Below are 113769 nucleotides of genomic sequence, written 5' to 3'. Positions count from 1 at the left end.
CGCGCGGAGAAGGCGCGGACGGCTTCGGCATCGGCCACGTCCAAGGGGTGGGCGATCATGCCGGGATGGTCCGCAGTGATCTGGTCCAGAAGCGCTGCGCGGCGGCCGGTGATGATGACGGTGTTGCCTGCGGCATGGAACCGCTGCGCCAAGGCAAGCCCGATCCCCGAAGTGCCGCCGGTCAGAAGGATGGTGTTTCCGCTGTTCTGCATCGCTTGTCCTTTCTGTTGGATGGGCTAGATATGGCCCCATCTGCTTTCTTTTCGGAAGAAGGCACCGCAAAGATTTATACTTACCTGATGGAGAGTGCCTTGCCGCCATCCCCGCCCCTGGCCGAAATCGATCCCCGCGTGACGCAACTGGTCAACGAACTGATCGGCCGGGTCGCCGACAAATGGACCATGCTGATCCTCGAGGAACTGACGGAAGGCGGCACGATGCGCTTTTCCGCCATCGGCCGCGCGGTGCCGGGCATCAGCCAGAAGATGCTGACCCAGACCCTGCGGCAGATGGAGCGCGACGGATTGCTGACGCGGACGGTCCATCCGGTGATCCCACCGCGCGTGGACTATCGCCTGACCGACCTGGGCCTGGGCCTGGCCGAGGCCTTTTGCGGCGTCTGGCAATGGGCCGAAACGCATCTTGACCGGATCGAGGCCTCGCGCCGCGATTTCGACCAGCGGGCTTAAAGAAAGCTTTGCGGGTCCACATCCACCGACAGGCGCAAGTTGGCCGGCACCTTGTGCGGGGCCAGCCAGTCGGCGATGGCAGACTGGATCGGCGCCTGGCGCGGCGCCTGGATCAGCATCCGCATCCGGTGCCGCCCCCTGATGCGGGCGATGGGCGCGGGGGCCGGTCCCCACAATTGCGCGCCCGCCTGTTCCAGCGGCCCGGCATGGGCTGCCAGATGGCGCGCGAAATCATTCACCACGCCCAGGTCGGGATGGGACAGGATGATCCCCGCCAGCCGGCCGAAGGGAGGCATCCCGGTGGCCTGGCGTCCCGCCGCCTCGGCGTTCCAGAAGGCCTCGTCCTCGCCCGACAGGATGGCGCGGATCACCGAATGGTCGGGTTGATGGGTTTGCAGCAGCGCCATGCCCGGCGCAGCGCCCGACATCCGGCCTGCCCGGCCCGCCACCTGCCGCATCAACTGGAAGGACCGTTCGGCCGCGCGCAGATCCGCGCCCTGCAGGCCCAGGTCGGCGTCGATCACGCCCACCAGCGACAGGCGCGGGAAGTTGTGGCCCTTGGCGACGATCTGGGTGCCGATGATGATCTGGGTGTCGCCGTTGGCGATCTCGGCGATGGTTTCCTTCAGCGCGCGCGCGGAATGGAACAGGTCCGACGACAGGACCGTGGCCTTGGCATCGGGAAAGCGGGCGGCGACCTCTTCCGCGATGCGCTCCACTCCGGGGCCGATGGGGGCCAGCTTGCCTTCGACCTTGCAGGACGGGCAGGCAAGGGGAATGGGCCGTGTCTCGCCGCATTGGTGGCAGATCAGGCGGTTCTGGAAGCGGTGCTCCACCATCCGCGCGTCGCATTGGTGGCAGGCGATCTGTTCGCCGCAGGCCCGGCAGACGGTGACGGGCGCAAAGCCCCGCCGGTTCAGGAACAGAAGCGACTGTTCCCCCTTGGCGATCCGTGCTTCCACCGCCCCCGCCAGCGTGGGCGAGATCCAGCGGCCCGAGGGCATCTCCTCGGCCCGCAGGTCGATGGCGGCCATGTCGGGCAGTTCGGCGGCCCCGTACCGGCTGCGCAGATCCAGCCGCCGATACTTGCCCATGCCCGCGTTCACCCAGCTTTCCAGGGACGGCGTGGCGGATGCCAGAACCACCTGCGCCCTGTTGATGGATGCGCGCAGCACCGCCATGTCGCGGGCGCTGTAATAGACCACGTCCTCCTGCTTGTAGCTGCTGTCATGTTCCTCATCGACGACGATCAGGCCCAGGTCGCGGAAGGGCAGGAACAGCGCGGACCGGGCGCCCACGACCATCCCCACCTCCCCCCTGCCCGCCATGTGCCACAACCGGCGGCGTTCGGTGCGGGTGATGCCGCTGTGCCATTCGCCGGGGCGCGCGCCGAAGCGGGCCTCGACCCGGTCCAGGAACTCGGCCGAGAGCGCGATTTCCGGCAGCAGCACAAGCGCCTGGCGGCCCTGCGCCAGGCATTCGGCGACAGCTTCCAGATAGACTTCGGTCTTGCCGGATCCGGTGACGCCGCGCAGCAGGGTGGTGCCATAGCCGCCCGTCCTGATCGCCCCGCGCAGACTGTCGGCGGCTGCCTGCTGGTCGGGGTCAAGCGGCTTGCCGGGGCGCAGGGGATCCAGCCGGGGATAGGGCAGGTCACGCGGGGCCTCGATTTCGGCCAGGGTGCCCGCGGCGACCAGTCCCTTGACCACCGCCGTGCCCACTCCGGCCAACTGCGCCAGCTCGGACGGCGCAAAGCTGGCCCCGCCATGATCGGCCACGACCTGCATCACACGTTCCCGCGCCTCGGTCATGCGGGTGGGGGGCGAACCGCCCGGCACAATCACCCGGCGGGCGGCGGGGGGCTGGTCCAGGTCGGGCGCGCGGGTTGCCATGCGCAGCATCAGGGGCAGCGGCGTCAGGGTATAGTCGGCGGCGCGCGTCAGGAAATCGAGGAAACCTGCGTCGAAAGGCTCGGCATCCAGCACGCGGGCCACGGGGCGCAGCTTGGCCAGGTCGAAATCGCCCAGGCCCGGCCCCCAGACCAGCCCCACGACCCGGCGCGGCCCCAGCGGCACCAGCACAAGCTGGCCCTGCGCCACGCCGCCATCGGGCGCCAGGTAATCCAGCATGCCCACCGGCTCGACCGTCAGGACGCCGATCCGGGCGCGGGCTTCGAAAAAGGCGGGCTGGGTTTTCATCGCCCTTGATAAAGACCTCTGCCGCCCCCGTTGCAAGCCCGCCCTTTCGGCGGACGGGGTTTTGCGCTATCACCCCAGCGAACCGCCTTACCGGAGCAGGACCATGAAATTCTTCCTTGATACCGCCGATGTGGACGCCATCCGCGAATTGAACGAACTGGGCATGGTCGATGGCGTGACCACGAACCCGTCGCTGATCCTGAAGGCCGGCCGCAACATCGAGGAAGTCACCCGCGAGATCTGCGAGATGGTCAGCGGCCCGGTGTCCGCCGAGGTCGTGGCCGACAAGGCCGAGGACATGATCCGCGAAGGCCGCCACCTGGCGCAGATCGCGCCCAACATCGCCATCAAGGTGCCGCTGACCTGGGACGGGCTGAAGGCCTGCCGGACCTTTGCCGACGAAGGCCACATGGTCAACGTGACGCTGTGCTTCACCCCGGCGCAGGCGATTCTGGCCGCCAAGGCCGGCGCCACGTTCATCAGCCCCTTCGTGGGCCGGCTGGACGACATCGGCCTGGACGGCGTGGACCTGATCGCCGACATCCGCGAAATCTATGACAACTATGGCTACGAGACCCAGATCCTCGCGGCCTCGATCCGCTCGGTGAGCCATATCATCGAAGTGGGCAAGATCGGCGCCGACGTGATCACCGCGCCCCCCGCCGTCATCAAGTCGATGGCGAAACATGTCTTGACGGACAAGGGGCTCGAGCAGTTCACTGCCGACTGGGCAAAGACCGGTCAGAAGATCGGCGGGTAACGCAAAGGGGCAGGCATGGCGTCGGAACAGCAGGCGGTTCTGGATTCGGAAACGCGCGACAGGCTTCTGGCCGATCCCGGCGTCATCCTGGCAGACCGCGACCTGATGCGCGCCCTTGTCGCCGCGCGCGAGGCCGAGGCCGGCGACAACGTCATCGACATCCGGGGCCGCGCGATGGAGGCTCTGGAGACACGCCTGGACCGGCTGGAAACCCAGCATGAAAGCGTGATCGCCGCGGCCTTCGACAACCAGTCGGGCACGGCGGTCATCCACCGCGCCGTGATCGGGCTGCTGGAAACAGCGGACCTGGCCGAACTGGTGGACAGCCTGCAATCCGACATCGCGCCGCTTTTGCGGATCGAGACGCTGCGGCTGGTGGTCGAACCCGATCCCGCCATCCCCGGCCTGCCCGAGGACGCGGTGGTCGTGCCGGACGGTGCCATCGGCCGGATCATCGCGGCCGGGCGGCGCACGCCCAGGGGCGACGACATCGTCCTGCGTCCGTCGTCGCCCATCACCCAGCCCCTGCACGGCCGCGCCGTCGCATCCGAGGCGATGATCCCCATAGACCTCGGCGCGCGGCGTCCCCGCGCCATGCTGCTGATGGGCAGCGGCGACAAGACCCGCTTCATGCCGGCCCACGGCACCGACCTTTTGCGCTTCTTCGCGCAGGTCTTCCGCCTGGTGTTGCTGGCGCGGCTGCGCGGATGACCGCCCCCGCGGCGCCCGGCCCCCTGGCGCTTGCCCCGGCGATGGCCGATGCCCTGGCCCGCTGGCTGGAAGTCGAGGCCGCGACCCGCGACCGGTCGGATCATACCATTTCCGCCTATCGCAGCGATCTGCTGGCCTTTCTGGCCTTTCTGGGCGGCCATCATGGCCAGCCCGCCACGCCGAAGTCCCTGGCCGATCTTCTCCAGACCGACATGCGCGCTTTCGCAGCCGCCGAACGCGCGCGGGGACTGGGCGCGCGGTCGCTGGCCCGGCGGCAGTCGGCGGTGCGCAGCTTCCTGCGCTGGATCTCGGATCGCGAAGGGCACGACCTGTCCGCCGCCCTGTCCACGCGCAGCCCGAAATACACGCGCTCCCTGCCCCGCCCGCTGACCCCGCTGCAGGCGCAGGACACGCTGGACATGGTGGCCGTCCAGCACGACACCCCCTGGGTGGCGGCGCGGGACGGGGCGGTGCTGACGATGCTCTGGGGCTGCGGGCTGCGGATTTCCGAGGCGCTGTCGCTGAACGGCGCCGACTGGCCCTTCCGCGACAGCCTGACCATCACCGGCAAGGGCGGGCGGCAGCGCCGGGTGCCGGTCCTGCCGGTGGCGCGGGATGCGGTGGCCGAATACCTGCGCCTGTCCCCCTGGCCGCTGGCGGCGGACCAGGCGCTGTTCCGGGGCGTGCGCGGCGGGCGGCTGTCGATGTCGGTGATCGAGCAGGCGATGGCGGGTGCCCGTGCCGCGCTTGGCCTGCCGCCCACCGCCACACCCCATGCGCTGCGCCATTCCTTTGCCACGCATCTGCTGGCGGCCGGGGGCGACCTGCGCACCATCCAGGAACTGCTGGGGCATGCGAACCTGTCCACGACCCAGGTCTATACCGGGGTCGACGACGCGCATCTGATGGCCGTCTATCAGGCCGCACACCCTCGTGGCTGAGGGCGAACCCCGGCCCGCCCTGCCGCGTTCAGCGTCCAGCTTCAGAAGGATGACACCATGACCACACATGCGATCTTCAAACGGCCGATGGACGGCCCCGTGCCCCAGGGTCTTGACCAGGCGATCTTCGGCATGGGCTGCTATTGGGGCGTCGAACGGCTGTTCTGGCAGCAGAACGGCGTCTGGCTGACCCAGGTGGGCTTCGCGGGCGGCACGGTAGAGAACCCGACCTATGACCAGGTCAAGGCCGGGACCACCGGCCATGCCGAGGTCGTGCATGTCGTCTTCGACAGTTCCAAGATCAGCTACGACCACCTGCTGCAACTGTTCTGGGAAAACCACGACCCGACCCAGGGCGACCGGCAGGGGGGCGACGTGGGCCACCAGTATCGCAGCCTGATCATGACCTTCAACGACAGCCAGCGGGCAGCCGCCGAGGCGTCGAAGATCGACTATGACAACCGCCTGGCCGTGGCGGGCTTTGGCAAGATCACCACGCAGATCGTCGATGCCGGCCGCTTCTGGCCCGCGCACGAGGCGCACCAGCAGTATCTGGAAAAGAACCCCGACGGCTATTGTGGCCTCCAAGGCACGGGGGTAGAGGCAAGCCTGCCCAACCCGGATCCGATCTGATGACCACCTTTTCCGCGCTGACCCATGTCCAAGGCCGTCAGGCCGCCGAAGCCCTGGCCGAGGCTTGCGAGGATCTGGAGCCCGAGCCCGTCGGCACCGGCGTCTTCGAGATCGAGGACGGCTCGGACCGCTGGGAGGTGGGTGCCTATTTCACCGAGGCCCCCGACGACATCGCCCTTGCGCTTCTGGCGGCAGCCTTCGGCGCCAATCCCTTTGCGGTGTCCGAACTGCCCGACGTGGACTGGGTCGCCCATGTGAAGCGCGAACTGACCCCGGTCCGGGCAGGCCGCTTCTTCGTCCACGGCAGCCATGATGCCGACAACGTGCCCGAGGGGGTCGAGGCCCTGTGGATCGAGGCTGCGATGGCCTTTGGCACCGGGCACCACAACACAACCAAGGGCTGCCTCGAGGCGCTTGACCGGCTGGAAACGCAGGGCTTCCAGCCCCGCCGCATCGTGGACATAGGCTGCGGCACCGCCGTTCTGGCCATGGCGGCGGCACGGCTGTGGCCGGTCACGGTCCTGGCCAGCGACATCGACGCCGTGGCAGTGGACACCGCGGCGGCCAATGTTATCGCCAATGGGCTGGACGGCCGGGTGATCTGCATCGAGGCCGCAGGCTTCGGCCACCAGATGCTTGAAGACAACGCCCCCTATGACCTGGTGCTGGCCAATATCCTGAAACAGCCGCTGATCGACCTGGCCCCGCAGATGGCATCGGTGGTCGCCCCGAAGGGCAAGATCATCCTGTCCGGGATCCTTGTCACGCAGGCGGACGAGGTCGTGAAAACCTATGGAATGCACGGCTTTGCGCTGGACCAGAGGGACGATTTGGGCGACTGGTCGGCGCTGACCCTGACGCGCCAGGGCTGATTGCAAAGGGCAGGCTTGAAAAACCGCCCGGAATCGGCTATCTAGGGTTGGCTGATGTTCTTCCTTCGACCTTCTGTCTGCTTTACGGCTTCAGATGTTCTTGCGACGACTGGGCCACGCCATCGCAATCTCGCGGGTGGCATACATGACAGGAGATCTCACGATGGCCAATGGCACCGTGAAATGGTTCAACGCAACCAAAGGCTTCGGCTTCATCCAGCCGGAACATGGCACGAAGGACGTGTTTCTTCACATTTCGGCCGTGGAACGCGCCGGCCTCCGCGAAATCAAGGACGGCCAGGCCGTGACCTTTGACGTGGAACGCGGCCGCGACGGCCGTGAATCGGCGACCAACCTCGCCCTGGCCTAAGCGCCTTCCAAACGACTTGGGGTGGCGGCAATGGTCGCCTCCCCCTTTCCTGATTTCCAGACGCCCTTGGCGCGGGATCGGATGACTTCCCCGAAAGAGACAATTTGATCGAGATTAGCTGGGGCCAGCCCCTGTCCTTTGTCGTTTCGCCCGACGGCGAGACGAAGACCTTCACCACCCTTGAAACCGCGGCCTATTGGCTGGAGCGCAGATGGCCGGTCGACGATGTGCAGCGTCGCCAGGCAGCACAGATGCTGGATGCCGCCGCCCATTGCATGACCCCCGTTGGTTCCGCGCGCAAGGCCTTTTCGGCTGCCGCACGAAGCGCGGGTTTCAAGCCTCTCAACCAGCACTGACCGGACAAGAAAAAACCCCCTCTGCAACCGCATTGGGGGTTCGTTCGTCTTAAACCGGGATGGCTATGGCTTAGAAGCCGCGCGCAATCCGCTCGATGTCGCCGCGGCAAAGACCAATATCGTCCAGCTCGCGATCCGACAGGCGGTTCAGTTCACGACGGGTCACGCGGGTATCGTTCCACGCGCTCAGCATCGCGAAAAGGTTTGCAACGACATTGCCAACGCCCCCAACAGCATAGCCGCGGTTCATTTCAATCGTCGACATCTCATCACCTGTTTCAGAAGTGCCCGACCATCGGGCATTTGCTTCATGAACAGGGATATAGTTTGGGCAGTCAAAAAAGAGTAGCTGCGGGCAAGGCAATGCCGCCATGCAGAAATTGCAGATAAAGAATGCGTTAAGGCGGTTTTGGGGGTCGCTTTCCACCCCCGGAATGCCGCATTGCAGCATTCGGCCCTAGCGCCAGTCCCCCAAGGCCGCCTGCCACAGCGCAAGTGCCGCAACGGCAGCCGTATCGGCGCGCAAAATCCGCGGCCCCAGGCTGATCCGACTCACATAGGGCAGCGATGACAGCCGCCCTCGTTCCGCCTCCGAGAAACCGCCCTCGGGACCGATCAGGATTGCCCAGGGGCCGCGCGGCAGGCCCGCCAGCGTTTGGGACGGTCCGGCCATGGCCTCGTCCGCCCAAAGGATGCGGCGGGATGCGTCCCAGCCGTCCAGCAGCCGCGACATTGGCACAAGATCCGCGACCGGGGGCACGAAGGTGCCGCCGCATTGCTCGGCCGCCTCGACGGCATGGGCTTGCAGGCGGTCCCGGCGGATGCGGTCGGAATTGGTATGGTCGGTCTGCACCGGCTGGATCCGCGCCGCGCCCATCTCGGCCGCCTTTTCGACGATGAAGTCGGTGCGCGCCTTCTTGATGGGCGCGAACAGCAGCCACAGGTCGGGCGGATCGCGCTGCGGGGCCACCTGTTCCAGCACGTCCAGCAACCCGCCGCGCTTGCTGGCCGCAACAAGACACGCCGACCAGGCGCCGTCGCGGCCATTGAAAACCTCGATCAGATCACCAGGAGCCAGGCGCATGACCCCCGACAGGTAATGCGCCTGGTCGCCATCCAGCGGGACGGGTTGTCCCGCGCCCAGGGGGTGATCTATGAACAGCCTGATCCTTGCCATGGGGCCAGACGCTATGCAAAGCCGGACGGAAAGACCAGACGCCGTCGTCGACGCGCCGAAGGGCAACTGGGTGGACGGCACCGCCCCCGCGGCCTGGCGGCCCTGGCTGCGCCTGTCCCGCGCCGATCGCCCCATCGGCACCTGGCTTCTGCTGCTGCCCTGCTGGTGGGGGATCGGGCTGGCGATGATGGCCGACGCGCCCCGCTGGGTGGACCTGTGGATTGCCATCGCCTGCACGGTCGGCGCCCTTGTGATGCGTGGCGCAGGCTGCACCTGGAACGACATCACCGACCGCGACATCGACGACAAGGTGGCGCGGACCCGGTCCCGGCCCCTGCCCTCGGGTCAGGTGACGCTGCGGGGCGCCTATCTGTGGCTGATGGCGCAATGCCTGGTGGGACTCGTGATCCTGCTGACGTTGGATCCGGCTGCGATCTGGATGGGCGTGGCCTCGCTGGTGCTTGTGGCGATCTATCCCTTTGCCAAGCGCTTCACCTGGTGGCCGCAGGTCTTCCTGGGCCTGGCCTTCAACTGGGGCGTGATGCTGGCCTATGCAGCGCATATGGGGCGGCTGGACGCGGCGCCGGTGGTGGCCTGGGTTGCGGGCATCGCCTGGACGATCTTCTATGACACGATCTATGCCCATCAGGACGTGGAAGACGACGCCCTGATCGGCGTGAAATCCACCGCCCGCCTGTTCGGCCAAAACAGCCCCCGCATCCTGGCGGGCTTTGCTGTCCTGACGGTGGGGCTGCTGGCGGTGGCGATCTCATTGGTGGGTCGCGATCAGTTGATGGCCTGGCTGGGGCTGGCGGGTTTTGCGGGGCATCTGGCTTGGCAACTGAGGAATTTCCAGCCTGATCAGGGCGATGGCTGCCTTCGCCTGTTCCGGTCCAACCGCGACGCCGGGCTGATCCTTGCGCTGTTTCTTGCCTTGGCCGGGCTGGTCTGATTGCGCGACGCCCCCGGCATCGCTACACCGCGCCTTCAGGAAACAGCCCAAGGTCATGCCCGATGGCGTCATCCCGCAGGCGGCTTGCCTCGCCCTTCGCAACGATTCTGGCCCTGTCGCTGGCTGGCGGGGCCTGCTGGTTCGGCGCCGAATCCGCCGCCCGCTATCTCGAGGATCGGTCGCGCCAGGATGTCGAGCAGGCCTTGTCGGACCAGGATTGGGTCCGGGTCACGACCGACGGCCTGCAGGTCCGCCTGACCGGCACCGCGCCCTCGGAACTTGACCGCTTTCGCGCCATGACCCTGGCGGGCGGCGCGGTCGATCCGGCCCGCGTGGTGGACGGCATGACAGTCGCCTCGGCCGAGGAAATGGCCCCGCCCAACTTCAAGATCGAACTGCTGCGCAACGACCAGGGGATCTCGCTGATCGGCCTTGTTCCAGCCTCGACCGACCGGCGGGCAGTGCTGCGCGCGCTGCAGACCGAAACGGCCGCGCCCCAGATCACCGACCTTCTGGAAACGGCGGATTATTCCGTGCCGCAGAACTGGGACGCGGCGCTGCAATACGGGCTTCGCGCGGCGCAGTTGGCGGCGCGGGCAAAGATCTCGGTCCAGCCGGGCAGCGTCACGGTCGCCGCGATCACCGACAGCCCCGAGGAAAAGGGGCGGCTGGAAACCGACCTGCGCCGCGACCTGCCCACGGGCGTGACGCTGGTCACCGACATCTCCGCCCCCCGCCCGGTTATCGCCCCCTTCACGCTGCGCTTCGTCAAGACCGCCGAAGCCGCCCGGTTCGATGCCTGCGCCGCCGATACCGAGGAAGGCCGGGACCGGATCGTGGCGGCCGCGCAGGCGGCTGGCATGGCCCAGGTGCCTGCCTGCACGCTGGGCCTTGGCGCCCCCTCGCCCGACTGGTCGGTAGCGGCGGTCGCGGCGATCGAGGCCGTGGCGGAACTGGGCCAGGGCTCGGTCACGCTGTCGGATGCCGACGTGGCGCTGATCGCCCCGGCCGCAGTCGAAAGGCCCGTCTTCGATGCCGCCGTCGCGCGGCTGCAACAGGCGCTGCCGCCGGTCTTTTCGCTGCAATCGACGCTGGAACAGCCGGTCGACCAGGCGGCCCCCCAACCGGTTCAGTTCGTGGCGACCCTGTCGGAATCGCAGGTCATGACCATGCGCGGCGCCGTCAGCGACGACCGGATGGGCGAAACGGTGGACAGCCTGGCACGGGCACGCTTTCCGACGGTCCAGGCCGATCTGGCCGGCAATCCCGGCGCTCCGCAAGGCTGGACGGTGCGGGTGATCGGCGCGATCGAGGCGCTTGACCAACTGCAATCGGGCAGTGTCGAAGTCACGCCCGAACTGATCCGGCTGACCGGCACCTCGGGCGACCCAAGCGCACCCGAGGCCGTTGCGGCAAGCCTGACCGACCGGCTGGGACCGGGCGCCCGATACGAGCTGGCGATCCGCTATGACCGCAGGCTGGATCCGTCGCTGGACCTGCCCGACGGCGCGGAATGCGTGCGTCAGTTGAACATCGTGATGTCGGAATCCGAGATCGGGTTCGAGCCGTCGAAATCCGCCATCGCGGGCGATCCGGGGCCGACGCTGGAACGGCTGGCCTCGGTCATGGCCGAATGCTCGGATTTCCAGATCGAGGCGGGCGGGCATACCGATTCGCAAGGTTCGCAGGGCTTCAACGCCGATCTGTCGCGCGGCCGGGCGCAGGCCCTTGTGGCGGCCATGGCCGAGGCCGGCATCGACGTGACCAGCATGACCGCGCGCGGATATGGCGAAAGCCAGCCCATCGCCAGCAACGAGACCGAGGAAGGCCGCGAGGAGAACCGCCGGATCGAGTTCCGGCTGCTGTCGGACCACCCGGTCCGCACCGATCCCCTGCCTGCCCCCGTCACCCTGTCGGGCGTTACCGCCCAGCCCCAGCCCGTCGATGCGGCCCGGCCCGCTGCAGCGTCAGCGGGGGACGCCGCCCTGATCGGTCCGACCCTGCCCGAGGCCTTCGGCCCCCCTGCGCCCGCAGCGGCCGTCGCACGCCCGCAGATGTTCGGTCCCGACATGCCGCGCGCCAGCACCGGCCCCACGGCACCGGCAACCGTCGGCGCCAGCGAGGTGTTCCAGACGCTGGACGAACGCGAGGAAAACATTAGGCTGCCGGTCCAGACGCCCGGCCCGGACACGCCGCGCCCGTCACCCCGACCCGACGATGCCGCCAACCGCGCCGAATGACACCAGCATGAACCGGACCGCATGAACCGCACGGAATTCGTCACCATCACCACGATCATCCTGTTCGGAGTCTTCGTACTGGGCTGGTTCGCAAGCTGGCTGATCGGCCGCCTGACGCGGCCCAGCCAGGCGGACTTGGCGGACATTCAGGACAAGCTGCGGCAGGTGGAACGGGAACGCGACAAGGCCATTGCCTTGCTGACGGAACGGGAAACCCGTCTGTCCACGACCCAGGCGGAACTGGACAGCGCCATCGAAGGCTTGCGCGAAAGCCGGACCGAGATCGAGGAGCTGCGCGACTATATCGAACGCAGGCTGTCGCGCCGATAGGGTCCGCGCCTGCACCCACCATCAACGCAGGTGTGGTGGTGCAGGCGCGCGCCATCCGTCACGCCACCTCGGCAAAGACCTTCTGCAGCGCCTTTTCCAGCTTCTCGAAGATCTCGTCCATCTGATCCTCGGTCAGGATGAAGGGCGGGCACAGCACGATGGACTGGCCCAGCGGGCGGCAGATCAGGCCCAGGTCGGTGCAGGCATTGGCGATGCGTTCGCTGACCGACAGGCTGCCGTCGAAGGGGGTCTTGGTGGCCTTGTCCTTGACCGCTTCCAGCGCCCACATGAAGCCCACGCCGCGCAGTTCCCCGATATGGTCGCTGCGCTCCATGATCGCGCGCAGCCCGGATTCCAGCCGCGGGGCGAGGCGACGCACGTTTTCCGCCAGCCCTTCGTTCATCACCATGTCGATGGCCTTCAGCGCGATGGCGCAGCCGACCGGATGCCCGGATGCGGTGAAACCATGCGGAAACTCCTCGATCTTCTCGACGGCGGCCTGCACCCGGTCGGACAGTTCCGGCCCCAGGATCACCGCGCCCATCGGGAACAGCCCTGCGGTCAGGTTCTTTGACGAAATGATCGCGTCGGGCGTGAAGCCATAGGTCTGGCAGCCCCAGGTGTTGCCGGTGCGGCCAAAGCCCGTGATGACCTCGTCCGAAATCATCGGGATGTCGTATTTCCGCAAGATCGGCAGCACCGCCTGGAAATAGCCCTGCGACGGCGGGATCACGCCCCCCGCCCCCTGCACGGGTTCAGCAAAGAAACCCGCAATGGTGTCGGCGCCCTCGCGCTGGATCGTATCCTCAAGCTCCTGCGCCAGGCGCGCGGTGAACTGCTCTTCGGTCTCGCCCGCCTCGCCGTATCGCCAGAAATGCGGGCAGGTCAGGTGGATGAAGCCCGGCAGCGGCAGGCCGAAGACCTCGTTATAGGGCTTGCCGGTCATGGATGCCGAAACGGCCGTCACGCCGTGATAGGCGTTCCAGCGGGTCAGGATCTTGCGGCGCTGCGGGTTGCCCTCACTGGCGTGCAGGAACCACAGCATCTTGACCATGGTGTCGTTCGCTTCCGACCCCGAGTTGGTGTAGAACACCTTACCGCGTTCGAAGGGCGACACTTCGACCAGCTTTTCGGACAGCATCACCGTCTGGTCGGACAGCCGCCCGAAGAAGGCGTGATAGCCGGGAAAGCGGTCGTATTGCGCCTTCGCGGCCTCGGCCAGACCCTTGTGGTCGAAGCCAGCAACCATGTTCCACAGGCCCGAATTCGCATCCAGATAGCGGCGGCCGTTCACATCGACGACGTAAGGCCCCTCGCCATGGGTCAGCACGACCGCCCCGCGGCTGGCGACGCTGGGCAGGTCGGTGAAGCCGTAAAGCGAGTATTCGTCGGCGCGGGCTTCCCAGCTTTGCGGTTTGTTCATCATGGCCTCCATCGGTTTGCCCGCAGGCTAGCCGGGCCGATGCGGGCGTTCAATGGGGCCGTCAGGGACGGCGCAGGCCGATCAGGTCCAGTTCCGCCTCTATCCCCGACAAGGGCTGGCCGCGCACCTCGGCCACGAGCGAATCGAACCGCTCGCGCAGCGCAGCCTTTTCCGCGCCCCGGCAGTCGTTCCAGGGCCGCCCCTGCAAGGCCATCACCAGGACGTAATACCAGATGAAATGCGGCCTGCTGCCCGCGATCAGCATGGCGCGATAGGCATCATGCGCGCCCACCCGGCGCAGCGTCGCGGCATCGGGGATACCGGCGGCGATCAGCGCCTTGGCGGTCGCCGGGCCGATCGTGTTGATCGTCGTCAGATCGCTGTCCATCGCGCGCCTTTCCAAACCCCTGCGATTCCTGTATCAGCACGCTACCCCCCAAGGACAGCGGCAATGAACGACCAGGCCAATCCCCCGGCAGTGAAAAAGCTTTTCATCAAGACCTATGGCTGCCAGATGAACGTCTATGACAGCCAGCGCATGGCCGAGGCCATGGGCGCCGAAGGTTATGTCCTGACCGAGGATCAGGCAGACGCGGACATGGTCCTGTTGAACACCTGCCATATCCGCGAGAAGGCGGCCGAGAAGCTCTATTCCGACCTGGGCCGCCTCAAGCCGCTGAAGGCGGAAAAGCCCGACCTCAAGATCGGCGTGGCGGGCTGCGTGGCCCAGGCCGAGGGCGAGGAGATCGTGCGCCGGATGCCGCTGGTCGATCTGGTCGTGGGGCCGCAGACCTATCACCGCCTGCCCGCCATGGCGCGCGGCGAGGCGCCCGCGATCCTGACCGACTTCCCCCCCGAGGACAAGTTCGACCACCTGCCCGCCCGCCGCGCCACCCGCCGCGCGCCCGCGGCCTTTCTGACCGTGCAGGAAGGCTGCGACAAGTTCTGCGCCTTCTGCGTCGTCCCCTATACGCGCGGGGCCGAGGTCAGCCGCCCCGTGGACCGCATCCTGCGCGAGGCGCGCGATCTGGTGGACCGGGGCGTGCGGGAAATCACCCTTCTGGGCCAGAACGTGAACGGCTGGCATGGCGCGGGGTCGGATGGCGAATGGGGCTTTGGCCGGCTGATCCGGGCGCTTGCGGATATCGAGGGGCTGGACCGCATCCGCTATACGACCAGCCACCCCAACGACATGGGCGACGACCTGATCGCGGCGCATCGCGACATTCCGCAACTGATGCCCTATCTGCACCTGCCCGTGCAATCGGGCAGCGACCGCATCCTGAAGGCCATGAACCGCAAGCACACGGCGGCCCAGTATCTGCGCCTGATCGACCGCATCCGCGAGGCGCGGCCCGACATCATGCTGACCAGCGACTTCATCGTGGGCTTTCCCGGTGAAACGGACGGGGACCACCAGGACACCCTGCGCCTTGTGGCGGAAGTCAATTTCGGCACCGCCTTCAGCTTCAAGTATTCCCCCCGCCCCGGAACCCCCGCCTATGACCGCCCCGAGGTCGAGGGCGCGGTGGCCGACGAGCGGCTGCAGGAATTGCAGGCGCTGCTGACGAAACAGCAGAAGGCCGCGCAGGAAGGCATGGTCGGGCGCACCCTGGGCGTGCTGTTCGAGAAGCCGGGCCGCAAGGACGGCCAGATGATCGGCAAGTCTGATTACCTGCACTCGGTCTTCGTCGACGCGCCCCAGGCCCAGGTGGGCGACCTGGTGCGGGTGCGCATTGTCGGAAGCGCGGCGAACTCGCTGCATGGCGAACTGGCGGGCTGAGGTCGAAAAACGCCATCCAACCGGAACCGCCCGGCAGACCGGCGGTTGTCCCTGACCCAAGCGGCAGGAGATCAGGATGGACGACGACCGGGTCTGGAGCTTCGAGGAAAGCCTGTGGCGTGCCTCGGACGAACGCTATCACGAACGGGTCGATCCCGAATGCATCATGGCGCTGAGCCATTCCCCGCACCTGTGCCGGGGCGAGGATGCCGTCAACGCCGTAAGCGGCACCCCGGAATGGGATCAGGTCAGCTTCCACGACCAGAGCATCTCGCGCCCCGAGGAGGGGATGATCGTCATCGGCTACAAGGTCCGGGCGGAAAAGGGCGAAACCCAGTTCGCGGCCGCCTGCACCTCGGTCTATCGGCGCAGGGGGCATGATGACTGGACCGTGGTCCAGCACGCCCAGGTGGCGCTTGGCGGCAAGGATTGACCCTTTCGCCAAAGGACGGCCGACCCCCGGGAACGCGCGAACATGAAGGGGGCCGGCCTCTTTCGCATCGGTGGATGGATGCGAAAGCGCGTGGCGCCAAGGCATCACCCGTCGTGATGCTTGACGAAGATTGAAGGACCGGCCCCCAGGAACGCGCGAACAGGACAGGAGCCGGTCCCTTTCGCCTGCGGTGGTGCACACAGGCGAAAGCCGGGGATCCGGGCGGGGTTATTCCCCGCCGCCCAGACCGTGAACATAGGCGGCGACGGCGCGGATCTCGGCCTCGGACAGGCGCGTGTTCCAGGCGGGCATCACCCCGAAGGGGCCTTCGGCGACGATGCGGGTCAGCGTCGCCTGGTCGTTGCCATACAGCCAGACCGCGTCGGCCAGGTTGGGCGCACCCTGCATCCGGTCGCCGCTGCCGTCGTCCATGTGGCAGGCCGAGCAGTTGTCGGAATAGACCTGCTGGCCCTCGGCTGCCTTGGCGGCATTGTGGGGCAGGTCGGACAGGGACAGGACATAGTTCACGACCTGGTCGATCTGGCCCCGGTCCAGGATCCCGTCCGTGCCGAAGGCGGGCATCTGGGAATAGCGGGTGTCGCCGTCCTGCGGGTCACGGATGCCGTGCTGCAGGGTCAGGTGGATATCCTCAAGCGTGCCGCCCCATAGCCAATCATTGTCCAGAAGGTTCGGATAGCCCTTCGCCCCGCCCGCCCCCGATCCGTGGCACTGCGCGCACCAGGTGCGGAACACCGCGCCACCGGCATTGGTGGCATAGTTCACCAGTTCCGGATCATTGGGGATCTCGGCCAGGTCCACCTCGGCCAGACGGGACTGGATGGCGGCATTGGCCTGGTCGAAGCGTTCGATCTCGGCCGCGACCTCCTGCCGGTAATCTGTGCCCAACAGGCCCTGCGTGGCCTGGCTGACCAGCGGGATCGCGGGATAGGCGATCACATAGCCCAGGGCCCAGACGATCGTGGCATAGAAGGTCCAAAGCCACCAGCGGGGCATGGGATTGTCATACTCGGTGATCCCGTCCCATTCGTGGCCGGTGGAACCCACCTCTTGCACCAGTGCCTTGCGGGCGGGCTTGCGCATCTTCGGGGACACTGGCTTGTCCGCGCGGGGACGTTCGGGGATGTCGCCCGTGATCTTGGCGGCATGTTCGCTGTCTGCGGCCTGCCGCCGGACCGAGATCCGGTTGTCGGGATTGGCAGGATCCTGATGCGGGCCTACCGGCTTGTCCTTGTCGTCGGCCATCACCGGCCCTCCTTGTCGTCCGCGTCGGCGGGACGGTTCTCGTTCCTGAAGATGCTTTCGGCGGCGTCGCGATGGGCCTTGCGCGATCCCGGGCGGAAGACGAACAGGATCACGCCCAGGAAGAACAGCACCAGGACCAGCAGCGCCCAGCTATCCGCCAGGCCGCGCAGGAAGCTGTATGTCTCCATGACCGCCCCCTTACCGCGCCGGATCGGGCTGGAAGGTCGAGAAGTCGACCATCGTTCCCAGCACTTGCAGATAGGCGACCAGGGCATCCATTTCCGTCAGTTGCGGCTGGCGATCGAAGTTGCGTTGCTGCGCGCCCGGATAGCGTTCCTGAAGGCCTTCGGCATCGGCATTGGGATCCGCCTGCGCCCGGAAATCCTGGACCGAGGCCGCGATCATCTCCTCGGAATAGGGCACCCCCACCATGGCGTCGGTTTCAACGCGGTCCTGGACATGGTCCGGTTCGATGACCCGGTCCATCAGGAAGCCGTATTTGGGCATGATGGATTCCGGCACGACCGATTGCGGGTCGCGCAGGTGGTCCAGGTGCCATTCATCCGAATAGCGCCCGCCCACACGGGCCAGATCCGGCCCGGTGCGCTTTGACCCCCACTGGAAGGGGTGGTCGTACATCGATTCCGCGGCAAGGCTGTAATGGCCGTAACGCTCGACCTCGTCGCGCATCGGGCGGATCATCTGGCTGTGGCAGACATAGCAGCCCTCGCGGACATAGATGTCGCGGCCGGCCAGTTCCAGCGGGGTATAGGGGCGGACCCCTTCCACCTTCTCGATGGTGTTTTCCAGGTAAAACAACGGGGTGATCTGCACAAGGCCGCCGATGGTCACGACCAGGAAGGAAAAGATCAGCAGAAGCGTCGCGTTCTTTTCGAGGATCTTGTGTTTCTGAAGGATTTGCATGGCTCGCGTTCCCTTATTCGGCCGGCACGCCGATGGCGGTCGAATGCGCCTTGGGCTGGCGGGCCACGGTGGCCCAGAGGTTGTAGGCCATGATGATCCCGCCGGTCAGATACAGGACACCGCCCAGGGCACGGACCACGTTCATCGCGAACTTGGCCTGCACGGTGTCGGCGAAGGCGTTGACCAGGAAGCCCTGGCTGTCGACCTCGCGCCACATCAGGCCTTCCATGATGCCCGACACCCACATGGACGCGGCGTAGAGGACCAGGCCGATGGTGGCCAACCAGAAGTGCCAGGAGACCAGCGACAGCGAATACAGGCGTTCCCGGCCCCACAGGCGCGGCGTCAGGTAATACAGCGCGCCGAAGGTGATCATGCCGTTCCAGCCAAGCGCGCCGGAATGGACGTGGCCGATGGTCCAGTCGGTGTAATGCGACAGGCTGTTCACGGCCTTGATCGACATCATCGGGCCTTCGAAGGTCGCCATGCCGTAGAAGCCGACGGCCACCACCATCATGCGCAGGATCGGGTCAGTGCGCAGCTTGTCCCAGGCCCCCGACAGGGTCATCAGCCCGTTGATCATCCCGCCCCAGGACGGCATCCACAGCATGATGGAAAACACCATCCCCAGCGTCGAGGCCCAGTCGGGCAGTGCGGTATAGTGCAGGTGGTGCGGACCGGCCCAGATATAGAGGAAGATCAGCGCCCAGAAGTGGATGATCGAGAGCTTGTAGCTATAAACCGGACGCTCGGCCTGCTTCGGGATGAAATAGTACATCATCCCCAGGAAGCCCGCGGTCAGGAAGAAGCCCACGGCGTTGTGGCCGTACCACCACTGCACCATCGCATCCTGCACGCCCGAAAACACCTGGACCGACTTTGATCCGAAGATGCTGACCGGCACCGACAGGTTGTTGACGATGTGCAGCATCGCGATGGTCACGATGAAGGCCAGGTAGAACCAGTTGGCGACGTAGATATGGGGTTCCTTGCGCTTGATCACGGTGCCCAGGAACACGGCCAGATAGGCCACCCAGACCACCGTCAGCCACCAGTCCACATACCATTCCGGCTCGGCATATTCCTTGGACTGCGTGGCCCCGGCGATATAGCCGGTCGCGGCCAGCACGATGAACAGGTTGTATCCCCAGAACACGAACCAGGCCAGGTTCCCGCCCCACAGCCGCGCGGCCGAGGTGCGCTGCACCACATAAAAGGACGTGGCGATCAGCGCGTTGCCGCCAAAGGCGAAGATGACCGCGCTTGTATGCAGCGGGCGCAGCTTGCCGAAGTTGGTGTAGCCCTGGGTCAGATCCGACAGGTTCAGCGCCGGAAAGGCCAGTTGGAAGGCGATGACCACGCCCACCAGGAAGCCCACCACGCCCCAGAAGGTCGTGGCGATGACCCCCCAGCGGACGACATCGTCCATATACTGCCTTTTGTCGATGACCGGCGCGGGTTCGTCGATCTGGCGCAAGGCCCAGACGAACATCCCGCCCGCCACCAGCATGACGACGATCGCATTGACCATATAGGCCGGGTCGCGCGCCATGTTGGCGCCGATCGCGGCCAACAAGGCGACCGCTCCCAGCAAGATCAGCTTCACATAATTCCACATGGTTTTTACCCGCGCCCTTTGGTCGGACATGGCGGGCGGCACGATTCGCCGCCCGGATGTCCTGTCTTGGCTTGTGGAATTAGGCGGGCCGGCCCCCGCCAACCTTGATCTGCATCAAGTTCGGCAGTTTGATTCCGATCAAGGCCATCGGGCGGCAAAGCCGCCATCCTGTCACAACAATCAGAGGAGACCGCCATGGGTTACAAAAGCATCCTGACCGTCCTGTCGGACGCCCGCCAGCTGCCGCAGCTTGACGCCGCGGCGGCCCTGGCCGCGCGCGAGGACGGGCACCTGTCGGTTCTGAGCCTTGGGCTGGACCACACGCAGGTCGGCTATTATTTTCCGAACGGAATGCCCTATGCCTTCCAGGACGCCATCGACATGGCGGTGGACCAGGCAGGATCGCTGGACCAGCAGGTCCGGCAGCATCTGGCGCGCTACAGCGACCTGCGGTGGTCGTCCGAGGCGGCGGTGGCCCAGATCGGCGGCATCGCCAACCTGGTCGGGATGCGCGCGCGGTTTTCCGACCTGACGGTCCTGTCCCGCCCCTATGGCGAGGACGCCCCCGGCGAGGCAGAGGCCGTCGTCGAGGCCGCCCTGTTCGAGGGGTGCTGCCCGGTCCTTGTCCTGCCCGGCACCGAACTGCCCTCCGACCCGCCGAGCAAGGTCGTGATCGCCTGGAACCAGTCCATCGAAGCCCTGGCTGCGGTCCGCCGCGCGCTGCCGCTGCTGCAATCCGCCGGTTCAGTCGAAATCACCGTGATCGACCCGCGCGCCGGCGCGGACGGATCGGAACCCGGCGCGCCGCTCGCGCAGATGCTGAATCGCCACGGCGTCCATGCCGACATCGCCGTCCTGGCCCGCACCGCCGGCACCGTCAGCGAAGAGATCAACCGCCGCGCGACCGAGATCGGCGCGGATCTTGTGGTGATGGGCGCCTACGGCCATTCCCGCTTCCGCCAGGCGATCCTGGGCGGGGCCACGCGCAACATGCTGGAAAAGGCGAAGGTGCCCGTGCTGATGGCGCGCTGATGGCGCGCTGAACGCCCGCGCGGCTGGTTCAGGCTGTCAGCCGCGTTCCGTCATGGCCAGCGATGCGCAGGTCCATCAACACGCCTTCCGGCTGGTCGCTGGCGAAGGCCACCTCGGTGAACTGCTCGGTCCGGCCCAGGCGTGGCCCTTCGGTCAGGACGCGGTGGGTGCGGCCAAGCTGCGCGTCCAGGTGGCGGCGCAGCGCGGCCTCGCCCGCTTCGCGCAACCGCGCGGCGCGGTCGCGGATCACGGGGCCTTGCACGGCAGGCATCCGCGCGGCGGGCGTGCCCTTGCGCGGCGAGAAGGGAAAGACATGAAGGAAGGTCAGCCCGCAATCGTCCACCAGCTTCACGCTGTTCTGAAACATAGCATCCGTTTCCGTGGGAAAACCCGCGATAATGTCTGCGCCGAAGACGATGTCGGGGCGCAGCCGCCGCGCTTCTTCGCAAAAGCGGATCGCGTCGTCGCGCCCGTGGCGGCGCTTCATCCGCTTCAGAATCATGTCGTCGCCCGCCTGCAATGACAGGTGCAGATGCGGCATCAGGCGCGCTTCGGTGGCTATGGCCAGCATCAGGTTCTCGTCCGCCTCGATCGAATCGATGCTGCTGATGCGCAGGCGCGGCAGATCCGGGACCAGCCGCAGGATGCGCATCACCAGATCGCCCAGACGCGGCGTGCCGGGCAGGTCGGCGCCCCAGCTGGTCAGGTCCACGCCGGTCAGCACGACCTCGTTGAAGCCGCGCCCGACCAGGCGCTTGATCTGCTCCACCACCACGCCCGCAGGGACCGACCGCGAATTGCCGCGCCCGTAAGGGATGATGCAGAAGGTGCAGCGATGGTCGCAGCCGTTCTGCACCTGGACATAGGCACGGTGGCGGCCAAAGCCGTCGATCAGGTGGCCCGCCGTTTCCTTGACCGACATGATGTCGTCGACGCGGATCTTTTCGGTCTGACCGATCAGGTCGGGCGCGCGCAGGCTTTGCCACGTCTGGGGCTGCATCTTCTCGTGGTTGCCGATCACGCGGGTGACCTCGGGCATGGCCGCGAAGGTCTCGGGTTCGGTCTGGGCGGCGCAGCCGGTCACGATCACCGGGGCGCCGGGGTTTTCGCGCGACAGGCGGCGGATTTCCTGGCGGGCCTTGCGCACGGCCTCGGCGGTGACGGCGCAGGTATTGACGACCACGGCGCCCGACAGGCCCGCGGCCTCGGCCATCTCTTTCATCGCCTCGGTCTCATAGGCGTTGAGGCGACAGCCCAGCGTGGAAAAGACGGGTGCGGTCATGATGCAAGCCAATCTGGCGTCAGCACGCCGGAAAAGACATGGGCCGTCGGCCCCTCCATCCAGACGCCGTCGTCGCGCCAGTCGATCATCAGCACCCCTCCAGGCACATTGACCTTGACCCGCCGTCCAGTCAGCCCGCGCCGGGCCGCGGCCACGGCGGCCGCGCAGGAACAGGATCCGGAGGCCAGCGTCCGCCCCGTCCCGCGTTCCCAGATGCGCAGGATGATCTCATCCGGCGACAGGACCTGCACGACCTCGACATTGGTGCGCTGCGGATAAAGCGGATGATGTTCCATCTGCGGGCCGAAGCTGGCCAGATCGACGGATGCCGCGTCATCGACAAAAAAGGTCACATGCGGGTTGCCCATGCCGGTCGCCGCCGGATCGCCCTCGATGGGCAGGTGGTCGATGTCCACGTTCTGGGCCAGCGGGATCGCGTGCCAGTCCAGCACCGGCGGCCCCATGTTGACGCGCGTCAGCCCCGCGCCCGCATCCTCGGCCAGCAGCACGCCGTGGTCGGTGCGCAGGCTGAGGCGGTCGCGCCCGGACTGGTCCATCACGTAACGCGCGATGCAGCGCGTCGCGTTGCCGCAGGCGGCGCTGACGGACCCGTCCGCATTCCAGAACCGCAGCCGGACATCGCTGTCCTCGCCGGACTGGATCACCGCCAACTGGTCGAACCCCACCCCCTGTTGCGGTCGGCGATGCGCGCGATCACGCCCGCCGCAGGCGGCGTGCCGCCCCCGCGCAGGTCCAGGACGACGAAATCATTGCCAAGCCCATGCATCTTCATGAAGGGCAGGCCGGGGGCGGATGTGCTGTTCATGGGGGCCATATAGTCCCTGCATTAATTTTCCGCCAGTGGCCACGACTTTTCCGCTTGACGCCCCCGGCAGCCCCCCCTAGTAAGCCCCCCATGTTGGGCCCATAGCTCAGTTGGTAGAGCAACTGACTTTTAATCAGTGGGTCACAGGTTCGAATCCTGTTGGGCTCACCATCATGAAATCAAGGGCCTGGGCTGAAAAGCCCGGGCCTTGATCGTTCCGGAAGCCCCAAGATCTGCCTTTTCCGCGCCGCGACCTGCTATGAAAAAGGGCGCGCAGTGCTGCGCGCCCCAATCCATGTCCAGGCGTCCCGCCCTATTCGGCCGGAACCGCCGCCGGTTCTTCCACATCCATGATCGGATGCGGCAGGTGGATCAGCATTTCCTTGGGGCAGACCTGCAGGAAGTTGGTCTTCTTGATCTCCCAATCCGCCAGGATCTCGCCTGCACGGCGCGATCCGGTTTCCTTGAAGTGCCGTTCGACCAGGGACTTCAACTGGTTTTCCCAATGGTCCTTGGTCACCGGGCACATGACCAGGGTCTCGGGGTTGATGTAGTCGCGCGCCACGCCCTGCGGGTCGTACAGATAGGCCATGCCGCCCGTCATGCCCGCCCCGAAGTTCGCGCCGATCCGCCCCAAGATCACGGCCACGCCGCCGGTCATGTATTCGCAACCGTTGCTGCCGCAGCCCTCGATCACCACCTTTGCGCCCGAGTTGCGGACCCCGAAGCGTTCGCCCGCCCGGCCCGCTGCGAACAGGTATCCATCGGTCGCGCCATACAGCACCGTGTTGCCGATGATCGTGTTGTCCGAGGCGACCAGCGGGCTTGCCATCGGCGGGCGCACCACGATGGTGCCGCCCGACAGGCCCTTGCCCACATAGTCGTTGGCGTCGCCCGACACCTCGATCTTCAGGCCGGGGGCCGCAAAGGCGCCCAGCGACTGGCCGGCGCTGCCCGTCAGGCGCACCGTCAGGTGGTCGGGCTGCAGGTTATTGCGCATCCCGAACTTCTGCACGATCAGCGACGACGTGCGCGTGCCGATGGTCCGGTGGGTGTTCCGCACGGCGTAGGACAGCTGCATCTTCTCGCCGTCCTCGAAGAAGCGGGCGGCGTCCTTGACGATCTCGGCGTCCAGCGTGTCCATGACGGCATTTCGGGGCTTCGACCGGTCATAGACGATCTTGTCCGCGCCATCGACGGTGATCAGCAGCGGGTTCAGGTCCAGGTCGTCCAGGTTTGCGGCCCCCCGGCTGACCTGGGTCAGCAGGTCGGCCCTGCCGATGATCTCGTCGATGGACCGGGCACCGATGGAGGCCAGGATCTCGCGCACCTCTTGCGCATAGAAGGTGATGAGGTTCACCACCTTGTCCGCCGAGCCGGTGAACATGGCGCGCAGGCGTTCGTCCTGGGTGCAGACGCCCACCGGGCAGGTGTTCGACTGGCACTGGCGGACCATGATGCAGCCCATCGCGATCAGCGCGGCGGTGCCGATGCCGTATTCCTCGGCCCCCATCATCGCGGCCATGACAATGTCGCGGCCGGTGCGAAGCCCGCCATCGGTGCGCAGCGTCACCCGTTCGCGCAGACGGTTCATCGCCAGAACCTGATGCGCCTCGGTCAGGCCCATTTCCCAGGGCAGGCCCGCGAACTTGATGGAGGTGGCGGGCGAGGCCCCGGTGCCGCCGTTGTGGCCCGAGATCAGGATGACGTCGGCCTTGGCCTTGGCGACGCCCGCCGCAATCGTGCCCACGCCCGAAGACGCCACCAGCTTCACCGTGATCTTGGCGCGCGGGTTGATCTGCTTCAGGTCATAGATCAGCTGCGCCAGATCCTCGATTGAATAGATGTCGTGATGCGGCGGGGGCGAGATCAGCGTCACGCCCTTGGTCGAATGGCGCAGGCGCGCAATCAGTTCGGTCACCTTCATGCCCGGCAACTGCCCGCCCTCGCCGGGCTTGGCGCCCTGGGCCACCTTGATCTCAAGCTCCTCGCAGGCGTTCAGGTATTCGGCGGTGACGCCGAACCGGCCCGAGGCCACCTGCTTGATCTTGGCGCAGGGGTTGTCGCCGTTGGGCAGCGGATGCGAATGCGCCGGATCCTCGCCGCCCTCGCCCGAATCGGATTTCGCACCGATCCGGTTCATGGCGATGTTCAGCGTCATGTGCGCCTCGGGCGACAAGGCCCCCAGCGACATGCCCGGCGTCACGAAGCGCTTGCGGATCGAGGTGATGGATTCCACCTCCTCGATCGGCACCGGCTTGCCCAGGGCCTTGATGTCCAGCAGGTCGCGGATGTGAATCGGCGGATTGGCCCGCATGGCGGCGCTATATTGCTTCCACACGTCATAGGACGCGCGGTCGCAGGCCACCTGCAACATCTTCATCGTGCTGGCTTCCCAGGCGTGCTTTTCGCCCGTGCGGCGCATCTTGTAGAAGCCGCCGACCGGCAGCAGGTCCACGTTGCCGTCCGCATGAAAGGCCTTGTGGTGCAGCCCCTCGACCTTGGCCTGCAACCCGTGCAGACCGATGCCGCTGATGCGGGAATGCATTCCGGGGAAATATTCGGCGACCATTGCGCGGGACAGGCCCACGGCCTCGAAGTTCAACCCGCCGCGATAGGACGAGATGACCGAGATCCCCATCTTCGCCATGATCTTCAGAAGCCCCGCATCCACGGCGTCGCGGTAACGGCGCATGTTCTCGATCAGGGTGCCGGGCAGAAGGCCGCGCTCGATCCGGTCCTGGATCGAATCCTGGGCCAGATAGGGGTTTACTGTCGTCGCGCCGCAGCCGATCAGCACGGCAAAGTAATGCGGGTCGATGCATTCCGCCGACCGCACGTTCAGCGAACAGAAGGTCCGCAGACCCTTGCGGGTCAGCCAGCTGTGCACCGCCGAAGTCGCCAGGATCATGGGCATGGCGACGCGGTCAGGCCCCTGCCCTTCGTCGGTCAGGACCAGATGGCCCGCGCCAGACCGCACGGCATCCTCGGCCTCGGCCCGGATGCGGGCCAGGCCCTCGCCCAGTGCCTCGCTGCCCGCGCCATCGGGGAAGGTGCAGTCGATCCGCGTCACCGTTTCGCCGAACATGCGCGACATTTCCGCGAATTCGCCATTCGCCACGAAGGGGCTTTCCAGGATCAGGATCTCGGTCTGGCTGCTGGATTCGTCCAGCACGTTCTTGAGGTTGCCAAACCGCGTCTTCAGCGACATCACCCGCGTTTCGCGCAAGGAGTCGATGGGCGGGTTCGTCACCTGCGAAAAGTTCTGCCGGAAGAAATGGCTCATCGGGCGATACTGGTTCGACAGGACGGCGGGCGGCGTGTCGTCACCCATCGAGGCGATGGATTCCTTGCCATCCTCGGCCATCGGCGACAGGACGTGTTCCAGTTCCTCCAGCGTGTAGCCGGCGGCAGTCTGGCGGCGGCGCAACTCGTCCCCGCTGAAATGTGCCTGCTCGGGCAGTTCGCGCATGATGTCGTTCAGGTCAACGACCTTCTCGATCCACTCGCCGAAGGGCTGGCTTGCGGCCAGGCGGTCCTTGATCTGGCCGTCATGGTAAAGCTTGCCGTCCCACATATCGACGGCGATCATCTGGCCAGGACCAAGCGCGCCCTTTTCCCGCACGCTCATCTCGTCCACGGGCACCATGCCGACCTCGGATCCGGCGATCAGCAGGTTCTCGGTCGTCACGACATAGCGCATGGGCCGCAGGCCATTGCGGTCAAGCCCGCCGCAGACCCAGCGGCCGTCGGTCATCGCCAGGGCGGCAGGACCGTCCCACGGCTCCATCACGGCGTTGCAATAGGCATACATGTCGGCCCAGGCCTTGGGCATGTCGGTGGTGGCCTTGGACCAGCTTTCCGGGACCAGCATGGTCTTGGTCATGGGGGCGCTGCGGCCCGACCGCACCATCACCTCGAAGACCGCATCAAGGGCGGCGCTGTCCGACGACCCGGCGGGGACGATCGGCTTGATATCCTCGGCCGCTTCGCCGAATGCGCTGCTGGCCATGCGGATCTCGTGGCTGCGCAGCCAGTTGAGGTTGCCCTTCAGCGTGTTGATCTCGCCGTTATGCGCCAGCATCCGGAAGGGCTGGGCCAGCCACCATTGCGGGAAGGTGTTGGTCGAATACCGCTGGTGATAGATCGCGAAGGCAGATTCGAAGCGTTCGTCCTTGAGATCGGGATAGAACTCGGCCACCTGCTCGGCCAGCATCATGCCCTTGTAGATGATCGAGCGGCAGGACAGCGAGCAGAAATACAGGCCTGCGACCTGAGCCGCGACGGCCGCCTTTTCGATGCGGCGGCGGATGATGTACAACTCGCGCTCGAACTGGATGTGGTCGATGTCCTTTTCGCAGCGGATCAGGATCTGCTCGATCTCGGGGCGGGTGGCATTGGCCTTTTCGCCCAGAACGGCGGTGTTCACGGGGACGTGGCGCCAGCCATAGATATAGTGGCCCATCCGAAGGACTTCGGATTCCACGATGGTCCGGCAGGCTTCCTGGGCGGCAAAGTTGGTGCGGGGCAGGAAGACCTGCCCCACGGCGATCAGCTTGGACTGGTCGGGTTCGTGGCCGGTGCGGCGGATCTGGTCATAGAAGAAGGGGACCGGGATCTGGACATGGATCCCCGCGCCGTCGCCGGTCTTGCCATCGGCATCGACCGCGCCCCGGTGCCAGATCGCCTTCAGCGCGTCGATGCCCGACTGCACGACCTTGCGGCTTGGCTTGCCGTCGATATTGACCACCAGGCCCACGCCGCAGGACGAATGTTCGTCTTCTTCGCGATACAGGCTGTTCTTGGCCATCCAGTCGCGAAGGGCCTCTTGTTCCTGCTGCCAATCCTTGCTCATAGCTGGGCCCTTTCGTCCATAAGCTGCGTCAGCAACTGATCGCAGTCGAATTGCGGTGTGGCTTCCCCGAAGCCTTCCTCGCCCGGAAAGGCGAAGGTGACGGGGCTGTCGTTGGTTTCCTGACGTTGGCCGGTCCAGTCTGACTGGGTTTCCACCCCGCCATAGAAACGGCCCATCTTGCGGCTGATGAATTGCTGGCCGGTCCTTTCGATGAGCAATTCGCCATCGGCGTCATAGGTTCTCAACCGGAAGCGGGTCAGTTCCAGCGGCTGGCCGTCGATCACCGTCGTTTCCCCGGTCAAAATGTCCTGGCCCACATGGCGCAGCCGTTCGCCGGTATTCGATTCGGTCCAGAAGTCGAAATCGTCCTGGCCGGTTTCCAGAAGCGTCTGGAAGCTGGCGTGATCCTTGGACCGTTCGACCAGGAAATCGGCCAGACCGGTGTTGGGATCGCTGCTTTCGATCCAGCGGGTTTCCTCGTCGATATGGGACAGGTGGCGCAAACCGTCCTCGCCCAGGGTCGCGCTGCGCTGATGGCCTGCGGGATCGGCCGAGCACTGGTAGTACTGGGTCACCGAGCAGCCGCGGTTCTGCACCGTCGACTGCAACTGGCATCCCTTGGGCGGGGTGAAGGTCGCCGCATGGCCGACCGACGCGGCCAGGGCAAATCCCAGGGGCGCGATGATCCGCAGCATCACCGCACCTATTCCGCCGCGACGCGGGCTTCGCCGGTGAGGAAACCGGCAATGGATTCGGCGGCCTCGCGGCCGTCGCGGATCGCCCAGACGACAAGGGACGCGCCGCGCACGATGTCGCCCACGGCGAAAACGCCGGGCAGGCTGGTCTGGTGGGTCTGGAAATTGGCCTTGATTGTGCCCCAGCGGGTGACCTCCAGCCCGTCCACGCCCCACAGTTTCGGCAGATCCTCGGGCTCGAAGCCCAGGGCCTTGATGACGAGGTCGGCGGGTTCGTCGTAATCGGCGCCCTCGATCAGTTCGGGCGACTGGCGGCCCGACACGTCCGGCGCGCCAAGGCGCATCTTCTGGATGCTGACCTGCGCGATCTGCGTCACCGCGCGCACCGGACCGTCCACGTCGGCTTCCTGGTTGGCGGCAAAGTCGCCGGTCACATGGCCGATGAACTTGCCGGGCGCGGACATCCAGACAAAATCGACGCCTTCTTCCTCGGCATTCTGCACCTCGCGCTGCGAACCCGGCATGTTGGCGCGGTCGCGGCGATACAGGCATTTCACCGACAAGGCGCCCTGGCGGATCGCGGTGCGCACGCAATCCATCGCAGTGTCGCCGCCGCCGATCACGACCACGCGCTTGCCGCGGGCGTTCAACTCGCCATCCTCGAAGTCCGGCACCTCGTCGCCGAACTCGACCTTGTTGGATGCGGTCAGATAGTCGATGGCTCGCACCACCCCGCCCGCATTGGCGTTGTCGATGTCCAGGTCGCGGGTCTTGTAGACGCCCGTGGCGATCAGCACGGCATCATGCTTGCCGCGGATCGCGTCAAAGCTGATGTCCTGGCCGACATTGCAGTTCAGGACGAACTCGACGCCGCTGTCCGCCAACCATTGGTTGCGGCGCATGACTACGTCCTTTTCCAGCTTGAAGCCGGGGATGCCATAGGTCATCAGCCCGCCCGCGCGGTCATAGCGGTCATAGACCGTCACCTGGAACCCCCGCGCGCGCAGCATGTGGGCCGCGGACAGGCCGCCGGGACCGGCACCGATGATGCCGATCGATTCGGCGCGTTCCTGGACTGGCTGGACGGACTTGATCCAGCCTTCTTCCCAGGCGACGTCGTTGATGTATTTCTCGATCGCGCCGATGGTGACGGTGCCGTGGCCCGACTGCTCGATCACGCAGTTGCCTTCGCACAACCGGTCCTGGGGGCAGATGCGGCCGCAAATCTCGGGAAGGGTGCTGGTCGCCTGGCTGACCTGCCAGGCCTCGAACAGACGCCCCTCGGCGGTCAGGCGCAGCCAGTCGGGGATGTTGTTGTGAAGCGGGCAGTGGCTTTGGCAATAAGGCACGCCGCACTGGCTGCACCGGCTGGCCTGTTCGGCGGCCTTGGCCCTGGCAAATTCGCGGTAAATCTCGTGGAAGTCTTCGCTGCGTTCGGTCGCCGGACGTTTTTCGGGCATCTCGCGCGGGGTCGAGACGAACTTGAGCATGTTTTGCGTGGCCATGGCTGCGCGACCTTCCAATAACAGGAACTTCCGCAAACGCAGTAAACCAGGGCTATCGACATTAAAAGTCAGCTATGCTGACCTAATACCCATATTTCTTCCTTGATGCTGAAAAAAGTTCGCTCAAGGTCACAAGAATAGGTCAGGACGCGTTACCAACCTGCCCAAATCCCCAGCAAAGCTATGATCCCGACTGCAATGCGCCACCAGCCGAACAAGGCATAGCCATGCTGCGAGACATAGCCCAGCAGCCAGCGGACCACGATCAGCGCCGTCAGCAAGGCCGCAATGAAGCCGATGGCGATATTGCCCAAGGCGCTTGCGTCCAGAAGGTCGCGGTTCTTCAGCAGGTCCAGCGTGAAGGCCCCCAACATCGTGGGCATTGCCAGGAAAAAGGAAAACTCTGCCGCCGACCGCTTGTCCGCGCCCAAAAGCAGACCGCCCACGATAGTCGCACCCGAGCGTGAAACACCGGGGATCATCGCCAGGCACTGGAACAGGCCGATCTTGAAGGCGACCGACAAGGGAAAATCCTCGGCCCGGGCATAGACCGGATGGGTGGCGCGGCGATCCACCCACAGCAGCACTATGCCGCCCAGGATCAGCATCACCGCGATCAGGACGGGCGTCTCGAACAGCACCGTCTTGATAAAGCCATGGGCCAGGACGCCGATCGCCACGGCGGGCAGGAAGGCCAGCAGCACCGCCCCGACAAAGCGGCGGGCGGCCGGATCATGGGGGGCCGAAGTCAGAACTTCGACGATCCGCGCGGAATAGATGCCCAGGATCGCCAGCAGCGCGCCCAGTTGGATCAGCACCTCGAAGCTGCGACCGGGCGAATCGAAGCCCAGGAAATGCCCCGCCAGCAGGATATGTCCGGTCGAGGACACCGGAATGAACTCGGTCAGGCCCTCGAGGATCCCGAGAACCGCGGCAACGATCGTGTTGTGTTCCATCAGTCTGCGCGCAGGTTCTTGGCCGACTGCTTGATCGCGTCATACTGACCCGAGGGACGGAAGCGCCACAGATAGTCGTCGATCACCGCCTCGGCCGCCACGGGCTGGATGCCAAGCTCGGCAAAGCCGCGCGCTGCGGGCGAGACGACATTGTCGGCGCGCAGCAGCGCAAGTTGGTCGCGCGTCAGGATCGTGTTCGTGAACAGCCCGCCGGTCAGGAACTGCAGGACACCCAGCACCCCTGCGCCGATGCCCGCCCCCCAGAAGGGCAGGTTCACCACGCCGCGCCGGCGCATCGTCGACTTCAGCACCTGCTCGACCACCTGCCGGACAGTCAGCACATCCGGCCCGCCCAGTTCATAGATGCCGGGCGCCGCCTCTCCGGTCGCGCCCTTGACGGCGGCCAGGGCCACGTCGTCGACGAAGACCGGCTGCAAGCGCGTCTTGCCCCCCACGATCGGCAGGACCGGACCAAAGCGGGTCATGGCGGCAAAGCGGTTATAGAAATTGTCGCCCTGACCGAAGATGACCGAGGGACGCAGGATCACGGCATCGGGCCGATGCTTCAGCACCGCCGATTCGCCTCGTGCCTTGCTGGCGATATAGGGGCTGTCCGATCCCGGATCGACGCCAAGGCCGGATATATGGACCACCCGGTCCACGCCCATCTCGACCGACAGGCGGGCGATACGTTCGGCCCCTTGTTCGAAGACGGCCTGAAAGGTGCTCTTGCCCTTGGGGGCCAGGATGTTGACGCAGTTCACGACCGCGTCCGCGCCCACCATGGCCGCGCGAACCGACAGGTCGTCGCGGATATTGCACAGGATCGGCTGGACCTGGCCCACCGCGCCATAGGTGCGGGTGAACAGCGCCTCGTCCGGGCGGCGGACGGCGATGCGCACGCGCCAGCCGCGCTTGGCCATCTGCCGGGCGATGTGCCGGCCGACAAAGCCGGACCCGCCATAGATCGTGACCAGTTTCGCCATGGGCGTCTCGCCTCCTTCATGCCGATGTCTGGTGGTTCCATATCCAAGCGCGGGCCGCGCGACAAGGCGCGGGGCGGGCCATTGCGGCTGCGGCAGGATGGCGCGGCAGATTTTCGACAGATTTCTGTCAGACCCCCATTGACGCCCCCTGCGGCTGCCTTTAATCAGCCGCTCACACCAGTTGGCCCAGATGGCGGAATTGGTAGACGCGCACGGTTCAGGTCCGTGTGCCGCAAGGCGTGGAGGTTCGAGTCCTCTTCTGGGCACCATAAAAAGCCCCCGGAAAGCTTCGGTTTTCCGGGGGCTTTTTACTTGTGGAAACTTGGCAGCAAGCCTGGCTCGGGGCGGGACAAGCCCGCCCCTGCTGTCGTAGGCCTTGTCAGAACTGCTTGCCCCAGGCGCGGTCCAGCGACAGCCGGCCACCGCCATGCGCGGCGAAATACAGCGTCAGGCCCAGCCACAGCAGCGACTTCTCGGCCCCAGCGAATCCCTCGGCCTGGACAACCCAGTGGAAATAGGTGGTCACGCACAGGACGATCGATGTCGCGACGGCGGCCGGGCGGGTCAAAAGGCCCAGGACCAGAAGCAGGCCGCCAAGGAACTCGGTCCCCGCCAGAAGCGGCGACCACAGCCAGCCGGGCGTGAAGCCCAGTCCCTCGACCATCCCGACGGCACCCATCGGGTTCATGATCTTGGGAAAGCCATGGACCATGAAGGCCGCGCCGCAGATGACGCGCATGTAAAGGACCGTCAGCGGCGCGACGGCGGCATAAAGGCTCTGCAGGCCGGGAATGATCAGGCGGGTGTTGGTGGTGTTGTAATCGGACATGGTCGTTGATCCCATTCGTCTTGCAGCCGGACCCCGGCGCAAGGAAACTCGGTGTTCGCCCCATGGGGGCAGGTTCAGGCGGTGCTTCGAAATCGGGGATCAGGCCTGGGGCGGACGCCAGGGCGCCAGGCGGCGCGCGTCGGTCGCCACAACAGCCCCGAAGGTCATCTGCAGGCGGGACTGGGGCCGCACGGCCTTGGCATCATCCTGGGACGGCGCCAGGCAGACAAAGCAGATGCCGGATTTCTTGGATGTCTCGGACCTGGCGTCGGGCAGCGCTGCCGCATAGCACATGTCATCGGCGCGGATCTGCGCGCTGCAGGGCGGCCGGGTGATCTGGGCACCCGCCACGGTGACGGACATCGCCAAAAGCGACACCATCAGCATGACTGTGGCAAGAACTCTCATCCCGGGGCAGGCCCATCGTTGCGACTGGGCCGATATGGCGCAGCATCCGGCCGATTTTCAAGCGGCATCGTGGCTTTGTGCTTCACATTGGCGAAAGCCTGGGCTGTCCTGTTCATTGGACGCGCGATGGGCTGGAAAAAAGGAGAAAGCCATGTCGGAACTGATCGTCATCGCCTTCGACGACGAGGCCACCGGATTCGAACTGCGGGCCGAACTGGTGAAGGTGCAATCCGAATACCTGATCGAGATGGAGGACGCGGTTGTCGTCACCCGCCCGGCCGAGGACGACATCAAGCTGCACCAGGCCATCAACCTGACGGCGGCGGGCGCGCTTGGCGGGGGCTTCTGGGGCACCTTCATCGGGCTGATCTTCCTGAATCCATTGATCGGGGCGGCGGTGGGGGCGGCCTCGGGGGCGCTTGCGGGCAAGCTGTCGGACGTGGGCATCAACGACGACTTCATGCGCGACACGGCGCGATCCCTGCCGCCGGGCGGGTCGGCGGTCTTCGTGCTGCTGCGCAAGATGACGGCGGACAAGGTGCTGGACCGGCTGCAATCCTTCCACCACCGGGGCCGGGTCCTGAAGACCTCGCTGTCGCAACAGGACGAGGACCGGCTGCGCGACGCCCTGTCTGGCAATGCCGCGTCCGTGCCGCCGGTGGTGCCCCCGGCCGCGGGCGCTTGACGCAAGCCGGGGCCGCATGAGACAGGGCGGCGCATGGTCCTGCGCATCCTCTTCAGCCCGCCCGCCGACGATCCCGCGTCGGAGATGCGCCCGGTCCGCTGGCGTCCCCTGCGGCGGCTGCTGATCTGGACGCGGTGGCTGGCACTGCGTTTCCTGGCGCTGATGCTGGGGCTGGTGATGTTCTATGCCCTGGTCAACCCGCCCACGACCTGGACCATCGCCTCCGAGGCGACCGCGCCGCGGGCCTGGGTGAACCTCGAGGACATCTCGCCTGCGATGCGCCGGTCGGTGGTCGCGGCCGAGGACGCGAACTTCTGCCTGCACTGGGGCTTCGACATGGTCGAGATCCGCAAGGTCGTTGCCTCGGGATCGACGCGGGGGGCGTCGACGCTGACCCAGCAGACGGCCAAGAACGTCTTTCTGTGGCAGGGGCGAAGCTGGACCCGAAAGGTGCTGGAAACCGCCTTCACGCCGATGATCGAGGCCTTCTGGTCCAAGCGCCGCATCCTTGAGGTCTATCTGAACGTGGCCGAGTTCGGGCCGGGCATCTTCGGGATCAAGGCGGCGGCGCGGGAATACTTCGGCACCACGCCAGACAAGCTGACGCCCGTGCAGGCGGCGCGGCTTGCCGCCGTGCTGCCCTCGCCCAAGACGCGCGGCGTCAACCGGGCCTCGAACCGGTCGCGCGCGATTGCCGACGGGGCGGCCACCATTCAGCGCGACGGACGCGCCGATTGCTTCGCTGCTGCCCGCGCCGGTTGAAACGCGGCGGGGGCAGGCTTATCAAGGCCGGATTGCGAAGCAGGGATTCTTGAAGCAGGCGATGAACAGCAACACCCAGACCACGCGGCTTTATCACACGGCGCTGTCACCTTTCTGCCGCAAGGTCCGGCTGGTCCTGGCCGAGAAGAAGATCGAGGTCGAGCTGGTCGAGGAGCGTTATTGGGAAAGTCCGCCCGACCTGAAGCGGCGCAATCCCGCCGGCAAGCTGCCGGTCCTGCGCCACCGCGGCAACATGCTGGCCGAAAGCCAGGCGATCATCGAATACCTGGACGAGGCCGTGCCCTCTCCCGCGCTGATGCCCCCCACGCCGCTGGAACGCCACGAGGTGCGCCGGCTCTGCGCCTGGTTCGACGACAAGTTCAACACCGAGGTGACGGTCCCCATCCTGACCGAGCGGGTGTGGAAGAAGGTCACCCGGCAGGGCTATCCGGACAGCCGCGTGGTCAAGGAGGGCCTGCGCGCCATCAAGGAGCATATCGACTATCTGACCACGCTGCTGGAAACCCGCCGCTGGCTGGCCGGGAACAGCCTGTCGCTGGCCGATTTCACGGCTGCCGCGCATTTTTCCTGCCTCGACTATATCTCGGACGTGGACTGGGACCGGTCGGAATCCTTGCGCGACTGGTATGCGACGATCAAGTCGCGTCCGGCCTTCCGGTCGATCCTGGCCGACCAGGTTCCGGGGATCCACCCGGCCCCCCACTATGCCGAGCTTGACTTCGGATAAGGCCGGGGGCGCTTCGCCCCCCCAGCCTGCCGCAGGGCGGCAGGCGTTCGCCGCTGGAAAAGGTCCACCGGACCTTTTCCCGGGCGCGTTTCACCCCCCCGAGGATATTTATGCCAAAGTGAAAGAGCGTCTGGCGGCCGAGGCCCAGGCGGCCGGGTTTTCGCGGATGCGGGTCACGACGCCGGATGCTGTGCCGGAGGTGGCAGAACGGTTGCAGCAGTTTCTGGAGGCCGGGCGGCAGGGGCAAATGGCCTGGATGTCCGAGCGGGCGCATTGGCGCGGCAATCCGGCCGCACTGTGGCCCGAGGCCAGGTCGGTCATCATGCTGGCCGAGCTTTACACGCCGGACCATGATCCGCTAGGCGTGCTGGACCAGACCGACCGCGCGGCGATCAGTGTCTATGCCCAGGGCCGCGATTACCACGACTTGGTCAAGAAGCGCTTGAAGCAGCTTGGCCGCTGGCTGCTGGCACAGGTCCCGGGCCAGCAGATCAAGGTCTTCGTCGATACCGCGCCGGTGATGGAAAAGCCGCTGGCGCAGGCGGCGGGGCTGGGCTGGCAGGGCAAGCACACCAATCTTCTGTCGCGCGATCTGGGAAGCTGGTTCTTCCTGGGCTCGATCTTCACGACCGCCGCCCTGCCCCCGGATGCGCCCGAGATTTCCCATTGCGGATCCTGCCGCGCCTGTCTTGACGCCTGCCCGACCGGCGCCTTTCCCGCGCCCTATCAGTTGGACGCGCGGCGTTGCATTTCCTACCTGACGATCGAGCACAAGGGTCCGGTCGATCCCGAACTGCGCCCCCTGATGGGCAACCGCATCTATGGCTGCGACGATTGCCTGGCCGTCTGCCCCTGGAACAAGTTCGCCCAGGCCGGGTCCGAAATGCGCTATCGCGGCATCGTCGGCGCGCCGCCCTTGGCCGAGCTGGCGGTGCTGGACGATGCGGGCTTCCGCGCGCGCTTTTCCGGCAGCCCGATCAAACGCATCGGGCGCGACCGCTTCGTACGCAACGTGCTTTATGCGATCGGGAACTCGGGCGATCCGTCGCTGGCGGAACTGGCGCGGGGGCTGACGGGCGACCCGGATCCCGCCGTGGCCGATGCGGCGCGGTGGGCGATGGGGCGGTTGGCCGAGGGCTGAGCCGTCACAACAGGAAGTCGCCGCGATCCAGGTCCAGGTGGCCCAGCATCCGCAGCACGAAATCGGGTCGTCCGTCGCCGTTCAGGTCGGCCATCACCCGCGTCTCGGATCCGACATGATCCCAGCGGACCTGCCGGGCGCCACTGAAACCGGCATCGTCGATATAGCGCAGCTTCAGAGCGCGCAGGTCCAGGTGGTCCGAGTTCGCCCGGAAGTCGTGGATCAGATCGGGCGCGGCACGGCTGCTGTCGCTGGTCTTGAGAAAGCGGAACACGTCTGCCCCGGCGCCGCCCCAGATCAGGTCGCTGCCGCCGCCACCGACCAGCGTGTCCCGGCCCGTTCCCCCCCACAACCGGTCGCGATGATCGCCGCCTTGCAGCAGGTCGTTTCCCACCTCCCCCCACAGCCTGTCGGCGCCAAGCCCGCCCAGGACGGTATCATTGCCTGATCCGCCAGAAACGAGGTCGTCGCCCCCGTCGCCCCACAGGCTGTCGTTTCCGGCTTGGCCCAGCAGGCGGTCGTTGCCCGACCCGCCGCGCAGCGTATCATGGCCCCCGCCTCCGGCCATGGTATCGTTCCCGCCGTCGCCCCACAGCGCGTCCCTGCCTGCCCCGGCGGTCAGGAGGTCGTTTCCGGCGCCGCCCCGCAGGATGTTGCTGCCGGACAGATCGGTCAGCCGGTCGTTGCCCACGTCGCCCCACAGCGTGTCGTTGCCCGATCCCCCGTCAAGGATGTCCGTTCCACCGCCACCCCGCAGCAGATCCTGTCCCGCCCCGCCGCGCAGCGTGTCGTTCCCGTTGCCTGCCAGCAGGCGGTCATTGCCGGCACCCCCGTCCAGCAGGTTATGGCCCAGCAGATCCTCGAGGATGTCATTGCCATCCTCGCCCCAGATCCTGTCTCGGCCGGAATTCCCCCACAAGCGGTCCGCGCCGGAACCGCCCCAAAGCGAATCGTCTCCGGCACCGCCGTAAAGCCAGTCCAGACCCCGCGCCGGCGCGCAGGTTGTCATTGCCGTCATGGCCCATCAGTCGGTTGTCGCCCGACAGGTCGGTCAGCGTGTCATTGCCGCCCTGGCCTTGCAGGGTGTCGTTGCCCTGCCCCCCGTCCAGCCGGTCATTGCCCGCCCCGCCGTCCAGCAGGTCCTGACCGGCCCCTCCGTCCAGCAGGTCGTTCCCATCCTCGCCAAACAGGTGATCGTCATCATCGTCACCCAAAACGCTGTCGTTGCCGCCGCCCGCGCGCAGCACGTCGCGCCCCGAACCGCCGCGCAGGCGGTCATTGCCGGCACCGGTTGCCAACTGGTCATTGCCCGCCTCGCCCAGCAGCAGGTTATGGCCCGACAGGTCCTGAAGCCGGTCGTCCCCCGCCCCGCCCCACAGCGTGTCCTGCCCCGCCTGGCCGTCCAGACCGTCGGCCCCGCCGCCACCCTGCAACAGGTCGTCTCCGTCACCCCCCCACAGCGAATCAAGGCCCAAGCCGGCGATCAGGGTGTCGTTGCCCGCTCCGCCCAGCAGGTGGTTGTTGCCCTCGGGATCCTCCAGGTGGTCGTTGCCATCCTCGCCCGACAGGGTGTCATGGCCCGCCTCGCCAAACAGGCGGTCGCTGTCGGACCCGCCATAAAGCCGGTCATTGCCACCGCCCCCGCGCAGGATGTCGCCGCCCAGTCCGCCATACAGAAGATCATCCCCGTCCTGGCCCAGCAGGCTGTCATTGCCCTCATCGCCGAACAGGCTGTCCTGGCCCGCCTGCCCCTGCAGCAGGTCATTGCCGCTGCCGCCGCGCAACAGGTCGTTGCCGTCCCCGCCCTGGACGCTGTCATTGCCGGCCCCGGCCGAGACGGTGTCGTTGCCCGCGCCTGCCTGCACCTGATCCGGCCCGCCCGCCCCCAGCAGCTGGTCGGCACGCTCGGTCCCGAAGATCCACTGGCCGACGGTGCTGGGCGGAGGAGTGACCTTGACCGGGTCCAGCGCCGGCAGGGTGTAATGCGCGATGGGGAACATGCCGTTCCCGAAGTCCGACGGCACCAGCCCCTTGCCGTCGCGCGTCCGGATCTCAAGGATCGAATTGCCGTAAACGATCCGCATTCCCCAGGCCTGCGGCGCAAAGGCAAGCTGCCAGGTGCTGCGGATCATGCCCAGCATGGACAGGTCCAGGCGGTCCACCCCGGCTTCAAAGTCGGAAATCACAACGCGGCCGTCAACGCGGGTGACGGCAAAGATATCCGCGCCATTCCCGCCCGACAGGGTGATATTGGCATTGCCGGTGACCAGGATGTCGTCGCCCGCCCCGCCGCGAAGCTGCGTGGTGGACGATGCCGCGACCAGCAGATCGTCGCGATCGGTTCCCTCGGCCACGCCCGCGCCGGCCATGGCGGTCTTGCCGATCCCGCCCGGGTCGATGACAAGCTGCGTCATCCCGGTTTCCCGGGCCGAGGTGACCAGCAGCACGATCTTGCCCGCGATCACGACCGCTTCGATCGCACTGACGCGGCCCAGGGTCATCGCGTTGGTGTCGACAATGGTCTGCAGGTGCAGAAGCCTGCCATCCGGCAGAAGGGTGAAGACGCTGATCCCGCCGTCCGCGCCGCCCGCGATCACATAGCCCCGCCCGTCCACCACGGCCGTGGCAAGCGCCGTCACCGACTGGAACCGTGTCGTCAGCTCGTCCAGGACGTGATCGGTCGCGGTCAGCTTGCCGGTCTTGTCCAGCCGGAACACCGACAAGGACGAGGACGTGTTCCCCGCCATCACCACGAAGCTGCGCCCCGCGACCTGCAGCACGGCAAAGTCGGACGGGACATCATAGCCGGTTCCCTCGGCTGCGGTGTGGATATGGCCGGCGCCCAGCATCCCGTTCGCGCCGATCGCATGGGTCGAGACGAAGTTGCCCAGACCCGAGATCGCGACCAGCAGGCGCTGCCCGTCCACGGTGGCCATGACGATCTTGTCCAGCGAAGCCTCGGCCACGCCCTGGGGCTGCGGCAGATCGACCGAGGACACGGGGGAAAGCCGGCCATCCGGATCGATCCGGTTCACCTCGATCGTCAGGCGGTCGGCACGGGCCGAAACCAGGAACTGGCCTTGCTCCGTCACGATCTGGCTGCTGGCAGACAGCTTCGCGCCGATCTTGTCTGCGGGGAACAATTGGCCGAAGCTGCCCAGCCTGCCCTTGTCATCCACCACCAGCCCCGCCACCCCGGCGCCCGACATGCCGCCGATCATAAGGGCGGTCTTGCCGTCCTGGCCCAGCACCGTCAGCCTGGGCTGCGCGTGATAGGTGAAATTGGCGGGAAAGCCCGCAGCCTGCCCCCGGATCAGGGGGGCCAGGGGATCGCCGATGCGATAGCTGGACAGGCCGCCCGTCGCGTTCACGGCAAATACCATCCACTGCCCCCCGGTCTGGGCCAGGGCCAGGTCGGTCACATTGGACAGCCAGCGTTGCTGCGTCGTGCCATAGGTGACAACATGACGATAAGTGATCATCGGGTCGGTTCGTTGCGCGATTCAGCCAAAAGCCCGCCGGGGGCCTTGGCTAACAGAACCCTAATCCGCGTCTTGGGAAAAGGTTGCCTTTCAAAGGTTTTAACGAAATCTTTAGATGTCGAAGGCCAGCGGCCCATAGATGATCAGGCCCGGCTGCGACACGGCCGAAGCCTCCATCATCGCGGCCATGCCATCCACCGTGGTGCGGATCAGCCGCTGGTGGGGATGGCCTACCGATTCCGCGAACAGCGCGGGCGTGTCACCGGGCAGGCCATGGGCACGCAGGCCGCGTGCCAGCTCGGGAAAGCTGCGTTGGCCCATGAACACCACGGTGGTGACGGCCGGATCGGCGATGGCCGCCCAGTTGATGTCGCCGGGAAGCTGGCCCGTCACGTCCGCCCCGGTGATGAACTGCACCCGCCGCGCGGTCAGCCGCCGGGTCAGCGGGATCCCCGCCGCCGCCGCCGCCGCACTGGCCGAGGTGACGCCGGGCACGATCTCGAACCCAATACCCGCCTGGGCCAGCGCCACCAGCTCCTCCTCCAACCGGCCGAAGAAGCCCGCGTCGCCCGATTTCAGCCTCACCACCCGGCGCCCCGCCAGGGCATGTTCGACCAGCAGCGCGTTCACGTGATCCTGCCGGGCCGAGGGTCGCCCGGCGCGCTTGCCCACCGCGATCAGTTCGGCCCCCGGTCCCGCGTGATCCAGCACCGGCCCGGATGCCAGGTCGTCGAACAGCACCACATCGGCCCGCGCCAGGCGGTCCACGGCCTTCAGGGTCAGCAACTCAGGATCGCCCGGCCCGGCGGATACGAGCGACACGAAACCGGGAAAGGGGGCGGGTTCAGGCAACGGGGCGGCTTTCGTCCGGGGATTTCCAGCTATACCACCCATCGCGGGCCAGACAATCCGCCGGGGTGAAACTTTCCGCCCCGCAGCGACGTGAGCCGGGAAGAAACAAAAGGAAAGCCATGACCGTCATCTGCTGGTTTCGCCGTGTGCTGCGGCTGGACGACCATCCCGCGCTTGTCGCCGCCGCCCAGGACGGGCCGGTGATTCCCCTGGTGGTCCTGGACCCGGCCGAGGCGCGGGACCACCCCGCATCCGCCCAGCGGCAGGCGATGGCGCTGCCCGACCTTGACGCCAGCTTGCGAAGGGCTGGCAGCCGGTTGATCGTGCGGCGCGGCGATCCGGCCACCGTGCTGGCCCAGGCCATCCGCGACAGCGGCGCCCGGGCGGTCCATGCGACGCAGGGATCGCCCTTTGCCAGCGACGCGGGGCTGGATGCGGTGGCCGCAGGGGCGGGGGCGCAACTGCACCTGCATCCGCTGGCCGACCTGGTCCCGCGCGGCAGCGTGCTGACCGGCGGCGGCACCCGCTTCAAGGTCTTCACCCCCTTCTGGCGCGCCCTGCGCAAGACGCCCATCGCCCAGCCCCTGCCCGCACCGCGCCTGTCCCCGCCAGCCGACTGGCCCCACAGCGATGGCCTAGACTGGCCCGAGGCGCGGGCGGCCATGAATCGCGGCTGGGATGTCATGGCCCGCCATGTCCAGGCCGGGGAAAGCAAGGCGCACGACCGGCTGGAGGCCTTTCTGGGCCGCGTGGATGCCCGCTATGGCGCGCGCCGCGACCTGCCGGCCGACCCAGATGCGACCTCGGGCCTGTCGGACGCCCTTGCGGTTGGGGAAATCAGCGCCCGTCGCCTGTGGCACAGGGCGCTGCACGCGCAGGACGCCGGCCGGGGCGGGATCGAGGATTTCCTTCGCGAACTGGCCTGGCGCGATTTTGCCCGCGACCTGTTCGACGATGCACCCGACATGGCCCGGTCCTGCTGGAAGCCGGACTGGAACCGCTTTCCCTGGCGCGGCGACAGTCCCGATGCCGCGGCCTGGCGGCAGGGCCGGACCGGCGTTGCGATGGTCGATGCCGGGATGCGGGAAATGTATGCCACGGGCCGGATGCACAACCGCGTGCGCATGATCACCGCCAGCTATCTGGTCAAGCACCTGATGACGGACTGGCGGATTGGGCTGGACTGGTTCGCCCGGTGCCTGACCGACTGGGATCCGGCCAGCAACGCGATGAACTGGCAATGGGTGGCGGGCTGCGGACCCGATGCCTCGCCCTATTTCCGGGTCTTCAATCCCGAAGGGCAGGCCGCCAAGTTCGACGGAAAGCGGCGCTACCAGGACCATTGGCTGAAGCCGGGCGCCGACGGCACGCCCGAGTTCGCCGCAGCGGTGCCCCGTGCCTGGGGCTTTGATCCGCAAGCCCCTGCCCTGCCCGCCATCGATCTGGGACAGGGCCGGCAGCGGGCGCTTGAGGCTTATGCCCGGTTCAAGCGATAGCCCCCTGCCGCGCGCCAGCCCAAGACCAGGACCGCAAGCGCCGAAAGCGCCAGAACCGGGACATTGGCGGTCGACAGGTTCGCCACGAAAATCCCGGTCAGTGCCCAGATGACGCCGGCGGGATAGGCCCATTCGCCGGGCCGCGCCGCCTGCACCGCCAGGGCGGCGCCCGTGACCGCCAGCAGGCACAGGATCGCCGCCGCCTGTTCCGACATCACGCCAAAGCCCCCCACCACCAGCCCGAAGGACGCACCCGTCGCCGCCGTCAGCCAGCCCGCGTAAAGCGCCACGGGCCGCACCTGCCAGACCGCATCCTGCCGCCCCGCGCGCAGAAAGGCCGCCAGCGCCGGCACCAGCATCGCCACGATGAGGACGGTGGCGCCGATGGGGGTGCGATGCGCGGTCTCGATCCAGAAGGCACCAAGGGCCAGGCTGACCAGCAGCGCGGGCCGCATCGGCTGCCAGTCGGGATCCTCGCGCCGCTTCCAGGCGCCGAACGCCGATCCGGCCACCAGCCAGGCGAAGATCAGCCCCCAGATCGAGAAGGCCCAGCCCGCCGGCTGGATCGGCGGATCGGCCTGCGGGATCGGGAACTGGTCGGGCCGATAGCCGCCAAAGCCGTTCGACAGCATGGGCGAGACGGCAAAAGCCACCGCTGCCAGCAGGACAAGGATCGAAAGCGTTCTGCGCATATGGGCTCCGTTGGTCACATCTGCGTTCGTAACGCCGCACGGGCCAGATCCAGATCCCCCGGCGTGTTGATGTTGAAAAAGGGATCGGCCGGACCCGATGTCCAGGCGGCGGTGGCCGCGCCGTGCACCTGCGCAAAGCCGCGCACCCGGCGCCCGCCCCCTGCCAGAAAGGCGCGCAGATCGTCGCGCAGGGCCGTGGGCCACAGCCCGAAGGTCGGGTGATCGCGGACCACACCCTTGGCGTCGCGGCTGGCGGCTAGGACGATGCCGTTGCCGGCGCGGGAAAGGCGTTCGGCAAGGTCGGCGGGAAAGAAGGGGGTGTCTCCTGCCACCGACAGAACCCGGTCGGCCCCCACAAGGGCTGCCCAGTCCATTCCCGCCAGGATCCCAGCCAACGGTCCCGGAAAATCCGGAAGGCCGTCGGGCAGGACCGGCAGGCCGAAGGCCGCGAACCGGGCCGGATCGCCATTCGCGTTCAGCGCGACCCGCCCGCATTGCGGCGCCAGCCGGTCGATGATCCGGGCCAGCATGGGCTGCCCGGCCAGATCCAGCAGGCACTTGTCGCCGCCGCCCATGCGGGTCGCAAGGCCTCCGGCAAGGATGATGGCGGGGGGATGGGTCATGTTCCCTTTGTCGCGCGGCAGGAAAACGGAGGCAAGGCCGCCTTGGTGGCCAGCCGCTGACGGTTGCGGACGCGGGCATCTGGGCGCATCCTTGCGCCCATTGCCTGCCGCCAGGACCGTCCGCGCATGAGACACGATCCCCTGCCCCCCTTCCAGACCGAGGCCTCGCTGCCCGATCTGCCCTTCGACCGCATCGATGCCCTGATCCGCTCGAAGGCCGCCGAACTTGGTCTTGACCTGCACAATGGCCACCGCCGGTCCACCTGGTGCAAGTTGCCCGACGGCAGCGAGTTCGGGGCGAAGATGGGGCCGACCGGCAGCATCCTTTACGTCCGCGCCCATTCGCGCGACCGGTTGCACGAACTGCGCGAAACGGTCGAACAGCACCTGGACGGCAGCCTGGCAGGCCTGGATCCGGCTTGGTCCTCGCTTGATCGTCCGGGCGCGCATCCGCCGAACTTCAGCCTTGCCCGCGTGGCGGGATCGCAGCGGATCGCGGCGGATTTCATCAGGCTGCGGCTGGAAGGGGACGATCTGGGGCGCTTTGCCCGCGACCTGATCCACTTCCGTCTGGTCCTGCAGCCCCAGGGGGCAGGCACGCCGTCATGGCCGGTGATCGGCCCCGATGGGCGCACGATCTGGCCTGCGGGCGCAGCGGCCTTGCACCGGCCCGCCTATACCGTTCGCCATGTCGATGCCGCTGCAGGCTGGCTGGAGACGGATGTGTTCATCCACGACACCGGACGGGCCTGCAGCTTTGCCGCAACGGCAGTGCCCGGAACTCTCGTCGGCTTGACCGGGCCTGGCGGCGGCGGGATCGCCACGGGAAAGGTCTTGCTGATCGGCGGTGACGAGACCGCCTATCCTGCCCTGGCGCGCATCCTGGAAGCCGCCGCGCCGGACGGCACGGGCGACTGCTACCTGTTCGGCGCAAGGGCGGATTATCCGTTGCCCCGTCACCCCGGCATCCGCGTGATCCACGCCCCCCGGGGCGAAGCGGACCTGGCCCGAATCCTGCAACGGCATGGGATTGCCGCAGACGGTATCTGGTTTGCCACGGAGCGGTCGCGCCTGACGCCGCTGAAGGAAGCCGTCGCCACCGGGAAGATCCCGGCCTCGCGCGCGCATCTTGCAGCCTATTGGACCGCATGAGGGCGCAACGCGGTCCGAATAGTTGACAATTTTACATGGCTGATTGATACCGGCCCGAAATCTGCGGGACGGTCCGAGTCCCTGCGTCGACTGCATCGCATCCGCCGATTGCGGATCAGGAAGCCAAGGAATGCCATGACCCACCTGCCTTTGTTCCGTCCTGGCCCGGCCCTTGCCCTTGCATTGGCCTGTCTGCTGGCGCCGCTGGCCCAAGCCCAGGATGCGCCGACTGCACCGCCGCAAGCCCAAGTCCAGTCCCAGGCCGAACAGCCGGCGGCACCCGCGCCCCTTGCCGCCCCGCCGGCCACCACGGCGGATCCGGCCGCTTCCGCCCCGGCTGCCGCGCCGCAGCCAGCCGTGCCCCAGCCAGCGGAGACCCAGCCAGCCGAGCCTGCGCCGGTGGCCGAGTTCCTGCCCCAGACGATGCAGGATGCGCTGGCGCCAATCCTGACGCCGCCCGCGCGCGATCCGAACCTGCCCCATGACCTGTCCCCAATGGGGATGTTCTGGGCCGCGGATATCGTGGTCAAGGCTGTGATGATCGGCCTTGCCATCGCATCGGTCATCACCTGGACGGTTCTTGTGGTGAAGGCCCTGGAACTGTGGGGTGCAAGCGCGACCGCCCAAAAGGGCATCCGCCGGATCCAGCGCGCAGGCTCGCTCGATGCCGCCGTAGCGGCCAGCGGCAACCGGCGCGATGCGGTGTCCCGCATGATCCGCCAGGCCGCCGACGAATACCGCAGGTCAGAACCCGCCTTGAAGATCGCGGGCGACCACGGCGTCAAGGAACGGGTCGAATCCCAGCTTGAGCGGATCGAGGCCGTGGCCGGCCGTCGCATGGGCCGGGGCACCGGCGTGCTGGCGACCATCGGGTCGACCGCGCCTTTCGTGGGCCTGTTCGGGACCGTCTGGGGGATCATGAACAGCTTCATCGGCATTTCCGAATCTCAGACCACGAACCTGGCCGTGGTGGCCCCCGGCATCGCCGAGGCGCTGCTGGCAACCGCCATCGGCCTGGTTGCGGCGATTCCGGCCGTGGTGATCTACAACGTCTTCGCCCGCGGCATCACCGGCTATCGCCTGCGCCTTGCCAATGCGGCGGCGGGCGTGCGCCAACTGGTCAGCCGCGACCTGGATTTCCGCGGCCTCGTCGCGAAGGAGGGCTGAGCCATGGCAGGCGGGATCCGCGAAACCGGCGACGACCTGGTCGAGAACCACGAGATCAACGTCACCCCCTTCATCGACGTGATGCTGGTCTTGCTGATCATCTTCATGGTCGCCGCGCCGCTGGCGACGGTCGATGTGAATGTCGACCTGCCGGTGTCCAATGCCACCCCCGCGGAACGCCCCGACCAGCCGGTCTATGTGACCGTCAAGCCCGACCTGACGCTGGCGCTTGGCAACCAGGACATCGCGCCGGGCGGCCTTGCCGCCGCCCTGGCCACCGCGACCGGCGGGGACCGCGAGCAGCGCATCTTCCTTCGTGCCGACCGCGAAGTGGCCTATGGCGACCTGATGGAGACCATGAACACCCTGCGCGACACGGGCTATCTGAAGATCGCTCTTGTCGGGCTTGAATCCACCACCGGGGCCGCGCCCGCCCCTGCGGAGCCTGGGCAATGACCGGCCGCGCCGGCAGCATGATCCGTGACGGCGCGCTGTGGGGCGGCGCCTCGGTCCTGGTGCTGGCGCTGCATCTGGGCGGTGCCTTGTGGCTGATGCACCGGGCCGAGGCCGGGGCCCCGCCCCCGGGCCTGCCGGAACCCGTCTTCGTGGACCTGGCCCCCGCCGAAGAGCCGGCCGAGGAAGCCATAGCCCCGGTCGAGGAGGCGGCGGACGAGCCGGAGGAGGTGGCCGAGGAACCGGTTCAACCCGAGCCCCAGCCCGAACCCGAACTCCAGCCGGAACAGGTGGCGGAACCCCTGGATCTGCCGCCGCTGCCGGAACTGGAACCGCTTGACGACATGGCCGAACTGTTTCCGCCCGCGCCGCCGGAACTGGAAACCCCGCCGGCCGTCGCGCTGAGCAGTTCTGCCCGCCCCGAGCGCCGCCCCGAGCGAGAGCCGGAACCGGTTCGTCAGGCCGAGCCGCGCCGGGAACAGCGTCGCGAACCCGAACCGCAGCGTCAGGCGGAACCGCGCCGCCAGGAACAGCCTGCGCCGCAGCAGCAAGCCCGCCGCGCCGACCAGGGCGCGGGCGGCACCGGCGCCGCCGGCCCAAGCCCGCAGCAGAAGGCCAGCCTGATGTCGCAGTGGGGCGGCCAGATCCGGTCCTGCATCAGCCGCCGCGCCTCGGCGCCGCGCGGGGTCCGCGAAGGCGGGCGGGTGACGCTGCGCCTGTCGGTGTCCCGCAGCGGCTCGATCCAGGGGGTCGGGGTCGCCGGGTCCTCCGGCATTGCGGCGCTGGACCAGGCTGCGGTGCAGGCGGCGCAGCGTGCTGGGCGCTGCCCCCGTGCGCCATCCGAACTGACCGATGCCAGCTACGCCTTCGACCTGCCGATCAATCTCCAGGTCCGCTGACACGGGATGGGGGCTGTCCGCCCCCGGGGGCCTGACGGCCACTCCCCCGAGGATCTTTTCGCCAAGGCGAAGGCCAGGGCCTCAGGCGAAGACCTGCGGCTGGTCGATGCGCAGGCGGGCGATGATCGCCTCGATCCGGCTCAGGTGCTGGCGGATTGCCAGGACGGCTGCCGGGGCGTCGCGACGACGCAGGGCGCCTAGGATCTCGCGATGTTCCTTGAAAGCCGTATCGGCGCCATAGGACAGCGACAGATAGCGCGCCCGGTCCATGTGGCCCTTGTTTTCCTTGACCAGGGTCCACACGAACTCAACCCCCGCGAAGGTGCAGATGTCGTGGTGGAACTGGTCGTCCAGGGCATGGAACCGCCTTCGGTTCCCTGCCGCGATTTCCTCGGCCTGGAGGTCGATCAGGCCGTCGAGCGCGGCGAAATGATCATCGGTCAGGCGGTCGACCGCGACGCGCATGCAAGCCTCTTCAAGCGCGGCGCGGATGAAATAGGCCTGCAGCACGGCCTCTTCCGAGATGGGCGTCACGATGGTCGCGCGTTGCGGCCGGATCTCGATAAAGCCCAGTTGCGACAGCCGGTAGAAGGCGTCGCGCACCGGCTGGCGGGACACGCCCATCTGGGCCGCCACCTCGGCCTCGGACAGCTTGGCGCCCGGCGGCAGGGTCAGGTTGACGACGCGGTCGTAAAGCAACTCGAAGATCTGGTCGGTGACCGTGCGGGTCCGCCCGCCGTCCAGCACCGGCAGATCGATCAGCGACAGACCTCGTGGAGACGGCATCACGACACCTCATTGACCACTCTTGCAAACTAGCATATTAGATGAGTAGTTGCGATACAAGTGCGACTCGAAGGGGGGAGGATGGGCTTGCTGGACGAGGATCGGCTGTTTCCGCTAGACGGACGCGCCCGCGACCTGGCGCGCGGACTTTATGCGGATATCCGCGACCTGCCCATCGTCAGCCCCCACGGCCATACCGATCCCCGCTGGTTCGCCGAGGACCAGCCCTTTCCCGATCCGGCGCAGCTGTTCGTCACGCCTGACCATTACGTCTTCCGGATGCTGTGCAGCCAGGGCATGGCGCTGACCGATCTGGGTGTGCCGCGCGTGGATGGCGGGCCGACCGAGACCGACGGGCGCAAGATCTGGCGGCTGTTCGCGCGGAACTTTCACCTGCTGCGTGGCACGCCGTCGCGGCTGTGGCTGGACCACAGCTTCCAGCATGTCTTCGGCATCGACCGGCCGCTGACGGAACAAACGGCGGATTGGTATTACGACCACATCGCCGACTGCCTGGCGCGCCCCGAGTTCCGGCCCCGCGCGCTGTTCAAGCGGTTCAACATCGAGGTCATCGCCACGACCGAAGCCGCGACCGACGATCTGCGCTGGCACCGGATGATCCGCGAATCGGGCTGGGACGGCCGCGTCGTCACCGCCTATCGCCCCGACGGGGTGGTGGACCCCGAAATGGCGGGTTTTGCCGACAACGTGGCGCTGCTGGGGGAACAGACCGGCTTCGACACCGCGACCTGGGACGGATACCTGGACGCGCACCGGGCGCGCCGGGCGTTCTTCAAAAACCACGGCGCGACCTCCAGCGACCACGGCCATGCCACGGCGCGGACCGAGGATCTGGCGCAGGCCGATGCCGCGGCCTTGTTCGGCAAGGCCCTGCGCGGCCAGTGCAGCGCGGATGAAGCCGATGCCTTCCGCGGCCACATGCTGACCGAAATGGCGCGGATGAGCCTTGAGGACGGGCTGGTCCTGCAGATCCACCCTGGCTCGCGGCGCAACCATTCCGATCCGGTCATGGCGGTGCATGGCCGCGACAAGGGCTTCGACATTCCCGGCCGCACCGATTACGTCGCGGCCCTGCGCCCCTTGCTGAACGCGGTGGGGATGCGCCCCGACCTGACGGTGATCCTGTTCACGCTGGACGAGACCGCCTATTCGCGCGAACTGGCGCCCCTCGCGGGGGTCTATCCCTGCCTGCGGCTTGGCCCGCCCTGGTGGTTCCACGACAGCCCCGAGGGGATGCGCCGCTTCCGCGAGATGACCACGGAAACCGCCGGCTTCTACAACACCGTGGGCTTCAACGACGATACCCGCGCCTTCTGCTCGATCCCCGCGCGCCATGATGTCGCGCGCCGCGTGGATTGCGCCTTTCTTGCCACCCTTGTCGCCACCGGACGCCTTCGCGAGGACGAAGCATCCGACCTGGCGCATGACCTGACCTACGGCCTCGCCAAGAAGGCCTACAAACTCTGAGCTTCACCAACGGGAGGAAACCATGAAGTTCGTCAAGACCACCTTCGCCGGATTGCTGATCTCGGCCGCCTTCGCAAGCGGTGCCGCGGCGGCCGAATGCGAAATCACCCTGCGGTCTTCCGACACCCATCCCGACGGCTATCCGACCGTCGAGGGCGTCAAGGCCATGGCCGCCGAGGTCAAGGAAAAGACCGAGGGCCGCATCTGCATCGAGGTCTTCCCGTCGTCCCAGCTGGGCGAGGAAAAGGACACGATCGAGCAAACCCAGTTCGGCGTGATCGACATGGTGCGCGCCTCGTTCGGGTCGTTCAACGACATCGTGCCGATCACGCAGACCCTGTCGCTGCCCTATCTCTACACCTCTCCCGAACACCAGCACGCGGTGATGGACGGTCCCATCGGCGAGGAGATCGCCGCCGCCTTCGAGGAAAAGGACCTGATCGCCCTTGCCTATTACGATGGGGGCGCGCGCAACTTCTACAACTCGCAGAAGCCGATCCAGACGGTCGAGGACCTGAAGGGCATGAAGTTCCGCGTCATGCAGAACGACGTCTTCGTGGACATGATGTCGGCCCTGGGCGCCAATGCCACGCCGATGCCTTACGGCGAGGTGTATTCGTCCATCCAGACCGGCGTCATCGACGGGGCCGAAAACAACTTCCCCTCCTATGACAGTTCGGGCCATGCCGAGGTCGCGAAATACTTCACGCTGGACCAGCACCTGATGGTCCCGGAACTGGTCGCGGTGTCGAAGACCTCGTGGGAGAAACTGTCGCCCGAGGACCAGGAGATCATGCGCACGGCTGCCAAGAACTCGGCCACCATTCAGCGCCAGCTTTGGGCGGAACAGGAAAAGGCCAGTGAGGAAAAGGTCATCGCGGCGGGCGCCGAGGTCATCAGGGACGTGGACAAGACCGCCTTCATCGAGGCAATGGCCCCCGTCTATGAAAAATACGTGACCACGCCCGAAGCGCAGGACCTGGTCAAGCGCATCCGGGAAACCCAGCCGGCCCAGTAACCATCCAGCCCGCGGCGCTTTCGCCGCGGGCTTCTTCCATTCTTGAAATCGAAAAGGTGACGCCATGCTGGGCAGCATCGCCGCGTTGTCGCGTCTCAATTCCCGGCTTTCGCGGATCAGCCTGTGGCTGGCCGGAAGCGGGCTTGTGGCGATGACGATCATCGTCTTCGCGCAGGTCTTCATGCGCTATGTCATGAACGACAGCCTGTTATGGGTGGAACCCGTCGCGATCCTGCTGATGAGCTGGTTCATCTTCCTGGGATCCGCAGTGGGGGTTCATGAAAGCTTCCACATGGGCTTCGACGTGCTGCTGTTCTTCCTGCCCGAAGGCGCGGGAACCTGGCTGAGGGCGCTGTCCGATCTGGCGGTGCTGACCTTCAGCATCGGCATGGCGGTCTATGGCTGGCAGCTGATGGAGCGGACCTGGGATTCGACGCTGCCGGTGATCCGGCTGCCCGGCGGCTTTTCCTACATGCCGCTGTTCGTGGGCGGCGTCCTGATGACGCTTTTCGTGCTGGAACACCTGCTGAACCGCCTGTCGGGACGCAAGGCCGAGGCCGAGCCCGACGCCGAAGACATCCTCATGACCGAGGCCTGACATGGAATACCTGATCCTCTTCGGCGTCTTCACCGTCCTGATGCTGATCGGCACGCCGATCGCCTTTTGCCTTGGCATATCCAGCCTGGCCACCGTGGGTTACATGGGCCTGCCGCCGCTGGTGGTCTTCCAGCGGCTGTCGGCGGGGATTTCCGTCTTCACGCTGATGGCCATTCCCTTCTTCATCTTCGCGGGCGACCTGATGGTCCGGGGCGGCATCGCCGCGCGGATCGTGGCCTTTGCCGGATCGCTGATCGGCCATGTCCGTGGGGGCTTGGGCCAGGTCAACATCGCGGCCTCGACCCTGTTCGGCGGCATTTCCGGATCGGCGGTGGCCGAGGCCGCGGCCGTCGGCGGCATCATGATCCCGCAGATGAAGGAACGCGGCTACGGCGCGGATTATGCGGTCAACGTGACCTCGATGTCGGCGCTGATCGCGCTGCTTCTGCCGCCCAGCCACAACATGATCATCTACTCGATCTCGGGCGGGGGGCGGATTTCCATCGCCGACCTGTTCACGGCGGGCATCATTCCCGGCCTGCTGCTGGCGGCGGCGCTGTCGGTCACGGCCTATATCGTCGCCCGCAAGCGCGGCTACCCGACCGAGGCCTTTCCCGGCTTTGCCCGGGTCGGATACTATCTGCTGCAATCGCTGCCGGGGATGCTGCTGATCGCGATCATCTTCGGCGGGGTGCGGTCGGGCGTGTTCACGGCCACCGAAAGCTCCTGCATCGCGGTCATCTACGCCGTCCTGGTGACGGTGCTGGTCTATCGCAGCATGTCCTGGAGGGACTTCGTCCATGCCACGCAGCAGGCGGTGCGCACCACGGCGATGGTGCTGCTGATCATCGGCATGGCGGGCGCCTTCGGCTGGCTGATGGCCTATCTGCATGTGGCGCAGATCTCGCTCAACTGGATGCAGTCGGTGTCGGACAACCCGCTGGTGATCCTGCTGATGATCAACATCGTGCTGCTGGTTTTGGGCACCTTCATGGACATGTCGCCGCTGATCATCATCACGACGCCGATCTTTCTGCCGGTGGTCGCGGCCTTTGGCGTCGATCCGGTGCATTTCGGCGTCATCATGATCCTGAACCTGGGGATCGGGCTGAACACGCCGCCGCTGGGCCCGGTCCAGTTCGTCGCCGCCGCCGTGGCCCGGATATCGATCTGGGAAGCCATGCGCAGCGTCTGGCCCTTCTATATCGCGGGCCTGACCGTGCTGATGCTGGTGACCTATGTCCCCGCCTTGTCGCTGTGGCTGCCGAGCGTGTTCAAATGAGCGATCCCATCCGCACCGTCCTGGCCCATTCGCCCGAACTGATGGTCGTCCGCTTCGCCTTCCGGGCGGGCGACCAAGGGGCGCTGCATTCCCACCCCCATGTGCAATCGACCTATGTGCAGTCGGGCCGCTATCGCTTCACCGTGGATGGCCGCGAATTCGAGGTCGGGCCGGGCGACGCCTTTGTCATCCCGTCCCATGCCCAGCACGGCTGCACCTGTCTTGAAGGGGGCGAGTTGATCGACAGCTTCACCCCCCGCCGCGACGATTTCCTGTGAAAGGCTCTGCTATGACCACCCATGTCGAAACCCGCCAGGCGGTTCATCCCGATCATGCGAAAGGCATGGACACCCAAGCCCTGCGCCGCAATTTCCTGGCCGAGGGGCTGTTCGCCCGGGCGGAAATCCGGCTGGTCTATACCCATTACGACCGCTTCGTGGTGGGCGGCGCGGTCCCGGACGGCGCCGACATCACGCTGGACAAGATCGCCGAAACCAGGACCGCGACCTTCCTGGAACGGCGCGAGATGGGCATCGTCAATATCGGCGAGGCCGGATCGGTCACGGCGGCGGGCCAGACCTGGGACATGAAGAACGGCGACGTGCTCTACCTGGGCATGGGATCCGGCGCGGTGACCTTTAGCGGCAAGGGGCGGTTCTACATCACCTCCTGCCCCGCGCATCGCGAACTGCCCTGCCGGCTGATTACCGTCGATGAGGCCAAGGAGATGAAGACCGGCGCGGTCGAGACCTCGAACAAGCGCACCATCCGCCAGTTCATCCACCCCCTGGTGATGGAAAGCTGCCAGCTCGTGCTGGGTTATACTACGCTCGAGGACGGATCGGTCTGGAACACCATGCCTGCCCATGTCCACGACCGCCGGATGGAGGCATACCTGTATCACGGCATGGAGCCGGAATCGCGCGTCCTGCACCTGATGGGCGAGCCGCAGGAAACCCGCCATATCTTCGTGGGCAACGAACAGGCGGTGATCTCGCCCCCCTGGTCGATCCATTCGGGCGCGGGCATCGGCGGCTATACCTTCATCTGGGCCATGGCGGGCGACAATGTCGATTACACCGACATGGACTTCGTCCAGCCGGGGGATCTGCGGTGAGCGCGTTTTCCCTGGACGGCCAGACAGCGCTTGTCACCGGCGCCAACACCGGCATCGGCCAGGCCATCGCCGTGGCCATGGCACAGGCGGGGGCCGAGGTGATCGCCGCGGGTCGGCGTGATTGCGATCAGACGCTGGCGCTGATGGGCCAGGTTTCTGAAAAGGCGGGCCGCCAGATGCGGCTGGACTTCAGCGACCCGATGGCCGCGCGCGATGTCTTTGCCAGCGAACGCATCGACATCCTGGTCAACAACGCGGGCATCATCCGCCGCGCCGATGCGGTCGATTTCACCGAGGCCGACTGGGACGAGGTGATGGACACCAACCTCAAGGCGCTGTTCTTCACCTGCCAAGCCTTCGCCAGGGCGGCCTTGCCGCGCGGGCGGGGCAAGATCGTCAACATCGCCAGCCTGCTGTCCTTCCAGGGCGGCATCCGGGTGCCGTCCTATACCGCCTCCAAGCACGGCGTGGCAGGCCTGACCAAGCTGATGGCGAACGAATGGGCGGCGGCTGGCCTCAACGTCAACGCCATCGCGCCGGGCTATATCGAGACCAACAATACTACCGCCCTGCGCGCCGATCCGGTCCGCAACCGCGCGATCCTGGACCGCATCCCGGCGGGCCGCTGGGGCCGGGCCGAAGATATCGGCCAGACCGCCGTGTTCCTCTCGGCGCCTGCGTCCGACTATGTCAACGGCGCGGTCCTGAATGTCGATGGAGGCTGGCTTGCACGATAGGCTATATCGCGACCCCACGCCCAAGGCGGGCATCGTCCACCTGGGCCTTGGCGCCTTCTTCCGCGCTCATGGTGCAGTCTATGTGGCCGAGGCCGGGAACTGGGGCATCACGGGCGTTTCGCTGCAATCGCCGGGCACGCGCGACAGGCTGCGCCCGCAGGGCTGGGCCTATACTGCGCTTGAACTGGGACCGGACGGCGAGAAGCCGCAGGTGGTCACGGTCCTGCGCGACGTGCTGGTCGCGCCGGAAGACCCGCAGGCCGTCCTGGATGTCATGGCCGCACCCGACACGCATGTCGTCAGCCTGACGGTGACGGAAAAGGGCTATTGCCACGAACCCTCGACCGGCAAGCTGAACCGCGACCATCCCGATATCCGGCATGACCTGGAAAATCCGCTGCCAAGATCGGCGCCGGGTTTCCTGGTCCGCGCCCTGGCCCTGCGCCACGCGACGGGGCTGCCACCCTTCACCGTGCTTTGCTGCGACAACCTGCCGGAAAACGGGCGGGTGGTGCAGGGCGTGGTTGGGGAACTTGCCCGCCTGATCGACCCAGCCTTGGCCCAATGGATCGAGGCGCAGGGCGCGTTCCCCGCGACCATGGTGGACCGGATCGTGCCTGCGACCACGCCCACCGACCTGGACCGGCTGGAGGCTGCGTCCGGGTATCGCGATGAAGCGCCGGTGATGCACGAACCCTTCCGCCAATGGGTTGTCGAGAATCATTTCTGCGGCCCCCGTCCGGCCTTTGAGACGGTCGGCGTGCAGATGGTGGCCGATGTGACGCCCTTTGAACACATGAAGCTGCGGATGCTGAACGGCACGCATTCCAGCCTTGCCTATCTGGGCTATCTGGCCGGCCATGAGACCATCGCCGAAACCATGGCCGATCCGGTCTTTGCCGATTTCGTGCGTGGGCTGTGGCGGGACGAGATCATCCCGGCCCTGACCCCTCCGCCCGGCGAGGATTTGGGGGCCTATGCCGATGCGCTTGCCGCGCGCTATGCGAATCCGGCGATCCGGCACCGGACCTGGCAGATCGCCATGGACGGCAGCCAGAAGCTGCCGCAGCGCATCCTTGGCACCATTGCAGAGGGCCGCGCTGCGGGCCGCGCCGTGCCGGGCCTGACCTTGGCCGTGGCGGCTTGGATGCGCTATGCCTCGGGGCGCGACGAACAGGGCGCGGTGATCGAGGTCAAGGATCCCTTGGCCCCGCGTCTCGCCGCGCTGTGGCGCGACGATCCGGCGCAGACCGTGGCGGGCTTCCTGGCCCTGGCCGAGGTCTTTCCGCCCGCGCTGCGCGACGATGCGGGCTTCGCGGCGGACCTGACGGCGGCGCTGTCGGGGCTGATGAAAGACGGCGCGCGGGCCATGGTCGCGGGCCGCGTCGCCGCCTGACACCAAGGGGCAAGGGCCTGGGCCCTCGCCCACCATGGTTACGCCTTTTCCGCCAAGGCCTGTTGCACCAGGGCGCCGCGATGGCGGATGACCTTGCTGCTGAGGTTGTGGCCCGCCGCGATGGCCGCCGCGCAATCCGCGCCCGACAGGCTGGCCGCCAGATAGCCCGCGTTGAAGCTGTCGCCTGCCGCCGTGCTGTCCACGGGCGTTTCGGGCGCAAGGTCGTCGATCACGCCCGATCCCCCGGCCCCGCCAAAGCTGATCGGCCCGCCGCCATTCTTGACCACCACCTGCCCCGCGCCAAGCGCCAGATAGCGGGCCACGGTCGCCTGGGGATCGGCATCGCCGAAATGCGTGGCCTCGTCGTCGAAAGAGGGCAGGACCAGATCTGCACCCGCGGCAGCATCGCTGATCCCCTGCCGCATCGTGTTGGCGTCGGTCCACAGGCGCGGGCGCAGGTTCGGGTCGAAGACGATCCGTGTGCCTGCCGCCTTGGCCCGGCCCAGGCCAGCCAGCAGGTTCGCCCGGCCCTGGGGCGGCAGGATCGCCACCGTGATCCCCGAGAAATAGGCGACCCCCGCACCGTCAAGCGCCGCGTCAAGGGCCGCCGGATCGTCGGCCAGACGCTTGGCTGCCGACGTATCGCGCCAATAGGCGAAGCTGCGTTCGCCGTCCTTCAGGCTGATCGCGTAAAGCCCAATCTCTCGGTCGGGATCGCGGCCGACATGGGTGGCGCCGATGCCTTCGGCAACCAGGAAATCCACCATCTGCTGCGAAAAGGCGCCCTGACCCACGCGGGACAGGTAATCGACCTGCCAATCCGCGCCCAGCAACCGGCGCAAATACCAGGCCGTGTTCAGCGTGTCGCCCGCGATCCCCAGGCGCCACAGGCCGGGCTGGTCCGACTGGCCCAGTTCAACCATCGCCTCTCCGATGGACAGGATGCGCATCAGGCGGCCCGGTGCTTGCGCGACAACGCGAGTTCGACGCCGCGCAGTTCGGCCAGGCCCTTCAGGCGGCCGATCGCGGGATAGCCCGGCTGACCGCCCCGGCCGATGTCGTCCAGGATGTCCTGGCCGTGGTCCGGGCGCATGGGGATACGCCAGTCCTCGCGCCCTGCCGCCTGCCTGCGCGCTTCCTCGGACAGGATGGCGTCTATCAGGTCCACCATGTCCGTCTGCCCACCCAGGTGTTCATCCTCGAAGAAGCTGGCGGGGATGGTGTCGGTGTCGCGGCGCACATTGCGCAGGTGCAGGAAATGCACGCGGTCGCCCAGCCGACGCATCATGCCGGGCAGGTCGTTGTCGTGCCGCGCCCCCAGCGACCCGGAACACAGCGTGATCCCGTTCGCGGGCAGATCCACAGCCGCCATGCGTTCGGCATAGTCTGCTTCGGTGGACATGACGCGGGGCAGGCCCAGCAGCGGGAAGGGCGGATCGTCCGGGTGGCAGCACAGCCGCATCCCAAGGTCCTGCGCGACGGGCGCCACCTGTTCCAGGAAGGCGTTGAAGTTGCGGCGCAACACCGCGTCCGTCACCGGCGCATAGGTCTGCAGCAGGTCGCGCACATCGCCCATGGTCAGATGCTCGGCCGCGCCGGGCAGGCCGAAGACCACGTTTCCGGCAAGCTGCTGGCGCGCGGCATCGTCCATGTCGGCAAAGCGGCGGGCGGCGGCGTCGCGGATGTCTTCCGGGAAGTCCTCGGCCGCGCCGGGGCGTTCGAGGATGTGGATGTCGAAGGCCGCGAAGTCGGTCAGGTCGAAGCGCATGCAGCGCGCGCCATTGGGGCGGCGCCATTCCAGGTCGGTGCGCGTCCAGTCCAGCACCGGCATGAAGTTGTAGCAGATCACCCGGATCCCCGCCGCGTGCAGGTTCCGCATCGAGGCGATCCAGTTCTGCACATGGCCGCGCCAGTCGCCCGACTGGGTCTTGATCGCCTCGCTGACGGGCAGGCTTTCCACGACCTCCCAGGCCAGCCCCGAAGGCGAACCGTCGCGCATCGAGGCAAGTTGGGCCTGGCGCAGGGCGATCTGTTCGGACGACCAGACCTCTCCGGTCGGGACATGGTGCAGCGCCGTGACGACGCCCTGCACGCCGGCCTGCAGCATGTCGTCGATCGACACGCGGTCATTCGGGCCAAACCAACGCCAGGTGTGTCTCATGGGGATCCTCTCATGCAGTGAAATAGTCGGGCTGGGCGGCCGCGATCTGCGGCACCTCGGTCAGCATCTGGCGCAGATGGGCGCGCATCGCGGATTCGGCTGCGTCCGCGTCGCCACCGCGCAGCGCATCCAGGATCTGCTGGTGCTGGCCGATGGTGAAGCTGCGGTCGAAGGCGCGCATGGACAGGTGGCGCAGCCGGTTCATCTGCGCCTTCAGCCGGTCGAGATCGGCCCAGACGGCCTCCTGCCCCGCCCCAAGCGCCAGCAGCTTGTGGAAGCGGTCGTCGGATTCGATGAAGTCCTCGACGTTTCCGTCCCGGTCCGCCTTGTGTTGCTTGGCGATTTCCTTGGCCATGCGGTCCAGGACGGCAACGGGACGGGTCTTGGCCACGGCGCGGGCCAGGTCGGCCTCGACCGCCTCGCGGATGAAGCGGGCGGACAGGATCGCCGCCACGGAAATCTTGCTGATATAGGTGCCCCGCTGGGGGCGGACCTCGGCCAGGCCGTCGCTGGCCAGGCGGATAAAGGCTTCCCGCACGGGTTGGCGGCTGATGCCGATGGCGGCCGCGACCTCGGTTTCGCTGATCCGCATCCCGGGGGGCAGGTCGCCCTGCTGGACGCGCTTGCGCAGCCAGTCATGCACCTGGGCCGAGGTGCTGGGCGCGATGGTGATGCGGGCGATGTCCATGAATGCCTCCTGCCGGAGGATCTATACCATACTTCCATACCAGTGAAGCGAAATGTCGGGGCTGCCCGGGCGGAAGGTGCGTGCAAGCACGCACCTTAGGGATTTGGTGCCTCGGTGGGCATGGCCGGCGTATCCGTCGCCTCGCCTTCGGGCGCCGGGCCGCTTTCGACCAGGCGGTTCTGGTCCCATTGGCCGGACGCGACCTCGCCGCTGGCATAGCGCATGACGCCCTGGCCCTGGCGCTTGCCGGCCACGAAGCTGCCTTCATATCGGTCGCCGCTGGCATAGGTGGCCGTGCCCTTTCCGTCGATCTCGCCCGCCTTCCAGCCGCCTTCGTAGACAAAGCCGTCGGGCGTGGTCAGCTTGCCCTGGCCTTCGCGCAAGCCGTTGACGAAGCCGCCCGTGTAGACGGTGCCGTCGGCATAGGTCGCCTGGCCTTCGCCGTGGCGCTGCCCGTCGGCCCAGGCCCCGGTATAGACATAGCCGTCGGGATAGGTCATCCGGCCCTGGCCATGGTTGCGGGCATTCCTGAAGCCGCCTTCATAGACCATGCCATTGGCATAGGTGGCCTTGCCCTCGCCCTCGATCACGCCCTGGGACCACTGGCCGTCATAGGTCGCGCCATCGGGATAGGTGATCTTGCCCCGGCCGTCGGGACGGTCGGCCTTCATCTGGCCCTGGTAGATGGAACCGTCGGGATAGGTGATCTGGCCCTCGCCCTCCATCCGGCCCTCGACCCAGGACCCGATATAGACATAGCCGTCGGTGCCGGTGAAGGTGCCTTGACCGTGGCGGCGGTCGGACTTGAAGCTTCCCTCGTAGACATCGCCATTGGCATAGGTGGCGATCCCCTGCCCTTCGCGCCGGCCGTTCAGCATCTGCCCTTCGTAGCGGTCGCCCGAGCCCTGGACCAGCACACCCGTGCCCGACATCTGACCAGCCGACCAGATGCCGTCATAGACCAGCCCGTCGGCCATGGTCAGCTTGCCCTTGCCCGCACGCTGACCGGCCAGCATCCCGCCTTCATAGACCGCGCCATCGGGATAGGTGATCTTGCCCTGCCCTTCCTTGACGCCCGCGTTCCAGTCCCCTTCATAGCGATAGCCGTTGGGCTGGGTCAGCACGCCCTTGCCCTGGTGCAGGCCCTTGACGAAATCGCCGGTATAGACCGAGCCGTTGGCATAGCGCGCGACACCCTTGCCGGTGATCTCTCCGGCAACCCAGTCGCCTTCATAGGTGCCGCCGTCGGCGTAGGTGATGGTGCCCGTGCCGTTGGGTTTTCCTTCCGCGAACTGGCCTTCGTACACCGAACCGTTGGGAAAGGTCGCGCGGCCCTGGCCCAGGATCTCGCCCTCCACCCAGTCGCCTTCGTAGCGATAGCCGTTGGGCAGGGTATAGCTGCCCTGGCCGTGCTGGCGACCGTTGCGGAAGGTGCCCTCGTAGACGCCGCCGTCGTCGTATTGCTTGGTCACGACCTGCGCGTCCGCCGCCACGGTCCCCGCCAACAGCGCCACAACAGCCGCCCAACTTGCCGCCTTCATCGCCACATAGTCCTTTGTCCTTCGCTTCTGGTCTAGCGCAGCGGAACCCGGCACGCAAAGCCCGACTTTTCCTTATCCGCGCCATCGCCTATCACGATTTCCACAAGGACCAGGGGCCAAGCATCATGACAAACCGTTTCCGCCTGACCATCGGCCAGCTGAATGCCACCGTGGGCGATCTGCCGGGCAACGCCGCCAAGGCGCGCGACGCCTGGGCTGCCGCAAGGGACGCGGGTGCCGACATGCTGGCCCTGCCCGAGATGTTCATCACCGGGTACCAGACCCAGGATCTGGTGCTGAAGCCGGCCTTCACCCGCCAGGCCGAGGAAGCGATCCGCGAACTGGCTGCCGCCTGCACCGGCGGCCCGGCCATCGGCATCGGCGGTCCCTGGGCGGACCGTGACATGCTGTATAACGCTTATTGGGTCTTCAAGGACGGCGAGCTGGTGGCGCGCGTGCTGAAGCACCGCCTGCCCCACAAGCAGCTGTTCGACGAATTGCGCCTGTTCGACAGCGGCCCGATCAGCGGCCCCTATCCCGTCGCGGGCGCGCGCATCGGCTCGCCCATCTGCGAGGACGGCTGGGCCCCCGACGTGGCCGAGACCCTGGCCGAGACCGGCGCCGAGATCCTGGTCGTGCCGAACGGCTCGCCCTATCACCGCAACAAGCTGGACCTGCGCATGGGCCACATGGTTGCCCGCGTGGTCGAAACCGGGCTGCCGCTGGTTTATGTCAACATGGTGGGCGGGCAGGACGACCAGCTTTACGACGGCGCCAGCTTCGTGCTGAACCCCGGCGGCCACAAGGTCGTGCAGCTTCCGCCGTTCCAGGAGATGCTGGCCCATGTGGATTTCACCCTGACCGATGACGGCTGGCGGGCCGAGCCGGGCGAAATGGCGCCGCAGCCCGACGAATGGGAACAGGACTACATGGCGATGATGCTGGGCCTGCGCGAATACATGCGCAAGTCCGGCTTCAAGACGGTGGTGCTGGGCCTGTCCGGCGGGATCGATTCCGCGCTTGTGGCAACCATCGCCGCTGACGCGATCGGGCCGGAAAACGTCCACTGCGTGATGCTGCCCAGCGAATACACGTCCCAGACCAGCCTTGATGACGCCGCCGATTGCGCGGCCCGCCTGGGCACCCGGTTAGACACCGTCCGCATCGATGGCGCGCGCGATGCGGTATCGGGTGCCTTGGCGCATCTGATGGAAGGCACCCAGCCCGACATCACCGAGGAAAACATCCAATCCCGCCTGCGCGGCGTGATGCTGATGGCGATTTCGAACAAGTTCGGGGGGATGCTCTTGACCACCGGCAACAAGTCCGAGGTGGGCGTGGGCTATGCCACGATCTATGGCGACATGGCGGGCGGATATAATCCGATCAAGGATCTCTACAAGACACGCGTGTTCCAAACCTGCCGCTGGCGCAACGGGAACCACCGCGACTGGATGATGGGACCGGCGGGCGAGGTGATCCCGCCCCGGATCATCCAGAAGCCCCCTTCGGCGGAACTGCGCCCGGACCAGGTGGACCAGGATTCGCTGCCCCCCTACGACATCCTGGACGCGATCCTGGAAGGGCTGGTGGAAAAGGACCTGTCGCTGGCGGATCTTGTCGCACAGGGCTTCGACGCGGATACGGTGCGACTGGTGGAACGGCTGCTTTATGGCAGCGAATGGAAACGCTACCAGGCCGCGCCGGGACCGAGGATCTCGACCCGGGCCTTCTGGCTGGACCGGCGTTATCCCCTGGTCAACCGCTGGCGTGACAAGCTGTAGGGGCTTGGCGCGGCGGGGGCCTCAGCCCAGCAGTTCGCGCGCGGCCATGTCGATGAAGGCTTCCTGGTTCAGCCCGACATTGTGGAGAAAGATCGTATCGACGCCCAGACCGGCCAGGGCCTGCAGGTCGGCGCGGTGCAGCCCCGGATCGGCCGAGACGCGCACCGACCGGCCGATCTGGTCGGGGCCGACGAACTGCCCCAGCAGGTCGAAATCCGTCGGGCGGCGGATGTCCCAGTTGATCTCGCCCCCGATGGCGACAGGCGCCCATTGGTCCAGGGCATTGGCCATGGCCTGATCCTGCGTCTCGGCCCATGATATGGTGTGCTGGATATGGACCGGCTTGCCCTCGCCGCCGCCCTCGCGGAAGGCGGCGATGACCTTGGCGACCTTGTCGGGATCGCCGCCCAGGGTCAGCAGTCCTTCCGCCCAGCCGCCCAGAAGACGGGCCGTTTCGGGTGTGGCGGCCGCGCCGAACAGGGGCGGCGGCGTGTCGGGCAGCGACCACAGCCGCGCCTCGATCACGGTGATGCGGCCGCGATGGGTGACGGTCTCGCCGCGCAGCAAGGCGTGCATCACGTCAAAGCATTCACGCAGGCGGGCATTGCGTTCGGGCTTGTCCGGCCAGGGCAGGCCCGTCACCCATTCGTTCAACGCCTCGCCCGTGCCAAGGGCCAGCCAGAACCGGCCGGGGAACATCTGCCCCAGCGTCGCCACCGCCTGCGCCATCACCGCCGGGTGGTAACGGTATCCCGGCGCCGAGATGCTGCCAAAGGGAACCGTGGTCGCGCCCATCGCCGCGCCCAACCAGACCCAGGCATGGCCCGACTGGCCCTGCCGCGTGCTCCAGGGTTGCAGGTGGTCGGAACATTTGACCCCGGCAAAGCCGGCAGCCTCGGCCTGGACGGCCAGGTCGCGCATGGTGCGGGGATCGAACTGTTCGTGCGAGGCGTGATATCCGATGCGCGTCATGGCCGTTCCCCTTGTGCGTGCCTGCGGGAAGCCCGCAAAGGCGTGGGAAGTTCCCTCCCCGGAACAATACGCGGCCTTGCGGCTTGCGCTTGGGCAGGGAACAGGGGCGGGCAGGGATGACTGACGCGGGCGAATGGTGGAAGAACGCGGTCATCTATGGCGTCGATGTCTCGCGGTTCTGCGACAGCAACGGCGACGGGATCGGCGACTTTCCCGGCTTGACCGAGAGGCTGGACCACCTGGTCCGGCTGGGCGTGACCTGCATCTGGCTGCTGCCCTTCCACCCTTCGACCAACCGCGACAACGGCTATGACATCACGGATTACCTGCAAGTCGATCCGCGATACGGCAGCTTTGACGATTTCCTGTTCTTCCTGACCGAAGCCGGCGCGCGCGGGATCCGCGTCATCCTGGATCTGGTGGCGCAGCACACCTCGGACCGGCATCCCTGGTTCCTGTCGGCCCGGCACGACGCCCGGTCGCCCTTTCGCGACTATTACGTCTGGACCGACCATCCCCCCCGCCCCGCGCCCGGCCGCGGCCCGATGTTTCCGGGGCAAGAGGACACGACCTGGACCCATGACCCGGTGGCGCAGCAGTATTACTATCACCGCTTCTTTCGCTTCCAGCCCAGCCTGAACCACGAAAACCCGTCGGTCTGGATGGAACTGGAACGGATCATGGACTTCTGGATGAGCTTCGGCATCGCGGGCTTCCGCATCGATTCCGCCGCACACCTGATCCAGAAGCCGCTGGACCCGCAGGGCGGCAAGGACAAGGACCACCGGATCCTGCGCGACATCTTCCGCCATGTCACCCGCCGCATCCCCGACGCCCTGATCATGTCCGAGGTCAACGAGGACGAGGGCAGCCTGCCCGATTTCTTCGACGGCGGGCAGATGAACGCGATGATGAACTTTTCGCTGAACAACCATCTGCTGCACGCCTTGGCGTCGGGCCGCGCGCAGCCGGTGCTGGACGGGCTGGCCCGCCTGCCCCCGCCGCCCGACAACGGCGTTTGGGCCAACTTCCTGCGCAACCTGGACGAGGCGACGCTGGAGCGGCTGGACCCGGACGCCTTCCGCGCCACCGTAGGTATCTTGGCCCCGGACCAGGACATGCGCATCTTCGACCGCGGCTTCCGCCGCAGGCTGGCGCCGATGCTGGGCGGCGACGGGCCGAGGCTGCGCATGGCCCTCAGCCTGCTGTTCGCCATGCCCGGGGCGCCCCTGCTCTGCTATGGCGACGAGATCGGCATGGGCGAGGACCTGGGCCAGCCGGGCCGCGACGCGGTGCGCAGCCCGATGCAGTGGACCCGTGGCCGCAACGGCGGCTTCTCCACCGCCGCCAAGGCCCGCCTGATCCAGCCCGTCGTCGCCCGCGCCTTCGGCCCGGACCAGGTGAATGCGACGGACCAGTGGGACGATCCGGGCTCGCTTCTGAACCACGTGGCCCGGCTGTCCGCGATCCGGCTGGATCATCCGGGCATCGGGCGCCGCGAATGCCGCACAATCGCCAATGCGCCCGATGGCGTGATCGCCCTTCGCTATGCCGCAGCAGACCACGACCTTGTCACCCTGCACAACCTGTCCCCGAAGCCCGCTCGGCTGGATCTGGACCTGGGCGCGTCCTGCCGGGGCGAATCCACCGCCCTGCTGGGCGATCCCCTGGAAACCCGGGACGGCCGCCTTCGGGTGACGCTGCCCGGCCATGATTTCCGCTGGTCCCGGTGGCCCCGGTAAGGCAACCTCGGGCCAACCCCTGATCTGAAAGGACCGCTCATGACCATCCATGCCGTTGGAACCCTTGCCGCCGACCAGCCCCTGGGCCCGATGCAGATCACCCGGCGCGACACCGGCCCCCATGATGTGCGGATCGAGATCGCGTTTTGCGGCATCTGCCATTCCGACCTGCACCAGGCCCGCAGCGAATGGGCAGGCACCCTTTACCCCTGCGTCCCAGGACATGAGATCGTGGGCCGCGTGACCGCCGTCGGCGCCCATGTCACCAGCCACAAGCCTGGCGATCTGGTGGGCGTGGGCTGCATCGTGGACAGTTGCCAGCATTGCGCCGATTGCGAGGACGGGCTCGAGAATTACTGCGACGGCATGATCGGCACCTATAACGGGCCGACCGAAGATGCGCCCGGCCACACGCTTGGCGGCTATTCCCAGGCGATCGTGGTCCATGAACGCTATGTCCTGAAGATCACCCATCCCGAAAACCAGCTTGCCGCAGTGGCCCCCCTGCTTTGCGCAGGGATCACGACCTATTCGCCGCTGCGCCACTGGGGGGCGGGACCGGGCAAGAAGGTGGGGGTCGTGGGCATCGGCGGCCTGGGCCATATGGGCGTGAAGCTGGCCCATGCGATGGGCGCGCATGTGGTGGCATTCACCACCTCGCCCGACAAGCGCGAGGCGGCCAGGGCGCTCGGCGCGGACGAGGTGGTCATCTCGAAGGACGCCGACGAGATGTGGGCCCATGCGCAAAGCTTCGACTTCATCCTGAACACGGTCGCCGCCCCGCATGACCTCGACGCCTTTCTGGCGCTGCTCAAGCGCGACGGCACCATGGCCCTGGTGGGCGCGCCGGCGACGCCCCATCCGTCGCCCAATGTCTTCAACTTCATCATGCGCCGCCGCAGCCTGGCCGGTTCCATGATCGGCGGCATTCCCGAAACGCAGGAGATGCTGGACTTCTGCGCCCGGCACGGCATCACCGCCGATATCGAGATGATCCGCGCCGACCAGATCGAGGAAGCCTATGAACGGATGCTCGGGGGCGACGTGAAGTATCGCTTCGTCATGGACATCGCCACGATGGCGTGACGATCCTGCCAGCCGGGGGTGCCCGGCTGGCATCGGTCAGGCGTAGTCGACCCAGACCCCGCCCCCGTCGGCCGACCGCACGCAATGCTCGACCCAGCGGACGCCCTCGACCCCCGCCTCGATGCCGGGATAGCGCAGGCCGGCCAGGCGTGCGGGATCCTTGTCCTCATGCGCCTCGATGGCCAGGGCAAAGCGGCAGTGCAGGTTGGCCCAGGCGTCGAACAGCCCTTCCGGGTGACCCGCGCCGATGCGGTCGTCAGCCAGCGACTGCGGGTGCAGATAGGTCATCCCCCGGTCCAGGACGCGCGCGGGTTCGCCCTGGATTTCCAGCCGCAACTGGTTGGGATGTTCGTCCCACCATTCGACCGAACCCTTCGACCCCACGATCCGCACCTTCTGGCTGTGCATCGCCCCCGCATTCACGGCCGAGGTCCAGCAGGTCCCCACCGCGCCGCCTTCGTATTCCATCAGCACGGTCGCGTTGTCCTCCAGCGGCGCGCGGGAGGAGACGAAGCTTTGCCGAGTGCAAAGCAGCCGGCGGATGCGCAGATGGGGGCAGATGACCTGCGCGACATACAGCGGATGGGTCGCAAGGTCGCCCAGGACATAGCTTGGCCCCGCAAAGGCCGGATCGACGCGCCAGCGGGCGGCGGGGTTGTCATGTTCCACCGCCGCGCTGTGGAAGCCGTGGGCGAATTGCAGGTTGACGATGCGGATCTCGCCCAGCGTGCCGTCGGCGACAAGGCGCGCGGCCTCCTCGATCATCTGGTGGCCGGAATAGCCGTAGGCGACGCCAACGACCAGGCCGCGGTCGGCTGCGATGGCCTGCAGGTCAAGCGCCTCGGACGTGGTGAAGGTCAGGGGCTTTTCGCAGATCACGTGCAGGCCCGCCAGCAGGGCCGCGCGGGTGATCGGGTAATGAGTGTTGTTCGGCGTGGCGATGGTGACGCAGCGGATGCCGTCGGCGCGCGCGGCTTCCGCCGCGAACATCGCCTGCCAGTCGGGATAGCAGCGGCCCGGGTCCAGCCCCAGATCCGCCCCGAAGGCGCGGCCGCGATCGGGGTCCAGATCAAAGGCTCCGGCCAGAAGGGAGAAATACCCGTCACGCAGCGCGGCAGAGCGGTGGACATAGCCGATCTGGCTGCCCCTTCCGCCGCCCACCATGCCCCAGCGGATGGGGGCCTTCGTCAAGCGGATGCCGTCGATCATCGGGTTTTCTCCATGGCAGGGCGGGCGAAGCCAACCTGTTCCAGATAGCGGCGGGACTTCGCGACATCGGCCAGCGTCCCGCCGGCGCTGCGGGGGTCGCGCTCTTGTTCCACGGTGATGAAACCGGCATAGCCGCGCCGTTCCAGCAGCGACAGAATCTCCGGATAGTCGATGCAGCCGTCGCCGATGGGACACATCACGCCCAGGGCGCAGGCCTCGAAGAAGCGGATGCGGCTGTTCATCACGCCGGCATGGACGGCCGGGTCGATGTCCTTGAAATGGATGTAGTCCAGGCGGTCCCAGCAGGCCTCCAGCATGGCGACCGGATCCATCCCGGAATAGGCCGTGTGGCCGGTGTCCAGGCACAGGCCCGCCTCGTCGGCGGGGATGTCGCGCAGGATCCGCGCGATCTCATCGGCGAATTCCACATGGCCGCCGGCATGGGGATGGATCACGGCGCGGACGCCGTGGCCGCGGGCGATCCGGGCGATGGCGCGGATGTTGGCGACCATGCCGGCCCAGGCGGCATCGTCCAGCCGGGCCGCGCGGTCCGACTGGCCGGCGGCGAAGTCGCGGGCGTCGTGGCCCCAGTCCATCACCGTCAGGTAGGGCGCGGCATACCGCTGGCCCGGCGCTGCCGGAGGCTTGGGCAGGGCTGTGATCACCGCGCAGATCTGGCGGGTCTGGCGTTCCAGGTTGTCGCGGTTGGCGGGGTCGACCAGGTTGTCGAAGATCGTCCCCGCCACGACATAAAGCCCATGCCGCCGCAACTCCGCGGACACCGTTTCGGCATCCAGCGGGATGTAGCCGTAGGGCCCAAGCTCCAGCCCGCCATAGCCCGCTGCCGCGGCCTCGGCCAGGACCAGCCGCCAGTCGGGCAGGTTCGGGTTCGCGACATCGTCCACGCCCCAGCAGCAGGGGGCGGTCGTGATGGTGATGGTCATGGGGTCCTCCGGTCGCCTACCGGATTATCGGGCACGGGACGCCCCGCGAAGGAATCTCTTGAGGGGAAACCCTCAAACCGCCACTGTCGCGCAGGCAGGGGGGGATCATGGCCAAGGTGACGCTGGAGGATGTGGCGCGGGCGGCAGGCGCGTCGGTCGCCACCGTGGACCGGGTCGTGAACCGCCGGGGCGGCGTCTCGGCCGCGAAAGAGATGGCGATCCTGCAGGCCGCGCGGAAGCTTGGGCTGGACCGGAACCTTGCGATCAGGCCCACCCTGACAAAGCGCATCGCCGTCCTGATCCAGCCGCCCACGAACCCCTTCCACGATCAGCTTCGCGGGGGCATCGACCAGGCCCGTACGCTTCACCGCGATCTGAACATGCTGCTGCAGGTCGAGCATATCGACCCCGCCGATCCCGACCGGATCGCCGCCCGGATCACCCGCGCGGCATCCTGGGCCGACGGCATGATCCTGACCGTTCCCGCCGCCCCGCAGATCGTCATGGCGGTCGAGGCGCTGCCCGCGCGCATCCCCGTCGTGACCATGGCCGACGACCTGCCCGCCCGAAATCGCGCCGCATTTGTCGGCCCCGACGACCGCCAGGCGGGCCGCGTCGCGGGCGACCTGATGGGTCACCTGGCGGGCCCCGACAGGGGCGAGGCCCTGGTCCTGATCGGGCGCTTCGACATGCCGGGCCACGGCGCGCGCAGCGGCGGATTTGTCGACCTGCTGGCCGAACGCCACCCTCGCCTGCACGTGGCCGAAGTGCTGGAAACGCACGAGGACAAGGCAACCGCCGCCGCCCTTGCCCTGCGCGCGGTGCGGGCCAATGCCGACCTGCGCGGCATCTATCTGTGCACCACGGGCTGCACGGAACTGGTGGCCGCGCTTGCGCCCGTGCGGCGGTCGCGGTCCATCGCCATCGTCACGCATGAACTGACGCCGCAGCGGCGGGCCTTGCTGAAGGCGCGCAAGGTGCAGGCGATCATCGACCAGAAACCCATGCTCGAAGCGCGGCTGGCGGTGGAAACCATGGCCCGGCTGATCGGCCGGCTGGACGGTGACGCAGGATCCGTCGCAACCGAGATCCAGATCTTCATGCCCGAAAGCGTCTGAATCACTGGGTTGACGCCGGCACGGGTGACGTGAAACCATCAACGCCCTGACGTCTTCCATCACAATCGGAAAGGGGGCCGGATGCGCCGTCCGACCATCGCCGACCTTGCCCGGGAAGCTGGCGTCAGCCTTGCCACCGCAGACCGGGTGCTGAACGGCCGCATGAAGGTGCGCGAGGAAACCGCGCGGCGCGTGCAGGACGCCGCGCAGCGCATCGGCTATCACGGGGCAAATGCGATCCGCGCCCGGCTGATGGCGGAACTGCCCGAATTGCATGTCGGGTTGATCCTGCAAAAGGAGCGCCATCCCTTCTACCAGGATTTCGCGCGGCTGTTTCAGGAACACGCGGCGCAGGTCTCCTCGCACCGGCTGCGGGTCACGGTGCGCTTTGCACAATCGACGCTGCCCGGAGAGCTTGAGCAGATTCTGGCCTCGATGACCGGAAAGGTGGACATGGTGGCTGCCACCGGGCTGGACCACCACAAGGTCACGGCGGCCGTCAGCGACCTGCGACAGCGCGGCATTCCGACCTTTTCCCTGTTGTCCGATTTCGCCCAGGGCGTGCGCGAAAGCTATGTCGGGACGAACAATATCAAGGTGGGGCGGTCGGCAGGCTGGCTGATTTCCAAGATCGCCCGCAGGCCCGGCAAGGTCGCGGTCTTCATCGGCGGGCACCGCTTCCACGGGCACGAGTTGCGCGAAACCGGCTTTCGCAGCTATTTCCGGGAATACGCGCCGGATTTCGAATTGCTGAACCCGCAGGTCAACCTGGAAACGCGGCAACTGACCTATGAAGCGGTGACGGAGCTTCTGGAACGCCACAACGACCTTGTCGGCATCTATTGCGCCGGTGGCGGGATGGAAGGCGCCATTGCCGCGTTGCGCGAACTGCGCAAGCCCGGCGACGTGGCGCTGATCGTGAACGAACTGACCCCGGATTCGCGCGAGGCGCTGCAGGACCGCACCCTGTCGGTTGTCATCAGCACGCCCCTGCGGCAGGTCTGCGAGGAAACCGTGGCCCTGATGATCCATGCCCGCGAACACGGCCTGACCGACAATCCCGGCCAGCGTTTCCTGCCCTTCCAGATCTGGACGCCGGAAAGCCTGTGACTCCCCTGAGGTGAAACCATCATGGTGCACGTCATTTTCCATCATGAATGATGGTTTTATGCGTCATGCCGCGATTGACCGAAGGGCACCCTCTCGGTGATCTTCCCCTTGCGACGACACGGAGGAGAATCGTCGCTGCCTGCCAAAGATCCGGACTGCCGCAACCCTGCATCCGCAGGGGTGGCCCCGTGCAGCCCAATGACTGGCGCGGCAAGAACAAGGTGCCACGCGCACCACCAGTGGAGGGAAAGAACAATGAAGCGACTGCTGACGGCGACCGCGATTTCTGCGGTGATGGCAACGGCTGCCCAGGCCGAGAATATCGGGGTGTCCATGGCGCTCTTTGACGACAACTTCCTGACCGTCCTTCGCAACGGGATGCAGGAACACGCGGCCAGCCTGGACGGCGTGACACTGCAGATCGAGGACGCCCAGAACGATGTCGGCAAGCAGCTGAACCAGATCCAGAACTTCGTGGCCTCGGGCGTGGACGCGATCATCGTGAACCCGGTCGATACCGACGCCACCGTGGCCATGTCGCAGGCGGCCGCCGATGCCGGCATCCCGCTGGTCTATGTGAACCGCGAGCCGGTGAACGTGGACGACCTGCCGGAAAAGCAGGCCTTTGTCGCGTCCGACGAAAAGGAATCCGGCACGTTGCAAACCCAGGAAATCTGCCGCCTGCTGAAGGAAGCCGGCAAGACCGAAGCCAGGGCCGTGGTCCTGATGGGCGAATTGTCGAACCAGGCGGCGCGGATGCGCACCCAGGACATCAAGGACGTGATCGCCACGCCCGACTGCGGCTTCATCCAGATTGTCGAGGAGCAGACGGCCAACTGGTCGCGCACCCAGGCCGCCGACCTGATGACCAACTGGATCACCTCGGGGCTGGAATTCGACGCGGTGATCTCGAACAACGACGAAATGGCGATCGGCGCGATCCAGGCGCTCAAATCCGCGGGCAGGTCGATGGACGACATCATCGTGGGCGGGATCGACGCCACCCAGGACGCGCTTGCCGCGATGGAGGCGGGCGATCTGGACGTGACCGTCTTCCAGAACGCCGCGGGCCAGGGCCAGGGCGCCGTCGACGCGGCCCTCAGCCTGGCGCGGGGCGAGGAAGTGGAAACCAAGGTCTATGTCCCCTTCGAACTGGTGACGCCCGAAAACCTGGCGGAATACCAGGCCCGGAACTGACAGCGCAGCGCCGGGGCACGGGGTCCCGGCGCATCACAGGATCACGGAGGGACGACCATGGTCAGCCCAAGGACCGCTGCCGCGATCGACCGCGTACAGGCTGCCATAGATCGCGACGGCGTCTTGTCTATCAGCGGCATCCGCAAGGAGTTTCCGGGCGTTCTGGCCCTTGACGACGTGCAGTTGCGCATCCGCCCCGGCACCGTCCACGCCCTGATGGGGGAAAACGGCGCGGGCAAGTCCACGCTGATGAAGATCATCGCCGGTGTCTATCAGCCCGACGCGGGCGAGATCCGGCTGCGCGGCCAGGTGGTGGCCCTGAAATCGCCGCTGGACGCCCTGAACCAGGGGATCTCGATGATCCACCAGGAACTGGCGCTGATGAACTGGATGACGGTGGCGGAAAACATCTGGATCCGCCGCGAACCCAAGAACCGTCTGGGCCTGATCGATCATGCCGAAATGGCCCGGATGACGGCCGACCTGTTCGCGCGGCTGAACATCAGGCTGGACCCCCGCGCCCAGGTGTCCGAACTGACGGTCGCGCAAAAGCAGATGGTCGAGATCGCCAAGGCCGTCAGCCACAATTCCGACGTTCTCATCATGGACGAGCCGACATCGGCGCTGACCGAACGAGAGGTCGACCACCTGTTCGCCATCATCCGCGATCTGCGTCAGCGCGGCATCGGCATCGTCTACATCACCCACAAGATGAACGAGCTGTTCGAGATCGCCGACGAATTCACCGTCTTCCGCGACGGCAAGTATGTGGGCACGCACAATGCCAAGGATGTCACCCGCGACGACATCATCCGCATGATGGTGGGCCGCGAGATCACCAACATGTTCCCCAAGGTCGACTGCCCCATCGGCGACACGATCCTCGAGGTGCGGAACCTGACCCTGCCCGGCGTCTTCCACGACGTGTCCTTCACCTTGCGCCGGGGCGAGATCCTGGGACTGGCCGGGTTGGTGGGCTCCAAGCGGTCGAACGTGGCCGAGGCGCTGTTTGGGGTCACGCCTGCCGAGTCCGGCGAAATCCTGATCGACGGGACGCCGGTCCAGATCAAGTCCCCCGCCCAGGCAATGGCGCATGGCATGGCCTTCCTGACCGAGGATCGCAAGGAGACCGGCTGCTTCCTGACGCTGGACTGCCTGGAGAACATCCAGTCCGCGCTGATCACCCGCAGCCATGTGAAAAACGGCTTCGTCCGCCAGGCCGAGGTGAACAAGCTGGCCGAGGACATGGCCCGCACCCTCCGCGTCAAGACCCCGAACCTTCAGGAAACGGTGGAAAACCTGTCGGGTGGCAATCAGCAAAAGCTGCTGATCGCCCGCTGGCTTCTGACGAAACCCCGCATCCTGATCCTGGACGAACCCACCCGCGGCATCGACGTGGGCGCGAAATCCGAAATCCACCGCCTGATCACCGAACTGGCCGCGCAGGGCGTGGCGGTGCTGATGATATCGTCCGAACTGCCCGAGGTGCTGGGCATGTCCGACCGCATCATGGTCATGCACGAAGGCCATGTGTCGGGCTTCCTGGACCGGGCCGAAGCCGACCAGGTCAAGATCATGTCGCTTGCGGCGAAGTAAGGGAACCATCCGCATGAGCAGCCAAGACATCACCGCCCGCACCGCCCCGCGCACGCAGCGCAAATGGCCCGCCGAGGTCAACATCCTGCTGGTCCTGATCGGCATCGCCCTGGTCTTCGAGATCCTGGGCTGGATCTTCCAGGGCCAGTCCTTCCTGTTTTCCTGGAACCGGCTGAAGATCATGATCCTGCAGGTCTCGGTCATCGGGATCATCGCCGTGGGGGTGACGCAGGTCATCATCTCGGGCGGGATCGACCTTTCGTCGGGTTCCGTGGTGGGGGCGGTGGCGATGGTCGCCATGTCATTCGCCCAGGTGTCCACCTATGCGCGCGCGGTCTATCCTGCGCTGACCGACCTGCCGATGATCGTGCCCCTGCTGATCGGGCTTGGCTTTGGCGCCATCGTCGGCCTGATCAACGGCTGGCTGATCGCCTATACCAAGATCCCGCCCTTCATCGCCACGCTTGGCACGATGGTCACGGTGCGCGGCTTTGCCAAGTGGTACACCAAGGGCCAGCCCATCAGCTTCCCGACCGAGGGCTTTGCCTGGATCGGCAGCGGCATGATGCCGGTGGTGATCTTCATCCTGGTCGCAGCGATCTTCCACGTGGCGATGAAATACACCCGCTATGGCAAGTTCACCTATGCCATCGGCGCCAATGCCCAGGCCGCGCGTGTATCGGGCATCGACGTGGAACGCCACCTGGTCAAGGTCTATGTCATTGCCGCGATGCTGGCAGCACTTGCCGGGATGGTGGTCGCGGCCCGCGGGCAGACGGCGCAGGCCGGGATGGGCCTGGCCTATGAACTGGACGCCATCGCCATGGCCGTGATCGGCGGCGTGTCGTTGCAGGGCGGGCGCGGGTCGGTGCTGGGAACCGCCATCGGGATGGTCATCTTCGGTGTCATCATCTCGGGTTTCACCTTCCTGCGGCTGGACGCCTATTACCAGGAGATGATCAAGGGCGCGATCGTCGTGGCCGCCGTCGTGGCCGATGTCCACCGCCAGCGGAAGCGCCGGAAGACAAGCTGACACCGGCGCGGCCCCTGCTGCGGGGCCGCCCCCCAACCCTGTCCGACAAGGAAACCGCGATGACCAAGTTGATTGCCACTACCGCCCTCTGCCTGTCCCTGGCAGCCCCCGCGCTTGCCGAAACCCGGATCGGCGTCACCATGACGTCCTTTGACAACCCCTTCCTGACGATCCTGCTGAACGGCATCCGGGCCGAGGCCGAACGGACCGAGGGCGTCACCCTGTCGGTGGAGGACGCGCAACTGGACGTGGCCAAACAACTGAACCAGGTGCAGAACTTCGTGGCCAACGGCGTCGATGCGATCATCGTGAATGCGGTCGACGGGGACTCGACATCGGCCATCACCGCCGCCGCGACCGGCGCCGGCATCCCGCTGATCTACGTGAACCACCCGCCCGCCGAACTGGAAACCGGGATGCCCCAGGGCACCGGCTATGTCGGATCGCAGGAAACCGACGCGGGCCGGCTGGAAGCCGCCGCCGTCTGCGAGGCCCTGAAGGGGCGCGAGGATCCCAAGGCCGTGATCCTGATGGGACCGCTGGAAAACCATGCTGCCCTGGTGCGCACGAAGATGGTCGAGGAAGCCTTTGCCAAGCCCGACTGCCAGGTGGAAATCGTCGAAAAGCAGGTCGCCAACTGGAACCGCGTCCAGGCGCAGGATCTGGTCACGTCCTGGATGACGGCGGGCCTGGAGTTCGACGCCATCGTCGCCAACAACGACGAGATGGCGATCGGCGCGGCGCAGGCCCTGGCTGCCACCACCGGCAAGGGCGACATCGTCATCGCCGGCATCGACGCCACCGCAGACGGGCTGGCGGCGATGGAGGCGGGGCAGATGGACGTGACCGTCTATCAGAACGCCACGGGCCAGGGCGAGCAGGCCGTCAAGGCCGCCGTCGCCGCCGCAGCGGGCGAAAAGATCGAGCCCGAACACTGGATCCCGTTCGAGCCGGTGACCCCCCAGAACATGGCCGATTACCAGAAGTAAGCGGTGCCGCCGGGCAGGGGGCGCCTCCTCCCCGTGCCCTGCCCGGCTTTTTTCCAGACAATGCTACAGGACCGCAGTCATGCGCATCGCCATCGACCCCTTCATGCACCGTCACCTGCCGCTCGAGGCGATCCCGGCCAAGGTCAAGGAGCTTGGCTATGACTGGATCGAACTATCCCCGCGCGGCGATTTCCTGGAATGGTTCAAGGCGCCGCGCGTCTTCCCCGACCGCGTCAAGTCCCTGAAACAGGCGCTGAAGGACGCGGATGTGGGCATCGCCAGCCTGCTGCCGATGTATCGCTGGGCCTCCAACGACGAAACCGAGCGTCAGGCCGCTGTCCGCCACTGGAAGCGCGCGATCGAGATCGCGGTGGAACTGGGCGTGGACACGATGAACAGCGAATTCGGCCGCGGCCCCCATCCCGACAAGGGGTCCTGCTATTGCTGCCATACCGGGTCGATGATCGAGGCCTGCGAAGACGCCTGGTGGCGCAGCATGGAGGAACTGGTCCCGATCCTGGAACGTGAAGGGATCCAGTTGAACGTGGAACCCCATCCGGAAGACTGGTGCGAAACCATCCAGCCTGCCCTGGACATCATCCGCACCGTGAACTCGAAGAACGTGCGCTTCCTGTATTGCGCGCCCCATACCTTCTATTTCGGGGACGACACCGCGGCGATGCTGCGCGAGGCCGCCGACGTGCTGGCCCATGTCCATGTGGGCGACACCTTCAACCACAAGGCCAGTTCCGGCCTGCGCTATATCCTGAACCCGCCCGGCACGCAGGCGCGTGTCCACCAGCACCTCAACATCGGCCAGGGCGAGGTGCCATGGGACGACTTCTTCGGCACGCTGGCCGCCATCGGCTTTGACGGCATCATGACCGCCTGCGTCTTTGCCTGGGAAGACAAGGCCGACCAGTCGGGCCGCTTCATGCGTGCCGAAATGCAGAAATACATCGACCAGTATTGGAAGTGAGACAGGACATGACCGTCAGAATTGGTGTCATCGGCACCGGAGCCATCGGCCGCGACCACGCCCGCCGCATCAACCAGGTGCTGTCGGGCGGCAGCATCACCGCGCTGTCGGACGTCAAGCGCGCATCGGCCGAGGCCGTCCGCGCCGACATCGCGCCCGACGCCACCGTCTTCGACAATGGCCAGGACCTGATCGCCAGCCCCGATGTGGACGCGATCCTCGTCTGTTCCTGGGGCGCGACGCACGAGGAATATGTCCTGGCCGCCATCGCCGCGGGCAAGCCCTGCTTCTGCGAAAAGCCGCTGGCGACGACCGCCGAGGGCGCCAAGCGCATCGTCGATGCCGAGGTGGCGCATGGGACGCGCCTGGTCCAGGTGGGCTTCATGCGCCGCTATGACGAAGGATATGTCGCCCTGAAGAAGGTCGTGGACGGTCAGATCGGTGCGCCGATCATGGTCCATGCCGCGCACCGCAACCCGACCGTGCCGGAAGCCTATACCACCCCCATGGCGATCCACGACACGCTGATCCACGAGATCGACGTGTTCCGCTGGCTCTTGGACGACGACTATGTGTCCGCCCGCGTGACCTTTCCCCGGTCCTGCGCCCGCACCCATGCCAAGCTGCGCGACCCGCAGATCGTGACGCTGGTGACGGCCAAGGGCACGGTCATCGACACGGAGATCTTCGTGAACTGCCATTACGGCTACGACATCCAGTGCGAGGTCGTGGGCGAGGACGGCGTGGCCCGGCTGCCCGAACCCATGTCCATCCAGACGCGCCTGAACGCGACCTTGCAGAACCCGATCCTGACCGACTGGAAGGACCGCTTCGTGGCGTCCTATGACGTGGAATTGCAGGACTTCCTGAAGGCTGCGGCGCAAGGCACGGCATCGGGCCCGACCTCATGGGACGGCTACATGGCCGCCGTCACCTCGGACGCCTGCGTCGAGGCGCAGGAAGCCGAGGGCGATGCCATAGCCATCACCTATCCCGACCGTCCTGCCCTTTACGCCCAAGGCTGACCCATGCGCTTTGCCCTGAACCACATCGCGGCGCCGAACCTGTCGCTGCCGGACTTCTTCGCTGCTGCCCGCGACCTTGGCGTGACCGAGGTCGAGATCCGCAACGACCTGCCCGATGTCCTGTCCCAATGGCGCCCCGAGCAGGTGAAGGCCGAGGCCGAAAAGGCCGGCGTCACCATCGTCTCGATCAACGCGCTTTACCCCTTCAACACCTGGGCGGGCAACCTGCCCGCGCGGGCCGAGGACATGGCCGATTACGCCGCCGCCTGCGGCGCCAAGGCCCTGGTCATGTGCCCGCTGAACGACGGCACGCAGGTCGCCTTTGACAGCCTGGTGGGTGCGCTGACGGCGATGAAGACGATCCTGGACACGCGCGGACTGACCGGGCTGGTGGAACCGCTGGGCTTCCCGATCTCCTCCCTGCGCACCAAGGCCGAGGCGATCCGGGCCATCCAGGCCGCCGGGGGCGAGGGCACCTTCCGCCTTCTGCACGACACCTTCCACCACCACTTGGCGGGTGAGACCGAGTTCTTCCCGGACTGGACCGGCCTTGTCCATATCTCGGGCGTGATCGATCCCGACGTGGCGGTGGCCGACATGCTGGACGCGCACCGGGTGCTGGTCGATGGTCAGGACCGGCTGGAAAACCTGCATCAGATCCGGGCGCTGCTGGACGCGGGCTATGACGGGCCCTTCAGCTTCGAACCCTTCGCCCTCGAAGTGCATGGGGCCGCCGATCCCAAGGGCGCGGTGAAGACCAGCATGGCCTTCGTTTCCGCGCAGCTTTGACGTCAAAACAAGGACTGATCCCATGACCAAATCCCTTGACCTGATCACCATCGGCCGCGCGGGCGTCGATCTTTACGGCGCGCAGGTCGGCGGGCGGCTCGAGGACATGGGGTCGTTCCGCAAGTATATCGGCGGAAGTCCGACCAACATCGCCTGCGGCACGGCGCGGCTGGGGCTGCGGTCCGGTCTCATCACGCGGGTGGGCGACGAACACATGGGCCGCTTCATCCGCGAACAACTGGTGCGCGAAGGCGTGGACGTGCGCGGCGTCAAGACCGATCCCGACCGGCTGACCGCCCTGGTGATCCTGGGGATCCGCGACCAGGACCAGTTTCCGCTGATCTTCTATCGCAGCGACTGCGCCGACATGGCGCTGTGCGAGGACGACATCGACGAAACCCTTATCGCCGATGCCCGCGCGGTGCTGGCGACGGGCACGCATCTGTCCCATCCGCGCACCGAAGCCGCCGTCGTCAAGGCGCTGCGGCTGGCACGCAAGCATGGCGCGCGGACGGCACTGGACATCGACTATCGCCCGAACCTTTGGGGATTGGCGGGCCACGACGCGGGCGAAAGCCGCTTCGTGGAAAGCGCGGCGGTGACGGCCCGGCTTCAAGCCACGCTGCCCCTGTTCGACCTGATCGTGGGCACTGAGGAAGAGTTTCATATCGCCGGCGGCACCACCGACACGGTGGCGGCGCTGCGGGCTGTGCGCGGCGTCACCGACGCCACGCTGGTCTGCAAGCGCGGGGCTGCGGGCGCGGTGGCCTTTACCGGCGCCATCCCCGACAGCCTGGATCAGGGCGAAGCCGGTCCGGGCTTTCCGATCGAGGTCTTCAACGTGCTGGGCGCGGGCGACGGCTTCTTTTCCGGCCTGATGAAGGGCTGGCTGGATGGCGAGCCGTGGCCCAAGGCCCTGGAATACGCCAATGCCTGCGGGGCGCTTGCCGTCAGCCGCCACGGCTGCACGCCCGCCTATCCTTCGCTCGAGGAGTTGGAGTTCTTCCTGCGGCGCGGCGTGATCCGGCCCGATCTGAGGAACGACCCCGAACTGGAACAGGTTCATTGGGCCACCAATCGCCAGCGCCGCACAGGCGGCGACTGGTCCACGATGCGGGTCTTTGCCTTCGACCACCGGATGCAGCTGGAACAGATGCCAGGCTACACGCCGCAAAAGGGCGGTGCCTTCAAGGAACTCTGCCTGCAGGCCGCGTTGCAGGTTCAGGGCGGCAAGCCCGGATATGGAATCCTCTGCGACAACCGCATCGGGCGCAATGCGCTGCACGCGGCCTCGGGCACCGGCCTCTGGATCGGGCGGCCCGCCGAATGGCCAGGATCGCGGCCGTTGGAACTGGAACCGGAACTGGGCGCCGACTGCGGCGGACTGGAGGCTTGGGCGCGCGAGAACGTGGTCAAGGTGCTGTGCTTCTGCCACCCCGACGACGACGAAGCCACGCGGGCCGGGCAGGAGGAAACCGTCAGGCGCCTGTTCCAGGCCGCCCGCCGCAACGACCTTGAGTTCCTGCTGGAGATCATTCCGTCCAAGGTCGGCCCTGTGGACAATGACACGACGGCAACCCTGATCCGGCAGTTCTATGCGGCGGGCGTCTATCCCGACTGGTGGAAGCTGGAGCCGATGACGTCGGCCGTGGCCTGGCGCAAGGCCATCGCCGCGATCGAGGAGAACGACCCCCATACTCGCGGCATCGTGGTCCTGGGCCTGGACGCGCCCGAGGCTGGACTGGCCGACAGCTTTGCCGTCGCGGCCGCCTTTCCGCTGGTCAAGGGTTTCGCGGTCGGGCGCACCATCTTCGGCGCGGTGGCGCGGGCCTGGCTGGACGGCGACCTGACCGACGGCGAGGCGGTCGAGGAAATGGCGCGGCGATACGGTCGGCTTTGCGGCATCTGGGACAAGGCGCGGGCAGGCGCGAACGGGAAATGAGGGACCACATGAACACGATCCGGTTGACGGCGTCGCAGGCGATGATGCGATGGCTGTCCGTGCAGATGACGGAAGACGGCGAACGCTTCATCGAGGGCTGCTGGGCCATCTTCGGCCATGGCAACGTCGCGGGCATCGGCGAGGCGCTGCAGGGCATCGGCGATGCCTTCCCGACCTGGCGCGGCCAGAACGAACAGACCATGGCCCACGCGGCCATCGCCTATGCCAAGGCCAAGAAGCGCCGCCGCGCCCATGCGGTGACCAGTTCCATCGGGCCGGGGGCCACCAACATGGTCACGGCCGCCGCGCTTGCCCATGTGAACCGCCTGCCGGTGCTGCTGATCGCGGGCGATGTCTTCGCCAGCCGCCGCCCTGACCCGGTGCTGCAGCAGGTCGAGGATTTCGACGACGGCACGGTGTCCGCCAACGACTGCTTCCGCCCGGTGGTCCGCTATTTCGACCGCATCCAGCGGCCCGAGCAGTTGCTGACCGCCCTGCCCCGCGCGCTGCGGGTGATGACCGACCCGGCCAATTGCGGCCCGGTTTGCCTGGCCTTCTGCCAGGACACCCAGGCGGAAGGCTATGACTGGCCCGAGGCCTTCTTCGAACCCCGCGTCTGGCGCATCCGCCGCGCGGAACCCGACGCGCAGGAACTGGCAGAGGTCGTGGCGCTGATCCGTGCAGCCCGGCGCCCCGCCCTCGTCGCGGGCGGCGGCGTGATCTATTCGGTGGCGGAAGCGGCGCTGTCGGATTTTGCCGCACGCCACGGCATCCCTGTGGCGGAAACGCAGGCGGGCAAGTCGGCCCTTGCCCAAGCGGACCCAATGAACTTCGGCGCGGCGGGCGTGGACGGATCGGCCGCGGCCAATGCGGTGCTGCGGGACGCGGATCTGGTGGTCGGGGTCGGCACCCGCTTGCAGGATTTCACCACCGGATCGCGGACCATGTTCGCGCCGGATGCGAAGCTGGTGTCGATCAACGTCCACGGCTACGACGCCGCCAAGCATGGCGCGGTGCCGCTGGTGGCCGACGCACGCGTGGCTTTGGAAAGGCTGACGGCGGCCTTGGGCGATCATCGCGCCGCGTTCGACGGCAGCGCGCGCACCAACTGGCTGGCCGCCGTCGATGCCCATTGCGCAGCCCCCGTCCCCGGCAATGACCTGCCCAACGACGCGCAGGTGATCGGCGCGGTCCAGCGCGCCGCGCCCGATGCCATCGCCATGTGCGCGGCAGGCACCATGCCCGGCGCACTGAAGCTGTTGTGGCAGCCCGCGCAGGGCGGATACCACATGGAATACGGCTATTCCTGCATGGGCTACGAGATCGCGGGCGCGATGGGCATCAAGCTGGCCTGCCCGGACCGCGAGGTGATCTGCTTCGTGGGCGACGGCAGCTACATGATGGCCAATTCTGAACTGGCGACGGCCGTGATGCGGCGCGTGCCCTTTACGGTCGTCTTGACCGACAACCGGGGCTATGGCTGCATCAACCGCCTCCAGCAGGTCTGCGGCGGGGTGCCGTTCAACAACCTTTACGAAGATTGCAACGTCGCCGACCAGCCGCGCATCGACTATGTCGCGCACGCGGCCAGCATGGGGGCCCATGCCGTCAAGGCCAACGGCATTGCCGACCTCGAGGCGCAGATCGCCGCTGCACGCGGCAGGCCCATCCCCACGGTGATCGTCATCGACACCACCGCCAAGGACGGTCCCGGCTTCGGCGATGCGGGCCATTGGTGGGACGTGGCCGTCCCCGAGGTGGGCGAAACAAAGACGCTGCGCGATGCCTATCAGACCTACCTGGACAACGCCGCCCGCGCGCGGCTGGTGAACTGAGGAAAGAACCATGATCCGCTATGGCACCAACCCCATCGCCTGGGCCAATGACGACGACCAGACCATCGGCGCCCATATCCCGACCGAGCAGATCCTGAACGAGGCAGGCCGCATCATCGGCTTTGACGGGATCGAGAACGGCCATCGCTGGCCCGACGATCCGCAGGCGCTGAAGGATCTGCTGGGGCAATACGGGCTGGCCTTCATCTCGGGCTGGTATTCCACGGAACTGCTGACCCGCAGTGTCGCGGACGAGATCGCGGCCGTCCAGCCGCACCTGGCCAAGCTGAAGGCCAATGACTGCACCGTCTGCATCGTCTGCGAATGCTCGAACACCGTGCATGGCAATCCCGATGTGCCCGTCAACGACCGCCCGCGCCTGACCGCCGGGGAGATGGCAACCTTTGGGGCCAAGGTCGAGGAATTCGCGGCCTATCTGGCATCCCAGGGGATCACCTTGGCCTACCACCACCACATGGGCACCGTCGTGGAATCGCCCGAGGAGATCGACGCCTTCATGGCCGCGACCGGGCCTGCCGCGCATCTGCTGTTCGACGCGGGCCATTGCACCTTCGGCGGCGGCGACCCCGAGGCCGTGCTGCGCAGGCATGCCGCGCGCGTGGCCCATTTCCACGCCAAGAACATCCGCCGGGACGTGACCCAGCGGGTGCGGGCGGAAAACCTGTCCTTCATCGAGGGCGTCCTGGCAGGGGCCTTCACCGTGCCCGGCGATCCCGAAGGCGCGATCGACTTCGTGCCGCTGCTGCGCATCCTGGCGGATGCGGGCTATGACGGCTGGCTGGTGATCGAGGCCGAGCAGGACCCCGAAAAGCGCAACCCGCTGGAATACCAGTCGCTGGGGCTGAAGTCGCTGAAGGCGGCGGCGGTCAAGGCCGGGCTGGATCGCGCGGCGGCGGCTTGACCTGCGTGCTGCGACAGCCGGGGGCCAGCCCCCGGACCCCCGGGATATTTGAGCCAATGTGAAAGAGGCCGCCATGCCTGACCTTCTTTGCAGACCCTTCGGCACCCATGGAAAGGTGCACCAGATCACGCCTCAGGCGGCGGGCTGGCGGTATGTGGGCTTTTCCCTTTATCGGTTGCGCGCGGGGGAAACGGCAGCCGAGGCGACCGGAGAGCAGGAAGCGATCCTTGTGATGGTCGAAGGGCGCGCGCGCATTGAGGCCGCAGGACAGGACTGGGGCGAGCTAGGCGACCGGATGGATGTCTTCGAGAAGACGCCGCCGCATTGCCTTTATGTCCCGAACGGCCAGGACTGGCGAGCCGAGGCCACCACCGACTGCACCATCGCCGTCTGCACCGCGCCGGGACGGGGCGGGCATCCCGCGCGCCGCATCGGGCCAGACGGCATCACCCTGACCCAGCGCGGCAAGGGGTCGAACACCCGCTGGATCAACAACATTGCCATGGAGGCCGAGGACTGGTGCGACAGCCTTCTGGTGACCGAGGTCTTCACGCCGGCCGGAAACTGGTCATCCTATCCCAGCCATCGCCATGACGAGGATGATTTCCCCCGCATAACCTATCTTGAGGAAACCTATTACCACCGCCTGAACCCGCGCGAGGGCTGGGGCATCCAGCGCGTCTATACCGACGACGGGTCGCTGGACGAGGTGATGGCCGTGCGCGACGGCGACGTGGTGCTGGTCCCTCGCGGCCACCACCCCTGCGGTGCCCCCCACGGGTTCGAGATGTATTACCTCAATGTCATGGCCGGGCCGCGCCGGGCCTGGCGCTTTGTCGCAGCGCCCGAGGTGGAAGGCGTGATCGAGCGCGACAAGGGCTGAGAGCCCCCGCAGGGGATTGCGGCGCGCTCGGGCTGGGGCTGGGGCTGGGGCTGGGGCTGATAAAGTTTGGTCGAACAACTTTCCGGGGAACAACCCGGCGGTGGGACAGTTTGTGGACCGGGTGCCTGCTTGATGCCGGCGCGTGCCTTGCAGCCCGCTTGACGGGCGTTCCAGTCCACGACCACCCGAGGTTTCCAATGTTCTACACCGACAACAAGCTGCAATATCCCGTTCGTGTCGATTCCCCCGATCCGCTGTTCGCGCGTGCGCTGCAACAGGCCATCGGAGGCGTCGAAGGCGAGATCCGCGTGGCCATGCAGTACTTCTTCCAGGCCTGCGGCGCACGGGGCAACCCTAAGTTCCGCGACCTTCTGATGAACACCGCGGCCGAGGAGCTGGGCCATATCGAGATGCTGGCAACGGCGGTCGCTATGAACCTGGAAGGCGCGCCCTTGTCGATGAAAGAGGAAATGGCCGCCACCGACCGCGCTGTCGGGGCCATCATGGGGGGCATGAACCTCAAGAACCTGCTGTCCTCGGGCCTATCGGCCATGCCGATCGACAGCGACGGCGTGCCCTTCGACATGTCCCACATCTATGCCAGCGGCAACATCGCCGCCGACATGACCGCCAATGTCGCCGCCGAGGCGACCGGCCGGACCCTGGCCGTGCGGCTTTACAACATGACCGACGACACGGGCATGAAGGACATGCTGCAATACCTGATCGCCCGCGACACCATGCACCAGAACCAGTGGCTGGCCGCGCTTGAGGAGCTGGGCGGCATGACCGGCGCCTTCCCGATCCCCAACAGCCACCCGCAGGCCGAGGAAAAGACCGAGTTCAGCTATGCCTATCTGGGCTTCCAGGCCGATGGCAGCGCACCGGCCCCGGGCCGCTGGGGCGAAGGCCCCTCGATCGACGGCAAGGGCACCTTCGCGACCGGCAAGCTGCAGCCTTCGGACCAGAAGCCCGACCTGGGCATGGCCCGGCCGGGCAGCGGCGCACAGGCCGAGCAGATCGGATGATCGGCAGGCCCGCCGGACCCATCCGGCGGGCCTTTTCCGGCGCGAGGAACGGCGTTGATGGCACGGTCTTCCTGGATGCGATGGTCATGCCTTCTGGGTTTTGCCCTGGGCGGGTTCTTCGACGGCATCCTGCTGCACCAGATCCTGCAATGGCACCATCTTCTAAGCCTTGTGCCGGGGATGGAGGATCTGCGCCTGCAGATCCTGTGGGACGGCTGGTTCCATGCGCTGATGTATGGTCTGGCTGCCCTGGCCCTGTGGGGTCTGTGGCGCGGCAAGGCCGAGGCGGCGGGCACGAACCCGACACTGGGCGCCCTGCTTCTGGGCTTCGGGGCTTGGCATGTCCTGGACGGGATCCTGTCGCATTGGCTTCTGGGCCTGCACCGGATCAAGCTGGACAGCGCCGTTCCCCTGGCCTGGGACCTGGGGTGGTTTGCGGGCCTTGGCATCCTGCCGATCCTGCTGGGCTTGTGGCTTGGCCGCAGGCCCGGGCGCGGAGGGCCGCGGCCTGCGGTCACCGTGGCGCTGCTTGCGGCTTTGGGACTGGGCGCGGGCTTCTGGGCGGCGCAGCCGCCGGCGGAACAGCCTTTCAGCACCATCGTCTTCGCATCCGGCGTCGATCCCGAACACGCCCTGGCCAAGGCAGGCTTCGCGCAGGCGGAACTGATCTGGTCCGACCCCCTGGCGCAGGTCACCGTTGCCCGGCTGGGCGAAGGCAATCCCTGGCGCCTTTACCTTGCGGGGGCGCTGATGGTCAGCGGCACCGGAATGCCCGCCGGATGTTTCAACTGGGCGCGCGCCTAGCCGCCGCCCCGGACAGGAGAACAGAATGACCCTTGCCATCATCACCGGCGGCTCGACCGGGATCGGCCTTGAACTGGCCCGCATCGCCCGGGCCGAGGGCCACCAGGCCATCATCGTCGCGGACGAACCTGCAGTCCATACCGCCGCCGTCGAACTGGGCGCCGAGGCGGTCGAGGCGGACCTTGCGACGCCCGAGGGGATCGCTGCGGTCCTGGCGCAACTGGGCGGGCGTGACGTGGATCTGCTGATGCTGAATGCGGGCACCGGGATGGGACACGCCTTCCTGGACCAGGATCCGGCCGGGATCGACCATGTGGTGATGACCAACGTCCTGGGCGTGCTGCGCCTGGCCCATCCGATCGGGCGCAGGATGCGAGACCGCGGCGAAGGCCATATTCTTGTCACCGGGTCCATCGCCGGCTTCATGCCGGGAACCTTCCAGGTGATCTACAATGCCTCGAAGGCCTTCCTGAACAACTTCGCCCTGGGCTGGAACGAGGAACTGAAGGACAGCGGGGTCACGGTGACCTGCCTGATGCCCGGCATCACCGACACCGCCTTCTTCGAACGCGCGGGCCTGACGGATACGCCGCTTGGGCAGATGAAGAACAAGGACGACCCGGCGATGGTCGCCCGCGCAGGCTACGACGCGATGATCGCGGGCCGGGCGCAAATGACGCCGGGCCTCAAGAACAAGGCCCAGGCCGCGATGGCCGAGATCCTTCCTGCGGGCCTGGTCGCCAAGGCCCATCGGCAGATGGCCAAGCCGGAAGACGAATAAACCCCATGCCGCCTGGCCGGCGACCGGCCCGGCGGATCATCCAGGCCCGGCCTTGCCCGGCCACCCCACTGAAGGAGAACCCAATGCAGCGCAGAACCCTTTTCGCCGCCGGTGCCGTCGCCGCCGTCCTGCCGGTCGCCCGGATGTCCTTTGCCCAGGACGCCCCCGATGCGGACATGCAGGCCATCCTGCTGGGCGGAAACTTCTCTCTGCTCAGCAGCCGCCTCGCCGCGGAAAAGGCCACCGACCCAGCGGTCCAGGCCTTCGCCGCGCTTGAAGCGTCCGAGCAGGAGGCCGTGGCCCGTGCCTTTGGCGCAGCCCCGTCCGACCAGGTGACGCCCGAACATGCGACCATGCTGCAGCAGATGAACGCCATGGAGGCGGGCGCCGAGTTCGACCGGCAGTATCTGGCGGCCCAGATGCAGGGCCACGAGGAGTTGCGCGCCCTGCACTCGGCCTATGCCGAGAACGGCTCCAACCCGATGGCGCGGGGTGCGTCGATTGTCGGCGTCCCGGCGATCGATTCGCACATGTCCATGCTGCGCGCGATCAGCAACAGGCTGGGCTGACATGACCGAGGCCTGGCTTTGCCTTGCCGGCGGGAATGCGCTTGGCGCATTCCATGTCGGCGCCTGGCAGGCGATCGAACAATCCGGCCTGCGCGTCACGCGCATGTCGGGCGCCTCGATCGGCGCCGTGGTCACGGCCGTGATCGCGGGCAATCCGCCGGAACGGCGCGTCGCTGCCCTGGCCCAGTTCATTTCCCATGTCCAGCAGCAACACCCTGTCGCCGGCCGGCGCGCCGCCGTCGCGGGGTTGCTGATGCGGGGCCATCCCTCGCTGTTCGTGCCGTCCTGGCCGGGGTTCTGGGAAATCCTGCCCGGGATGCCCGGGGACAAGTCGCAGTTCAAGCGCGGCCCGATGCGGCGGCTGCTTGAGCGGTCGATCGATTTCGATCTGCTCAACGACGGCGATATCGAGGTGACGGTGACCGCGCTTGATTATGAAACAGGCGAGATCCTGGATTTCCGCAACCGCGACATGCGCCTGACGGTGGACCACATCATGGCCAGCACCGCGCTGCCGATCCTGTTCCGGCCCGTCCACCTGGACGGACATGTGCTGATGGACCCGGGGATCTGCGAGAACCTGCCCCTTCGGCCCCTGCTGGACCGGCCGGGCAATGCTGCAATCATCGCGCTTGACCTGTTCGTGCAGCAAGGCAAGCTTTCTGAAACCATGGACGGCATCGGCACCCGGGCCCAGGAACTGTTCTTCGCCGGACAATCGGCCCGCATCATTGCAAATGCCGACCTGCAGGGACGCAATTTCCGCCACATCGTCCTGACCGATCCCGAGGACGAATTCATCGGCAAGGCCTTCGATTTCAGCCGGTCCAACCTGGAACGCCGGGTGCAGCTGGGCAAGCTGCTGACCAGTCAGTCGCTGGCCGATCTGAACGTCATGATCCCGGCCCCCAGTGATAATCCCCCCTTGGAAGGAGCGTCGGATGATCCCGCCTCGTCTTCACGCCCGTCTTGACGCGGCATCGGCCGCGGCCCTTCTGCTGCTGCCCTCGGCGCTGCAATGGCCGGCCCGGCTTGTCCGCCCCCTGGCGCTTGCGGGGCTGGGGGTGGCGGCCTATTCGCTGGCCACCCGCTATCGCGAAGATGCGGACGGCGCCATCGACCTGGGCCAGCACCGGATGCTGGACGCGGCGCAGGGCGCGGCCTGCCTTGCTGCGGGATTGGCCGAAAGGGCATCCGGCCCCCGCGCCTTTTTAACGGGCTATGGCGCCTTTTCCCTGGCCGCGGCTTTTCTGACCCAGCCCGAGGGACCGCGCGGCGTCACTCTGCCGCCCGATGCCGTGGCCGAGGACCTGGGCCCCGATCTTGTCCGCCTGCGCTGCGGCATCGTCAACGTGGCCTTTATCGGCCCGGTGAACGCGGGGGACCGGGGCTGGTTCCTGGTCGATGCCGGTATCGGGGGATCGGGCGCCGCGATTCGGGCTGCGGCCGAAAGCCGCTTCGGCACCGCGCGGCCCAAGGCGATACTGCTGACCCACGGCCATTTCGACCATGTCGGCGCGCTGGAGGAACTGGCGCGCGAATGGGACGCACCGATCCTGGCGCACCGCCATGAACGCCCCTTCCTGGACGGCACCCGGTCATATCCGCCCCCCGCCCCAGAGGTCGGCGGCGGCAGCATGGCGGAATTGTCGCCGCTGTTCCCGCGCAGCCCCCTTAATGTCACGGACCGGTTGCAGGACCTTCCGGGGGATGGCGAGATCCCGGGGCTTCCCGGCTGGCGGTGGATCCATACGCCAGGCCATTCGCCGGGCCATGTCTCGTTCTGGCACGAAGCCTCGGGCAGCCTGATCGCCGGCGATGCGATCAGCACGACCCAGCAGGAATCGTTGTCCAGCGCCGCCTTGCAGACCCCGCATCTGCAAGGCCCGCCTGCCTATTTCACCATCGACTGGGAAGCGTCGGGCCGGTCCGTCCGCAGGCTTGCGGCGCTGCGGCCCCAGGTGATGATCCCGGGGCACGGTCATGCCGTGGCGGGACCGGTCTTCCTGGCCGCCCTTGACCGACTGGCGCAGGATTTTGCCGCGCGGGGCGTGCCGCGGCACAGCCGCTATGCCCCCCGCCATGTCCACCTGCCGGACGACGGCTGACATGGCAACGGCGCTTCCCGCTCTGCCGGGGGTCGATCATTCGCTGCAATTCCTGCGACAGGGCTATGACTTCGTGGGCCAGGGCTGCAGGACGGTCGGCGCCCACCGCTTTCGCGCCCGGGTGATGCTGCGCCCGGTGATCTGCGCCCAAGGGGCGGATGCCGCGCGGCTGATCTATGACCCCGACCTGTTCACCCGCAAGGGCGCGATGCCGCCCCATGTGCTGCGCCTTCTGCAGGACAAGAACAGCGTGCAGATGCTGGACGGCCCGCCCCACCGGCATCGCAAGGGGCTGTTCACCAGCCTGCTGATGACGGACGAGGCCGAACAATCCCTGCTGGACCTGCTGGACCGGGAATGGGGCCGCGCCCTGCAGGACTGGACGGGGCAGGACCGGATCGTGCTGTTCGACCAGGTGAACCTGATCCTGACCCGCGCCATCCTCGGCTGGACCGGCGTTGCCTTGGACGATCCCGACCGGATGGCGGGCGATCTTTCCGCGATGATCGAGAACACCGGCCGCCTCGGCCCGCGCATGTGGCAGGCCTTGGCGCGGCGGCGGCGCGTGGAAGCCCGCATCCGCCGCGTCATCCGCGCAGCCCGCGCCGACGCCGCCCATGAAGATAGCCCGCTGCACCGCATCGCCCGGTTCCGCGACGCCGACGGAAAGCCCCTGACGCTGGACCAGGCCGTGGTCGAGCTGATCAACATTCTGCGCCCGACGGTGGCCATCGGCCGCTATGTCGCCTTTGCGGCGCTTGCGCTGCACCGCCATCCGTCCCTGGCGCCGGCGTTGCGGCAAGGCCGGCTTGGTTATGAAGCCTTTGCCGAGGAAGTGCGCCGCGATTCGCCCTTCTTCCCGGTGATCGGCGGCATTGCCCGGCGCGGCTTCGACTGGAACGGGGTCGCGGTCGCGAAGGGGGACTGGATGCTGGTGGACCTGTTCGGCACCTGCCACGATCCCCGGCTGTTCCCGGCGCCGCAGGACTTCGACCCGCAGCGGCCGCTGTCCTGGCGCGACTTCGGCAGCGACTTCGTCCCGCAGGGCGCGGGCAGCCCGCATGACGGGCATCGCTGTCCCGGCGAACGGCTGACGGTCGCCGTGATCCGCCATGCGGCCCGGATGCTGGTCGAGAGGATGGATTATTCCGTCCCGCCCCAGGATCTGACCGTGTCGCTGTCCCATGTCCCTGCCCTTCCCGCAAGCGGCATGGTTCTGGCGGCGGTCCGCCCGCGGGCGACGCGTTCCGGCCCATAGGAAACCGATTCCTGCCCGGCCTCGTTCGGTGGGCATGTGGGAATGGATCACCAGCAACGCCGCCGTGATGCAGGCGATCATCGCCCTGGTGACCGCCGGCGTCTGGATCACCTATCTGCATGTCTTCGTCGAAAGCCTGCGCCGCCAGCGGCGGAGCGAGATCCTGATCACAATGGGTGGCGGGCGCGGGCTTGGCAGCCGCGTCCTTGTCAGCAACCTGGGGCTCGAGCCGATCTACATCCTGGATGTCATGCTGACCCTTTGTTCTGATGCGGGCGAAAGGATCGTCTCGGTGGCGGACCGCACGGAGCTTGATCCTTCGCGCGACGACGACGGTCCCGGTCGGGCAACGCTGCAGGGCCCGTTGAAAAGCGGCGATTACGTGGAAACCGGCACCGTCGACACCCTTCTGGACCGCGCGGCACGCACCCTGGGCAAGGGGCGCGAGGATGGGGAACTGTCGCGCATAGAGATCACCATCGCCGCCGTCACCGCCGCGGCCTCGGGGATCGTGGCGGCGCGCCGCGTCTTTAATGTCCGGCATCGGGACGAGGGCACGGCGCTGCAGCCGCGCACGATCTATGCCGAACAGATCCGTGACCGACGCGGCCGCAGGCGGATCGAGGACCAGCTTCTGAAGATGCTGTAGGCGCCCATCCGCCGCGGCCTGCCGCAGGGCCGCAGCGTCCTGCTGGCGGAAACGTGGGGGAACCGTGATGGCGCCTGCCCGTTGTCCCTTCAGCCGGGCACTTCCCGGAACCCATTGATAAGAAGAACATCAGGAGACTGCCGATGACCAAGCTGCTTGCTTCCACCGCCCTTGTCGCCATGCTTGCCGCGCCTGCCGCGATCGCCCAGACCGCCACCACCGCACCGGCCACGACCGAGGCGCCGATGACCGACGCCACCACCACCGCGCCTGCGGATGCGACCACCACCACGACGATGCCGGCGGACGGCACAACGGCCGCCATGCCGGCAGGCGGCGCCATGGCGGACGAAGGCTTTGGCTACACCGCAATGGCGGGTGACATGTCGGCCGAAACCTTCATGGGCAAGCGCCTTTATGCGTCCGAGGCCGAGGTTGATGTAAACGCTGCCTATACCGAGGTGGACCAGGACTGGGAAGACATCGGCGAGATCAGCGACCTGGTGATCGGCCAGGACGGCATGGTCAAGGCCGTGCTGACCGATATCGGCGGCTTCCTGGGCTTGGGCGAACGCACCGTGGCCGTGTCGATGGACGACCTGCAGGTGATCCGCGACGGCGATTCCGAGGACGAATACTTCATCGTCTTCACCGCGAACCGCGCCGCACTTGAAAATGCGCCCGAGTTCGAATGGATGGACGAATAAGCAAGACCCTTCGCGGGCTTTTGCAGGGGGCGCGCCGCTGGCGCGCCCTTTCGCATGGCGTCAACCGCCCAGGGCGATCCCTTCGCGGCGGCGATCGGCCCCGCCCGTCAGGCCGTCCGGCCCGATGACGATGCCTTGAAGGCCCGAGGTCAGTTCCGTCTCGTTCAGCTCGAACCCGATGGCCGCCAGACCCTCGGCAAGGGTCGCGGGCAGGCCGGGCTCGACATCCATGGGGCCGAAGCGGTTGACGATGTTGGGCGCGGCCACCGCCTGCTGGATGTCCATCCCCCAGTCCAGATGCGCGACGATGGCGCGGGCGACATAGCCGATGATGCGGCTGCCGCCGGGCGATCCGATCACCATGACCGGGCGGTCGTCCTTCAGAACGATGGTCGGCGCCATCGAGGACCGGGGCCGCTTGCCGGGCGCAAGGGCATTGGCGATGGGCCAGCCGTTCTCGTCATGGGTCTCGAAGCTGAAATCGGTCAGTTCGTTGTTCAGAAGAAAGCCGTTCGCCATGACGCGCGAGCCGAAGCCGTTCTCGATGGTGGTGGTCATGGACAGCGCGTTGCCCTGCCCGTCCACGATCGAGATATGCGTGGTCGAGGGAAGTTCCAGCGAACTGTCCTGCCCCCACAGCGCGGCATGAGACCAGCCGGGATTGCCCGGGGCCACTTCGGGCAGGCTGTCGTCGCCGGCCAGAAGCTTGGCCCGGTCCGCCAGATAGGCGGGGTCGATCAGCCCCTCGGTCGGCATGGGCACGTGGTCGCTGTCGGCCATGAAGCGGCCCCGGTCGGCAAAGGCCAGGCGCGATGCATCGCCGATCAGCCGCCAGCTCTCCGGGCTTTCGGCCCCCAACGCTGCCAGATCGTAGCCACCCAGCATCCCCAGGATCTGCCCCACCGTCAGCCCGCCGGACGAGGGCGGACCCATGCCGCAGACATCATGGGCGCGGTATTCCACGCAGACCGCAGGGCGTTCCACCACGCGATAGGCCGACAGATCCTGCATCGACAAAAGGCCCGGATTGTCGGCCCCGCGCACCGCCGCAACGATGCCTTCCGCGACCTTGCCGCCATAAAAGCCGTCCGCGCCCTCGGCTGCCAGCAGCCGCAGGGTTTCGGCGTAATCCGGGTTCCGCAGCGTCGCCCCTGCCGCGACCGGCTGGCCGCCGGGGAAGAAGTAATCGGTGGTGGCGGCATCGGCCTGCAACGCGTCGCCCTCTCCGGCGACAAGGCTGGCGAGGCGCGGCGAGACGGTGAAGCCGTCCTCGGCCAGGCGGATCGCGTCGTCGAAAAGGCCCGACCAGTTGGCCCGGCCCCAGCGGCGGTGCGCGGCTTCCAGCAACGCCGGCGTGCCGGGCGTGCCGACGGACAGCCCGCCCACGACGGCCTCCATGAACTCCAGCGGCTGGCCTTCATCGTCAAGGAACAGCCTCGGCGTCGCGGCCATGGGCGCGGTTTCGCGGCCGTCCAGCGTGGTCAATTCGCCCGTTCCGGCGTCATACCAGACAAGGAAGGCCCCACCCCCCAGGCCCGAGCTTTGCGGCTCGACCAGGCCCAGGACGGTCTGGACCGCGACCATTGCATCTGCCGCGCTGCCCCCGGCCTCCAGCACGCGCGCCCCGGCCTGGACGGCCAGGGGATGGGCCGCGCTGACCATCCAGTCCTGGCCTGCCACGGGCCGGCCTTCCGCCTTGGCGTCCAGGGCCGCGCGGGCCGCATCGGTCAGCAGGCCGAAGGCGTCGGCCCGCGCTGCGGGTTGCGACGCCGCTTCGGGCGCAATCGCATCGGTCGCCTGCTGGGCGGCAGCCCAACTGGCGCTGCACAAAAGCAACGCCGTCGCAAATGCCTGATGTTTCATCCGGTCCTCCCCTGCTGGTTGTGGCCAGTCTGCGCGCGGGGGGACCGGGGTGCAAGCCGCGATCCGGGCCGCCTAGTCGCCGCCCCCGGACCCCGGCGGCAGCAGGCTGCGGCTGATCGAGGCGTCCAATCCCTCGAAGCCGAAATAATCCAGCGTCTCGTAAAGCTCCGCCCGCGTCTGCATATGCCCCAGCATCGGGGCGGTCGTGTCGTGGTCGCGCAGCGCCGCGTAAAGGCGTTCCTGCGCTTGGTTGGCCATCCGCAGGGACGATACCGGCCAGATCACCATCTTGTAGCCCAGATCCTGCAACTCTGCCCCGGTCAGCTGCGGGGTCCGCCCGAACTCGGTCATGTTGGCCAGCAGCGGCACGCCGGGCAGGGCTTGGGCAAAGCGGCGCATCAGGTCGATGTCGGTCAGCGCCTCGGGGAAGATCGCGTCCGCCCCGGCTTCCAGATACAGGCGCGCCCGGGCGATGGCGGCGTCCAGCCCCTCGTTTGCCAGGGCGTCGGTGCGGGCGATCACCACAAGGTCGCGCCGGGCGCGGACGGCGGCTGCGACCTTGGCGGCCATGTCCTGCGGCAGCGCCAGCCGCTTGTCGGACAGGTGGCCGCATTTCTTGGGCAGGATCTGGTCTTCCAGATGGATCGCGGCCGCGCCCGCCTCCTCGAAGCGGCGGACGGTGACCATCGCGTTCAGTGCCTCGCCATAGCCGGTATCGGCATCGACCAGCACCGGCAGCCCCGAGGCGCCCGCGACCTGCCGGATGAAGAAGCACACGTCGTCGATGGTGATCAGCCCCAGGTCGGGCAGGCCCATCGAGGCGCTCATCGCCGCGCCGGACAGATACAGCCCCTTAAAGCCTGCGGCGCGCGCCTGCAGCGCCGCCTGGCCGTTATGGGCGCCCGGCAGGCGGAAGATGCCGGGCCGGGACAGGCGGTCGCGGAACCGCCGGCCCGCAGGGACGGGATCGTGACGGACAAGCCAGGTCATCTCAGTCCTCGGCCAGGCTGGCTTCGGCGGGCAGCGCCCGGCGCAGCAGGCGCGGCAGCAGCAGGATTGCCCCGGCGGCAACCCACAGGGTGATCGCGATGGAACTGGACCACAGCACGCTGACATCGCCCGCAGACAGCGACAGGGACCGGCGCAGGTTCGTTTCAAGGATGCCTCCCAGAACGAAGCCCAGGATCAGCGGCGCCATCGGCACATGCATCCGCCGCAGCCAGTAGGCGGCCACACCCACCACGACCATCAGGATCAGGTCGAAGCTGGCCGACTTGCCCGAATAGACCCCCACCGCCGAGACGACCACGATAAAAGGCACCAACACCCAGGCGGGCACCGTCAGCATCCGCGCGAAAAAGCCTACCAGCGGGATGTTCATCGCCAGCAGCATCACGTTGCCGATGAACAGCGAAGCGATCAGCCCCCAGACCAGTTCCGGCTGCGAGGTGAACAGCATCGGGCCCGGCGTGAGGTTGTAGAGGGTCAGCACGCCCAGCATGATCGCCGTCGTGCCCGAACTGGGGATGCCCAGCGTCAGCATCGGGATGAAGTTCGAGTTCGAGGCCGAGTTGTTCGAGGCCTCGACCGTAGCCAGGCCGCGCAGGTCGCCCTGGCCGAACTGGCTGCCCTGCGGGTCGCGCCGTTCGGTCAGCTTGCGCTCGGTGGAATAGGCCAGGGCGGATGCGACCGTGCCGCCCGCGCCCGGCAGAAGGCCGATGAAGAAGCCGATGCCCGATCCCCGCAGCGCCGAGGCAAAGGTGAAGCGCATCTCGGACAGGTTGAACAGGCTGCGGCCCATCCGCTCGATCCGCACGCTGGCGCCGTCGCGATGGCCCTGCAGCAGGATCAGCAATTCGGAAATCGCGAAAAGGCCGATCACCAGGGTGGAAAAGGCCAGCCCGTCGATCAGGTTCGGCATGTCGAAGGTATAGCGCATGACGCCGGAATTGGCGTCGATGCCGATGGTGGACAGCGCAAGCCCGATGCCCGTCGCCAGCAGCGCCTTGATCGGCTGGTCGGACAGAAGGCCCGTCAGGCAGGCGAAGGCAAAGATCATCAGCGCCACGTATTCCACCGGCCCAAAGGCCAGCGCCCATCGCGACAGCACGGGCGCGGCCAGCACGATCCCAACGGTCGCCAGGACCGACCCCACGAAGGACGTCCAGGCCGACAGCGACAGCGCGACCCCGGCCATGCCCCGGCGCGACAGGGGATAGCCTTCGATCGCGGTCATGACGGCCGAGGCCTCTCCGGGGACGTTGATCAGGATGGCGCTGATCCGCCCGCCATATTCCGACCCGATATAGATCGCGGCCATCAGGATCATCGAGCTTTCCGGCGGCAGGCCCAGGGCGAAGACCACCGGGACCAGCATGGCCACCGCGTTGACAGGCCCAAGGCCCGGCAGAACGCCCACCATCGTGCCCACGACCGCGCCCAGGGCGGCCAGGGCCAGGTTCATCGGCGTTCCGGCGACGGCAAAGCCGTTCATCAGAAGGGACAGGGTTTCCATCAGATCAGGCCTCCCATGATGCCGGTCGGCAAGACCACGTCCAGGCCGTGGTCGAACAGCAGATAGGATCCCACCGACAGCACCGCCCCCGAGACGATGGCCTGGATCAGGCTGGCCCCGAAGATCAAGGCCACCGCCCCCGCCATCACGAAGGTCGAGGGGACGTAGCCCAGCCGTTCGAAGACCACGGCATAGACCAGCAGCGTGACCGACAGCATCAGGATGCCGGTCATGGTGCGGCCGCTGACCGCGTCGGCATCGGTGCCGCCGCGGATCACCAGCATCACGCCGCAGAACGCGATCAACGCGGCCGTCAGCATCGGAAAGGCGCGCGGGCCCACGGGTTCATAGGCGAAGGGCGCGACCAGCCCCCAGCCGAAGACTGCAAGGATCCCGGCCATGAGCAATGCCACGGCCCCAAGGGTTCTGTTGCTGCTCATGACCGTGTTCCTTACTGCTGGACCAGCTGGAACTCGCCCGCGAGCGCGCGATAGTTCGCGACCGCCTCGGTCACGAAGGCGTCCAGTTCCTCGCCCGTCAGGGGAAGCGGCAGCAGGTTGCGGCTTTGCAGCAGGGCATCATAGCCGGGGGCCTGCATGGCGGTCTCGAAAGCCTGGACCCACCACTGGTAATCCTCGTCCGACACCTCGGGTCCGACGTAGAAGCCGCGCACGATCGGCCAGTCGATGGCATAGCCCTGCTCGGTCGCGGTCGGCACGTCGGCCAGCTTGCCGGGCAGCCGCTCGGGCGAGAAGACGGCCAGCATCTTCAGGGGCGCACCGCCGTCGATGGCGGCCTGGCTGTCGCCCACGTCGTTCATGCAGGCATCGACATGGCCGCCCTGCAGCGCGGTCGCGCAGTCGCCGCCCCCTTCGAAGGCCACGAAGCGCATCGACTTGTGGTCGATCCCCGCCGCGCGCGCGGTCAAGGCGGCCTTCATCCAGTCCTGGCTGCCGATGGTGCCCCCCGCGCCCAGGATGACCGAGCCGGGATCGGCCTTGATGGCCTCCATCATGGCCGTCAGGCTGTCATATTCGCTGTCGGCAGGCACCACGACCGCGCCGTAATCGGCTCCGACCGAGGCCACCCAGCGGACGTCGTCTTCGTCATGGGCGCCGAACTTGCCCTGCGCCAGGTTCAGCAGCGAGCCGGCCGAAAAGGCGACAATGGTGCCGGGTTCGCCGGGACGCTGGCTGACGATGGTGCTGTAGGCCACGGCGCCGATGCCGCCGGGCATATAGGACACGCGCAGGGGCGATTCCAGCACGCCCGCTTCGGTAAAGGCGGCTTGGGCCAGCTTGCAGGTGATGTCGAAGCCGCCGCCGGGCTGGGCGGGGGCGACGCATTCGGGGCGTTCCGGCGCGGCATGGGCCAGCGAGGCCGTCAGCAGGAAGAGAGGCGCGGAAAAGGCCGCCGCGCGGCGCGGAGTGATGCGGATCATGGTTTCCTCCCAAGGAACAGGTCGGGCCCTCCAGCCCGTGGGGCGAGGTTACATCATCGAAGCTTTCAGGCAGCTTTCAGTCCGGAAGGTTCGGCGGGCAGGTGCAACACGGCGTCCAGGCCGCCTTCGGGACGGTTCGACAGATCCAGTCGCCCGCCAAGCGCCCTGGCGATCTCTTGCACGATATTCAGGCCCAGCCCCGTGCTGGAAGGGTTGCGGACGCCGTTTCCAGAAAGGTTGAAGCGTTGCCCGCTTCCCAGCCTGCGCAGAAGATCCTGCGACAGGCCCGGCCCCCCGTCGCGGATCGAAATCGCCATGGTGCCTACCCCCCGCGCCGCCGTCAGCGTCACCGTGCCGCCCGGCGGGCTGGCGGTGATCGCGTTCTGCAAAAGGTTGCTGACGGCTTCGAACAGAAGGGCCTCGGTCGTGTGCAGGCTGCCTGTGTGGGCATCCGCCTCGACCTCCAGAAGGATGCGGCGCTTGCGGGCCTCGGCCATGTGCAGGCGGACCACGCCGTCCAGAAGCGTCGCCACATCAACGGGTTCGGCGGCGGCGCTGCTCCACAGGGCACTGTTGCGCGCAAGGGCAAGGGCCAGAAGCTGGCTGGTCAGGCGCGAGGAACGGTCGGTGATCTCGCGCATGGCGCGCAGCACGGCGTGCAGATCGGCAGGATCCTGAAGCTGCAGCCCGCGGTCGATCTGGGCGCGCAGCACGGCCAGCGGCGTCTTCAGCTGGTGCGACGCATCCTCGATGAAGCGGCGCTGCGCCTCGCCCTGGATGCGGTGGCGGTCGACCAGCCGGTTGACCGACTGCACCAGGGGCTGCACCTCTCGCGGCAGGCCCGACGGGTCAAGCTGGCGCAGGTCGTCCGATGCCCGCCGGTCCAGCCGGTCGCGCAGCGCCCGCAGGGGCCGCAGCCCGGCATGGACACCGACCGCCAGAAGCAGCGTGGCCGAAGCAAGCGCGGCAAGGTCGCGCAGCACTGTGCGGGTGATGACCGTGCGCAGGAAAGCCTCGCGCGATTCGGTGGTTTCGGCGATCTCGATGATAAGGTTCTGGCCCTCGGCGCCGTAGAGCGGCGGATCCAGCGGCCGCATGTAGGCCGCGACCCGGATCGGCCGGTCATAGTAAAGGGCATCATAGAAGACCACTTGCCCCGTCGTCAGCGGCGGCGGGGGCGGCAGCAGCGAATCGCCGATCTGGACCAGCCCGTCGTCGGTGGATACGCGGAACAGGATCTCGCCATCGGCGGTGGCCTGAAAGCTTTCGAACAGCGGATAGGGCAGTTCGACCCCCAGCCCGCCGCTTTCGGTCGAGATGCGCAGGTCGATGGCCCGGATGGCCCCGCGCAGGGAACGGTCATAGGCGCTGTCGGCCACCTCGCGCAGCGATTGCATCGACAGGATCAGCCCCACCACCATCGTGAACAGCAGCGTGGGCACCATCCACAGCGCCAGCGTGCGCCAAAGCGGGCGCCCCTGCAGGGGATCGGGGCGAGCACTCACTCGCGATCCTCGTCATGTTCCAGCAGATAGCCGATGCCGCGCAGGGTCACGATCTGGATCGGCGCATGGGCCAGCCGCTTTCGCAGCCGGTGGATGATGACCTCGATCGCCTCGGGGTTCATGTCGCTTTCCACCGAAACCAGCCGGTCGAGGATCTGGGTCTTGGACAGGGGATCCCCGGGCCGTTGGATCAGCAGGCGCAGCACGGCATGTTCGCGGGGCGACAGCGACAAAACCTCGTCGCCCAGCGTGAAGCGTTGCCCGGCCTGGTCGAAGCACAGAGGGCCGCAGGCATAAACGCCGCGGGCCCGGCCGTGGCTGCGCCGGATCAGGGCATGGATGCGGACCTCCAGTTCCTCGATGGCGAAGGGCTTGCCCATGAAGTCGTCGGCCCCGTCCCGCAGCAAGGCGACCCGCTGGGCCAGGCTGTCGCGGGCGGTCATCACCAGCAAGGGCGTGTCGTTCCCGCGCGCCTTAAGCCGGGCCAGGAACTCGGCCCCGGTCATCTGCGGCAGGCCGAGGTCCAGCAGGATCAGGTCATAGCTGTCGGCCGCGATGCTGGCCTCGGCGCCGCGGCCGTCCTCGGTCCAGTCGACCTGAAATCCCCGGCCAACCAGGCTTTGGGTCAGCCATTCGGCAAGATCCTCATCATCTTCGACAAGTAGAAGCTTCAAGGGCCTGCTTCCCCGTTACGAGGCGTTCCATTCCGCCCTGGCCGCTTCACTATCGCGCAGGAGAGAAACGCGCCGCAACCCTTTGGGCAGGGCTTGCGGTCCCAGGGGCCGCCGGCCTGGCCCGGAAGGTAGCCCCTTCACCCTGTCCTTCGGCGATGGCGGCAAAGGGTGATCAGATAGCCCGCCACCCCGGCCAGCGGCCCCGGCAGAAGCAGCCACACGGCGGACGGCCCGATCTTCTGGATCAGGATCGTCGTGGCAAGGATCGACAGCATGGTGATTGCAAAGCCCGCCGCGTTCTGGATCGCCAGGGCAGCGCCCACCATGTCCCTGGGGCAGGCCCGGGCCGACAGGGCCGAGAATTGCGGCGAATCGGCCACCACCGCTGCCCCCCACAGCAGCAGCACCGCCAAAAGCGCCTCTGCCGGAAGGGCCCGCCAGCCAAGCGCAAAGGCTACGATGCATCCTCCTGACAGGATCAGCGAACCCATGGCGACACCTGCACTTCCGATCCGTTGCGACAGTGCGCCTCCCGCAAGGCAGCCCAAGGCTCCGGCGGCGATGACAAGAAAGGAAAGACCTGCCACCCCAAGCGCGGGAAAGCCCGCATCAAGCCCGGTGGCGGCCACCAGCATGGGAACGGCCGTCCAGAAGGCGTAGAGTTCCCACATATGCCCGAAATAGCCGATCGCGGCGGCGCGGAACCGCGCGATGCTGAAGGTTGAAAGCACGGTCCGTGTCCGCTTCACGCCAGCGGCGGCTGGCAGATGCGGCCCCGTTCCCAGACGATGCACCAGTGCCGCACCCACAAGCGCTAGGCCGGACGAGCCGCTGACGATCCACTGCCACGGCAACTGCCCCCCGCTGAAGCGCAGGAAATGCGGCAGGGCGGTGCCAAGAGTCAGCATCGCGACCAGCAGGGCCAGGGCCTGACCCGTCCGCTCTGGCTCCCAGCTGACGATCAGCTTCATGCCGATCGGATAGATCCCCGCCAGGCTAAGCCCGACAAGAAAGCGAAAGACGCTGCCGGAAACCACGTCCTGGGCCAGCCATGCGAAGCCCAGGTTGAACAGCGCGCCTGCCAGGGCCGAGGTGACGAAGATGGTGCTGGCGCGAAAGCGGTCCGCAAGACCCAGCAGCGACATCCCCAGCGTTCCAAGGATGAACCCGCCCTGCACCGCAGTCGTCAGCCACCCGATGGCCGAGGCGTCTGCGCCCCAGGCATCGATCAGCCCGCCGGCTGCGCTGTTCGCGCTGAACCACAGCGAGGTGCCGAAAAGCTGCGCGATCGACACCACGGCCACGGGCCCGATCGATGAGGGGATCCTGCGCCCGGATTCTGTCATGTCGCATCCCCCTCGTGCTGATGGCCGGGACATCCTTTCAATGCGGCAGGTTCGCGTCGCCGATCAGGCGGCGGTGGCGACGGGCCTCGGCCACGGCATCCTCGAACCGCTCGATGCCCTTTGCCTCGAGCGCCGGGATCAGCCGCAGGAAGGCTTCGGCCGTCGCGATGGCATCGCCCATCGCCCTGTGGCGGTTTTCGGGCGGGATCTGGATCCCCAGGCGACTGGCCAGGCCGTCCAGCGTGTGATCGGCGGACTGGCCCCAGACCATCGCCGACAGCAGCACGGTGTCCAGCACCCGGTTGTCGAAGCGGATGCCGGTTTCGGTTTCCGCCCGGCGCAGGAAGCCCATGTCGAAGGGTGCGTTGTGGGCGATCAGGACGCTGCCTTCGCAGAAATGCCGGAACGCGGCCAAGGCAGCGGCCAGGTCGGGCGCGCCGCGCAGCATCCTGTCCGTGATGCCGTGGATGGCGGTGGAGGCCGGCGGGACCGGCCGACCCGGATCGACCAGCGTGTCGAAGCGCTCGCCGGTCAGCCGTCCCCGCACCAGTCTCAGGCCCGCGATCTGCACGATCCGGTCGCCGTCGGTCAGGCCGGTAGTTTCGGTGTCGAAGACCACGCAGGTCAGGTCCGCCAGGCGGGACGACGAAAGGGCGCGGCCCGCAAGGGCAAAGTCATAGGTCACGCCACGCCCTTCGGCCGCGGCCTCGGCCCGGGCCAGCGGCAGGACCAGACGCGCCATCCGGCCGTCGACTTCGGGCCAGATCGCCGTGCCATGCGCGGCCAGAACCTCGGCCCCGGCCAGGTCGGGCTGCCCCGGATCGGGTGCCTTGCCCAGCCATGCTTCCAGTTGGTCGACAGGGACCGGCGCGCCCTGCCATTCCAGGACAAGCTGCATCCCTTCCAGCACGTCGGGGCGAACCGAAACCCTGGGTTCCAGCCCTTCCGCGCGCAGTTGCCTGTCCAGAAACACCAGCAGCGCGTTCAGCGGCCCGGCCTCGGCCCGAAAGACAAGCGGCGGAAGAAGACCGGCATGGGCAAGGCCCGCCGTCAGCTCGTCCAGCCCCGCCAGACCCGATGGGGCATCATCGGCCAGGATCTGGGACAGCCGGCGGGTCGTTGCGGCCAGACCTCGGCCTTCGGCCCGAAGCACCTTCGCCAGGGACGGGGGAACGGGGCCTTCCAGCGCCTCGAGCAGCGGCACCAGCGTTGCGGCATGACGGCGCAGCGCCTCGAGCGTCGCGCGGGGGGCGAGGCTGTCCGGCAACGGCTGGCGCATCGTCAGCAGCAGGCCCTGTTCGATCCTGCGCAACCGGGCGGACATCCTTGTGCCCTGCCCAGTCATCCAGGACAAATCCGTCGCCGGGGCGCCTGCATCCAGTCGCGCCCGGGCTGCCTGCAAGGCCGCCCCGCTCAGATGCCGGTCCAGCGGGCGATCAAGCGCCAGCCCCGGAAGCAGTCCTGCCGCACTGGCATTGTAGAAGATCACCCGCCCCTGCCCATCCGTCATCACCGCGCCCGCCCCGAACTCGGCCAGGATGGATTCGAGCGTGGCCTTTTCGCGCACCTGTTCGGCAGCATGGGTTTGCAGGGCTTGGTCCAATGCCTCGGCCGTGCGAAGGCGGGCGGCGGCGGCGTCCTGCGCGGCGGGTCCAAGATCGGCAAGATGGGCGGTCTTCGACAAGTCGGGCGGGCGGCCGGTGCGCAGGCTGCCGGCCAGCATCTCTATGGGACGGGCCAGATGCTGGTCGAACAGATACCACAGCCCGGTCGCCAGGCCCGCAAGCCCGAAGCCCGCCACCATGACGCCCTGAACGACCGCATCGGTCCCATCGCGCGCCGCCAGCCACAATGCCGCACCCGCAACGCCAAGGGTTGCCAGGCCATAGGCCGCGAAAAGCGCCAGCAAGCGCAGCCGCAAAGAGCCGCGCCTTGTCATTGCCTGTCAAGAAGGCGGGCCATTTCCGCCCGCAGTTCGGATAGCTCGAAGGGCTTGGCGATGAAGCCGTCCGCGCCCAGGGCCATGCCCTTGCGGTGCTCGACCACCGAACCGCGCGCCGTCATCAGCAGGACCCGGACCTGCGCCAGATCCGGATCGGCGCGCAGATCCTGCAGGACCTGATAGCCGGATACCTCGGGCAGCATCACGTCCAGCAGAACCAGGTCGGGCCGGGACTGCCGGATGGAGGACAGCGCGTCCTTTCCGCTGGCCAGCCGTTCATGGCGATGCCCGTCGCGCGTCAGCAGGAAATCCAGGGCGATGGCGATGTTATCCTCGTCCTCGATGACCAGGATCCTGGCCATGTCACCCCTCCCCCGCGCAGACGGCGGCAAAGGCCGGGTCGTCGGCCGTGGCAGTTGTCCAGTCGCCGCGCGCGGGACGGATGCGACCACCCGCGCAGTCGAAATCCTGCGGCACGATGATGGTCTGGCCGCGCCTTTCGACCAGCATGATGGGCGCCTGCCTGATCCCGCCCTGGCCTTCGCGGATCTGTGCGGGATCAAGTGCCGCGAAGCGGACCTCGACCGGGGCAAGATAGGTCCAGGGCGCCCAGGGCTGGCTGTCGCGCCCGACCAGCAGCACCTGGGTATCCTGCGGCAACCGGGCGGTCGCGCGCCCGAACCAGGCATAGTCGTTCCAGACCGAATAGCTGACCATGGCCAGCCCGATCCCCGCCGGCAGCAGCCAGGACGCCAGCTTCAGCCCGGCCTTCTGCGCCGCGTGCGACATGGCGTAGAGCAGGGCGGCCGCCCCGATGCCGACGGCGATCACGCCCAGAAGCTCGGTCCCGATCCCTGTCATCCCAGCATTCCCTTTCCATGTCCCATAGCCGACTGCATCCCGCGCACGACCACAAAGGCGTCGCGCAGGTGGCTGCGTTCGAAATCCGCCAGATCCGCGGGCGAGAGATAGTTGTCCGGCGGCCGCCCAGCCTTGACCAGATGCGCCTGGTTTTCCAGCCGGGTCGTCTGGATCATGTCATAGGCCGCGATCAGTTCCCTGGCCCCGGCGGGCGAGATGACGCCCCGCGTCTCGGCAGCCTCCAGCCGGGCGCGGGTGTTGACGACGTTGATCCGGCCCTGCAACGCATAGATCCGCGCAAGGTCCGTGACCGGGACGACGCCGTTGTGCTTCATGTCGATCCGGTGCCGATGCTCGCCCGACCGGATCGTGGCAAAGCCCCCGATCAGCCCCAAGGGCGGGCGGTGCTTCAGGGCATTCGCCACCATATGCGCCAGGAAGATCGAGTTCCTGGCAGCCATGTCCAGCGTCTGGCGCTGCAGATCCTCCAGCAGCGCGGCCTCGCCGCCGATCGGGCGCAGGTCGAACATGACCGAGGCCAGCATCTGCGCCTCGGGGCTGGGACGGGTGATCCAGTCGCGGAAATAGCCCTGCCAGACCGGCACCGGCTGACGCCAGCGTGGGTTCGTGGCCATCATGTCGCCCGGGCAATGAACATAGCCGCAGGCGTGCAGCCCATCGCTGACGAAACGCGCCAAGTCTTCGAACCACGGGTCGCCCGGATCGGCGCCCGGCGCCAGGATCAGGCAGTTGTCCTGGTCGCTGACGCCTGTCTGTTCCTGACGCCCCTGGCTTCCGCAGGCGGCCCAGAGAAAGGGCGCGGGCGGCGGTCCCATCCGCTGCTGCGCCAGGTTCAGCAGTCGGCGGGTGACCGCATCGGCGATGTCGGTGATCATCCGGGTGATGACCTCGTGCCGTTGCCGCGCCAGGACAAGCTGCACCAGCAGTTCGGGGATCCGGGCAGTCACCTGCGCCATCTGGGCCACGTCGTCGACCTGCGCGACCTCGCGGATCAGCCCGGGGGCCGAGATCGCCTGCACGCGCGTCAGGTCGGTCTGGCTGATCATGCCGACAAAGCGGCCGTCAGCGACAACCGGCAGGTGGCTGACGCGGCGTTCCAGCATGATGGTCAGCACGTCATAGCCAAGCGCATCGGGCGCCAGGGTGACGGGATCGACGGTCATCACCTCCGATACCGGGCCGCGCGGGTCCCGACCCTCGGCCACGACGCGGTTCGACATGTCCCGGATGGTGACAAGCCCGATCAGGCGGCCCCCCGCCGTGATGCCGATGCTGCTGACACCGGCCTGCCGCATCTGGCGCGCGGCCTCGATGATGGGTGTATCGGGCGCGCAGGCGACGGGCTTGCCCGACAGCAACTCGCCCACCTTCAGGGTGGCGACGCTGGTGCCGCGATCCGGGACGCCCCGCCCCCGGTCGAAGAACCGCGCCACGGCCCGATGCTCCTTGATCAGGCGCGTCACCTCGTCCCGCGGCAGCATCAGGATCACGGCCTCGTCCAGGGCACGGGCCGAAGTGACGGCGGTTCCATGGCGCAGCAGGCCGCGTTCGCCAAAGGAGTTGCGCGGCCCAAGCTGGGAGACGCTGTCGCCATGGCGGTCGGTGACGACCACATGGCCGCTTTCGATCAGGTAAAGGCCTGGGAGGCGGTCGCCGAACTCATAGATCGTCTGGCCCGGCGCAAAGGACCTGCGGCTGAAGGAACCGGCGACCCGCGCCAGCTCGTCCCGTTTCAGGCTGTCATAGGGATGCACTGTGGCGATGAAGTCGATGATACCAGTCATCACCCGCTGACCTTGGCAAGGATGCCGCGCCCCCCGGGGAGGCGCGGCAGATGTCGGTTTCAGTGGCTGATCGCCCCGGCTGCGCCGCGCGGAACCCGGATCGATTCGACCAGGTCCTGCACATGTGCCGGGGGCCGCTTGCTGACCGCCGAGACGGCAAAGGCCACGGCAAAGTTGATCAGCGCGCCGATGGTGCCGAAGGATGCGGGCGAGATGCCGAACAGCCAGGCATCGGGCGTGTCGGGCAACATGTTGGTCCCGGCAATGAAGAACCACCCCTTGTAGGCGAAGATGTACAGGATGGTGGACAGCATCCCCGCGATCATGCCGGCGATGGCCCCTTCCTTGCCGACGCGGCTCGAGAAGATGCCCATCATCAGCACCGGGAAAATCGAGCTTGCGGCAAGGCCGAAGGCCAGGGCCACTGTCTGCGCCGCAAAGCCGGGCGGGTTCAGCCCCAGAAGCGTCGCAACCAGGATCGAGACTGCCATGGACACGCGGGCCGCAAGCAGTTCGTTCTTTTCGCTGATGTTCGGGCGCAGCGTGCCCTTGATCAGGTCATGGGACACCGCGCTCGAGATCGCCAGCAGAAGGCCGGCCGCAGTGGACAGCGCCGCCGCAAGTCCGCCTGCCGCGACGATTGCGACGACCCAGCCGGGCAGGTTGGCGATTTCCGGATTGGCGAGGACCATGATGTCGTTGTTGACGGTGGTCAGCTCGTTGCCGCCCAGGCCCTGCGCCGCCGCCATCTCGGCCGCGGGGCCTTCGGTTGCGGTGTCGTTGTAGTACTGGATCAGGCCGTCGCCGTTCTTGTCCTCCCATGCCAGCAGGCCGGTGGTCTGCCAGTTGCGCATCCAGGCCAGGTCCGGGCGCGACTCGATGTCGCTCAGCGCGACGGCGGGCTGGCTGAAGGTGTCGCCCGCCTGCGCGCCCGGCCACATGGTGGTGGTCAGGTTGAAGCGCGCCATCGAGCCCACGGCGGGGGCCACGGTGTAAAGCAGCGCGATGAAGACAAGCGCCCATCCGGCCGACTTGCGGGCGTCGGCCACCTTGGGAACGGTGAAGAAGCGGATGATGACATGCGGCAGGCCCGCGGTGCCGATCATCAGGGCCATGGTGAACAGCACCATGTCCAGGGTCGAGTTGTGATGCCCGGTATACTGGCGAAAGCCAAGATCCGTCACCACCTGGTCCAGCTTGGCCAGGAAGGCCATGCCCGACGCGTCATGCGTGGCGAACAGGCCCAGCTGCGGCAGGACATGACCCGTCAGCTGCAGGGAGATGAAAACCGCCGGGATCGTATAGGCGATGATCAGCACGATGTATTGGGCCACCTGGGTATAGGTGATGCCCTTCATGCCCCCCAGCACCGCATAGCAGAACACAAGCGCCGCGCCGATCCACAACCCGGTCGAGTTCGACACCTGGAGATAGCGCGAGAAGGTGACGCCCACCCCGGTCATCTGGCCGATCACATAGGTGATCGAGACGATCAGCAGGCAGATCACGCCGATGATCCGCGCAGTCTGGGAATAGAAGCGGTCGCCGATGAACTCGGGCACGGTGAACTTGCCGAACTTGCGCAGATAGGGCGCAAGAAGCAGCGCCAGCAGCACATAGCCGCCCGTCCAGCCCATCAGATAGGTCGAATTGTCATAGCCGGTGAAGGCGATCAGCCCCGCCATCGAGATGAAGGACGCGGCCGACATCCAGTCGGCCGCCGTGGCCATGCCGTTCATGACCGGGCCGACGCCCCGGTTGGCAGCATAGAATTCGGCCGTGGAACCCGCGCGGGCCCAGATGGCGATGCCGATATACAGCGCGAAGGACGCGCCGATGACCAGCAGGTTCAGGGTAAACTGGCTCATGACGCGCTCCTCACTCGTCCACGCCGTATTCGGCATCCAGCCTGTTCATCCGGGCCGCGTACCAGAAGATCAGCACGATGAAGACTAGGATCGAACCCTGCTGCGCGAACCAGAAGCCCAGGTCCGTGCCCCCGATCGGGATGGCTGCAATCAGGGGGCGAAGGATGATTCCGAAGCCATAGGACACCAGGGCCCAGATGGCGAGGCAGGTATAGATGATGCGGAGATTGGCTTGCCAATAGGCATTCGACGAATGTCTGTCACTCATGTCGCTTGGATCCTCCCTTTCAGACATACTGCTGGAGCCGCCTTGTTCTTGTCGCATCCGGTTCTGGCGGCAGAACCGGACGGCTCGCCTGTTTCTTCCCCTTCTTCGGGTTTTCACCCTCTGTTCATCCTGTTCTGGATGAGGTCGTCGACGACTTCGGGTTCGGCGAGGGTGGAGATGTCGCCGAGGCTGCTGTAGTCGTTTTCGGCGATCTTGCGCAGGATGCGGCGCATGATCTTGCCCGAGCGGGTCTTGGGCATGCCGGGCGCCCACTGGATCACGTCGGGCTTGGCGATGGGGCCGATCTCGGTGCGGACCCATTTCTCAAGCTCGCCGCGCAGCTCGTCCGAGGGCTCGACGCCGTTCATCAGCGTCACATAGGCATAGATGCCCTGCCCCTTCAGCGGGTGGGGGTATCCCACCACCGCGGCCTCGGCGACCTTTTCATGGGCCACAAGCGCGCTCTCGACCTCGGCCGTGCCCATGCGGTGGCCCGAGACGTTGATCACGTCGTCCACCCGCCCGGTGATCCAGTAGTATCCGTCCTCGTCGCGCCGGCAGCCGTCGCCGGTGAAGTAGTAGCCCGGATATTGCTGGAAATAGGCCTCCTGGAACCGCCCGTGGTCGCCCCAGAGCGTGCGCATCTGGCCGGGCCAGCTGTCGGCGATGCACAGGACGCCCTCGGCCGGGTTGCCGTCCTGGACCTGGGCGGTCGCGGGATCGAGGATCACCGGCCTGATGCCGAAGAAGGGCAGCGTGGCCGAGCCGGGCTTGGTTTCGGTGGCGCCGGGCAAGGGCGTGATCAGGTGGCCGCCGGTCTCGGTCTGCCACCAGGTGTCCACGATCGGGCAGCGGTTCTTGCCGATATTGTCGTTGTACCAGGTCCAGGCCTCGGGGTTGATCGGCTCGCCCACCGTGCCCAGGATGCGCAGGGACGACAGGTCGTGGCCCCCGATGGGATCGGTGCCCTTGGCCATCAGCGACCGGATCGCGGTCGGCGCGGTGTAGAACTGGGTGACCTTGTGCTTGGCGCAGACCTCCCAGAAGCGGCCGGCATCGGGCCAGGTGGGCACGCCCTCGAACATCACGGTGGTGGCGCCATTGGCCAGGGGGCCATAGACGATATAGCTGTGGCCGGTGACCCAGCCCACGTCGGCCGTGCACCAGAAGACGTCGCCGTCGCGATAGTCGAAGGTGTATTGATGCGTCATCGCGGCATAGACCAGATAGCCGCCGGTGGTGTGCACGACGCCCTTGGGCTTGCCGGTGGACCCCGAGGTATAAAGGATGAACAGCGGATCCTCGGCCCCCATGGGACGGGGCGGGCAGTCGGGCGCCACCGTCTCCATCAGCGCCTTCACATCCACGTCGCGGCCCTCGATCCAGGTGGTCTGGTCGCCGGTATGCTTGACCACCAGGCAGCGCACCCGGTCCGAGCAGTGCAGCAGGGCGGCGTCGGTGTTCGACTTGAGGTTGGTGCGGCGCCCGCCGCGCGGCGCGGTGTCGGCGGTGATCACCACCTTGGCGCCGCAGTCGTTGATGCGGTTGGCCAGCGCATCGGGCGAGAAGCCCGCGAACACGATGGAATGGATCGCCCCGATCCGCGCGCAGGCCAGCATCGCATAGGCCGCCTCGGGGATCATCGGCAGATAGATCACCACCCGGTCGCCGCGCATGATGCCCTGGGACAAAAGCACGTTGGCGAAGCGGTTCACCTTTTCCGACAGCTGGGCATAGGTGATGTGCTGGGCGGGCGTGGCGGGATCGTCGGGCTCGAAGATGATCGCGGTCTGGTGGGCGCGCTTGGGCAGGTGGCGGTCGACGCAGTTGACCGAGGCGTTGAGGATCCCGTCCTCGAACCACTTGATCGAGACCTTGCCAAAGGTGAAGTCGGTGTTCTTGACCGTGCTGTAGGGATGGATCCAGTCCAGCCGCCGCCCTTCCCGGCCCCAGAACGATTCGGGATCAGCCACCGATTCGGCGTAAAGACGCGCATAATCCCCAGGACCAACATGCGCACCCGCAAAACCCGCAGGTATCGGATGCTTTTGAATCGTGTCAGCGCTCATGGGACCTCCCTCACATGGCGAGCTTGTGTCTTCGTCAGGTCAAACCCGGCAGGGGACCGGACGGCGATAAGGGTTTGTAAAGAAATTAAACCACAGGCTTTGGCGCCCTATAAAGTATTTTCTGCCCAGGTAAAAAAATTTACGGGCAAAGGATATCAAAAGTAAAACATTCACATTGGCGGAGATATCTTCTGGAAAGCTCATGCCTCGGTTCTGACGGCATTCGCCGACCGTCCCGTCGGGCAGGGGGTTGCTGACGGGGTCAAGGCGGCAGCGGATGTTGGCCGTGGTCGGCGGCAGTATCTGGCAGGGAATGTCGAATTGAGAAGATGTCCGATCTTTTGCGCATGACCAATCGGGTCGGGGTGATGCGACGGTAGCCATAGGTCGGCCGTGCTGCGACAAGCGCCGTGATGAGCGGCACCAACGCCGCATCTTGCGCTTTACGGTAGCGCCGCCGCGGCTTCGCTTTGCCTTGCCGCCGGTCGACCAAGTTAGAGCGGGCGACGCCCAACGTCTCTGCCACCGTCTTCACTGGAAATCGCCTTTCAGTGGCGACCGCGCGAGCAAGGTCAGTTTTTTTGAGCGTGACTTGTCCAGGGCCTCCCGCAGGATCTCGGCCTCCAGCGTCTTGCGGCCAAGCGCGCGCTCAAGTTCGCGAATGCGGTCCTCCAGCTGTCGCACAACCTTGTTGCTGGTGACGTCATCATCCTCGGCCACGGCAACGCTCCTCCCTTCGAGCATGAGCCGTCGCCAACGATACAACAGGTTTGGCGCTACGCCATTGCGGCGCGCCACGACCGAGATGCTTGCGCGGTCGTCGAGCGTCTCCTCGACAATTCGCAGCTTCTCGGCGGTAATCCAGCGGCGCCGGCGGCCAACATCGGTGACGATTTCGATCCCTGACATAAGCACGTGCTCAGGCATATGCCTAAGCCTCCATGGTTATGCCCAAGTTTCCGGTCGAAATGGGGGCCAGTTCAGTCGGTGATGAGCGAGCTGAAGAACCGGGGGCTGTAGGACATCCTTATCGAGGTCGTCGACGGGCTGACGGGTTTTCCAGAGGCGATCACCGTTGCCTGATGGGCGGGCTGATCGAGGATGGCGTGGTGATTGTGCCGATGGCGGGCAAGCGGGCGACCTGGAGGGGGTTCTGGCCGCGATGCTGTTCCTGCGCTGCGCATCCCTTGGCTTAAACGCAAAGAGCCTCCCTGGGGGAGGTTTTTTGGTGTGGTGATGCGGTGTGTTTTTGGTTGCGGGGGCAGGATTTGAACCTGCGGCCTTCAGGTTATGAGCCTGACGAGCTACCGGGCTGCTCTACCCCGCGACAGGGGTGTCCTGGATCGGGATGATCGTTTCAGGGAGATATTGCGTGTCTTTCCAGGTCTGGCGGTGACCTACTCTCCCACGTCTTGAGACGCAGTACCATCGGCGCAGCGGCACTTAACGGCCGAGTTCGGGATGGGATCGGGTGTTTTGCTCGCGCTAGGGCCACCAGACCGGGAAAGACACGCTCAGCGTTGCCACTTTGGAGTGACGATGTTGTCCAAGGATGCTTTTGGAAGAAGTCCTGCTTCTTCCGGATCAAATCAAGCCTATCGAGCCATTAGTACCGGTCAACTGAATGCATTGCTGCACTTACATCTCCGGCCTATCGACGTGGTGGTCTTCCACGGCTCTCAAGGGAGACCTTGTTTTGAGGGGGGCTTCACGCTTAGATGCCTTCAGCGTTTATCCTGTCCGTTCATAGCTACCCTGCACTGCCGTTGGCACGACAACAGGTCCACCAGTGGAACGTTCACCCCGGTCCTCTCGTACTAGGGGCAACTCCTCTCAAGTCTCCAACACCCACGGCAGATAGGGACCGAACTGTCTCACGACGTTCTAAACCCAGCTCACGTACCTCTTTAAATGGCGAACAGCCATACCCTTGGGACCTGCTCCAGCCCCAGGATGAGATGAGCCGACATCGAGGTGCCAAACGATGCCGTCGATATGGACTCTTGGGCATCATCAGCCTGTTATCCCCAGCGTACCTTTTATCCGTTGAGCGATGGCCCTTCCACTCGGGACCACCGGATCACTATGGCCGTCTTTCGACTCTGCTCGACTTGTCAGTCTTGCAGTCAGGCTGGCTTCTGCCATTGCACTCAACGAGCGATTTCCGACCGCTCTGAGCCAACCTTCGCGCGCCTCCGTTACTGTTTGGGAGGCGACCGCCCCAGTCAAACTACCCACCACGCAGGGTCCCGGACCCGGATAACGGGCCGCGGTTAGACATCAAGAGTGCGAAGGGCGGTATCTCAAGGATGGCTCCACGGGAACTGGCGTCCCCGCTTCAAAGCCTACCGCCTATCCTGCACATCGCAATCCTGATGCCAGTGCGAAGTTGTAGTAAAGGTGCATGGGGTCTTTCCGTCTAACCGCGGGAAGTCTGCATCTTCACAGACAATTCAATTTCGCTGAGTCCACATTTGAGACAGCGGGGAAGTCGTTACGCCATTCGTGCAGGTCGGAACTTACCCGACAAGGAATTTCGCTACCTTAGGACCGTTATAGTTACGGCCGCCGTTTACCGGGGCTTCAATTCAATGCTTGCACATCTCCTTTTAACCTTCCGGCACCGGGCAGGCGTCAGACCCTATACGTCGCCTTACGGCTTCGCAGAGCCCTGTGTTTTTAGTAAACAGTCGCCACCCCCTGGTTTGTGCCCCCGACCAATGCTTGCGCACCAATCGGGCCTCCTTCTCGCGAACTTACGGAGGTATTTTGCCGAGTTCCTTAAATGTGGTTCTCTCAAGCGCCTTGGTATTCTCTACCAGTCCACCTGTGTCGGTTTAGGGTACGGTCTTGTGGAGGGCTATTTCCAGGAACCGCTCAGCCGCCCTTCCAATCCGATAAGGAAGAACGACACCTGCGATCCGTCACCATCTCCTGGCCCAGGACTATTAACCTGGTTCCCATCGACTACGCCTTTCGGCCTCGCCTTAGGGGCCGGCTCACCCTGCTCAGATTAGCTTTAAGCAGGAACCCTTGGACTTTCGGCGACAGGGTCTCTCACCCTGTTTGTCGCTACTCATGTCAACATTCTCACTTCTGATCACTCCACCGGATGGCTCACGCCCCGGCTTCACAGTCAGAACATTGCCTCCGTTGAACCCGAAGGATCAAAAGAGGCAGCGTCCTATATCACAGAACGCTCCGCTACCACGTGCATAAATGCACATCCAAAGCTTCGGCTCGTGGCTTGAGCCCCGTTACATCTTCGCCGCAAGACCTCTTGATTAGACCAGTGAGCTGTTACGCTATCTTTAAAGGATGGCTGCTTCTAAGCCAACCTCCTGGTTGTTTTGGAAGTCTCACATGCTTTCCCACTTAGCCACGAATTGGGGGCCTTAGCTGTTGGTCAGGGTTGTTTCCCTCTCCACGACGGACGTTAGCACCCGCCGTGTGTCTCCCGGATAGTCCTCTCGGGTATTCGGAGTTTGCTTAGACTCAGTAAGGCTGTGGGCCCCCATCATCCATGCAGTGCTCTACCCCCCGAGGGATACGTCCGAGGCGCTACCTAAATAGCTTTCGCGGAGAACCAGCTATCTCCGAGTTTGATTGGCCTTTCACCCCTAGGCACAAGTCATCCCGACCTTTTTCAACAGGTGTGGGTTCGGACCTCCAGTTGGTGTTACCCAACCTTCATCCTGCTCATGCCTAGATCACTCGGTTTCGGGTCTGATCCGTCTGACTCATGCGCCCTTTTAAGACTCGCTTTCGCTGCGCCTACACCTAACGGCTTAAGCTTGCCAGACAGACCAAGTCGTTGACCCATTATACAAAAGGTACGCCGTCACATCTCAAGGATGCTCCGACTGCTTGTAGGCGTCCGGTTTCAGAAACTGTTTCACTCCCCTCGTCGGGGTGCTTTTCACCTTTCCCTCACGGTACTGGTTCGCTATCGGTCAGTAAGGAGTACTTAGCCTTCGAGGGTGGTCCCCCGATCTTCAGACAGGATTTCACGTGTCCCGCCCTACTTAATGCGTCCCATCAGACTTCCCATACGGGGCTGTCACCCGCTCTGGCCAGACTTTCCAGTCTGTTCTGGTCATCCTCAAGGCTCGGCTGGTCCGCGTTCGCTCGCCACTACTAGCGGAGTATCTGTTGATTTCCTTTCCTCCGGGTACTTAGATGTTTCAGTTCCCCGGGTTCGCTTCTTAAACCCTATGTATTCAGGTAAAAGATACCTGGTTAACCCCATTGTTGATACCGCAAGGTAACAACAACAGAATTTCAGGTGGGTTTCCCCATTCGGAGATCCATGGATCAAAGCCTATTCCCGGCTCCCCATGGCTTATCGCAGGGTATCACGTCCTTCATCGCCTCTTACTGCCAAGGCATCCACCAAACGCCCTTATCGCGCTTGATTTGATCCGGAAGAAGAAGGACTTGCGTCCCCAGGGCGCGGCCTTTTGCTGCCCGCACCCGTCGCTTCCGATCAAAAGCATGTACGTTTCCCGCCCCTTCCAGGCGGAAGGGACATTTGCGCCGGTC

103 protein-coding genes, 3 tRNA genes, 2 rRNA genes and 3 pseudogenes (1 of these 111 only partly in view) are annotated in these 113769 nt (G+C 66.6%); 59 read left to right on the top strand and 52 right to left on the bottom strand.

Going from position 1 to position 113769, the window contains the following annotated elements; translation table 11 throughout:
* Nucleotides 1–212 carry the beginning of an SDR family oxidoreductase gene (locus FIU66_RS01410; RefSeq protein ID WP_167621043.1) on the bottom strand. It extends 532 nt beyond the left edge of the window, so 212 of the gene's 744 nt are visible here — the first part of the coding sequence; its start codon is at nt 210–212; the stop codon falls past the left edge of the window.
* A gap of 87 nt (nt 213–299) precedes the next feature.
* Here FIU66_RS01410 and FIU66_RS01405 point away from each other — a divergent pair, with 87 nt between their 5' ends.
* Entirely contained in the window at nt 300–689 is a 390-nt protein-coding gene (locus FIU66_RS01405) for a helix-turn-helix domain-containing protein (RefSeq protein ID WP_167621042.1), read from the top strand.
* Here the strand turns inward: FIU66_RS01405 and FIU66_RS01400 are convergent.
* Nucleotides 686–2887 (bottom strand): primosomal protein N', encoded by a 2202-nt coding sequence (locus FIU66_RS01400; protein WP_167621041.1) that lies wholly within the window; start codon nt 2885–2887, stop codon nt 686–688. The two genes, FIU66_RS01405 and FIU66_RS01400, sit on opposite strands and share 4 nt — an antisense overlap.
* Before the next feature lie 103 nt (nt 2888–2990).
* Between FIU66_RS01400 and fsa the strand changes: the two genes are divergently transcribed.
* The 7 genes from fsa (at nt 2991) to FIU66_RS01365 (ending at nt 7530) form a co-directional block, all read left to right on the top strand.
* Complete coding sequence (fsa, locus tag FIU66_RS01395; RefSeq protein WP_167621040.1) at nt 2991–3647, top strand: fructose-6-phosphate aldolase; 657 nt, start codon at nt 2991–2993, stop codon at nt 3645–3647.
* Nucleotides 3648–3662: 15 nt separating this feature from the next.
* A complete protein-coding gene (locus FIU66_RS01390) occupies nt 3663–4358 on the top strand; it encodes a DUF484 family protein (protein ID WP_167621039.1) in 696 nt (231 codons plus the stop codon).
* Entirely contained in the window at nt 4355–5299 is a 945-nt protein-coding gene (locus FIU66_RS01385) for a tyrosine recombinase XerC (protein WP_167621038.1), read from the top strand. Before FIU66_RS01390 ends, FIU66_RS01385 begins: the two co-directional genes overlap by 4 nt.
* A gap of 57 nt (nt 5300–5356) precedes the next feature.
* Entirely contained in the window at nt 5357–5932 is a 576-nt protein-coding gene (msrA, locus tag FIU66_RS01380) for a peptide-methionine (S)-S-oxide reductase MsrA (RefSeq protein ID WP_167621037.1), read from the top strand.
* Nucleotides 5932–6804 carry a 50S ribosomal protein L11 methyltransferase gene (locus FIU66_RS01375; RefSeq protein WP_167621036.1) on the top strand — a complete coding sequence of 291 codons (873 nt, stop codon included), beginning with the start codon at nt 5932–5934 and terminating at the stop codon, nt 6802–6804. The genes msrA and FIU66_RS01375 overlap by 1 nt, the downstream gene beginning before the upstream one ends.
* Before the next feature lie 163 nt (nt 6805–6967).
* Nucleotides 6968–7174 (top strand): cold-shock protein, encoded by a 207-nt coding sequence (locus tag FIU66_RS01370; RefSeq protein WP_103172357.1) that lies wholly within the window; start codon nt 6968–6970, stop codon nt 7172–7174.
* A 104-nt stretch (nt 7175–7278) separates the two neighbouring features.
* Nucleotides 7279–7530, top strand: a complete 252-nt coding sequence (locus tag FIU66_RS01365; protein WP_201281073.1) for a DUF982 domain-containing protein — start codon at nt 7279–7281, stop codon at nt 7528–7530.
* Nucleotides 7531–7600: 70 nt separating this feature from the next.
* Here FIU66_RS01365 and FIU66_RS01360 read toward each other — a convergent pair whose 3' ends face one another.
* Nucleotides 7601–7795 carry a DUF1127 domain-containing protein gene (locus tag FIU66_RS01360; protein WP_167623342.1) on the bottom strand — a complete coding sequence of 65 codons (195 nt, stop codon included), beginning with the start codon at nt 7793–7795 and terminating at the stop codon, nt 7601–7603.
* 192 nt (nt 7796–7987) lie between these two features.
* Nucleotides 7988–8707 carry a 16S rRNA (uracil(1498)-N(3))-methyltransferase gene (locus FIU66_RS01355; protein WP_167621035.1) on the bottom strand — a complete coding sequence of 240 codons (720 nt, stop codon included), beginning with the start codon at nt 8705–8707 and terminating at the stop codon, nt 7988–7990.
* 13 nt (nt 8708–8720) lie between these two features.
* On the opposite strand from FIU66_RS01355, the gene ubiA reads away from it, so the two are divergent.
* The 3 genes from ubiA to FIU66_RS01340 all read left to right on the top strand — a co-directional run bounded on the left by ubiA (nt 8721) and on the right by FIU66_RS01340 (nt 12229).
* Nucleotides 8721–9659, top strand: a complete 939-nt coding sequence (gene ubiA, locus FIU66_RS01350) for a 4-hydroxybenzoate octaprenyltransferase (protein WP_167623341.1) — start codon at nt 8721–8723, stop codon at nt 9657–9659.
* Nucleotides 9660–9721: 62 nt separating this feature from the next.
* Nucleotides 9722–11899, top strand: a complete 2178-nt coding sequence (locus FIU66_RS01345) for an OmpA family protein (protein WP_167621034.1) — start codon at nt 9722–9724, stop codon at nt 11897–11899.
* 21 nt (nt 11900–11920) lie between these two features.
* Entirely contained in the window at nt 11921–12229 is a 309-nt protein-coding gene (locus tag FIU66_RS01340) for a hypothetical protein (RefSeq protein WP_167621033.1), read from the top strand.
* A gap of 58 nt (nt 12230–12287) precedes the next feature.
* Here FIU66_RS01340 and FIU66_RS01335 read toward each other — a convergent pair whose 3' ends face one another.
* Together FIU66_RS01335 and FIU66_RS01330 are read right to left on the bottom strand one after the other, a co-directional pair.
* Nucleotides 12288–13652: an aminotransferase gene (locus FIU66_RS01335; RefSeq protein WP_167623340.1), complete on the bottom strand. Its 1365-nt coding sequence runs from the start codon at nt 13650–13652 to the stop codon at nt 12288–12290.
* A 61-nt stretch (nt 13653–13713) separates the two neighbouring features.
* Entirely contained in the window at nt 13714–14040 is a 327-nt protein-coding gene (locus FIU66_RS01330; RefSeq protein ID WP_167621032.1) for a TfoX/Sxy family protein, read from the bottom strand.
* A gap of 63 nt (nt 14041–14103) precedes the next feature.
* Between FIU66_RS01330 and miaB the strand changes: the two genes are divergently transcribed.
* Nucleotides 14104–15435, top strand: a complete 1332-nt coding sequence (gene miaB / locus FIU66_RS01325; RefSeq protein WP_167621031.1) for a tRNA (N6-isopentenyl adenosine(37)-C2)-methylthiotransferase MiaB — start codon at nt 14104–14106, stop codon at nt 15433–15435.
* Between the two features lie 76 nt (nt 15436–15511).
* Nucleotides 15512–15868 (top strand): DUF4440 domain-containing protein, encoded by a 357-nt coding sequence (locus tag FIU66_RS01320; RefSeq protein WP_167621030.1) that lies wholly within the window; start codon nt 15512–15514, stop codon nt 15866–15868.
* A gap of 228 nt (nt 15869–16096) precedes the next feature.
* Here the strand turns inward: FIU66_RS01320 and ccoP are convergent, their stop codons facing one another.
* From ccoP to ccoN, 4 genes are all read right to left on the bottom strand, one after another.
* Entirely contained in the window at nt 16097–16969 is an 873-nt protein-coding gene (gene ccoP, locus FIU66_RS01315) for a cytochrome-c oxidase, cbb3-type subunit III (RefSeq protein WP_240544763.1), read from the bottom strand.
* Between the two features lie 161 nt (nt 16970–17130).
* The gene (locus FIU66_RS01310; RefSeq protein WP_167621028.1) at nt 17131–17319 is read right to left on the bottom strand and encodes a cbb3-type cytochrome c oxidase subunit 3; all 189 of its coding nucleotides are present in this window, start codon (nt 17317–17319) and stop codon (nt 17131–17133) included.
* Nucleotides 17320–17329: 10 nt separating this feature from the next.
* Nucleotides 17330–18055, bottom strand: coding sequence for a cytochrome-c oxidase, cbb3-type subunit II (gene ccoO / locus FIU66_RS01305; RefSeq protein WP_167621027.1), 726 nt, complete (start codon nt 18053–18055; stop codon nt 17330–17332).
* A gap of 13 nt (nt 18056–18068) precedes the next feature.
* On the bottom strand, nt 18069–19673 hold the full coding sequence (gene ccoN / locus FIU66_RS01300) for a cytochrome-c oxidase, cbb3-type subunit I (protein WP_167621026.1): 1605 nt from the start codon (nt 19671–19673) through the stop codon (nt 18069–18071).
* 195 nt (nt 19674–19868) lie between these two features.
* Here ccoN and FIU66_RS01295 point away from each other — a divergent pair, with 195 nt between their 5' ends.
* Entirely contained in the window at nt 19869–20705 is an 837-nt protein-coding gene (locus FIU66_RS01295; RefSeq protein ID WP_167621025.1) for a universal stress protein, read from the top strand.
* A gap of 28 nt (nt 20706–20733) precedes the next feature.
* On the opposite strand, the gene mtaB is transcribed toward FIU66_RS01295, so the two are convergent.
* Complete coding sequence (mtaB, locus tag FIU66_RS01290; RefSeq protein WP_167621024.1) at nt 20734–21987, bottom strand: tRNA (N(6)-L-threonylcarbamoyladenosine(37)-C(2))-methylthiotransferase MtaB; 1254 nt, start codon at nt 21985–21987, stop codon at nt 20734–20736.
* Nucleotides 21984–22813 (bottom strand): annotated as a pseudogene (dapF, locus tag FIU66_RS01285) (diaminopimelate epimerase). The gene mtaB and the pseudogene dapF overlap by 4 nt, the downstream one beginning before the upstream one ends.
* A 95-nt stretch (nt 22814–22908) precedes the next feature.
* Between dapF and FIU66_RS01280 the strand changes: the two are divergent.
* A tRNA-Lys gene (locus FIU66_RS01280) sits at nt 22909–22984 on the top strand.
* Nucleotides 22985–23126: 142 nt separating this feature from the next.
* On the opposite strand, the gene gltB is transcribed toward FIU66_RS01280, so the two are convergent.
* The 5 genes from gltB to FIU66_RS01255 form a co-directional block, all read right to left on the bottom strand.
* The gene (gene gltB, locus FIU66_RS01275; protein ID WP_167621023.1) at nt 23127–27668 is read right to left on the bottom strand and encodes a glutamate synthase large subunit; all 4542 of its coding nucleotides are present in this window, start codon (nt 27666–27668) and stop codon (nt 23127–23129) included.
* Complete coding sequence (locus FIU66_RS01270) at nt 27665–28363, bottom strand: hypothetical protein (RefSeq protein ID WP_167621022.1); 699 nt, start codon at nt 28361–28363, stop codon at nt 27665–27667. The genes gltB and FIU66_RS01270 overlap by 4 nt, the downstream gene beginning before the upstream one ends.
* 8 nt (nt 28364–28371) lie before the next feature.
* Nucleotides 28372–29868 carry an NAD(P)-dependent oxidoreductase gene (locus FIU66_RS01265; protein ID WP_167621021.1) on the bottom strand — a complete coding sequence of 499 codons (1497 nt, stop codon included), beginning with the start codon at nt 29866–29868 and terminating at the stop codon, nt 28372–28374.
* Between the two features lie 152 nt (nt 29869–30020).
* On the bottom strand, nt 30021–30827 hold the full coding sequence (locus FIU66_RS01260; RefSeq protein WP_201281103.1) for an undecaprenyl-diphosphate phosphatase: 807 nt from the start codon (nt 30825–30827) through the stop codon (nt 30021–30023).
* A complete protein-coding gene (locus tag FIU66_RS01255) occupies nt 30824–31810 on the bottom strand; it encodes a complex I NDUFA9 subunit family protein (RefSeq protein WP_167621019.1) in 987 nt (328 codons plus the stop codon). The genes FIU66_RS01260 and FIU66_RS01255 overlap by 4 nt, the downstream gene beginning before the upstream one ends.
* Nucleotides 31811–31994: 184 nt before the next feature.
* On the opposite strand from FIU66_RS01255, the gene FIU66_RS01250 reads away from it, so the two are divergent.
* Nucleotides 31995–32079, top strand: a tRNA-Leu gene (locus FIU66_RS01250).
* A 110-nt stretch (nt 32080–32189) separates the two neighbouring features.
* Here the strand turns inward: FIU66_RS01250 and FIU66_RS01245 are convergent.
* Both FIU66_RS01245 and FIU66_RS01240 read right to left on the bottom strand, forming a co-directional pair.
* A complete protein-coding gene (locus tag FIU66_RS01245; RefSeq protein WP_240544712.1) occupies nt 32190–32654 on the bottom strand; it encodes a DoxX family protein in 465 nt (154 codons plus the stop codon).
* A gap of 84 nt (nt 32655–32738) precedes the next feature.
* Nucleotides 32739–33026, bottom strand: coding sequence for a hypothetical protein (locus FIU66_RS01240; RefSeq protein WP_167621017.1), 288 nt, complete (start codon nt 33024–33026; stop codon nt 32739–32741).
* A gap of 172 nt (nt 33027–33198) precedes the next feature.
* Here FIU66_RS01240 and FIU66_RS01235 point away from each other — a divergent pair, with 172 nt between their 5' ends.
* From FIU66_RS01235 to queG, 4 genes are all read left to right on the top strand, one after another.
* Nucleotides 33199–33732 (top strand): DUF1269 domain-containing protein, encoded by a 534-nt coding sequence (locus FIU66_RS01235; protein WP_167621016.1) that lies wholly within the window; start codon nt 33199–33201, stop codon nt 33730–33732.
* 33 nt (nt 33733–33765) lie between these two features.
* On the top strand, nt 33766–34494 hold the full coding sequence (mtgA, locus tag FIU66_RS01230) for a monofunctional biosynthetic peptidoglycan transglycosylase (RefSeq protein WP_167621015.1): 729 nt from the start codon (nt 33766–33768) through the stop codon (nt 34492–34494).
* 61 nt (nt 34495–34555) lie between these two features.
* Complete coding sequence (locus FIU66_RS01225) at nt 34556–35242, top strand: glutathione S-transferase family protein (protein WP_167621014.1); 687 nt, start codon at nt 34556–34558, stop codon at nt 35240–35242.
* A gap of 118 nt (nt 35243–35360) precedes the next feature.
* A complete protein-coding gene (queG, locus tag FIU66_RS01220; RefSeq protein ID WP_255432294.1) occupies nt 35361–36383 on the top strand; it encodes a tRNA epoxyqueuosine(34) reductase QueG in 1023 nt (340 codons plus the stop codon).
* 4 nt (nt 36384–36387) lie between these two features.
* Here the strand turns inward: queG and FIU66_RS18300 are convergent, their stop codons facing one another.
* From FIU66_RS18300 to cobA, 3 genes are all read right to left on the bottom strand, one after another.
* Nucleotides 36388–37365 (bottom strand): calcium-binding protein, encoded by a 978-nt coding sequence (locus FIU66_RS18300; protein ID WP_304611213.1) that lies wholly within the window; start codon nt 37363–37365, stop codon nt 36388–36390.
* On the bottom strand, nt 37253–39865 hold the full coding sequence (locus tag FIU66_RS18295) for a calcium-binding protein (protein WP_167621012.1): 2613 nt from the start codon (nt 39863–39865) through the stop codon (nt 37253–37255). Before FIU66_RS18295 ends, FIU66_RS18300 begins: the two co-directional genes overlap by 113 nt.
* A 111-nt stretch (nt 39866–39976) precedes the next feature.
* Nucleotides 39977–40717, bottom strand: a complete 741-nt coding sequence (cobA, locus tag FIU66_RS01205) for a uroporphyrinogen-III C-methyltransferase (protein WP_240544711.1) — start codon at nt 40715–40717, stop codon at nt 39977–39979.
* Between the two features lie 119 nt (nt 40718–40836).
* Between cobA and FIU66_RS01200 the strand changes: the two genes are divergently transcribed.
* Nucleotides 40837–42213 carry a deoxyribodipyrimidine photo-lyase gene (locus tag FIU66_RS01200; protein ID WP_167621010.1) on the top strand — a complete coding sequence of 459 codons (1377 nt, stop codon included), beginning with the start codon at nt 40837–40839 and terminating at the stop codon, nt 42211–42213.
* Here the strand turns inward: FIU66_RS01200 and FIU66_RS01195 are convergent.
* Both FIU66_RS01195 and mobA read right to left on the bottom strand, forming a co-directional pair.
* Nucleotides 42192–42905, bottom strand: coding sequence for a tryptophan-rich sensory protein (locus tag FIU66_RS01195; RefSeq protein ID WP_167621009.1), 714 nt, complete (start codon nt 42903–42905; stop codon nt 42192–42194). The two genes, FIU66_RS01200 and FIU66_RS01195, sit on opposite strands and share 22 nt — an antisense overlap.
* A gap of 14 nt (nt 42906–42919) precedes the next feature.
* Nucleotides 42920–43528 (bottom strand): molybdenum cofactor guanylyltransferase MobA, encoded by a 609-nt coding sequence (mobA, locus tag FIU66_RS01190; protein WP_167621008.1) that lies wholly within the window; start codon nt 43526–43528, stop codon nt 42920–42922.
* Between the two features lie 126 nt (nt 43529–43654).
* On the opposite strand from mobA, the gene FIU66_RS01185 reads away from it, so the two are divergent.
* The 4 genes from FIU66_RS01185 to FIU66_RS01170 all read left to right on the top strand — a co-directional run bounded on the left by FIU66_RS01185 (nt 43655) and on the right by FIU66_RS01170 (nt 47199).
* Complete coding sequence (locus FIU66_RS01185) at nt 43655–44680, top strand: siderophore-interacting protein (protein WP_167621007.1); 1026 nt, start codon at nt 43655–43657, stop codon at nt 44678–44680.
* A 135-nt stretch (nt 44681–44815) separates the two neighbouring features.
* Nucleotides 44816–45847 carry a tonB-system energizer ExbB gene (gene exbB / locus FIU66_RS01180; protein WP_167621006.1) on the top strand — a complete coding sequence of 344 codons (1032 nt, stop codon included), beginning with the start codon at nt 44816–44818 and terminating at the stop codon, nt 45845–45847.
* Nucleotides 45848–45850: 3 nt separating this feature from the next.
* Nucleotides 45851–46303: a TonB system transport protein ExbD gene (gene exbD, locus FIU66_RS01175; RefSeq protein ID WP_167621005.1), complete on the top strand. Its 453-nt coding sequence runs from the start codon at nt 45851–45853 to the stop codon at nt 46301–46303.
* A gap of 17 nt (nt 46304–46320) precedes the next feature.
* Nucleotides 46321–47199, top strand: coding sequence for a TonB family protein (locus tag FIU66_RS01170; RefSeq protein WP_240544710.1), 879 nt, complete (start codon nt 46321–46323; stop codon nt 47197–47199).
* 81 nt (nt 47200–47280) lie between these two features.
* On the opposite strand, the gene FIU66_RS01165 is transcribed toward FIU66_RS01170, so the two are convergent.
* Nucleotides 47281–47985 (bottom strand): GntR family transcriptional regulator, encoded by a 705-nt coding sequence (locus FIU66_RS01165; protein WP_167621003.1) that lies wholly within the window; start codon nt 47983–47985, stop codon nt 47281–47283.
* An 81-nt stretch (nt 47986–48066) separates the two neighbouring features.
* On the opposite strand from FIU66_RS01165, the gene uxaC reads away from it, so the two are divergent.
* From uxaC to FIU66_RS01125, 8 genes are all read left to right on the top strand, one after another.
* Entirely contained in the window at nt 48067–49473 is a 1407-nt protein-coding gene (uxaC, locus tag FIU66_RS01160) for a glucuronate isomerase (RefSeq protein WP_167621002.1), read from the top strand.
* A 22-nt stretch (nt 49474–49495) separates the two neighbouring features.
* Nucleotides 49496–50491: a TRAP transporter substrate-binding protein gene (locus FIU66_RS01155; protein WP_167621001.1), complete on the top strand. Its 996-nt coding sequence runs from the start codon at nt 49496–49498 to the stop codon at nt 50489–50491.
* Between the two features lie 64 nt (nt 50492–50555).
* The gene (locus tag FIU66_RS01150) at nt 50556–51089 is read left to right on the top strand and encodes a TRAP transporter small permease (RefSeq protein ID WP_167621000.1); all 534 of its coding nucleotides are present in this window, start codon (nt 50556–50558) and stop codon (nt 51087–51089) included.
* A 1-nt stretch (nt 51090) separates the two neighbouring features.
* Nucleotides 51091–52371 (top strand): TRAP transporter large permease, encoded by a 1281-nt coding sequence (locus FIU66_RS01145; protein ID WP_167620999.1) that lies wholly within the window; start codon nt 51091–51093, stop codon nt 52369–52371.
* The gene (locus FIU66_RS01140) at nt 52368–52649 is read left to right on the top strand and encodes a cupin domain-containing protein (RefSeq protein ID WP_167620998.1); all 282 of its coding nucleotides are present in this window, start codon (nt 52368–52370) and stop codon (nt 52647–52649) included. Before FIU66_RS01145 ends, FIU66_RS01140 begins: the two co-directional genes overlap by 4 nt.
* A gap of 11 nt (nt 52650–52660) precedes the next feature.
* Nucleotides 52661–53488, top strand: coding sequence for a 5-dehydro-4-deoxy-D-glucuronate isomerase (gene kduI / locus FIU66_RS01135; protein ID WP_167620997.1), 828 nt, complete (start codon nt 52661–52663; stop codon nt 53486–53488).
* On the top strand, nt 53485–54225 hold the full coding sequence (gene kduD, locus FIU66_RS01130; RefSeq protein ID WP_167620996.1) for a 2-dehydro-3-deoxy-D-gluconate 5-dehydrogenase KduD: 741 nt from the start codon (nt 53485–53487) through the stop codon (nt 54223–54225). The genes kduI and kduD overlap by 4 nt, the downstream gene beginning before the upstream one ends.
* A complete protein-coding gene (locus FIU66_RS01125) occupies nt 54203–55621 on the top strand; it encodes a mannitol dehydrogenase family protein (protein WP_201281102.1) in 1419 nt (472 codons plus the stop codon). The genes kduD and FIU66_RS01125 overlap by 23 nt, the downstream gene beginning before the upstream one ends.
* A 38-nt stretch (nt 55622–55659) precedes the next feature.
* Here the strand turns inward: FIU66_RS01125 and FIU66_RS01120 are convergent, their stop codons facing one another.
* The 4 genes from FIU66_RS01120 to FIU66_RS01105 form a co-directional block, all read right to left on the bottom strand.
* Nucleotides 55660–56571 carry a sugar kinase gene (locus FIU66_RS01120; RefSeq protein ID WP_167620994.1) on the bottom strand — a complete coding sequence of 304 codons (912 nt, stop codon included), beginning with the start codon at nt 56569–56571 and terminating at the stop codon, nt 55660–55662.
* A complete protein-coding gene (gene uxuA / locus FIU66_RS01115; protein ID WP_167620993.1) occupies nt 56571–57782 on the bottom strand; it encodes a mannonate dehydratase in 1212 nt (403 codons plus the stop codon). Before uxuA ends, FIU66_RS01120 begins: the two co-directional genes overlap by 1 nt.
* Nucleotides 57783–57792: 10 nt before the next feature.
* The gene (locus FIU66_RS01110) at nt 57793–58470 is read right to left on the bottom strand and encodes a GntR family transcriptional regulator (protein ID WP_167620992.1); all 678 of its coding nucleotides are present in this window, start codon (nt 58468–58470) and stop codon (nt 57793–57795) included.
* A gap of 95 nt (nt 58471–58565) precedes the next feature.
* Nucleotides 58566–60011: an MORN repeat-containing protein gene (locus FIU66_RS01105; protein ID WP_167620991.1), complete on the bottom strand. Its 1446-nt coding sequence runs from the start codon at nt 60009–60011 to the stop codon at nt 58566–58568.
* Between the two features lie 125 nt (nt 60012–60136).
* Between FIU66_RS01105 and FIU66_RS01100 the strand changes: the two genes are divergently transcribed.
* Nucleotides 60137–61795, top strand: a complete 1659-nt coding sequence (locus tag FIU66_RS01100) for an NAD+ synthase (RefSeq protein ID WP_167620990.1) — start codon at nt 60137–60139, stop codon at nt 61793–61795.
* A 21-nt stretch (nt 61796–61816) separates the two neighbouring features.
* Here the strand turns inward: FIU66_RS01100 and FIU66_RS01095 are convergent, their stop codons facing one another.
* Nucleotides 61817–62767: a TIGR03885 family FMN-dependent LLM class oxidoreductase gene (locus FIU66_RS01095; protein ID WP_167620989.1), complete on the bottom strand. Its 951-nt coding sequence runs from the start codon at nt 62765–62767 to the stop codon at nt 61817–61819.
* Between the two features lie 116 nt (nt 62768–62883).
* Between FIU66_RS01095 and FIU66_RS01090 the strand changes: the two genes are divergently transcribed.
* Nucleotides 62884–64509 (top strand): alpha-amylase family protein, encoded by a 1626-nt coding sequence (locus tag FIU66_RS01090; protein WP_167620988.1) that lies wholly within the window; start codon nt 62884–62886, stop codon nt 64507–64509.
* A gap of 39 nt (nt 64510–64548) precedes the next feature.
* A complete protein-coding gene (locus FIU66_RS01085; protein ID WP_167620987.1) occupies nt 64549–65595 on the top strand; it encodes an NAD(P)-dependent alcohol dehydrogenase in 1047 nt (348 codons plus the stop codon).
* A gap of 36 nt (nt 65596–65631) precedes the next feature.
* Here the strand turns inward: FIU66_RS01085 and FIU66_RS01080 are convergent, their stop codons facing one another.
* Together FIU66_RS01080 and FIU66_RS01075 are read right to left on the bottom strand one after the other, a co-directional pair.
* Entirely contained in the window at nt 65632–66804 is a 1173-nt protein-coding gene (locus FIU66_RS01080) for a Gfo/Idh/MocA family protein (protein ID WP_167620986.1), read from the bottom strand.
* Nucleotides 66801–67748 (bottom strand): sugar phosphate isomerase/epimerase, encoded by a 948-nt coding sequence (locus FIU66_RS01075; RefSeq protein WP_167620985.1) that lies wholly within the window; start codon nt 67746–67748, stop codon nt 66801–66803. The genes FIU66_RS01080 and FIU66_RS01075 overlap by 4 nt, the downstream gene beginning before the upstream one ends.
* 107 nt (nt 67749–67855) lie before the next feature.
* On the opposite strand from FIU66_RS01075, the gene FIU66_RS01070 reads away from it, so the two are divergent.
* The 22 genes from FIU66_RS01070 (at nt 67856) to FIU66_RS00965 (ending at nt 91070) form a co-directional block, all read left to right on the top strand.
* Complete coding sequence (locus FIU66_RS01070) at nt 67856–68866, top strand: LacI family DNA-binding transcriptional regulator (protein ID WP_167620984.1); 1011 nt, start codon at nt 67856–67858, stop codon at nt 68864–68866.
* Nucleotides 68867–68947: 81 nt separating this feature from the next.
* On the top strand, nt 68948–69976 hold the full coding sequence (locus tag FIU66_RS01065; protein WP_167620983.1) for a LacI family DNA-binding transcriptional regulator: 1029 nt from the start codon (nt 68948–68950) through the stop codon (nt 69974–69976).
* A gap of 255 nt (nt 69977–70231) precedes the next feature.
* Nucleotides 70232–71173, top strand: coding sequence for a sugar ABC transporter substrate-binding protein (locus FIU66_RS01060; protein WP_167620982.1), 942 nt, complete (start codon nt 70232–70234; stop codon nt 71171–71173).
* 57 nt (nt 71174–71230) lie between these two features.
* Nucleotides 71231–72769, top strand: coding sequence for a sugar ABC transporter ATP-binding protein (locus FIU66_RS01055; protein WP_167620981.1), 1539 nt, complete (start codon nt 71231–71233; stop codon nt 72767–72769).
* Between the two features lie 13 nt (nt 72770–72782).
* On the top strand, nt 72783–73802 hold the full coding sequence (locus tag FIU66_RS01050; protein WP_167620980.1) for an ABC transporter permease: 1020 nt from the start codon (nt 72783–72785) through the stop codon (nt 73800–73802).
* A gap of 59 nt (nt 73803–73861) precedes the next feature.
* Nucleotides 73862–74791 (top strand): substrate-binding domain-containing protein, encoded by a 930-nt coding sequence (locus FIU66_RS01045; protein WP_167620979.1) that lies wholly within the window; start codon nt 73862–73864, stop codon nt 74789–74791.
* Between the two features lie 79 nt (nt 74792–74870).
* The gene (locus FIU66_RS01040) at nt 74871–75770 is read left to right on the top strand and encodes a sugar phosphate isomerase/epimerase family protein (protein ID WP_167620978.1); all 900 of its coding nucleotides are present in this window, start codon (nt 74871–74873) and stop codon (nt 75768–75770) included.
* A gap of 8 nt (nt 75771–75778) precedes the next feature.
* Nucleotides 75779–76795 (top strand): Gfo/Idh/MocA family protein, encoded by a 1017-nt coding sequence (locus FIU66_RS01035; RefSeq protein ID WP_167620977.1) that lies wholly within the window; start codon nt 75779–75781, stop codon nt 76793–76795.
* Nucleotides 76796–76798: 3 nt separating this feature from the next.
* Entirely contained in the window at nt 76799–77584 is a 786-nt protein-coding gene (locus tag FIU66_RS01030; protein WP_167620976.1) for a TIM barrel protein, read from the top strand.
* Between the two features lie 22 nt (nt 77585–77606).
* Nucleotides 77607–79526: a 5-dehydro-2-deoxygluconokinase gene (iolC, locus tag FIU66_RS01025; protein ID WP_167620975.1), complete on the top strand. Its 1920-nt coding sequence runs from the start codon at nt 77607–77609 to the stop codon at nt 79524–79526.
* Between the two features lie 8 nt (nt 79527–79534).
* Complete coding sequence (gene iolD, locus FIU66_RS01020; protein ID WP_167620974.1) at nt 79535–81361, top strand: 3D-(3,5/4)-trihydroxycyclohexane-1,2-dione acylhydrolase (decyclizing); 1827 nt, start codon at nt 79535–79537, stop codon at nt 81359–81361.
* A 10-nt stretch (nt 81362–81371) separates the two neighbouring features.
* Nucleotides 81372–82283: a myo-inosose-2 dehydratase gene (gene iolE, locus FIU66_RS01015; RefSeq protein WP_167620973.1), complete on the top strand. Its 912-nt coding sequence runs from the start codon at nt 81372–81374 to the stop codon at nt 82281–82283.
* 73 nt (nt 82284–82356) lie between these two features.
* Nucleotides 82357–83166: a 5-deoxy-glucuronate isomerase gene (gene iolB, locus FIU66_RS01010; protein WP_167620972.1), complete on the top strand. Its 810-nt coding sequence runs from the start codon at nt 82357–82359 to the stop codon at nt 83164–83166.
* 197 nt (nt 83167–83363) lie between these two features.
* Nucleotides 83364–84194, top strand: a complete 831-nt coding sequence (locus FIU66_RS01005; protein ID WP_167620971.1) for a manganese catalase family protein — start codon at nt 83364–83366, stop codon at nt 84192–84194.
* Between the two features lie 75 nt (nt 84195–84269).
* Nucleotides 84270–84998 carry a DUF2243 domain-containing protein gene (locus FIU66_RS01000; protein WP_210254092.1) on the top strand — a complete coding sequence of 243 codons (729 nt, stop codon included), beginning with the start codon at nt 84270–84272 and terminating at the stop codon, nt 84996–84998.
* Nucleotides 84999–85023: 25 nt separating this feature from the next.
* Nucleotides 85024–85779, top strand: coding sequence for an SDR family oxidoreductase (locus tag FIU66_RS00995; protein ID WP_167620969.1), 756 nt, complete (start codon nt 85024–85026; stop codon nt 85777–85779).
* A gap of 83 nt (nt 85780–85862) precedes the next feature.
* Nucleotides 85863–86348: a DUF4142 domain-containing protein gene (locus tag FIU66_RS00990; protein WP_167620968.1), complete on the top strand. Its 486-nt coding sequence runs from the start codon at nt 85863–85865 to the stop codon at nt 86346–86348.
* Between the two features lies 1 nt (nt 86349).
* Nucleotides 86350–87321 (top strand): patatin-like phospholipase family protein, encoded by a 972-nt coding sequence (locus tag FIU66_RS00985; protein WP_167620967.1) that lies wholly within the window; start codon nt 86350–86352, stop codon nt 87319–87321.
* Nucleotides 87290–88456: an MBL fold metallo-hydrolase gene (locus FIU66_RS00980; protein ID WP_167620966.1), complete on the top strand. Its 1167-nt coding sequence runs from the start codon at nt 87290–87292 to the stop codon at nt 88454–88456. Before FIU66_RS00985 ends, FIU66_RS00980 begins: the two co-directional genes overlap by 32 nt.
* Nucleotide 88457: 1 nt before the next feature.
* Nucleotides 88458–89714 (top strand): cytochrome P450, encoded by a 1257-nt coding sequence (locus FIU66_RS00975; RefSeq protein WP_167620965.1) that lies wholly within the window; start codon nt 88458–88460, stop codon nt 89712–89714.
* Nucleotides 89715–89748: 34 nt separating this feature from the next.
* Nucleotides 89749–90363 (top strand): hypothetical protein, encoded by a 615-nt coding sequence (locus tag FIU66_RS00970; RefSeq protein WP_167620964.1) that lies wholly within the window; start codon nt 89749–89751, stop codon nt 90361–90363.
* 143 nt (nt 90364–90506) lie between these two features.
* A complete protein-coding gene (locus FIU66_RS00965; RefSeq protein ID WP_167620963.1) occupies nt 90507–91070 on the top strand; it encodes a PRC-barrel domain-containing protein in 564 nt (187 codons plus the stop codon).
* 60 nt (nt 91071–91130) lie between these two features.
* Here the strand turns inward: FIU66_RS00965 and ggt are convergent, their stop codons facing one another.
* The 17 genes and pseudogenes from ggt to FIU66_RS00880 form a co-directional block, all read right to left on the bottom strand.
* The gene (ggt, locus tag FIU66_RS00960) at nt 91131–92933 is read right to left on the bottom strand and encodes a gamma-glutamyltransferase (RefSeq protein WP_167620962.1); all 1803 of its coding nucleotides are present in this window, start codon (nt 92931–92933) and stop codon (nt 91131–91133) included.
* 72 nt (nt 92934–93005) lie between these two features.
* Nucleotides 93006–93923, bottom strand: a complete 918-nt coding sequence (gene prpB, locus FIU66_RS00955; protein WP_167620961.1) for a methylisocitrate lyase — start codon at nt 93921–93923, stop codon at nt 93006–93008.
* Nucleotide 93924: 1 nt separating this feature from the next.
* Nucleotides 93925–95448, bottom strand: coding sequence for a tripartite tricarboxylate transporter permease (locus FIU66_RS00950; RefSeq protein ID WP_167620960.1), 1524 nt, complete (start codon nt 95446–95448; stop codon nt 93925–93927).
* On the bottom strand, nt 95448–95888 hold the full coding sequence (locus FIU66_RS00945) for a tripartite tricarboxylate transporter TctB family protein (RefSeq protein WP_167620959.1): 441 nt from the start codon (nt 95886–95888) through the stop codon (nt 95448–95450). Before FIU66_RS00945 ends, FIU66_RS00950 begins: the two co-directional genes overlap by 1 nt.
* An 11-nt stretch (nt 95889–95899) precedes the next feature.
* Nucleotides 95900–96889, bottom strand: a complete 990-nt coding sequence (locus FIU66_RS00940; protein ID WP_167620957.1) for a tripartite tricarboxylate transporter substrate binding protein — start codon at nt 96887–96889, stop codon at nt 95900–95902.
* Nucleotides 96890–96954: 65 nt separating this feature from the next.
* The gene (locus tag FIU66_RS00935; protein WP_167620956.1) at nt 96955–98394 is read right to left on the bottom strand and encodes a sensor histidine kinase; all 1440 of its coding nucleotides are present in this window, start codon (nt 98392–98394) and stop codon (nt 96955–96957) included.
* Complete coding sequence (locus FIU66_RS00930; protein ID WP_167620955.1) at nt 98391–99068, bottom strand: response regulator; 678 nt, start codon at nt 99066–99068, stop codon at nt 98391–98393. The genes FIU66_RS00935 and FIU66_RS00930 overlap by 4 nt, the downstream gene beginning before the upstream one ends.
* A 137-nt stretch (nt 99069–99205) precedes the next feature.
* Nucleotides 99206–100414: an MFS transporter gene (locus FIU66_RS00925; RefSeq protein WP_167620953.1), complete on the bottom strand. Its 1209-nt coding sequence runs from the start codon at nt 100412–100414 to the stop codon at nt 99206–99208.
* Between the two features lie 37 nt (nt 100415–100451).
* Nucleotides 100452–102323: a 3'-5' exonuclease gene (locus tag FIU66_RS00920; protein ID WP_240544709.1), complete on the bottom strand. Its 1872-nt coding sequence runs from the start codon at nt 102321–102323 to the stop codon at nt 100452–100454.
* A gap of 26 nt (nt 102324–102349) precedes the next feature.
* Nucleotides 102350–102718 (bottom strand): response regulator transcription factor, encoded by a 369-nt coding sequence (locus tag FIU66_RS00915; RefSeq protein WP_167620949.1) that lies wholly within the window; start codon nt 102716–102718, stop codon nt 102350–102352.
* A 1-nt stretch (nt 102719) separates the two neighbouring features.
* Nucleotides 102720–103217, bottom strand: a complete 498-nt coding sequence (locus tag FIU66_RS00910; protein ID WP_167620947.1) for a hypothetical protein — start codon at nt 103215–103217, stop codon at nt 102720–102722.
* Nucleotides 103214–105022 (bottom strand): putative nucleotidyltransferase substrate binding domain-containing protein, encoded by a 1809-nt coding sequence (locus FIU66_RS00905; protein ID WP_167620945.1) that lies wholly within the window; start codon nt 105020–105022, stop codon nt 103214–103216. The genes FIU66_RS00910 and FIU66_RS00905 overlap by 4 nt, the downstream gene beginning before the upstream one ends.
* 59 nt (nt 105023–105081) lie before the next feature.
* Nucleotides 105082–106890: a sodium:solute symporter family protein gene (locus tag FIU66_RS00900; protein ID WP_167620944.1), complete on the bottom strand. Its 1809-nt coding sequence runs from the start codon at nt 106888–106890 to the stop codon at nt 105082–105084.
* A 10-nt stretch (nt 106891–106900) separates the two neighbouring features.
* Complete coding sequence (locus FIU66_RS00895) at nt 106901–107158, bottom strand: DUF4212 domain-containing protein (protein ID WP_167620942.1); 258 nt, start codon at nt 107156–107158, stop codon at nt 106901–106903.
* Between the two features lie 113 nt (nt 107159–107271).
* The gene (gene acs / locus FIU66_RS00890) at nt 107272–109227 is read right to left on the bottom strand and encodes an acetate--CoA ligase (RefSeq protein ID WP_167620941.1); all 1956 of its coding nucleotides are present in this window, start codon (nt 109225–109227) and stop codon (nt 107272–107274) included.
* Nucleotides 109228–109266: 39 nt separating this feature from the next.
* Nucleotides 109267–109611 (bottom strand): hypothetical protein, encoded by a 345-nt coding sequence (locus tag FIU66_RS00885; RefSeq protein WP_167620770.1) that lies wholly within the window; start codon nt 109609–109611, stop codon nt 109267–109269.
* Nucleotides 109592–110154, bottom strand: a pseudogene (locus FIU66_RS00880) (transposase); the annotation flags it as partial. The pseudogene FIU66_RS00880 and the gene FIU66_RS00885, both read right to left, overlap by 20 nt.
* Nucleotides 110155–110214: 60 nt before the next feature.
* On the opposite strand from FIU66_RS00880, the pseudogene FIU66_RS18310 reads away from it, so the two are divergent.
* Nucleotides 110215–110307: pseudogene (locus FIU66_RS18310) on the top strand (transposase); the annotation flags it as partial.
* Nucleotides 110308–110477: 170 nt separating this feature from the next.
* Here the strand turns inward: FIU66_RS18310 and FIU66_RS00875 are convergent.
* The 3 genes from FIU66_RS00875 to FIU66_RS00865 form a co-directional block, all read right to left on the bottom strand.
* Nucleotides 110478–110554, bottom strand: a tRNA-Met gene (locus FIU66_RS00875).
* Between the two features lie 57 nt (nt 110555–110611).
* Nucleotides 110612–110726, bottom strand: a 5S ribosomal RNA gene (rrf, locus tag FIU66_RS00870).
* 86 nt (nt 110727–110812) lie between these two features.
* A 23S ribosomal RNA gene (locus FIU66_RS00865) occupies nt 110813–113644 on the bottom strand.
* Nucleotides 113645–113769 lie beyond the last annotated feature (125 nt).

Origin of the sequence: Paracoccus sp. AK26, assembly GCF_011801365.1 — a bacterium.
Taxonomy (GTDB): domain Bacteria; phylum Pseudomonadota; class Alphaproteobacteria; order Rhodobacterales; family Rhodobacteraceae; genus Paracoccus; species Paracoccus aerius.
The sequence above is the reverse complement of the archived record's forward strand: the minus strand, read 5'-3'. Positions and strand labels throughout refer to the sequence as shown.

Bases quoted from the DNA above. Each gene is read 5' to 3' on its own strand.
- FIU66_RS01405 (WP_167621042.1), top strand. From the start codon at position 300: ATGGAGAGTGCCTTGCCGCCATCCCCGCCCCTGGCCGAAATCGATCCC.
- FIU66_RS01400 (WP_167621041.1), bottom strand. From the start codon at position 2,887: ATGAAAACCCAGCCCGCCTTTTTCGAAGCCCGCGCCCGGATCGGCGTC.
- fsa (WP_167621040.1), top strand. From the start codon at position 2,991: ATGAAATTCTTCCTTGATACCGCCGATGTGGACGCCATCCGCGAATTG.
- FIU66_RS01390 (WP_167621039.1), top strand. From the start codon at position 3,663: ATGGCGTCGGAACAGCAGGCGGTTCTGGATTCGGAAACGCGCGACAGG.
- FIU66_RS01385 (WP_167621038.1), top strand. From the start codon at position 4,355: ATGACCGCCCCCGCGGCGCCCGGCCCCCTGGCGCTTGCCCCGGCGATG.
- msrA (WP_167621037.1), top strand. From the start codon at position 5,357: ATGACCACACATGCGATCTTCAAACGGCCGATGGACGGCCCCGTGCCC.
- FIU66_RS01375 (WP_167621036.1), top strand. From the start codon at position 5,932: ATGACCACCTTTTCCGCGCTGACCCATGTCCAAGGCCGTCAGGCCGCC.
- FIU66_RS01370 (WP_103172357.1), top strand. From the start codon at position 6,968: ATGGCCAATGGCACCGTGAAATGGTTCAACGCAACCAAAGGCTTCGGC.
- FIU66_RS01360 (WP_167623342.1), bottom strand. From the start codon at position 7,795: ATGTCGACGATTGAAATGAACCGCGGCTATGCTGTTGGGGGCGTTGGC.
- FIU66_RS01355 (WP_167621035.1), bottom strand. From the start codon at position 8,707: ATGGCAAGGATCAGGCTGTTCATAGATCACCCCCTGGGCGCGGGACAA.
- ubiA (WP_167623341.1), top strand. From the start codon at position 8,721: ATGCAAAGCCGGACGGAAAGACCAGACGCCGTCGTCGACGCGCCGAAG.
- FIU66_RS01345 (WP_167621034.1), top strand. From the start codon at position 9,722: ATGGCGTCATCCCGCAGGCGGCTTGCCTCGCCCTTCGCAACGATTCTG.
- FIU66_RS01340 (WP_167621033.1), top strand. From the start codon at position 11,921: ATGAACCGCACGGAATTCGTCACCATCACCACGATCATCCTGTTCGGA.
- FIU66_RS01335 (WP_167623340.1), bottom strand. From the start codon at position 13,652: ATGAACAAACCGCAAAGCTGGGAAGCCCGCGCCGACGAATACTCGCTT.
- FIU66_RS01330 (WP_167621032.1), bottom strand. From the start codon at position 14,040: ATGGACAGCGATCTGACGACGATCAACACGATCGGCCCGGCGACCGCC.
- miaB (WP_167621031.1), top strand. From the start codon at position 14,104: ATGAACGACCAGGCCAATCCCCCGGCAGTGAAAAAGCTTTTCATCAAG.
- FIU66_RS01320 (WP_167621030.1), top strand. From the start codon at position 15,512: ATGGACGACGACCGGGTCTGGAGCTTCGAGGAAAGCCTGTGGCGTGCC.
- ccoP (WP_240544763.1), bottom strand. From the start codon at position 16,969: ATGCGCAAGCCCGCCCGCAAGGCACTGGTGCAAGAGGTGGGTTCCACC.
- FIU66_RS01310 (WP_167621028.1), bottom strand. From the start codon at position 17,319: ATGGAGACATACAGCTTCCTGCGCGGCCTGGCGGATAGCTGGGCGCTG.
- ccoO (WP_167621027.1), bottom strand. From the start codon at position 18,055: ATGCAAATCCTTCAGAAACACAAGATCCTCGAAAAGAACGCGACGCTT.
- ccoN (WP_167621026.1), bottom strand. From the start codon at position 19,673: ATGTGGAATTATGTGAAGCTGATCTTGCTGGGAGCGGTCGCCTTGTTG.
- FIU66_RS01295 (WP_167621025.1), top strand. From the start codon at position 19,869: ATGGGTTACAAAAGCATCCTGACCGTCCTGTCGGACGCCCGCCAGCTG.
- mtaB (WP_167621024.1), bottom strand. From the start codon at position 21,987: ATGACCGCACCCGTCTTTTCCACGCTGGGCTGTCGCCTCAACGCCTAT.
- gltB (WP_167621023.1), bottom strand. From the start codon at position 27,668: ATGAGCAAGGATTGGCAGCAGGAACAAGAGGCCCTTCGCGACTGGATG.
- FIU66_RS01270 (WP_167621022.1), bottom strand. From the start codon at position 28,363: ATGCTGCGGATCATCGCGCCCCTGGGATTTGCCCTGGCCGCGTCGGTC.
- FIU66_RS01265 (WP_167621021.1), bottom strand. From the start codon at position 29,868: ATGGCCACGCAAAACATGCTCAAGTTCGTCTCGACCCCGCGCGAGATG.
- FIU66_RS01255 (WP_167621019.1), bottom strand. From the start codon at position 31,810: ATGGCGAAACTGGTCACGATCTATGGCGGGTCCGGCTTTGTCGGCCGG.
- FIU66_RS01245 (WP_240544712.1), bottom strand. From the start codon at position 32,654: ATGGGATCAACGACCATGTCCGATTACAACACCACCAACACCCGCCTG.
- FIU66_RS01240 (WP_167621017.1), bottom strand. From the start codon at position 33,026: ATGCTGATGGTGTCGCTTTTGGCGATGTCCGTCACCGTGGCGGGTGCC.
- FIU66_RS01235 (WP_167621016.1), top strand. From the start codon at position 33,199: ATGTCGGAACTGATCGTCATCGCCTTCGACGACGAGGCCACCGGATTC.
- mtgA (WP_167621015.1), top strand. From the start codon at position 33,766: ATGGTCCTGCGCATCCTCTTCAGCCCGCCCGCCGACGATCCCGCGTCG.
- FIU66_RS01225 (WP_167621014.1), top strand. From the start codon at position 34,556: ATGAACAGCAACACCCAGACCACGCGGCTTTATCACACGGCGCTGTCA.
- FIU66_RS18295 (WP_167621012.1), bottom strand. From the start codon at position 39,865: ATGATCACTTATCGTCATGTTGTCACCTATGGCACGACGCAGCAACGC.
- FIU66_RS01200 (WP_167621010.1), top strand. From the start codon at position 40,837: ATGACCGTCATCTGCTGGTTTCGCCGTGTGCTGCGGCTGGACGACCAT.
- FIU66_RS01195 (WP_167621009.1), bottom strand. From the start codon at position 42,905: ATGCGCAGAACGCTTTCGATCCTTGTCCTGCTGGCAGCGGTGGCTTTT.
- mobA (WP_167621008.1), bottom strand. From the start codon at position 43,528: ATGACCCATCCCCCCGCCATCATCCTTGCCGGAGGCCTTGCGACCCGC.
- FIU66_RS01185 (WP_167621007.1), top strand. From the start codon at position 43,655: ATGAGACACGATCCCCTGCCCCCCTTCCAGACCGAGGCCTCGCTGCCC.
- exbB (WP_167621006.1), top strand. From the start codon at position 44,816: ATGACCCACCTGCCTTTGTTCCGTCCTGGCCCGGCCCTTGCCCTTGCA.
- exbD (WP_167621005.1), top strand. From the start codon at position 45,851: ATGGCAGGCGGGATCCGCGAAACCGGCGACGACCTGGTCGAGAACCAC.
- FIU66_RS01170 (WP_240544710.1), top strand. From the start codon at position 46,321: ATGATCCGTGACGGCGCGCTGTGGGGCGGCGCCTCGGTCCTGGTGCTG.
- FIU66_RS01165 (WP_167621003.1), bottom strand. From the start codon at position 47,985: ATGCCGTCTCCACGAGGTCTGTCGCTGATCGATCTGCCGGTGCTGGAC.
- uxaC (WP_167621002.1), top strand. From the start codon at position 48,067: ATGGGCTTGCTGGACGAGGATCGGCTGTTTCCGCTAGACGGACGCGCC.
- FIU66_RS01155 (WP_167621001.1), top strand. From the start codon at position 49,496: ATGAAGTTCGTCAAGACCACCTTCGCCGGATTGCTGATCTCGGCCGCC.
- FIU66_RS01150 (WP_167621000.1), top strand. From the start codon at position 50,556: ATGCTGGGCAGCATCGCCGCGTTGTCGCGTCTCAATTCCCGGCTTTCG.
- FIU66_RS01145 (WP_167620999.1), top strand. From the start codon at position 51,091: ATGGAATACCTGATCCTCTTCGGCGTCTTCACCGTCCTGATGCTGATC.
- FIU66_RS01140 (WP_167620998.1), top strand. From the start codon at position 52,368: ATGAGCGATCCCATCCGCACCGTCCTGGCCCATTCGCCCGAACTGATG.
- kduI (WP_167620997.1), top strand. From the start codon at position 52,661: ATGACCACCCATGTCGAAACCCGCCAGGCGGTTCATCCCGATCATGCG.
- FIU66_RS01125 (WP_201281102.1), top strand. From the start codon at position 54,203: ATGGAGGCTGGCTTGCACGATAGGCTATATCGCGACCCCACGCCCAAG.
- FIU66_RS01120 (WP_167620994.1), bottom strand. From the start codon at position 56,571: ATGCGCATCCTGTCCATCGGAGAGGCGATGGTTGAACTGGGCCAGTCG.
- uxuA (WP_167620993.1), bottom strand. From the start codon at position 57,782: ATGAGACACACCTGGCGTTGGTTTGGCCCGAATGACCGCGTGTCGATC.
- FIU66_RS01110 (WP_167620992.1), bottom strand. From the start codon at position 58,470: ATGGACATCGCCCGCATCACCATCGCGCCCAGCACCTCGGCCCAGGTG.
- FIU66_RS01105 (WP_167620991.1), bottom strand. From the start codon at position 60,011: ATGAAGGCGGCAAGTTGGGCGGCTGTTGTGGCGCTGTTGGCGGGGACC.
- FIU66_RS01100 (WP_167620990.1), top strand. From the start codon at position 60,137: ATGACAAACCGTTTCCGCCTGACCATCGGCCAGCTGAATGCCACCGTG.
- FIU66_RS01095 (WP_167620989.1), bottom strand. From the start codon at position 62,767: ATGACGCGCATCGGATATCACGCCTCGCACGAACAGTTCGATCCCCGC.
- FIU66_RS01090 (WP_167620988.1), top strand. From the start codon at position 62,884: ATGACTGACGCGGGCGAATGGTGGAAGAACGCGGTCATCTATGGCGTC.
- FIU66_RS01085 (WP_167620987.1), top strand. From the start codon at position 64,549: ATGACCATCCATGCCGTTGGAACCCTTGCCGCCGACCAGCCCCTGGGC.
- FIU66_RS01080 (WP_167620986.1), bottom strand. From the start codon at position 66,804: ATGATCGACGGCATCCGCTTGACGAAGGCCCCCATCCGCTGGGGCATG.
- FIU66_RS01075 (WP_167620985.1), bottom strand. From the start codon at position 67,748: ATGACCATCACCATCACGACCGCCCCCTGCTGCTGGGGCGTGGACGAT.
- FIU66_RS01070 (WP_167620984.1), top strand. From the start codon at position 67,856: ATGGCCAAGGTGACGCTGGAGGATGTGGCGCGGGCGGCAGGCGCGTCG.
- FIU66_RS01065 (WP_167620983.1), top strand. From the start codon at position 68,948: ATGCGCCGTCCGACCATCGCCGACCTTGCCCGGGAAGCTGGCGTCAGC.
- FIU66_RS01060 (WP_167620982.1), top strand. From the start codon at position 70,232: ATGAAGCGACTGCTGACGGCGACCGCGATTTCTGCGGTGATGGCAACG.
- FIU66_RS01055 (WP_167620981.1), top strand. From the start codon at position 71,231: ATGGTCAGCCCAAGGACCGCTGCCGCGATCGACCGCGTACAGGCTGCC.
- FIU66_RS01050 (WP_167620980.1), top strand. From the start codon at position 72,783: ATGAGCAGCCAAGACATCACCGCCCGCACCGCCCCGCGCACGCAGCGC.
- FIU66_RS01045 (WP_167620979.1), top strand. From the start codon at position 73,862: ATGACCAAGTTGATTGCCACTACCGCCCTCTGCCTGTCCCTGGCAGCC.
- FIU66_RS01040 (WP_167620978.1), top strand. From the start codon at position 74,871: ATGCGCATCGCCATCGACCCCTTCATGCACCGTCACCTGCCGCTCGAG.
- FIU66_RS01035 (WP_167620977.1), top strand. From the start codon at position 75,779: ATGACCGTCAGAATTGGTGTCATCGGCACCGGAGCCATCGGCCGCGAC.
- FIU66_RS01030 (WP_167620976.1), top strand. From the start codon at position 76,799: ATGCGCTTTGCCCTGAACCACATCGCGGCGCCGAACCTGTCGCTGCCG.
- iolC (WP_167620975.1), top strand. From the start codon at position 77,607: ATGACCAAATCCCTTGACCTGATCACCATCGGCCGCGCGGGCGTCGAT.
- iolD (WP_167620974.1), top strand. From the start codon at position 79,535: ATGAACACGATCCGGTTGACGGCGTCGCAGGCGATGATGCGATGGCTG.
- iolE (WP_167620973.1), top strand. From the start codon at position 81,372: ATGATCCGCTATGGCACCAACCCCATCGCCTGGGCCAATGACGACGAC.
- iolB (WP_167620972.1), top strand. From the start codon at position 82,357: ATGCCTGACCTTCTTTGCAGACCCTTCGGCACCCATGGAAAGGTGCAC.
- FIU66_RS01005 (WP_167620971.1), top strand. From the start codon at position 83,364: ATGTTCTACACCGACAACAAGCTGCAATATCCCGTTCGTGTCGATTCC.
- FIU66_RS01000 (WP_210254092.1), top strand. From the start codon at position 84,270: ATGCGATGGTCATGCCTTCTGGGTTTTGCCCTGGGCGGGTTCTTCGAC.
- FIU66_RS00995 (WP_167620969.1), top strand. From the start codon at position 85,024: ATGACCCTTGCCATCATCACCGGCGGCTCGACCGGGATCGGCCTTGAA.
- FIU66_RS00990 (WP_167620968.1), top strand. From the start codon at position 85,863: ATGCAGCGCAGAACCCTTTTCGCCGCCGGTGCCGTCGCCGCCGTCCTG.
- FIU66_RS00985 (WP_167620967.1), top strand. From the start codon at position 86,350: ATGACCGAGGCCTGGCTTTGCCTTGCCGGCGGGAATGCGCTTGGCGCA.
- FIU66_RS00980 (WP_167620966.1), top strand. From the start codon at position 87,290: ATGATCCCGCCTCGTCTTCACGCCCGTCTTGACGCGGCATCGGCCGCG.
- FIU66_RS00975 (WP_167620965.1), top strand. From the start codon at position 88,458: ATGGCAACGGCGCTTCCCGCTCTGCCGGGGGTCGATCATTCGCTGCAA.
- FIU66_RS00970 (WP_167620964.1), top strand. From the start codon at position 89,749: ATGTGGGAATGGATCACCAGCAACGCCGCCGTGATGCAGGCGATCATC.
- FIU66_RS00965 (WP_167620963.1), top strand. From the start codon at position 90,507: ATGACCAAGCTGCTTGCTTCCACCGCCCTTGTCGCCATGCTTGCCGCG.
- ggt (WP_167620962.1), bottom strand. From the start codon at position 92,933: ATGAAACATCAGGCATTTGCGACGGCGTTGCTTTTGTGCAGCGCCAGT.
- prpB (WP_167620961.1), bottom strand. From the start codon at position 93,923: ATGACCTGGCTTGTCCGTCACGATCCCGTCCCTGCGGGCCGGCGGTTC.
- FIU66_RS00950 (WP_167620960.1), bottom strand. From the start codon at position 95,448: ATGGAAACCCTGTCCCTTCTGATGAACGGCTTTGCCGTCGCCGGAACG.
- FIU66_RS00945 (WP_167620959.1), bottom strand. From the start codon at position 95,888: ATGAGCAGCAACAGAACCCTTGGGGCCGTGGCATTGCTCATGGCCGGG.
- FIU66_RS00940 (WP_167620957.1), bottom strand. From the start codon at position 96,889: ATGATCCGCATCACTCCGCGCCGCGCGGCGGCCTTTTCCGCGCCTCTC.
- FIU66_RS00925 (WP_167620953.1), bottom strand. From the start codon at position 100,414: ATGACAGAATCCGGGCGCAGGATCCCCTCATCGATCGGGCCCGTGGCC.
- FIU66_RS00915 (WP_167620949.1), bottom strand. From the start codon at position 102,718: ATGGCCAGGATCCTGGTCATCGAGGACGAGGATAACATCGCCATCGCC.
- FIU66_RS00910 (WP_167620947.1), bottom strand. From the start codon at position 103,217: ATGACAGGGATCGGGACCGAGCTTCTGGGCGTGATCGCCGTCGGCATC.
- FIU66_RS00905 (WP_167620945.1), bottom strand. From the start codon at position 105,022: ATGACTGGTATCATCGACTTCATCGCCACAGTGCATCCCTATGACAGC.
- FIU66_RS00900 (WP_167620944.1), bottom strand. From the start codon at position 106,890: ATGAGCCAGTTTACCCTGAACCTGCTGGTCATCGGCGCGTCCTTCGCG.
- FIU66_RS00895 (WP_167620942.1), bottom strand. From the start codon at position 107,158: ATGAGTGACAGACATTCGTCGAATGCCTATTGGCAAGCCAATCTCCGC.
- acs (WP_167620941.1), bottom strand. From the start codon at position 109,227: ATGAGCGCTGACACGATTCAAAAGCATCCGATACCTGCGGGTTTTGCG.
- FIU66_RS00885 (WP_167620770.1), bottom strand. From the start codon at position 109,611: ATGGCTACCGTCGCATCACCCCGACCCGATTGGTCATGCGCAAAAGAT.